Source organism: Pandoraea eparura, assembly GCF_902459725.1.
GTDB lineage: Bacteria > Pseudomonadota > Gammaproteobacteria > Burkholderiales > Burkholderiaceae > Pandoraea > Pandoraea eparura.
Window position 1 is genome coordinate 227,111 of sequence record NZ_CABPSH010000002.1, and the last position, 115,343, is coordinate 342,453.

Annotated in this window: 100 protein-coding genes and 2 pseudogenes (2 of these 102 running past the window's edge); 61 read left to right on the plus strand and 41 right to left on the minus strand. The window is 64.0% G+C overall.

All coding sequences use genetic code 11. From position 1 onward, the window contains the following. Positions 1–1,302: the 5' portion of an MDR family MFS transporter gene (locus PEP31012_RS05130; protein ID WP_150588273.1), read on the minus strand. Its footprint begins 294 nt before the window's first position; 1,302 of the gene's 1,596 nt are visible here — the first part of the coding sequence; its start codon is at positions 1,300–1,302; its stop codon lies off the left edge, out of view. A gap of 159 nt (positions 1,303–1,461) precedes the next feature. After that, positions 1,462–1,874 (minus strand): annotated as a pseudogene (locus PEP31012_RS05135) (YdeI/OmpD-associated family protein); the annotation flags it as partial. A gap of 283 nt (positions 1,875–2,157) precedes the next feature. On the opposite strand from PEP31012_RS05135, the gene PEP31012_RS05140 reads away from it, so the two are divergent. From PEP31012_RS05140 to PEP31012_RS05150, 3 genes are all read left to right on the plus strand, one after another. Beyond that, complete coding sequence (locus PEP31012_RS05140; RefSeq protein ID WP_150588274.1) at positions 2,158–2,964, plus strand: hypothetical protein; 807 nt, start codon at positions 2,158–2,160, stop codon at positions 2,962–2,964. 98 nt (positions 2,965–3,062) lie between these two features. Further along, positions 3,063–4,208: a hypothetical protein gene (locus PEP31012_RS05145; RefSeq protein ID WP_150588275.1), complete on the plus strand. Its 1,146-nt coding sequence runs from the start codon at positions 3,063–3,065 to the stop codon at positions 4,206–4,208. A gap of 218 nt (positions 4,209–4,426) precedes the next feature. Further along, on the plus strand, positions 4,427–5,299 hold the full coding sequence (locus PEP31012_RS05150) for a COG3904 family protein (RefSeq protein WP_150588276.1): 873 nt from the start codon (positions 4,427–4,429) through the stop codon (positions 5,297–5,299). Positions 5,300–5,501: 202 nt separating this feature from the next. Here the strand turns inward: PEP31012_RS05150 and PEP31012_RS05155 are convergent, their stop codons facing one another. Further along, positions 5,502–5,924: an Rrf2 family transcriptional regulator gene (locus PEP31012_RS05155; RefSeq protein WP_150588277.1), complete on the minus strand. Its 423-nt coding sequence runs from the start codon at positions 5,922–5,924 to the stop codon at positions 5,502–5,504. A 75-nt stretch (positions 5,925–5,999) separates the two neighbouring features. On the opposite strand from PEP31012_RS05155, the gene PEP31012_RS05160 reads away from it, so the two are divergent. After that, positions 6,000–6,974: an alpha/beta fold hydrolase gene (locus PEP31012_RS05160; protein ID WP_150588278.1), complete on the plus strand. Its 975-nt coding sequence runs from the start codon at positions 6,000–6,002 to the stop codon at positions 6,972–6,974. 193 nt (positions 6,975–7,167) lie between these two features. Here the strand turns inward: PEP31012_RS05160 and argC are convergent, their stop codons facing one another. Continuing rightward, complete coding sequence (argC, locus tag PEP31012_RS05165) at positions 7,168–8,097, minus strand: N-acetyl-gamma-glutamyl-phosphate reductase (protein ID WP_150588279.1); 930 nt, start codon at positions 8,095–8,097, stop codon at positions 7,168–7,170. A 137-nt stretch (positions 8,098–8,234) separates the two neighbouring features. On the opposite strand from argC, the gene PEP31012_RS05170 reads away from it, so the two are divergent. The 5 genes from PEP31012_RS05170 (at position 8,235) to PEP31012_RS05190 (ending at position 13,569) form a co-directional block, all read left to right on the plus strand. Then, entirely contained in the window at positions 8,235–9,119 is an 885-nt protein-coding gene (locus tag PEP31012_RS05170; RefSeq protein WP_150588798.1) for a LysR family transcriptional regulator, read from the plus strand. A 311-nt stretch (positions 9,120–9,430) separates the two neighbouring features. Further along, the gene (locus PEP31012_RS05175) at positions 9,431–10,303 is read left to right on the plus strand and encodes an AraC family transcriptional regulator (protein WP_150588799.1); all 873 of its coding nucleotides are present in this window, start codon (positions 9,431–9,433) and stop codon (positions 10,301–10,303) included. Positions 10,304–10,438: 135 nt separating this feature from the next. Then, a complete protein-coding gene (locus PEP31012_RS05180; protein WP_150588280.1) occupies positions 10,439–12,151 on the plus strand; it encodes a SulP family inorganic anion transporter in 1,713 nt (570 codons plus the stop codon). 345 nt (positions 12,152–12,496) lie between these two features. Next, positions 12,497–12,871, plus strand: a complete 375-nt coding sequence (locus PEP31012_RS05185) for a LysR substrate-binding domain-containing protein (protein ID WP_246171152.1) — start codon at positions 12,497–12,499, stop codon at positions 12,869–12,871. A gap of 284 nt (positions 12,872–13,155) precedes the next feature. Continuing rightward, positions 13,156–13,569, plus strand: a complete 414-nt coding sequence (locus tag PEP31012_RS05190) for a VOC family protein (RefSeq protein WP_150588281.1) — start codon at positions 13,156–13,158, stop codon at positions 13,567–13,569. 375 nt (positions 13,570–13,944) lie between these two features. Here PEP31012_RS05190 and PEP31012_RS05195 read toward each other — a convergent pair whose 3' ends face one another. Then, complete coding sequence (locus tag PEP31012_RS05195; protein WP_150588282.1) at positions 13,945–14,928, minus strand: LysR substrate-binding domain-containing protein; 984 nt, start codon at positions 14,926–14,928, stop codon at positions 13,945–13,947. A 189-nt stretch (positions 14,929–15,117) separates the two neighbouring features. Here PEP31012_RS05195 and PEP31012_RS05200 point away from each other — a divergent pair, with 189 nt between their 5' ends. Both PEP31012_RS05200 and PEP31012_RS05205 read left to right on the plus strand, forming a co-directional pair. After that, on the plus strand, positions 15,118–16,458 hold the full coding sequence (locus PEP31012_RS05200; protein ID WP_150588283.1) for an MFS transporter: 1,341 nt from the start codon (positions 15,118–15,120) through the stop codon (positions 16,456–16,458). Positions 16,459–16,492: 34 nt separating this feature from the next. Beyond that, positions 16,493–18,058: a sulfatase-like hydrolase/transferase gene (locus PEP31012_RS05205; RefSeq protein WP_150588284.1), complete on the plus strand. Its 1,566-nt coding sequence runs from the start codon at positions 16,493–16,495 to the stop codon at positions 18,056–18,058. Between the two features lie 184 nt (positions 18,059–18,242). On the opposite strand, the gene PEP31012_RS05215 is transcribed toward PEP31012_RS05205, so the two are convergent. Beyond that, positions 18,243–19,145: a LysR substrate-binding domain-containing protein gene (locus PEP31012_RS05215; protein WP_150588285.1), complete on the minus strand. Its 903-nt coding sequence runs from the start codon at positions 19,143–19,145 to the stop codon at positions 18,243–18,245. Positions 19,146–19,295: 150 nt separating this feature from the next. On the opposite strand from PEP31012_RS05215, the gene mdcA reads away from it, so the two are divergent. From mdcA to mdcH, 9 genes are all read left to right on the plus strand, one after another. Further along, a complete protein-coding gene (gene mdcA, locus PEP31012_RS05220; RefSeq protein WP_150588286.1) occupies positions 19,296–20,957 on the plus strand; it encodes a malonate decarboxylase subunit alpha in 1,662 nt (553 codons plus the stop codon). Then, on the plus strand, positions 20,957–21,865 hold the full coding sequence (locus PEP31012_RS05225; RefSeq protein ID WP_150588287.1) for a triphosphoribosyl-dephospho-CoA synthase: 909 nt from the start codon (positions 20,957–20,959) through the stop codon (positions 21,863–21,865). Before mdcA ends, PEP31012_RS05225 begins: the two co-directional genes overlap by 1 nt. Before the next feature lie 11 nt (positions 21,866–21,876). Beyond that, positions 21,877–22,179, plus strand: coding sequence for a malonate decarboxylase subunit delta (locus tag PEP31012_RS05230; RefSeq protein WP_150588288.1), 303 nt, complete (start codon positions 21,877–21,879; stop codon positions 22,177–22,179). Positions 22,180–22,191: 12 nt separating this feature from the next. After that, a complete protein-coding gene (locus PEP31012_RS05235) occupies positions 22,192–23,049 on the plus strand; it encodes a biotin-independent malonate decarboxylase subunit beta (protein WP_150588289.1) in 858 nt (285 codons plus the stop codon). Beyond that, complete coding sequence (mdcE, locus tag PEP31012_RS05240; RefSeq protein ID WP_150588290.1) at positions 23,046–23,867, plus strand: biotin-independent malonate decarboxylase subunit gamma; 822 nt, start codon at positions 23,046–23,048, stop codon at positions 23,865–23,867. Before PEP31012_RS05235 ends, mdcE begins: the two co-directional genes overlap by 4 nt. Before the next feature lie 186 nt (positions 23,868–24,053). Continuing rightward, positions 24,054–24,452 carry a malonate transporter subunit MadL gene (gene madL / locus PEP31012_RS05245; protein ID WP_150588291.1) on the plus strand — a complete coding sequence of 133 codons (399 nt, stop codon included), beginning with the start codon at positions 24,054–24,056 and terminating at the stop codon, positions 24,450–24,452. A 13-nt stretch (positions 24,453–24,465) separates the two neighbouring features. Next, positions 24,466–25,230 carry a malonate transporter subunit MadM gene (madM, locus tag PEP31012_RS05250; RefSeq protein ID WP_150588292.1) on the plus strand — a complete coding sequence of 255 codons (765 nt, stop codon included), beginning with the start codon at positions 24,466–24,468 and terminating at the stop codon, positions 25,228–25,230. Next, the gene (locus tag PEP31012_RS05255; RefSeq protein WP_174978125.1) at positions 25,227–25,886 is read left to right on the plus strand and encodes a malonate decarboxylase holo-ACP synthase; all 660 of its coding nucleotides are present in this window, start codon (positions 25,227–25,229) and stop codon (positions 25,884–25,886) included. Before madM ends, PEP31012_RS05255 begins: the two co-directional genes overlap by 4 nt. Next, a complete protein-coding gene (mdcH, locus tag PEP31012_RS05260) occupies positions 25,883–26,821 on the plus strand; it encodes a malonate decarboxylase subunit epsilon (protein ID WP_150588293.1) in 939 nt (312 codons plus the stop codon). The genes PEP31012_RS05255 and mdcH overlap by 4 nt, the downstream gene beginning before the upstream one ends. A 152-nt stretch (positions 26,822–26,973) precedes the next feature. Here the strand turns inward: mdcH and PEP31012_RS05265 are convergent. Then, positions 26,974–27,318: pseudogene (locus PEP31012_RS05265) on the minus strand (drug/metabolite transporter permease); the annotation flags it as partial. 96 nt (positions 27,319–27,414) lie between these two features. Beyond that, entirely contained in the window at positions 27,415–28,950 is a 1,536-nt protein-coding gene (gene pdxR / locus PEP31012_RS05270) for a MocR-like pyridoxine biosynthesis transcription factor PdxR (RefSeq protein WP_150588801.1), read from the minus strand. Positions 28,951–29,247: 297 nt separating this feature from the next. Between pdxR and tauA the strand changes: the two genes are divergently transcribed. The 9 genes from tauA (at position 29,248) to PEP31012_RS05315 (ending at position 40,072) form a co-directional block, all read left to right on the plus strand. Then, positions 29,248–30,306, plus strand: coding sequence for a taurine ABC transporter substrate-binding protein (tauA, locus tag PEP31012_RS05275; RefSeq protein ID WP_150588294.1), 1,059 nt, complete (start codon positions 29,248–29,250; stop codon positions 30,304–30,306). Positions 30,307–30,387: 81 nt separating this feature from the next. Further along, positions 30,388–31,212, plus strand: coding sequence for a taurine ABC transporter ATP-binding protein (locus PEP31012_RS05280; protein ID WP_150588295.1), 825 nt, complete (start codon positions 30,388–30,390; stop codon positions 31,210–31,212). A gap of 23 nt (positions 31,213–31,235) precedes the next feature. Further along, complete coding sequence (locus PEP31012_RS05285) at positions 31,236–32,168, plus strand: ABC transporter permease subunit (protein ID WP_425494932.1); 933 nt, start codon at positions 31,236–31,238, stop codon at positions 32,166–32,168. A 252-nt stretch (positions 32,169–32,420) separates the two neighbouring features. Next, on the plus strand, positions 32,421–33,824 hold the full coding sequence (locus PEP31012_RS05290; RefSeq protein ID WP_150588296.1) for an amino acid permease: 1,404 nt from the start codon (positions 32,421–32,423) through the stop codon (positions 33,822–33,824). 492 nt (positions 33,825–34,316) lie between these two features. After that, complete coding sequence (locus tag PEP31012_RS05295) at positions 34,317–35,750, plus strand: NAD(P)/FAD-dependent oxidoreductase (RefSeq protein ID WP_174978126.1); 1,434 nt, start codon at positions 34,317–34,319, stop codon at positions 35,748–35,750. Between the two features lie 34 nt (positions 35,751–35,784). Next, the gene (locus PEP31012_RS05300) at positions 35,785–36,174 is read left to right on the plus strand and encodes a nuclear transport factor 2 family protein (RefSeq protein WP_150588297.1); all 390 of its coding nucleotides are present in this window, start codon (positions 35,785–35,787) and stop codon (positions 36,172–36,174) included. Positions 36,175–36,354: 180 nt separating this feature from the next. After that, a complete protein-coding gene (gene xsc / locus PEP31012_RS05305; protein WP_174978127.1) occupies positions 36,355–38,187 on the plus strand; it encodes a sulfoacetaldehyde acetyltransferase in 1,833 nt (610 codons plus the stop codon). An 80-nt stretch (positions 38,188–38,267) separates the two neighbouring features. Continuing rightward, positions 38,268–39,308, plus strand: a complete 1,041-nt coding sequence (gene pta / locus PEP31012_RS05310) for a phosphate acetyltransferase (protein WP_150588298.1) — start codon at positions 38,268–38,270, stop codon at positions 39,306–39,308. After that, complete coding sequence (locus PEP31012_RS05315) at positions 39,305–40,072, plus strand: sulfite exporter TauE/SafE family protein (protein ID WP_150588299.1); 768 nt, start codon at positions 39,305–39,307, stop codon at positions 40,070–40,072. The genes pta and PEP31012_RS05315 overlap by 4 nt, the downstream gene beginning before the upstream one ends. A 9-nt stretch (positions 40,073–40,081) precedes the next feature. Here the strand turns inward: PEP31012_RS05315 and PEP31012_RS05320 are convergent, their stop codons facing one another. Both PEP31012_RS05320 and PEP31012_RS05325 read right to left on the minus strand, forming a co-directional pair. Then, positions 40,082–41,824, minus strand: a complete 1,743-nt coding sequence (locus tag PEP31012_RS05320; RefSeq protein ID WP_150588300.1) for a cobaltochelatase CobT-related protein — start codon at positions 41,822–41,824, stop codon at positions 40,082–40,084. Next, the gene (locus PEP31012_RS05325) at positions 41,821–42,807 is read right to left on the minus strand and encodes an AAA family ATPase (RefSeq protein ID WP_150588301.1); all 987 of its coding nucleotides are present in this window, start codon (positions 42,805–42,807) and stop codon (positions 41,821–41,823) included. The genes PEP31012_RS05320 and PEP31012_RS05325 overlap by 4 nt, the downstream gene beginning before the upstream one ends. Before the next feature lie 220 nt (positions 42,808–43,027). Between PEP31012_RS05325 and PEP31012_RS05330 the strand changes: the two genes are divergently transcribed. Further along, complete coding sequence (locus tag PEP31012_RS05330; protein WP_150588302.1) at positions 43,028–43,816, plus strand: IclR family transcriptional regulator; 789 nt, start codon at positions 43,028–43,030, stop codon at positions 43,814–43,816. 4 nt (positions 43,817–43,820) lie between these two features. On the opposite strand, the gene PEP31012_RS05335 is transcribed toward PEP31012_RS05330, so the two are convergent. Then, positions 43,821–44,693, minus strand: a complete 873-nt coding sequence (locus PEP31012_RS05335; RefSeq protein ID WP_150588303.1) for an IclR family transcriptional regulator — start codon at positions 44,691–44,693, stop codon at positions 43,821–43,823. A 344-nt stretch (positions 44,694–45,037) separates the two neighbouring features. Between PEP31012_RS05335 and PEP31012_RS05340 the strand changes: the two genes are divergently transcribed. The 3 genes from PEP31012_RS05340 to PEP31012_RS05350 all read left to right on the plus strand — a co-directional run bounded on the left by PEP31012_RS05340 (position 45,038) and on the right by PEP31012_RS05350 (position 49,699). Next, positions 45,038–46,708 (plus strand): GMC family oxidoreductase, encoded by a 1,671-nt coding sequence (locus PEP31012_RS05340; RefSeq protein WP_150588304.1) that lies wholly within the window; start codon positions 45,038–45,040, stop codon positions 46,706–46,708. Between the two features lie 44 nt (positions 46,709–46,752). Next, positions 46,753–48,081 carry an MFS transporter gene (locus PEP31012_RS05345; protein WP_150588305.1) on the plus strand — a complete coding sequence of 443 codons (1,329 nt, stop codon included), beginning with the start codon at positions 46,753–46,755 and terminating at the stop codon, positions 48,079–48,081. A gap of 367 nt (positions 48,082–48,448) precedes the next feature. Beyond that, the gene (locus tag PEP31012_RS05350) at positions 48,449–49,699 is read left to right on the plus strand and encodes an EAL domain-containing protein (protein ID WP_150588306.1); all 1,251 of its coding nucleotides are present in this window, start codon (positions 48,449–48,451) and stop codon (positions 49,697–49,699) included. A gap of 151 nt (positions 49,700–49,850) precedes the next feature. Here PEP31012_RS05350 and PEP31012_RS05355 read toward each other — a convergent pair whose 3' ends face one another. After that, on the minus strand, positions 49,851–50,957 hold the full coding sequence (locus PEP31012_RS05355) for an NADH:flavin oxidoreductase/NADH oxidase (protein WP_150588307.1): 1,107 nt from the start codon (positions 50,955–50,957) through the stop codon (positions 49,851–49,853). A 205-nt stretch (positions 50,958–51,162) separates the two neighbouring features. Between PEP31012_RS05355 and PEP31012_RS05360 the strand changes: the two genes are divergently transcribed. Beyond that, complete coding sequence (locus PEP31012_RS05360) at positions 51,163–52,086, plus strand: LysR family transcriptional regulator (protein ID WP_150588308.1); 924 nt, start codon at positions 51,163–51,165, stop codon at positions 52,084–52,086. Positions 52,087–52,249: 163 nt separating this feature from the next. Here PEP31012_RS05360 and PEP31012_RS05365 read toward each other — a convergent pair whose 3' ends face one another. Further along, a complete protein-coding gene (locus PEP31012_RS05365; RefSeq protein ID WP_150588309.1) occupies positions 52,250–53,359 on the minus strand; it encodes a tartrate dehydrogenase in 1,110 nt (369 codons plus the stop codon). A 107-nt stretch (positions 53,360–53,466) separates the two neighbouring features. Here PEP31012_RS05365 and PEP31012_RS05370 point away from each other — a divergent pair, with 107 nt between their 5' ends. Beyond that, positions 53,467–54,366: a LysR family transcriptional regulator gene (locus tag PEP31012_RS05370; protein WP_174978157.1), complete on the plus strand. Its 900-nt coding sequence runs from the start codon at positions 53,467–53,469 to the stop codon at positions 54,364–54,366. Between the two features lie 88 nt (positions 54,367–54,454). Here the strand turns inward: PEP31012_RS05370 and bglX are convergent, their stop codons facing one another. Continuing rightward, on the minus strand, positions 54,455–56,785 hold the full coding sequence (gene bglX / locus PEP31012_RS05375; RefSeq protein ID WP_174978158.1) for a beta-glucosidase BglX: 2,331 nt from the start codon (positions 56,783–56,785) through the stop codon (positions 54,455–54,457). A 355-nt stretch (positions 56,786–57,140) separates the two neighbouring features. On the opposite strand from bglX, the gene PEP31012_RS05380 reads away from it, so the two are divergent. From PEP31012_RS05380 to PEP31012_RS05390, 3 genes are all read left to right on the plus strand, one after another. Continuing rightward, positions 57,141–58,685, plus strand: a complete 1,545-nt coding sequence (locus tag PEP31012_RS05380; RefSeq protein WP_246171188.1) for a glucan biosynthesis protein G — start codon at positions 57,141–57,143, stop codon at positions 58,683–58,685. 344 nt (positions 58,686–59,029) lie between these two features. After that, positions 59,030–60,409, plus strand: a complete 1,380-nt coding sequence (locus PEP31012_RS05385; protein WP_150588313.1) for an MFS transporter — start codon at positions 59,030–59,032, stop codon at positions 60,407–60,409. Between the two features lie 176 nt (positions 60,410–60,585). After that, entirely contained in the window at positions 60,586–61,092 is a 507-nt protein-coding gene (locus tag PEP31012_RS05390; RefSeq protein WP_150588314.1) for a hypothetical protein, read from the plus strand. Positions 61,093–61,189: 97 nt separating this feature from the next. On the opposite strand, the gene PEP31012_RS05395 is transcribed toward PEP31012_RS05390, so the two are convergent. Next, positions 61,190–62,080: an IclR family transcriptional regulator gene (locus tag PEP31012_RS05395; protein WP_246171153.1), complete on the minus strand. Its 891-nt coding sequence runs from the start codon at positions 62,078–62,080 to the stop codon at positions 61,190–61,192. After that, positions 62,077–62,907 (minus strand): IclR family transcriptional regulator, encoded by an 831-nt coding sequence (locus PEP31012_RS05400; RefSeq protein WP_246171154.1) that lies wholly within the window; start codon positions 62,905–62,907, stop codon positions 62,077–62,079. Before PEP31012_RS05400 ends, PEP31012_RS05395 begins: the two co-directional genes overlap by 4 nt. 251 nt (positions 62,908–63,158) lie before the next feature. Between PEP31012_RS05400 and PEP31012_RS05405 the strand changes: the two genes are divergently transcribed. The 3 genes from PEP31012_RS05405 to PEP31012_RS05415 all read left to right on the plus strand — a co-directional run bounded on the left by PEP31012_RS05405 (position 63,159) and on the right by PEP31012_RS05415 (position 66,269). Then, positions 63,159–64,118, plus strand: a complete 960-nt coding sequence (locus PEP31012_RS05405) for an MBL fold metallo-hydrolase (RefSeq protein ID WP_150588315.1) — start codon at positions 63,159–63,161, stop codon at positions 64,116–64,118. Between the two features lie 126 nt (positions 64,119–64,244). Further along, a complete protein-coding gene (locus PEP31012_RS05410) occupies positions 64,245–65,981 on the plus strand; it encodes an FAD-dependent oxidoreductase (protein ID WP_150588316.1) in 1,737 nt (578 codons plus the stop codon). Positions 65,982–66,059: 78 nt separating this feature from the next. Continuing rightward, positions 66,060–66,269, plus strand: coding sequence for a DUF2783 domain-containing protein (locus PEP31012_RS05415; RefSeq protein ID WP_150588317.1), 210 nt, complete (start codon positions 66,060–66,062; stop codon positions 66,267–66,269). A 125-nt stretch (positions 66,270–66,394) separates the two neighbouring features. On the opposite strand, the gene PEP31012_RS05420 is transcribed toward PEP31012_RS05415, so the two are convergent. Further along, entirely contained in the window at positions 66,395–67,195 is an 801-nt protein-coding gene (locus tag PEP31012_RS05420; RefSeq protein ID WP_150588318.1) for an IclR family transcriptional regulator, read from the minus strand. Positions 67,196–67,499: 304 nt separating this feature from the next. On the opposite strand from PEP31012_RS05420, the gene PEP31012_RS05425 reads away from it, so the two are divergent. The 3 genes from PEP31012_RS05425 (at position 67,500) to pcaF (ending at position 70,155) form a co-directional block, all read left to right on the plus strand. Further along, a complete protein-coding gene (locus PEP31012_RS05425) occupies positions 67,500–68,177 on the plus strand; it encodes a 3-oxoacid CoA-transferase subunit A (RefSeq protein WP_150588319.1) in 678 nt (225 codons plus the stop codon). Between the two features lie 25 nt (positions 68,178–68,202). Next, complete coding sequence (locus PEP31012_RS05430; RefSeq protein WP_150588320.1) at positions 68,203–68,853, plus strand: CoA transferase subunit B; 651 nt, start codon at positions 68,203–68,205, stop codon at positions 68,851–68,853. A 99-nt stretch (positions 68,854–68,952) separates the two neighbouring features. Further along, on the plus strand, positions 68,953–70,155 hold the full coding sequence (gene pcaF, locus PEP31012_RS05435; protein WP_150588321.1) for a 3-oxoadipyl-CoA thiolase: 1,203 nt from the start codon (positions 68,953–68,955) through the stop codon (positions 70,153–70,155). Positions 70,156–70,319: 164 nt separating this feature from the next. Here pcaF and leuA read toward each other — a convergent pair whose 3' ends face one another. Both leuA and PEP31012_RS05445 read right to left on the minus strand, forming a co-directional pair. Next, positions 70,320–72,032 carry a 2-isopropylmalate synthase gene (gene leuA, locus PEP31012_RS05440; RefSeq protein ID WP_150588322.1) on the minus strand — a complete coding sequence of 571 codons (1,713 nt, stop codon included), beginning with the start codon at positions 72,030–72,032 and terminating at the stop codon, positions 70,320–70,322. 364 nt (positions 72,033–72,396) lie between these two features. Next, complete coding sequence (locus tag PEP31012_RS05445; RefSeq protein WP_150551671.1) at positions 72,397–72,870, minus strand: Lrp/AsnC family transcriptional regulator; 474 nt, start codon at positions 72,868–72,870, stop codon at positions 72,397–72,399. Between the two features lie 334 nt (positions 72,871–73,204). On the opposite strand from PEP31012_RS05445, the gene hppD reads away from it, so the two are divergent. The 3 genes from hppD (at position 73,205) to PEP31012_RS05460 (ending at position 77,246) form a co-directional block, all read left to right on the plus strand. Further along, a complete protein-coding gene (hppD, locus tag PEP31012_RS05450; protein WP_150588323.1) occupies positions 73,205–74,278 on the plus strand; it encodes a 4-hydroxyphenylpyruvate dioxygenase in 1,074 nt (357 codons plus the stop codon). A gap of 164 nt (positions 74,279–74,442) precedes the next feature. Further along, positions 74,443–75,831 (plus strand): amino acid permease, encoded by a 1,389-nt coding sequence (locus tag PEP31012_RS05455; protein ID WP_150588324.1) that lies wholly within the window; start codon positions 74,443–74,445, stop codon positions 75,829–75,831. Between the two features lie 215 nt (positions 75,832–76,046). Then, the gene (locus tag PEP31012_RS05460; RefSeq protein WP_150588325.1) at positions 76,047–77,246 is read left to right on the plus strand and encodes an amino acid aminotransferase; all 1,200 of its coding nucleotides are present in this window, start codon (positions 76,047–76,049) and stop codon (positions 77,244–77,246) included. A 112-nt stretch (positions 77,247–77,358) separates the two neighbouring features. Here PEP31012_RS05460 and PEP31012_RS05465 read toward each other — a convergent pair whose 3' ends face one another. The 4 genes from PEP31012_RS05465 to PEP31012_RS05480 all read right to left on the minus strand — a co-directional run bounded on the left by PEP31012_RS05465 (position 77,359) and on the right by PEP31012_RS05480 (position 81,786). Then, complete coding sequence (locus PEP31012_RS05465) at positions 77,359–78,249, minus strand: MBL fold metallo-hydrolase (protein ID WP_150588326.1); 891 nt, start codon at positions 78,247–78,249, stop codon at positions 77,359–77,361. Between the two features lie 46 nt (positions 78,250–78,295). Then, positions 78,296–79,654, minus strand: a complete 1,359-nt coding sequence (locus PEP31012_RS05470) for an MFS transporter (RefSeq protein ID WP_150588327.1) — start codon at positions 79,652–79,654, stop codon at positions 78,296–78,298. 65 nt (positions 79,655–79,719) lie between these two features. Next, entirely contained in the window at positions 79,720–80,736 is a 1,017-nt protein-coding gene (locus tag PEP31012_RS05475; RefSeq protein ID WP_150588328.1) for a succinylglutamate desuccinylase/aspartoacylase family protein, read from the minus strand. A gap of 156 nt (positions 80,737–80,892) precedes the next feature. Next, positions 80,893–81,786 (minus strand): LysR family transcriptional regulator, encoded by an 894-nt coding sequence (locus PEP31012_RS05480; RefSeq protein ID WP_150588329.1) that lies wholly within the window; start codon positions 81,784–81,786, stop codon positions 80,893–80,895. A 183-nt stretch (positions 81,787–81,969) separates the two neighbouring features. Between PEP31012_RS05480 and PEP31012_RS05485 the strand changes: the two genes are divergently transcribed. Beyond that, entirely contained in the window at positions 81,970–82,689 is a 720-nt protein-coding gene (locus tag PEP31012_RS05485; protein WP_150588330.1) for a glutathione binding-like protein, read from the plus strand. Positions 82,690–82,813: 124 nt separating this feature from the next. Here the strand turns inward: PEP31012_RS05485 and PEP31012_RS05490 are convergent, their stop codons facing one another. Together PEP31012_RS05490 and PEP31012_RS05495 are read right to left on the minus strand one after the other, a co-directional pair. Next, positions 82,814–85,369: a penicillin-binding protein 1A gene (locus PEP31012_RS05490; RefSeq protein WP_425494933.1), complete on the minus strand. Its 2,556-nt coding sequence runs from the start codon at positions 85,367–85,369 to the stop codon at positions 82,814–82,816. Between the two features lie 58 nt (positions 85,370–85,427). After that, positions 85,428–86,144 carry a FadR/GntR family transcriptional regulator gene (locus tag PEP31012_RS05495; RefSeq protein WP_150588331.1) on the minus strand — a complete coding sequence of 239 codons (717 nt, stop codon included), beginning with the start codon at positions 86,142–86,144 and terminating at the stop codon, positions 85,428–85,430. A gap of 323 nt (positions 86,145–86,467) precedes the next feature. Between PEP31012_RS05495 and PEP31012_RS05500 the strand changes: the two genes are divergently transcribed. From PEP31012_RS05500 to PEP31012_RS05515, 4 genes are all read left to right on the plus strand, one after another. Continuing rightward, a complete protein-coding gene (locus PEP31012_RS05500; protein ID WP_150588332.1) occupies positions 86,468–88,183 on the plus strand; it encodes a lactate permease LctP family transporter in 1,716 nt (571 codons plus the stop codon). 79 nt (positions 88,184–88,262) lie between these two features. Continuing rightward, positions 88,263–89,045 (plus strand): (Fe-S)-binding protein, encoded by a 783-nt coding sequence (locus PEP31012_RS05505; RefSeq protein ID WP_150588333.1) that lies wholly within the window; start codon positions 88,263–88,265, stop codon positions 89,043–89,045. Continuing rightward, positions 89,042–90,451 (plus strand): lactate utilization protein B, encoded by a 1,410-nt coding sequence (locus PEP31012_RS05510; protein WP_150588334.1) that lies wholly within the window; start codon positions 89,042–89,044, stop codon positions 90,449–90,451. Before PEP31012_RS05505 ends, PEP31012_RS05510 begins: the two co-directional genes overlap by 4 nt. Continuing rightward, positions 90,448–91,077 (plus strand): LutC/YkgG family protein, encoded by a 630-nt coding sequence (locus PEP31012_RS05515; RefSeq protein ID WP_150588335.1) that lies wholly within the window; start codon positions 90,448–90,450, stop codon positions 91,075–91,077. Before PEP31012_RS05510 ends, PEP31012_RS05515 begins: the two co-directional genes overlap by 4 nt. A gap of 45 nt (positions 91,078–91,122) precedes the next feature. Here PEP31012_RS05515 and PEP31012_RS05520 read toward each other — a convergent pair whose 3' ends face one another. Then, positions 91,123–91,695 (minus strand): cytochrome b, encoded by a 573-nt coding sequence (locus PEP31012_RS05520; protein WP_150588336.1) that lies wholly within the window; start codon positions 91,693–91,695, stop codon positions 91,123–91,125. A 581-nt stretch (positions 91,696–92,276) separates the two neighbouring features. Here PEP31012_RS05520 and PEP31012_RS05525 point away from each other — a divergent pair. Together PEP31012_RS05525 and PEP31012_RS05530 are read left to right on the plus strand one after the other, a co-directional pair. After that, complete coding sequence (locus tag PEP31012_RS05525; protein ID WP_150588337.1) at positions 92,277–93,110, plus strand: aldo/keto reductase; 834 nt, start codon at positions 92,277–92,279, stop codon at positions 93,108–93,110. An 85-nt stretch (positions 93,111–93,195) separates the two neighbouring features. Then, complete coding sequence (locus tag PEP31012_RS05530) at positions 93,196–94,464, plus strand: NAD(P)/FAD-dependent oxidoreductase (protein WP_150588338.1); 1,269 nt, start codon at positions 93,196–93,198, stop codon at positions 94,462–94,464. Positions 94,465–94,723: 259 nt separating this feature from the next. Here PEP31012_RS05530 and PEP31012_RS05535 read toward each other — a convergent pair whose 3' ends face one another. Further along, a complete protein-coding gene (locus tag PEP31012_RS05535; protein WP_150588339.1) occupies positions 94,724–95,725 on the minus strand; it encodes an LLM class flavin-dependent oxidoreductase in 1,002 nt (333 codons plus the stop codon). Between the two features lie 200 nt (positions 95,726–95,925). On the opposite strand from PEP31012_RS05535, the gene PEP31012_RS05540 reads away from it, so the two are divergent. Beyond that, the gene (locus PEP31012_RS05540; RefSeq protein ID WP_246171155.1) at positions 95,926–96,336 is read left to right on the plus strand and encodes a winged helix-turn-helix transcriptional regulator; all 411 of its coding nucleotides are present in this window, start codon (positions 95,926–95,928) and stop codon (positions 96,334–96,336) included. Here the strand turns inward: PEP31012_RS05540 and PEP31012_RS05545 are convergent. From PEP31012_RS05545 to PEP31012_RS05560, 4 genes are all read right to left on the minus strand, one after another. After that, a complete protein-coding gene (locus PEP31012_RS05545) occupies positions 96,299–97,282 on the minus strand; it encodes a M14 family metallopeptidase (RefSeq protein ID WP_150588340.1) in 984 nt (327 codons plus the stop codon). The genes PEP31012_RS05540 and PEP31012_RS05545 overlap by 38 nt on opposite strands. 147 nt (positions 97,283–97,429) lie before the next feature. Continuing rightward, positions 97,430–98,749: an MFS transporter gene (locus PEP31012_RS05550; protein ID WP_150588341.1), complete on the minus strand. Its 1,320-nt coding sequence runs from the start codon at positions 98,747–98,749 to the stop codon at positions 97,430–97,432. Positions 98,750–99,040: 291 nt separating this feature from the next. Then, a complete protein-coding gene (locus tag PEP31012_RS05555; protein ID WP_150588809.1) occupies positions 99,041–99,961 on the minus strand; it encodes an alpha/beta fold hydrolase in 921 nt (306 codons plus the stop codon). Between the two features lie 229 nt (positions 99,962–100,190). Beyond that, the gene (locus PEP31012_RS05560; protein ID WP_246171156.1) at positions 100,191–100,724 is read right to left on the minus strand and encodes a MarR family winged helix-turn-helix transcriptional regulator; all 534 of its coding nucleotides are present in this window, start codon (positions 100,722–100,724) and stop codon (positions 100,191–100,193) included. 273 nt (positions 100,725–100,997) lie between these two features. On the opposite strand from PEP31012_RS05560, the gene PEP31012_RS05565 reads away from it, so the two are divergent. Continuing rightward, complete coding sequence (locus tag PEP31012_RS05565; RefSeq protein WP_150588342.1) at positions 100,998–102,113, plus strand: M20 aminoacylase family protein; 1,116 nt, start codon at positions 100,998–101,000, stop codon at positions 102,111–102,113. A gap of 40 nt (positions 102,114–102,153) precedes the next feature. Continuing rightward, a complete protein-coding gene (locus tag PEP31012_RS05570; RefSeq protein ID WP_150588343.1) occupies positions 102,154–103,470 on the plus strand; it encodes an MFS transporter in 1,317 nt (438 codons plus the stop codon). A gap of 53 nt (positions 103,471–103,523) precedes the next feature. Here PEP31012_RS05570 and PEP31012_RS05575 read toward each other — a convergent pair whose 3' ends face one another. Further along, positions 103,524–103,841: a DUF190 domain-containing protein gene (locus PEP31012_RS05575; RefSeq protein ID WP_150588344.1), complete on the minus strand. Its 318-nt coding sequence runs from the start codon at positions 103,839–103,841 to the stop codon at positions 103,524–103,526. A 472-nt stretch (positions 103,842–104,313) separates the two neighbouring features. Between PEP31012_RS05575 and PEP31012_RS05580 the strand changes: the two genes are divergently transcribed. Continuing rightward, on the plus strand, positions 104,314–104,823 hold the full coding sequence (locus tag PEP31012_RS05580; protein WP_150588345.1) for a hypothetical protein: 510 nt from the start codon (positions 104,314–104,316) through the stop codon (positions 104,821–104,823). 212 nt (positions 104,824–105,035) lie between these two features. Here PEP31012_RS05580 and PEP31012_RS05585 read toward each other — a convergent pair whose 3' ends face one another. Genes PEP31012_RS05585 through PEP31012_RS05610 form a run of 6 tightly spaced genes read right to left on the minus strand, consistent with a single transcriptional unit; the run spans position 105,036 to position 109,456 of the window. Then, the gene (locus PEP31012_RS05585) at positions 105,036–105,449 is read right to left on the minus strand and encodes a RidA family protein (RefSeq protein ID WP_150588346.1); all 414 of its coding nucleotides are present in this window, start codon (positions 105,447–105,449) and stop codon (positions 105,036–105,038) included. A 58-nt stretch (positions 105,450–105,507) separates the two neighbouring features. Next, on the minus strand, positions 105,508–106,236 hold the full coding sequence (locus PEP31012_RS05590) for an amino acid ABC transporter ATP-binding protein (protein WP_150588811.1): 729 nt from the start codon (positions 106,234–106,236) through the stop codon (positions 105,508–105,510). A 14-nt stretch (positions 106,237–106,250) separates the two neighbouring features. Beyond that, positions 106,251–107,210, minus strand: coding sequence for an agmatinase (locus PEP31012_RS05595; RefSeq protein ID WP_150588347.1), 960 nt, complete (start codon positions 107,208–107,210; stop codon positions 106,251–106,253). 41 nt (positions 107,211–107,251) lie between these two features. Beyond that, positions 107,252–107,914, minus strand: a complete 663-nt coding sequence (locus PEP31012_RS05600; protein ID WP_150588348.1) for an amino acid ABC transporter permease — start codon at positions 107,912–107,914, stop codon at positions 107,252–107,254. Next, entirely contained in the window at positions 107,904–108,566 is a 663-nt protein-coding gene (locus PEP31012_RS05605) for an amino acid ABC transporter permease (RefSeq protein ID WP_150588812.1), read from the minus strand. Before PEP31012_RS05605 ends, PEP31012_RS05600 begins: the two co-directional genes overlap by 11 nt. A 29-nt stretch (positions 108,567–108,595) precedes the next feature. Next, entirely contained in the window at positions 108,596–109,456 is an 861-nt protein-coding gene (locus tag PEP31012_RS05610; protein WP_150588349.1) for a transporter substrate-binding domain-containing protein, read from the minus strand. A 200-nt stretch (positions 109,457–109,656) separates the two neighbouring features. Between PEP31012_RS05610 and PEP31012_RS05615 the strand changes: the two genes are divergently transcribed. Both PEP31012_RS05615 and PEP31012_RS05620 read left to right on the plus strand, forming a co-directional pair. Beyond that, positions 109,657–110,529, plus strand: a complete 873-nt coding sequence (locus PEP31012_RS05615; RefSeq protein ID WP_150588350.1) for a LysR family transcriptional regulator — start codon at positions 109,657–109,659, stop codon at positions 110,527–110,529. A 383-nt stretch (positions 110,530–110,912) separates the two neighbouring features. Further along, on the plus strand, positions 110,913–112,220 hold the full coding sequence (locus PEP31012_RS05620; protein WP_425494924.1) for an MFS family transporter: 1,308 nt from the start codon (positions 110,913–110,915) through the stop codon (positions 112,218–112,220). Positions 112,221–112,248: 28 nt separating this feature from the next. On the opposite strand, the gene PEP31012_RS05625 is transcribed toward PEP31012_RS05620, so the two are convergent. The 3 genes from PEP31012_RS05625 to PEP31012_RS05635 form a co-directional block, all read right to left on the minus strand. Next, complete coding sequence (locus PEP31012_RS05625; protein ID WP_150588352.1) at positions 112,249–113,157, minus strand: LysR family transcriptional regulator; 909 nt, start codon at positions 113,155–113,157, stop codon at positions 112,249–112,251. A gap of 53 nt (positions 113,158–113,210) precedes the next feature. After that, positions 113,211–113,792 (minus strand): Holliday junction branch migration protein RuvA, encoded by a 582-nt coding sequence (gene ruvA, locus PEP31012_RS05630; protein WP_150588353.1) that lies wholly within the window; start codon positions 113,790–113,792, stop codon positions 113,211–113,213. A gap of 73 nt (positions 113,793–113,865) precedes the next feature. Beyond that, on the minus strand, positions 113,866–114,816 hold the full coding sequence (locus PEP31012_RS05635) for a LysR family transcriptional regulator (RefSeq protein WP_150588354.1): 951 nt from the start codon (positions 114,814–114,816) through the stop codon (positions 113,866–113,868). Positions 114,817–115,010: 194 nt separating this feature from the next. Here PEP31012_RS05635 and gtdA point away from each other — a divergent pair, with 194 nt between their 5' ends. Beyond that, positions 115,011–115,343, plus strand: partial view of a gentisate 1,2-dioxygenase gene (gtdA, locus tag PEP31012_RS05640; RefSeq protein ID WP_150588355.1) — the 5' portion only. It continues 705 nt past the right edge of the window; the window shows 333 of its 1,038 coding nt (coding positions 1–333); the start codon lies at positions 115,011–115,013; its stop codon lies off the right edge, out of view.

Here is a 115,343-nt window from a genome sequence, read left to right on the forward strand (position 1 = left end):
ACCGGTGTAGCTGTGGTTCACGAGCGTACCGACGATGGCCGTGCCGAGCATGCCGCCGATCATGCGCAGCGATTGCATGAGCGCGGTGGCGATGCCCAGGTGCGCAGGCCCCGCGACTTCCTGGGCGAAGACGGTGAGGTTCGGCATGACAAAGCCGAGGCCCAGTCCGGCGAGCAGCATATAGGAAGCGATCAAGCCGTGCGGTGTGCCTCGATGGGTGGTGATCACACCGGCGCACGCGAGCGCGAGTAGCAAGAAGCCGCCGTAGAGCATCACGTTCGGGTTCGGCAGGCGGGTGATGAGCCGGCCGTTCACGATGCTGCCCACGGTGATGCACACGACCATCGGCGTGATCAGCAGGCCGGTTTCACGCGGCGAGAGGCCGAAGCCGCCCTGGAGCAGCAGCGGCGCATAGAAAAGCACGCCGAACATGGTGAAGCCGGCGAAGGCTGACAGCACGAAGAGCGGCGCGAGTTTCCTGTCGCGGAACATTTCGAAGGGCACGATCGGATGCGACGTGCGCCGCTCCCACCAGTAGAGCGCATACGAGGAGATCGCCAACACGACGAGCAGCGTGAGCACGCCGCGCGAGAGGCCATCGGCGGGCAGCCATTCGACAAGCATTTGCAGGCTGCCGAGCGTGGCGGTGATCAAGACGGCGCCGAGCCAGTCGAGGCTCGCCTTGCCGTGCCCGCCGGCGCGCATGTGCGGCAGGTGACGGCCGACAAACCACAGTCCGAGCAGCCCCACCGGCAAGTTGACGTAGAAAACCGAGCGCCAGCCGTAGGCTTCGGTGAGGAAGCCGCCGAGCGAGGGCCCGATCGCGTTAGCGATGCCGAAGGCGGAGCTGAGCATGACCTGCCAGCGCAGGCGCACATGGGGATCGGGAAACAGTTCGGGGATGCAGGCGAACGCGGTGCCGACGAGCATGCCGCCGCCGATGCCTTGCAGAGCGCGCGCGATAACGAGGAACAACATGCTGTTCGAGGCGCCGCACAGGACCGACGCGGCAGTGAAGATGATGATGGCCGCGACGACGAAGGGTTTGCGTCCGTAAAAATCGCCGAGTCGTCCGAAGATCGGTACGGTGATGACGGAAGTCAGGAGATACGAGGTCGCGACCCAGGCGTAGTACTCGAAGCCCTTGAGTTCAGAGACGATGGTCGGCAGCGCGGTACCGACCACGGTCTGGTCGAGCGCCACCATCATCGTGCAGAAACACAGGCCGAGCATCGCCACGATCGATTGCCGGAACGGCAATACCTGCCCCGCCGAATGCGGGGTATTGGGACTGGGAGCCATTTTTTTGACGGATCAATGTTTGATCAGTCAAGAATTTTAGCACGCTGGAGGGAGTGAGGGGTTTGCCATGGATGAGGTGGCCGCTCCGGGCAACGGCACAACGGTGAGAGCCGTTCGATAACGCCTATGACTGGACCGACGCCTGGGCGACTCCAACCAGTATTGTTCGACGCTCGCCAGCGCCGCAAAGAACTCGCAGGTCTTGGGATTGGCATCCAGTGCGACCTGCAGGTCGTCCGGCACGACCGAGTTACTGGGCGAGGTATAGGCTGCCTCCCAGCGGCCGTCCGCTTTGGCTTTCTCGATTTCCCGCGTGCCAGAAGGCAGCATTCTGCCTGCGGCGATCAGCGTTTCGGCCCGATCTTTGTTGAGCCGGGACCAGATACTTTTTGCGGAGCGCCGCATGAAGCGTTGCAACCAGTATTCATCACACTCAGACTTTTTTTGACCGTCGATCCAGCCATGACAAAGGGCACTTTCCAGCGCCTGCTCGTACGTCAATGTCAGCTGCCCTGAGTCAACCAATTTTCCCATTCGGGCTGGTCAAGGAATGTGAAACGAGGTTCAGTCATGGAGAGAGCCGAATGATTGCTTTCACGCAGCGATGATCCATGATTCGCCGAAGCCTCGCAGACTACCGATTTTTGCGGATTTAGGAATATCCGATTTAGCGACAATCCAGCGTGGCCTTGCCCGAGGAAAAATCGAGGTCTTCCTGACTTAACCTCCCGTTGATCGGGCGTCTCGCCAACGTCGGCCGTTGCCATCGGGCAGGTATCGGCCAGAACCAGACGCTCGGCGTTTAAAAATACGACCCGCACGAGCGAGACCGCCTCACACACAACATAGATCCCAATGAACAAGCGCACTCACACAAAAATCGGGCTCGCCGTCGCAGTTTTCGTCATGGCCTCTCTCGGGGCATGTTCGCGTGGAAATGGCAATCAAGAGGTCGCGACCAGCACCACGAACACAAGTGCGCAGTCCGACGAGGACCGAGCACTTACCCAAGGAAAGAAAATCGGCCACGTCCTGCCATTCAAGATTTGTAGGCTGGCCGTCAATGATCAGTTCACCAACGGGTACACGCTTGAACAGGCTGAAATTCGCGTATCAGCATCCGCAAAACCCGAAGATTGGTTCGCCACTGCGGCGGCCGCCGCTGGATACTTGGCAGATGCTGGGGTAGCCGAAGCCGTCGAACTTGATGTTACGCGCGACGACTTGCCTACCGAGGGCGTGGCCGGTGAGTATGCGTGGCTCGCCCAAATCAATATTGGCCGTGATGCCAAGCAATCAACCGGACAAAAACTCCCATACGATTGGAGCTCGTTCAACCCAATTTTCATGAGCGCGGAGCGTGCAGCCCCGTGGGAAAGCATCGCTATCCACGATGCATTTGATGCCTTGCCGGAACGCCTTCAAGATCAGGATAAGGCAAGCGAGGCAGCCGTACGGATTAAGAAGCAGATGGGGCTGAATTACTTGCCGGATCTTTCACTCACAGGGCCAGTTTTCAGCGGCAATGCTTTGGAGAACCGAAAGCTCAATGACTACCATATTGAGACTGGGGCTGATGCCGTGAGCCAGCTTGATCACCTGAAGGAATTGGCGCAAGGAAAACCGGTTCACGACCTGGAATGCCCTGACTGGCACATTTGACGCGCATAACCGAAAGACCGCTTCGGGGTTGTGGATTCAACCGGTCAATGGCGCGCGTCCATTGATCCCACATCTTGCAATGGCGCTAAAATGGCGTGATGAAAAACGCAAATAGCAATCGAGACGACTTTTCTCGCCCCGTGATACGGGCGTTAGCCGCTCGGGCAGGCTGGCAATGCTGCTTTGATGGCTGTTCGAAGCTCACTGTCGGTCCGAGCGAAGAGGGGCCCGATAAAATAACCACTATCGGTATTGCCGCCCATATTTGTGCAGCGTCGCCGAATTTTCGTCGCTACGATCCAAATGCTACCCACGACCAACGTTCAGACATCTCGAATGGGATATGGCTTTGTTCAGACCACGCGACGCTAATTGATCGAGACGACGTTACGTATTCGGAAACCTCGCTTCGCGCCATGAAGCGCCGGCATGAGGAAGCCTGTGCTCGCGCCGTGCGCGTTGGTTCGAGCTCCGCACCTGTCTCCGGTCTGGTTGCGCTCGGCCCGGCCATTATCGTCACCGCCACTATCGCTGGGATTGAATCCGATGCGTGGACTTTCAAGCTAAGCCATTTCCTTGCTGGTGACCCGCACGAGATCGCCACATTCATCGGAAGCTTCTCGAGTGTGCAGCCCTATGACAAATACGTGCTGTGCAACGAACTGGGAGATGGTCGCGCTGTAACTGGAGCCCCCAGCCTGAAAAAGGACGATGACGGATACGTATTGCGTTGCCCCGTATCACCGATTTTCCCTCGCACCGACGTTAGGAGAATCGGTAGCGGCTTGGCGACGAATGACGAATCAAACGATCTGTTCCTTGATGCCAAAGGCGACATCGCGTGCGTATCAGGTTCCGAATATTTTCCTCAGCGCGTCAAAGAAGTCCTGTCGATGCAGCGAGGGGAGTCGCCCTTTCATCGTGGCTTCGGCATGCGATTCTTTGAGTATTTTCAGAGTTATTCTGGCTCACCTTGGCTCGATCTTCTTTTTAAGCTGGATGTCATCCGGCAAGCGTCCATCCCTTACGAGGATACCGTGACGGGTCGACACTACACGCCGCTGCAGTGTGTGACGCGTGTTCACACAGTCGAACTACTATCAGACCAACCTTCTGCAAACAGACTTCCTGTTCGACTAAGACTTGATGTCAATGGACTGGGCACTTGGGAACGGGAACTCCGTATTTACATGCCAACTGCAGAGCAGATGGCCGAAATCGCTAATCGCCCTCGCTTTGACTGATCAGCATTGACCGACGACTCACACGGTCGAGACATCAACGTCCGCCAAGTCGTGCCGGTACGAAGTTTATAGGGCTGACCGTAGTCGTCCGCGAACGTCCGCTTATTGCCAGCGAAGCAACGCTCGCATGTGGCCGCTTCGGGTCGGAAACGGACGTCCGTGATCGGCCGCAATCGGCCAACTTGAGACGCTCGACACATCCAGCTAGATCGTTGACAATGACTAAAGCTCATGCAATCGGAGGGCTGGCTACGCAGTGCCGAGAGAATAATCAATTCACTCGCATCGGGAAAATCTTGCGGACACATAGCATTTACAAAATCCTGCTCTTTTTGGTAATTGCGGCAAGCCCTGTTGTCAAAGAGGCAGGCGCGGCTGAGGTTTGGGTTGAGAAGGGCGACGTAGTTAGAGTCCACTTCAGCGGGGGTATAACCAAAAAAGATGCTGACGATTTAACCCGCGTACTCGCGTTTCTGCGGAACGAGTCTGCCGGCAAGGATTTCATAAAAGACAGCCCAGTAAATAAGTTTCTTGTCATCAACTCTCCCGGCGGCGAGGTTGACGCTGCCATGCGCATCGGAACGCTCGTGCGCAGCTACAGAATGGCGGTCGCGGTACCAGCGAAGGCCAAGTGTATGAGCTCCTGCGTCTATATCGTTGCTGGCGGGCTGGTGCGCTGGTTATATGGTGATGTGGGAATCCACCGGCCGTACTTCGCGACAGCCCCGTCTGAGAGCTTCGACGCTGCCATGAAAAAGGTGGTGGCCGAGTCGAAAACCTATTTTTCGCGCATGAACGTTTCCGAGCAGCTTGCGGACGCCATGTTCTCGACTCCTCCCGATGACGTCCACGTTCTGAGCGATCGGGAGCTGAAAAACTACTGGCTCGGTCGCGAAGACATGGCCTACGCTGAGGATGTCGAGATAGCGAACGCTACAAGGTTGAAGCTTTCTAGGCAGGAATACATGCGGCGCCAGAAGCTGGCGACGGCGGAGTCAAATAGCAAGTGCACCTACGACGACGAGATGATGTCGTGCATGGTCAACGTCTACGGAAAGTACGGGTTAATAGAAGCCAAAACGGCGAAGTGAGACGTACCACTTATGCACCGCATGAACCCGCGGGCGTGGACATACGATCGTTGGTGACGATCAAATGAATGACTGCTTTGCGGAAATGCGATTGTCGGCTCCGGGTCGAAAACTGCCCCTCGCGCGTGACCGTTTTCAGCCAGAAACGGCCGTACGCGGCCGACAGACAGACGACTGCCACCGCGCCAAAAGTGGACGCTCCTCAGGGCTTCGGCACCTTCACGTACCGCGCCATGACGGAAAGACGCATTTGCGCGAAACGTCGGAGCAATTCCTCCTCTGCCGAATTCAGCGCGTCGTCGAGGAACCGATTGACGGTTGACTCCACCGGGCAGGCCGGATTGTCATCTGCCGTACCGATCGCGAATGCGCTCTTAGATGCGATTGCAGCATATATGTCGCGCACAGTGAGATCGCTGAGTTCACGACGGAGAGCCCAGCCTCCCCCCGGCCCAACGATCGACTCTACATAACCCGCCGCACGCAGCGCAGCCATAGTGCGTCGAACCAGCGACGGCTGAGTGTGCAGCATTTGCGCGATCGTCTCGGAGGTGGTTGTGCCGCCGCGCAGGTCCATGTGTATGAGTACGTGAAGAAGCCGGGCCAACCGTGTGTCTCGTTGCATGTTGCTTGAGCAAGTTATTCGTGACATTTGATGTTACGATTTCGCGTGACTTAACGCAACCATCGGAGCGCGATCGTGTACGCATTTACTCAGTCCTTCATCGAAACCAATGGCGTCCGCCTGAGCATCGCCGCCCAGGGAGCGGGGCCGCTAGTCCTGCTTCTTCATGGGTTTCCTGAGACGTCGTACGCTTGGCGACATCAATTGGTAGGCTTGTCGAATGCAGGATTTCGCGCAGTCGCACCGGATCTGCGGGGCTTCGGACTCAGCGATCGTCCAATTGAACCAGAGCGATATACGACGCTCAACATCATCGGCGACCTCGTTGGGATCATGGACGCGCTCGGAGAGACAAATGCTGTCGTGGTGGGAAATGACTGGGGCGCAACCATTGCGTGGCAGGCCGCGCAGTTGCGCCCCGACCGCTTTCGCGCTGTCGTGGCGCTCGGGGTTCCCATGATGGACCGAGCCCCGATCTCGCCGAGCCGGATATTTCCGCAAACTGAACAAGCCTGGTTTTACACGAATTACTTTTCTCAACCTGGGCAAGCCGAGAGCGAACTCGAGCTCGACGTCGCGGCTACACTGCGTAAGCTATATTTCTGGGCGTCAGGGGACGCCGGCCCGCGCGACCAGAAAACACCCAATCCTTTTGGACTCGTTGCGAGGCAGGCGGGACTCCTCGGCGCTCTGCCCGAACCTGCGTCGCCACCCACATGGCTCGATAAGGCCGACTTCGACGCTTTTGTGCGGGCATACAAGGCGTCGGGGTTTCGCGGTGGGCTGAACTATTACCGCAATCTCGACCGTAACTGGGAATTGCAGGCAGCCTTCAACGGCCTTCCGGTCCAAACTCCCGCCCTTTACCTAGTCGGGGAATACGACACCGGGCTGGCGATTCCGGGTATGCGCGAAATCATCGGCGACATGCGCAAGCTCGTGCCGAACCTGCGAGACTCTCAAATCATTCAGCGAGCGGGTCACTGGCTGCAACAAGAGGCCCCAGACCTCGTCAACGCCGCCGTGATCGAGTTTCTGCGCAACCTTTAGGAACCGCTGACCGCATGTAGATCTGTATCGGTCGTTCGCTCAAGGGTAAGCAATAGCCGTCGCGGGTCGGACACAGCCGACGGACCGATAACCCTTGCCGGCCGAAACGAATCGTTCGACGGCCACAAACAGATGCGGCAACCGTCGTTGGCACATCCGTTCGTCGCCGACCGTCATCACAAGCCCGCGACAACTACTGCGACGAAAGCATCAGGTCCAGGTTCTGAACCGCGGCGCCGGATGCGCCTTTGCCAAGATTGTCGAAAACGGCTGCTAACAAGACCTGCCCGTCGTCCGCGTTACGAAACACGCTTAATTGCATGTCGTTCGTACCATTCAGCATTTGTGGGTTCAAATGTTCCACGGCGTTCGAATCATGCAGCGGCAAGACCCGCACATGAACCGCCTCAGCATAGTGGCGAGCCAGGGCGGCGTGTAGCGCCACGCCGTCCACGCCGGGTGCCAGCAGCCGCACCGCCAGGGGCACCGTCAGCACGATGCCCTGACGGAACGCGCCGTATGCCGGGACGAAAATGGGACGCTGCGCGAGCCCAGCGTGCTGCTGGATCTCCGGGGCGTGCTTGTGCGCGAGTTTCAGGCCATAGATCTGGTACGAAGGCGCGTCAGCGGCCCCCGCGCCCTCATATTCCTCCACACCCGCCCGTCCGCGACCGGAGTAGCCGGATACTGCATGAATGCTGATCGGGTAATCGCGCGGGATGAGCCCGCCCTGCACCAACGGACTCAGCAACCCAAGCGCACCAGTCGGATAGCAACCGGGGTTGGTGACGCGACGTGCGTTGGCAATTCGCTCGGCCTGTCCCGGCGCCAGCTCCGGAAACCCGTAGACCCAGTCAGGCTGAGTACGGTGTGCGGAGCTGGCGTCAATGACCCGAACCGCAGGATTGACAATCGCGGCCACTGCTTCGCGTGCCGCGGCATCCGGCAAGCAGAGGATTGCGATGTCGCAGGCGTTGATGCATTCCGCGCGACGCCGCAAATCTTTGCGCTCCGCGGCATCAAGTGTCATCAGTCTGATGTCGGTCCGGCCGCGCAGCCGTTCCTGGATTAGCAACCCGGTGGTGCCTTGATCGCCGTCGATGAATACAACGGGAGAGCTCATGCGTGAAATACTCCGTCGACTGTGAATGGTAAGAAGCCATAAGCGGAAACGAGTCCCTATATTCCGTTGACAGTTAGAATAGAGAAAGTTGAATTTCACAACGTGATCATTCATTGTTCCTGAATCTGGACGCCGACATGCGAGAGATCAGCCTGGACCGCTTGCGCACCCTGGTTGCCATTGCCGATCGCGGCTCATTTGCGGACGCGGCACGCGCATTGCACTTGGCACCACCAACGGTCAGCCTCCACATCGCTGAACTTGAAGAGCGCATTGGAGCGCCTCTTCTGTCGCGAAAGCGCGGACACGTCAGGCCGTCGGCGATAGGCGAGGTGCTGGTGGAGCGCGCGCGTCGCTTGCTGGCCGATGCGGAGCAGGCGTTGGCGGATATTCAACGCCAGGTGCAGGGACTCGAAGGGCGCGTGCGGATCGGGGCTTCGACTGGCGCGATCGCGCACCTGTTACCGCAAGCGCTTGAGGTGCTGCGCCAGCACCATCCCGCCATCGACATTCAGGTGGCCGTGCTCACGTCACGGGAAACGTTGACCGGACTGGTGGATGGGACGCTGGACGTCGGGCTCGTCGCGCTGCCTCAGCCGCCCGTGGCGGGACTCGTGATCACGCCTTGGCGGCGCGATCCTGTGATGGCGTTTGTGCCGGCACATTGGCAGTGCCCCGCCCGCGTCACGCCCGCATGGCTCGCTGGCCAACCGCTCATTCTCAACGACGCGACAACGCGTCTTTCACAGCTGAGCGCGGAGTGGTTCGCGACCGGAGGGCATCAACCGGTGCCTCGTATTGAGCTTAACTACAACGACGCGATCAAGAGTCTGGTCGCGGCAGGATACGGCGCCGCGCTGTTACCCCATGAGGCGACTGCGCCACTACCCGACAAGCGTGTTGTCATGCGCCCTCTGCGGCCTGCGTTGTGGCGTCGGCTAGGCATTGCCCATCGCGCGGGGCACATCGAGCGCTCCACGCAACACGTACTCGATGTGTTGCGCGATCTGCGAATGGCATAGGCGTTGCGCTGCATGCTTCACACATCGACACAACATTAACGAGGCATTCAAGCGATCGACGGACTAACGAGCGTTACCGGCCATAAACAGTCGTTGGGCGCTCCGGCCCAGATTGTTGGCAACTCAGCTCACTTTCGCGCTAGCCTCTCAAACGGGGATTCGGAACGGGGCACGTGGCGCCTGCGCAAGGCTGGCTGGACGAGCAGCGCCCTTATCTGACCTGCCGTCTGGAGATTGAGCAAGCGCGGCTAGGCACGGTGATTCGACCATAAGCGACCATGCGCATGTCGCACAACCCAAATATCCAGGCCATGCAAGATCATGTTGATGCCATTCGCACTTACACCAAGCGCCTCAATGCCGTACTCACCCACATCGAAATGAACCTTGAGGGCGACCTCTCGGTGGAAGCGCTAAGTCGCATTGCGAACTTCTCGAAGTTCCATTTTCATCGGCAATTTGCTGCCTTTGTGGGGCTACCAGTCGCGCGCTACGTTCAACTGATGCGATTGCGGCGAGCTGCGCACCGCCTGGCTTCGCGTGAGTCCTGCACGGTGCTCGATGCTGCGTTCGACGCGGGCTTTGACAGCCCCGAGGCATTCAGTCGGGCATTCAAGCGCGCGTTCGGCACACCGCCGAGCGCCTTTCGACAGCATCCGAACTGGCATATCTGGAGTGCGACGTTTGTCGTTCCCTATCTTTCGAGGAAACTCACCATGCAGATACAAATTGTCGATTTTTCCGAAACTCGCGTCGCCGCGCTTCAACACCGCGGACCTACCGGGCTTGTCAACGAAAGCGTGCGTAAGTTCGTCGAGTGGCGAAAGCAAAGTGGGCAATCTCCAGTCGCATCGAGCAGAACTTTTGGTATTCCGTGGCATAACCCGGACACGACGCCGGCGGATGCATTTCGCTTCGACATCTGTGGAGAAATCACCGAGCCGGTCGCGTCGAACCACTATGGGATCCGCGAGCTTGTCATTCCGGGCGGTCGATGTGCAGTGATTCGGCATACCGGATCGACCGACCATGTCGGCGAGACAATCTACCCGATCTATCGCGACTGGCTTCCTACGAGCGGTGAGGAACTGCGGGATCATCCATTGTTCTTTCACTACCTGAGCGTCTTTCCGGAAACGCCACATGACCAATGGCAAACCAATATCTACATTCCTCTGGTGTGACGGGAAAGATCTGCCGCGGCGACCTTGCGGTCGCTGCGGTTTGGTCGGTTGCCGAAAAATCCGGCGATAATGGCTCGTCAGCGTGTGACGCCTTGACGGTTATCAACCGCCGCATATTCGATAACGCCCCTCGATATGACTATCGATACCGGCCATGCCGCCGCCGTACAGCTTCAGAAGCCATCCACCTATACGAGTTCGGTCGAGCCGCCTCCCCCGCGACGGGTTCGTATCGGGCGTGACGCACTGGCCGGCGTTTCGATAGCCGGACTCTTGCTGCCCGAAGCCATTGCGTATGCGAATATCGCTGGACTGCCCCCGCAGGCGGGCCTGGTTGCATTGCTCACAGGGCTTGTCGTCTACGCGCTAGCGGGTAGTAGCCGGTTCGCGATCGTGTCGGGAACCTCCTCATCAGCGGCCGTGCTTGCCGCCACCGTGGGGGCAAGCGCCGGAGGCATCGGTGCGCAATTCGCATACGCCGCCGCCCTCGTTGCGGCGACGGGCATCCTTTTCCTGCTGGCTGGCGCGGCACGTCTGGGCGCCATGTCGGACTTTGTCTCGAAGCCGGTCTTGCGAGGTTTTGCGTTCGGCCTGGCGCTGACCATTGCCATCAAGCAACTGCCGACCATACTCGGTGTGCAATCGCATTACACCGGTACGCTGCGAATCGCCTTCGATCTTGCGCATCAAGCGCCAAGTTGGAATTTCTATAGCGCGGCACTGGGGGTGGCTGCACTGGCCATCCTTTTCGGGCTGGGCCGAAGTGCTCGCATACCGGCGACGCTGGCTGTGATCGTGCTCGGTATTGCATTGGGGTACGGGATCGACTGGCACGCGCATGGCATTGGCACTGTTGGCGTGATCAATTTTCACGACATGACTATCGGCCTGCCCATGTTTGACCGCTCGCAGTGGCTGCAAACGGCAGAACTCGCGTTTGCGCTGATGCTGATTCTATATGCGGAATCGTACGGGTCGATCCGCAGCTTCGCGCTGAAGCATGGTGATGTCGTGTCGGCAAACCGAGACCTCATGGCGCTCGGCTGTGCAAACCTTGTCTCCGGATTTCTGCACGGGATGCCGGTGGGAGCAGGCTACTCGGCGACTTCGGCCAATGAAGCCGCCGGTGCGCAAACCCGACTCGCCGGGTTATGTGCCGCCGCGGTCATCGCGCTGATCGTCCTGATGCTGTTACCGCAGCTGTCTCGTACGCCTGAACCGGTGCTCGCCGCGATCGTCATTTATGCCGTCAGTCACTCACTGCACCCGGACATGTTCAAGCCGTACTGGACGTGGCGACGTGACAGACTGGTCGTGACAGCGGCGCTGCTTGCCGTGCTCGTGTTCGGCATACTCCACGGGTTGCTGGTCGCCATCGGGGTGAGCCTGCTTCTCGCACTGCGCAACTTGTCGGAGCCGGCGGTCTCGGTGCTCGGTCGCCTGAGAGATAGCCACGATTTCGTCGACATCTCTGCACACACGGATGCAACACCCATTCCCGGCATCACGATCGTGCGGCCGGAGGTACCGCTCTTCTTTGCCAATGCCGAACCCGTGCTCAGTAAAGTGCGTTTCATGCTGCGGGAGCAGTCGACGCCGGTGCAGACCGTGATGCTGAGTCTCGAAGAAACGCCCGATGTCGATAGCTCAGTGATCGAAGCACTGCGCATCTTCTCTGCTGAATTGGCGTCGCGTGGACAGCGGCTGCTCCTGGTGCGGCTCAAACCGCGCGCGCTGGCCGTGCTTGAGCGAGCCTCTGACGAGACGCTGCCGCGTAGCGCACTGTGGGAGTTGAGCGTCGATAAATGCGTGCAGTCGATTGCGGCGGAAACGAACGCGAAGGGCTGACGAAATCGCTGGAGACGCCGCTCGCAAACGGCACCGCTTACCGTAAGAAGAATGAAGGAACGATCACGACCTTCCCAGCCGCGCGTCAGGACGGTAGCATCTGCTATTCCCGCCACCTCGCGGCTCCGCGCCTCCCACTCGCCGCCTATTCGCCTCCTATGCCAGATCCCCGAGCGGCCTGCGCCGCCTACAGCGAATCCGCCCCTATGCTGCAGAGCGCCGGCGCACAGCTCGACGACTTGCTGCTCTTCACCTACGTGATCGATGCCGGTGGATTCAGCGCCGCCGAGCGGCAGACCGGCATCGCCAAGTCGCGGCTGTCCCGCCGGGTGGCGACACTCGAGCGTGATCCACCTCCATACCTCCGTGCTGATCTCCGAGACCACGCTCCCGCCGATCCTGGCCGAGTTTGCGCGCGCGCACCCGGGCGTGCAGGTACAGTTGACGCTCTCGAATCGCTTTGTCGACCTGGCCGAGGAGCGACTGGACCTGGTCATCCGCGAACTCGCGCTGCGCGGCGCCGGCATGGCACAGTTGCCGGCCTATCTTTGCCAGGACGCTATCGATGACGGCACACTGGTGCCCGTGCTGCAAGCCGTGCGCTCGCGTCCGGCCACGCTGTACGCCATGTACCCGAGCCGGCGCGGCATGACGTCGGCCGTGCGTGTGTTCCTCGAGTTGGTGCGCGCACGGTGGCCGTCCAATCCGGCCACCGCCTGACCCCTTGCGTCCGGCGGGACCGTTCCAGTTCCGCAACGCCTCGTTGCAAACCGCCGGCTTCCCGCCACCGGGGCGAGCCGATAAGGTTCTCCGCATCGACGGGGCGCGTGCGGCAGGGACGTGCAATGCAAGTACGGCACGCTGATCCGGTCACGGCAGAGGCCGAAAGCGGTCTCGTCGAACACCGTCTTTCACCGTTAGTCAGTAAGATGCCATGGCAATCTCTTCGTGGCCCACATCAACAACCGACGTTCATATATCGCTCAACTACAGGAAGCCAGATCATGAACAAGCAGATTTTCATCAACCTGCCCGTGACCGACCTGCCGCGATCCAAGGCCTTCTACGAGGCCATTGGCGCGGTCAACAACCCCGCGTTCACCGATGAAACCGCGGCATGCATGGTGATCTCCGAGGCGATCTACGCCATGCTGCTCACCCACGACAAATGGCGCCAGTTCACGGGCAAGCGAATCGTCGACGCGCATGCGGAGGCACAGGTATTACTGTGTCTGTCAGCGGGCGGACGGGAAGAGGTGTCTGAACTCGTGCAGAAGGCGACCGACGCCGGCGGCAAGGCGGACCCCACACCTGTCCAGGATTTCGGCTTCATGTTCGGACGCAGCTTCGAAGATCCGGACGGCCATATCTGGGAGGTGATGTGGATGGACCCGGCAGCCATTCCGCCGCACGGTTAAGGGGCTGACGACTCGCCCGCCGAGCCCTCACGCGGGCGCATCTTCCAGCGTCGCCTGGCATTGCTCCAGACAAGCCATGTCATTCCTCCGTCGCCCGACATCAACGCCAGACTCGGTGGGAATTCAGGTGGGCACGGTGGCCTATGGCCTTTCCTAGATGGGTGAGGAAGGCTCGTCGGCCAGAATGCCTCATTTGTGTACGCCGTCAGCCGTATTCTCGGGCGTCAGACGCTCTCGGTGAATTCAACCGTCCGTTCGCACTGCTGCGGAAGGAAAAGTCAGGCATCGCCGCTGGAGGATGCAACCCTTCATCCGCTAGCCACCTCCTCGATCGCCCCCCTGTCCGGCTACACAAGAGCCCCCTAATACCCCCCCTTAAACCCGCGCCACCTTCGCCGCCTCACTAAGGCAGGCGCGAAACAACGCGGTGGCTGGCGTGTCGTCGGCATCGGCGCGCCATGTGGTGCTGACCGGGCCGAGCGCGGCACCGAGGCTCAGTGGCAGAATCTTCAGCACGCCGCCCTCCTCGTGATGCCGCGCCAGCGAGCGCGGCAGCAGACCCAGCACCGGATACGACTGCAGCATGCCCACGTTGGCGTCGATCACCACCGACTCGATGGTGTTGATCGGCGTACCCACGCCATGCGCCTCCAGCACCGACAGCAGATGCCGGTGCATTGGCGCACCGGCACTCGGCACGATCCACGCCAACCCAGCCAGGTCCGCCCACTTGATGCGCTTGCGGGATGCCAGCGGGTGCGTGCGCGCCACTACGATGACTGTCGGGTCATCGAACAACGGCTCACTGGTGAATTCCGGCGCGGACAGTCCCCGCGCGAGTCGCCCAACAATCATATCGAGCTGGCCCGCGCGCAGCGCCGGCACGAGCTGATCCAGCGTGCCTTCGTGCAGGCACACCGTAGCCGTCGGCGAACGCTGCTTGAACAGCGCCACGGCCGCCGGAATCAGGATCGGCGCGGCCACCGACAGCACCCCCACCTCGACGCGGCCGCCGATGCCACTGGTCATCGCGTGCAGCTCCTCACTGGCACGCTGTGCGTGCAGCAACAATTCGCGCGCATGGCGGATCAGGCACTCTCCGTAGGCTGTAGGCCGGATGCGACGGCCATCGCGCTCGAACAGCGGCACACCAATACCTTTCTCCATCTCGTTGACCATCTTCGAGACGGCCGGCTGCGTCACGTGCAGCGCCTCGGCGACCTTGCCGACCGTCTGGCGATCGGCGAGTGCCACGAGCAATTGCAAATGCCGCAGCTTCAACTGGCGCGAAAAATACCCGTCAATCGCACTGCGTTCGAGCGACGCGCCAGACGATGCACCGGAAGTTGCGGAAGCCATCGATTCATAACCTTGAATTTATGAGTTGGAGGCAATATCTCATTGGACGGTAACGAAGTAAATCCACACAATCGTGATGGCCTGCCACACGGACAGCCCTGAGCGCTCTAGTGGCGGGGACAACAACACAAATACGAGACATGGCAGCCGCCCGCCCCGGAGCTCGGCCGCCGCCAGGAGGATTTCGCGATGCCAACCACGTCCGCCCTGCCCCGCGCCAACCGCCGGGCGATCGTCGCCGCCACCATCGGTAACGCATTCGAGTGGTACGACTTCATCGTCTTTGGTTTCCTGTCGGTAATCATCGCGCGGCAGTTCTTTCCATCGTCGAACCCGACGGTATCGATGCTGCTGACCACCGCGACCTTCGGCAGTGCGTTTCTGATGCGGCCGATCGGCGGCATTCTGCTGGGCATCTACGCCGACCGTGCCGGGCGCAAAGCCGCGCTGTCACTGGTGATCCTGTTGATGACGGTGTCCTCGGCCATGATGGCGCTCACCCCCGGATACGCGACGATCGGCATTGCCGCACCGATCATCGTGGTGCTGGCGCGACTGCTGCAAGGGCTGTCTGCCGGGGGCGAGTTCGGCAGCGCCACAGCAATGCTGATCGAGTACGCGCCGGCTCACCGGCGCGGCTTCTACGGAAGCTGGCAAAACTTCGGCCAGTTCGTCGCAGCCGTGACGGCCGCGTTGATGGGCGCCCTGGTTACGCGCGGGCTGAGCCAGAGCACACTCGATGCATGGGGTTGGCGTGTGCCGTTCCTGTTCGGCATGCTGATCGGTCCGGTCGGGTTCTATATCCGCACCCGGCTGCACGAAGTGGTGCCGGCCTTTGAGGACGCCGGCGACGGCGCGCGCGCCACCACGTCAGGCAAGGCTTCATCGATGCTCGCTACGGTCTGGCGCGAGCACCAGGCAGCGCTGTGGATCGCATTCGGGCTGGTCGTCGCCAGCTCTGTCGCCCAATATGTGCTGAATGTGTACCTGCCGGTCTATTCGGTGACTCAACTGAAGCTGCCGGTGTCCGCACCGTTCATCGTGCTGATGGTCACCGGCACGCTACGCATGATCCTGATTCCGCTGTTCGGATTGCTGTCTGATCGCATCGGGCGCAAACCGGTGATGGGTACCTCGATGGCACTGTACGTGCTGACCATCTATCCCCTGTTCCTTTGGCTCGTCGCTGGGCCGAGCTTGCCGCGACTGCTCGGGGTGGAGGTCGTGTTCGCCGTGTTGATGGCAGCCGCGCTGGGTCCCGCGTCGACCGCGCTGGCCGAATTGTTCCCCGCGCAGGTGCGGGCCACAGGCCTGTCGATTTCCTACAATCTGGCCACCACGCTGTTCGGCGGCTTCTCGCCGTTTCTCGTCACCTGGCTGATCAGCGCAACCGGCGACAAGATGATGCCGGCGTACTTCGTGACGGCGGCCATGATCGTCGGTCTCGTCGCGTTGTGGCCGATGCCCGATATGACGCGCCGCGCGGTCGGTGTACGGCTCGGCACCAGCAATGGCTCACCGTTACGCTGAACGTCGCCTCTTCATTTCAATTCGGATACCTACGATGTCGTCGATCCGCAATGTGCTTTTCGTGATGTGTGACCAACTGCGGGCGGACCATCTCTCGTGCTACGGGCATCCCTATCTGGCCACGCCCAATATCGACGGTCTCGCCCGGCGTGGCGTGAAATTCGAGCGCGCGTTCGTGCAGTCGGGGGTTTGTGGTCCGTCGCGAATGTCGTTCTACACGGGGCGCTATGTCGCCAGCCATGGCGCGACGTGGAACCGCGTACCACTATCGATCGACGAAATCACCCTAGGGGAATACCTCTGCGCGCGCGACATGAAGCTGGCGCTGGTTGGCAAGACGCACATGATGCCGGACAACCACGGCCTGAAGCGGCTGCATTTGGACGGCGGCAATGCGCTTGGTGCGTTGCTGCGCGAGGGGCATTTCACGTTGGTCGACCGCTACGATGGCCATCACGCCGAACCCGCCGGCGGCTACGCCGAATACCTTCGCCGACAAGGCTACGCCAGCGACGATCCGTGGTCAGACTTTGTGATCTCCGCCGAAGATGCGCAGGGTCGCATCGTCAGCGGCTGGCACATGCGCAATGCGCACCTGCCCGCGCGCGTGCGCGAAGCCGACTCCGAAACGGCCTATACCACCGACCAGGCGATCCGTTTCATCGAGCGCCAGGGCGATACTCCATGGGCAATGCATCTGTCGTATGTAAAGCCACACTGGCCGTACATGGCCCCAGCGCCGTACCACAGCAAATACTCCCTCGACCAATGCCTGCCCGTGCGGCGCGCCGAGCGTGAGCGCGAGGCGCCACATCCGGTAACGAGTGCCTACTTCCAGCAGGAGGAATGTGCCAATTTCATGCGCGACGAGGTCATCGCCAAGGTGCGGCCCGCTTATCAGGGCCTGATAAGCCAGCTCGACGATCATCTCGGACGACTGTGGGAAACCCTGGACAGGCTTGGGCGGTGGAAGGACACACTCATCGTCTTCACCGCCGACCACGGCGACTTCCTCGGCGATCACTGGCTTGGCGAGAAGGAATTGTTCTACGACACCGTGCAGCGCGTGCCGTATATCGTCTACGATCCGTCCCCCGAGGCCGACGCCACGCGCGGTCATAGCGATGCACGCTTCGTCGAGGCCATCGACACCGTGCCGACAGTGCTGGACGCGCTCGGCATGCCTGTTCCCGATCACCGCGTTGAAGGTCGCTCGCTGCTTGCGCTGACGCGAAACGACGCAGCGCAAACGCCCTGGCGAGATGCCGTCTTCTCCGAGCTTGACTACGCCTATCGGCAGGCACGCCAGATCCTCGGCCGCCGCCCCGACGCTTGCCGCGGCTGGATGGTGCGCACGGACGCGTGGAAATACATTCACTGGGACGGCTTCGCGCCGCAGCTATTTGACCTGCGCAACGATCCCGATGAATTCGTCGACCTCGGTACCGACCCGGCGTTTGACAACGTGCGACAAGCCATGCGCGAGCGCTTGCTGACCTGGTCCCTCGGCCTGCGCAATCGCACCACCGTAACGCATGACGACGTCGAACGCGGCACGCATCAGTACAAGAAGGCTGGGGTGTTCTATGGGGTGTGGTGAAAGGCCAAGACAACAGACAAGCACTCGACCAATAGACTCACAGGATGCATTCGCAGCGCCCGAGCGCATCGGGTTCGTCCGACGACTGGAGCCGATTGCGGTGCGGTGGCGGCGTATCGTTGATCCAGTGCGTCGCGATCGAATGCCTTCAACCGCACCAATATATCGAGCGGCGTCCTGACGCCTACGCCCTGAGCATGCGACACTCCGCGCTCAGGGCCAGCAAATTCGGATCGCGCTCACGGTTTTTCGGCAGCACCAGAACGATATTCTGGCTGCGCGCATAGCGCTCGGCGAGCGGAATCAACTGCACCTTCGGACTGAAATCCGCCACGCGTCGCGGCAGCAGCGCGTACCCGATGCCGCCGCTCACGAGATTGATCAGCGAAAAGATATCGCCCACCTGCATCGCAATGTCCGGCGCGAATCCCGCGAGATCGAAGGCCGATCTGAAATCGTGATACGTCGCGAATTCGTCGCCGAGCGACACGAACTTCTCATGACGCACGGCCCTGAGGTCGATGGCCGTCTCTTTCGCATACGGCGAGCCCAGCGGCGCCGCGAAGAGAATGTCGTCCTCGAACATGGGCACGACCAACAGGTCCGGACTCTTTGGCGGCGCCCCCAGAGCAATCACGATCGCATCGAGCAAACCGTCATCGAGCTTCGACAGCAGATCGCGATTCGACCCGAGCGTGAGATCGATATCCAACGCGGGTCGGCGCATTTTCAACCCGACCAGCAATCGCGGGATCGTCCCAACCGTCATCGAGTACAGCCCGCCGATCTTGAGTCGTGTCGACGTGAATCCGGCCGCCTCGCGCGTACGCTGCACACCGGTCTCGCACTCGCTCAGCATGCGCGCCGCATGCTCGGAGAACACGTACGCGGTTGCCAACGGAATCAGCTTTCGACCGTCCTTCTTGAACAGCGGACACCGGAGGCCAGCCTCCAGCGAGTGGAGCGCACGGTGCACGCTCACCGTGCTCTGCCCCAGCACTTCCGACACCCGGGCCATATTCCCCAGCGCCATGAACGCCTGGAACACCTCCAGCTTCTTCAGGGTGATGCCGTCGTCAATTGCCATGCTCGCGCCTCGCTTCGTTTCGGTACGTTCGCTTCGAACCACCCAATTATTACTCTGAAGCTAATAAAACGACACCTAAGTTGATTGAAACGAAGGGTTTTGACGCATACGTTAGAGGCTACTGACGACTCAATGGCTGGAGCCTCCGACATGCAAGAGATGCCCACAATCCCGGCGAAATGGCGTCGCCGGCGCGACGAAAAGGCGCGCCGCCTCACGGCCGCCCGCCGCATTGCCAGTGGCAAGGTGATCGAGACCGGCGACATCGTGGCCGCCCTGCAAGCGCTGATCGCACCGGGCGACCGCGTGGTGCTCGAAGGCAACAATCAGAAGCAGGCGGATTTCCTCTCGCGCTCGCTGGTGCAAGTCGATCCGGGCGTCGTGCATGACCTGCACATGATCATGCCCAGCGTTGGTCGCGCAGAACACCTCGATCTCTTCGAAGCTGGCATCGCCCGGAAGCTGGACTTCTCCTTTGCCGGGCCGCAGAGCCTGCGCATCAGTCAGTTGCTTGCCGACGGACAGTTGGAGGTCGGCGCAATCCACACCTACATCGAACTGTACGCGCGGCTTGTCGTGGACCTGATCCCGAACGTTGTCCTCGTGGCGGGCTTCAAGGCCGACCGCGCCGGCAACATCTACACCGGCCCCAGCACCGAAGACACACCGGCGCTCGTGGAGCCCGCGGCATTCTCCGACGGCATCGTGATCGTTCAGGTCAACGAGATCGTCGACGACGTGACCGACCTGCCGCGCGTCGACATTCCGGCGTCGTGGGTCGATTTCGTTGTCGTGGCCGACAAGCCGTTCTTCATCGAGCCGCTGTTCACGCGCGATCCCCGGCTGGTCAAACCCGTGCACGTCCTGATGGCGATGATGGCCATTCGCGGCATCTACGAACGTCACAACGTTCAGTCGCTCAACCACGGCATCGGCTTCAACACCGCGGCCATCGAACTCATTCTGCCGACCTACGGCGAGCGCCTCGGACTGAAAGGCAAGATCTGCCGGAACTGGACGCTCAATCCCCACCCGACGCTGATCCCCGCCATCGAGACGGGATGGGTCGAAAGCGTGCATTGCTTCGGCACAGAGCTTGGCATGGAGCGCTATGTGGCCGCGCGCCCGGACGTTTTCTTCACCGGCCGCGACGGGTCGCTTCGTTCCAACCGGATGCTCTGCCAACTGGCAGGACAGTACGCCGTCGATCTGTTTATCGGCGCCACGCTGCAAGTCGATGGCGACGGGCACTCGTCCACGGTGACGCGCGGCCGGTTGGCCGGCTTTGGCGGCGCACCGAACATGGGGCACGACCCGCGCGGGCGTCGTCACGCCACGCCGGCCTGGCTCGACATGACGCAGCCGGACACCCTGCTCGAGCGCGGCAAGAAGCTCGTCGTCCAGATGGTGGAGACGTTCCAGGAAGGCGGCAAGCCGACGTTCGTCGAAACGCTCGACGCCGTCTCAGTTGCCAAACAAAGCGGCATGCCGCTCGCTCCCGTGATGATCTACGGCGACGACGTGACCCACCTGCTGACCGAGGACGGCATCGCCTACCTCTACAAGGCACGCTCGCTGGAAGAGCGGCGCGCCATGATCTCGGCGGTCGCCGGCGTCACCGCGATCGGGCTGAAGCACGACCCGGCCAAGACGGCGAAGATGCGCAGCGACGGCCTCATCGCCTTGCCGGAAGATCTGGGCATTCGCCGCACGGATGCGAGCCGCGAGTTGCTCGCCGCCAAGAGCATCGGCGAGCTGGTGGAGTGGTCGGGCGGACTCTACGAACCGCCCGCGCGCTTTCGGAGCTGGTAATGGACAAGACCCTGATTCGACGGATCGAGTCGCCGTCCCAGCCGATCGAACTGGCGACGACACTCGCCACGCTCGTCGAGTCTGCACTGATCGACGAGGTGACGCTGTCCCCCAAGCCGGGCCTCGTCGACGTTCGCGGCTGCGGCGCGCATCACGATCTCACGTGGGGTTTGATGGTGCAGTCCGCCAATGTCTTGCGGCCGACGTTCGAGGCCATGGCCAAGGCGGGCGTGTTGATCGACAACCCGATGCGCCTGCGCGAACAGATCGGCCGTCTAGGACGCCTCGGAGAAGCCGCAATGCTCGCGGCGACCGGTGGCGTGAACACCCACCGCGGCGCCATCTGGGCACTGGGCCTCTTGATCACGGCCGCGGCGCAAGCGCCCAACGCCCGGAGCGCCAATGCCGTCGCGCGTCGCGCCGGAACGCTCGCGCGCCTGCCCGACCGCTTTGCCCCGTGCGCCACAGGACACAAGGGCGAACGCGCCTGCCTCGACTATGGCGTGGGCGGTGCGCGAGGTCAGGCATGGGCAGGCTTTCCGCACGTGACGAAGGTCGCGCTGCCCGCACTCAGGCGCGCCCGCGCGGCAGGCATGCGCGAGGATCATGCCCGCATCGACGCCCTGCTCGCCGTGATGGCCACGCTCGACGACACCTGCGTGCTGGCGCGCGGCGGTCCCGACGCCCTGCAGGCGATGCAGGCCGGGGCCGGCGCCGTGCGCGCGAGTGGTGGCCTGTCGACCTCGGACGGCCGACGCCAATTTCGAAAGCTCGAGTCCGACATGCTGGCTCGGCACATCTCGCCGGGCGGAGCCGCCGACATGCTGGCCGCCGCCCTGTTCCTCGACCGGCTGCCCGCAAAAGGGTCGCCGTCGCGGCTTAACGAATCACCGTTTCTGAGTCTTTAGGAAGCCCGTTCATGGAAAGACTTCAATTTCATTTCTCAGGCGGCGCACCGAGCGCAGGCCGAACCTGCGTCGGTGTCGTCGGCTCGGGCGACCTGGAAGTGCTGCTGACTCCCGACGAGCCAGGGCGCATCGATGTCGAAGTCACGACCTCGGTCAATGGCATGTCCGCGATCTGGCAAGCGCAGCTCGAGCGCATCTTCGCATCGCATGCCTGGCCTGCGCTGCACGTGGAAATCAACGATTTCGGCGCGACCCCGGCTGTCGTTCGCCTTCGCCTCGAGCAAGCGCGCGAAGCCCTCGAATCCACTCGGTAAGGGCCCATCGAGATGACGAATACTCCGATACAACGAGACAGTTTCATCGAACGCGACGCGCGCCGTCGCGCCCTCGCTCTGCTCGACCCCGGCACGTTCCGCGAACTCGTCGATCCGTTCGAACGATTGTCCTCGCCGTGGCTGCCCCGACAAGGCATCGTCGCGCAGGCGGACGACGGCGTCGTTGTTGCTCGCGGCACGCTCGACTCGCAACCGGCGGTCGTCCTCGCCATCGAGGGCGCGTTTCAGGGCGGAAGCATGGGGGAAGTCTCCGGCGCGAAAATCGCAGGCGCCCTCGAGCTTGCCGCCGAAGACAACCGCCGGGGTATCCCGACGCGCGCCGTCATCGTCTTCGAAACTGGAGGCGTGCGCCTGCAGGAAGCCAATCTCGGCCTCGCCGCCATCGCGGAAATTCATGCGGCCATTCATGAACTCAGAACGTTCGGACCCGTCATCGGCATCTCCGCCGGGGTGGTCGGCTGCTTCGGCGGCATGAGCATCGCCGCCGGCATGTGCAGCCATCTGCTGGTCACGCGGGAAGCCCGGCTTGGCCTGAACGGACCGTCCGTCATCGAGCAGGAGGCCGGCATCGAGGAATACGACTCGCGCGATCGACCGTTTATCTGGGGCCTGACGGGCGGGGAACAGCGCCAGGCGACAGGACTTGTCGACGCCTGCCTCGACGACGACACCACGGCGATTCGCGCACAGGTGCTTGCATGGCTGCGCGCCGACGCCCGCACGCCGCAGCGCAGCGAACAAATCGAGTACTACCTTGAGCGGCTGATGCACGTCGATGTGACGAACCAGCCCTCGCCCGAAGACGTGCGCGTGCTTTACGCGCCCGCCCGCGCAGGAGACCCCTCATGAGCCTTTCCGAACACGCCTCACGAGGCGCTGTGTGGTTACACGCATTGACATCCGACGCAGCGCGCCGCACCGACACCGATGACTACGGCAGCACGTTGCAGGTCGTGGACGCCTCGCTGGCCGACGCTTCCGCACGCTTCATCGCCGTGGTTCCGGACGCGAACAACCGCTTTCCCCGTGCACGACATGGCGAAGTCGGACTGATCGAAGGATGGCAACTGGCGCGCGCCGTGCGGGACGTGATCGCACGCGACCGGGACACCGAGCGCAAATGCGCCATCGTCGCCATCGTCGATGTGGCGAGCCAAGCCTACGGACGCCGCGAAGAGGCCTTCGGCATCCATCTCGCCCTGGCGGCGGCGGCCGACGCCTATGCCGCGGCGCGTCTGGCCGGTCACCCGGTGATCGGCCTGATCGTCGGGCGAGCGATGTCGGGCGCGTTTCTCGCGCATGGCTATCAGGCGAATCGTCTGATCGCGCTCGACGACGCGGGGGTGATGGTCCACGCCATGGGGAAGGCCGCCGCCGCGCGCATCACGCAGCGCTCGGTCGATGACCTCGAAGCGCTGGCCGAGACCATTCCCCCGATGGCCTACGACATTGCCAACTTCGCGTCGCTGGGCCTTCTCTGGCGTCTGCTGAAGGTCGGCTCCGCCCAACATCCCGATCCCCAGGATGTCGGCGAAGTTCGCGACGTACTGGTGCAAGCGATGGCGGATATCCGGACCGATCCGTCGCGCGGGCTCTCCAGCCGGCTCGGCGCCCCTTCGCGACAGGCGTCCTCAACCGTTCGCGAGCGACTGAAGGCACTTTGGTAGCTCACCCCTGACCGCCCGGCGCATGTGCCGGGCCAACTCACCGACTCACCGCCGCGCGCCTGGAGAGCGATTGCCGGCCCGGATGTCGGATATCCGCTTCACGTTTCGCCCTTAACCCCGACGACTCGTCGCTTGCCATAACACCAGAAAAGACGATTCGTCGTTGCTTCCCCCAGGAGACAGCAAGTGATTATTTACGGTACGACCCTACTCGCGATCTGCCATCTCGCCGGCATCTTCCTTGGCGATCTGCTCGGCCAGGCGATCGGCGTGAAAGCCAATGTCGGCGGCGTTGGCATTGCCATGCTGCTATTGATCTTCGCTCGGCTCTATCTACACCGGCGCGGCCTCATGCCGGCGGCGACCGAAGCCGGCGTTTCTTTCTGGGGTGCGATGTACATCCCCGTCGTGGTCGCCATGGCGACACAGCAAGATGTCGTCACCGCCTTGCGCGGCGGGCCGGTCGCGCTGCTTGCCGCCGTCGGTGCCGTGCTCGTCTGCGGCGTCGCCATCGCGCTGATCAACCGAACGGGCAACGCGCAGCCGCTACCGCCGTTGTCCGAAGCGGCACAAAGCAACGCTTGAGAGGATATCCGTCATGCTATCCATGTTCGAGAAGGTCTTGCATCACAACGGGTTGGTCACCGCCTTCGCCCTCATCGGCATCATCATGGGGCTTTCCATGTGGTTGTCGCGACGGCTGACGTTCGGTCGCGTGCACGGCTCGGCCATCGCCATCATGATCGGCCTTGTACTGGCCTATTGGGGTGGGTTGGCCTCCGGGGGACAAAAGGGGCTCGCGGACGTCTCGCTGTTCAGTGGTATCGGGCTGATGGGCGGTGCGATGCTGCGCGACTTCGCGATCGTTGCCACCGCGTTCGAGGTGCAGGTGTCGGAAGCCCGCAAGGCCGGTCTGATTGGCGTTGTGTCGCTGTTGCTCGGCACCGTGCTGCCCTTCATCGTCGGGGCAACACTGGCTCATGCGTTCGGCTACACCGACGCCGTGAGCATGACCACCATCGGCGCCGGTGCGGTGACCTACATCGTCGGCCCGGTGACGGGTGCCGCGATCGGCGCCAGTTCCGACGTCATGGCCCTGTCGATTGCCGCAGGGCTCATCAAGGCCATCATCGTCATGGTCGGCACACCGTTTGCCGCGCGTCTGCTGGCGCTGGACAACCCGCGCGCCGCCATGGTGTTCGGCGGCCTGGCTGGCACCGTGAGCGGTGTGTCGGCGGGCCTCGCGGCCACCGATCGCCGACTCGTGCCCTACGGCGCGCTCGTTGCAACCTTCCATACGGGCTTGGGATGTCTGCTTGGACCGTCGGTCTTGTTTCTTGCGACGAAGGCCATTGTGCAATGACGTCTGACAGCGCGGCGCAACGTTCACCGCTGCGGCCCCACGATCTTCTCTGGTGTGACGATGTTGCGCTCCCGGAGGGGATGGCGGTGCCCGGGTGGGTGAGGGGTGCGCTGGCCACCGGTGCGCCGGCCGTCGTGCGACGGGCGCCGCTCGCGCAACCCGACCTTGTACCGGTCGGGTTGCGCGGGACGTCTCGAGACCAGCGCGTCGCGGCTCACGTGCCGCGCCGATCGGTGCGCCGCATCGTCTCGCCGGAATCGCTGCTCGAACACGTCGCGCGGATTGCGCCCACGACACCACTGCCTTGCTTGCGCGCGCTGCGTGATCTCGCCCCGGCCCTCAATGCGCTGGGATTGCATTGGGGACCGACCGGCGGTGTCGGTTTTACGCTGGCCAGCGGTTTGCCGGCCCTGCATCCGCAAAGCGATCTCGACCTTCTCATCCGCCTGCCGTTTCCGCCCTCCGACGCGCAATGCGACGCGCTCGCATGGATCGCGCGCGACAGAACCTGCCGCATCGACATCCAGATCGATACCGGGCGCGGCGGCTTCTCGCTGCGCGAATGGCTGCGCTCGCCGCCTCGCACGCTTGTGAAAACCGACGGAGGTCCGACGCTGGTTGTCGATCCTTGGGGCGACCTCGGAGATGCGGCATGAGCGTTCTGTTCACCTATCCCGGCCAGGGGGCACAGCGCGCTGGCATGTTGGGGGCATTGCCCGACACGCCGGAGGTCCAATCGACGCTGGCCGAAGCGCGCGATGCGCTCGGCATCGATCCGATGGTGCTTTGCAGTGCCGAGTCGCTTCGCTCAACAACCGCCGTCCAGTTGAGTCTGCTGATCGCGGGCGTCGCGATGACACGTGCGCTCGCCGCGCAAGGGGCGACACCGGACTTGGTGGCGGGCCACTCGATAGGGGCGTGGACGGCAGCGGTCGCGGCAGGGGTGCTGGAGTTCAGGGACGCGCTGGGTCTCGTCCACTTGCGGGGCCGCTTGATGGAGACGGCCTATCCAAGCGGCTACGGCATGACGGTGATTACCGGATTATCGGCGGTGACAGTGGCGGACATTGTGCAGACGGTGCACGCCGATGACTCGCCGGCCTATGTCGCGAATCTGAATGCCGAACATCAGGTCGTGGTCGCGGGCAACGATGCGGCGCTGAGTCTTGTGCAGGAGCGAGCCACGAAGGCCGGTGCCTCACAGGCGACTCGTCTGGCAATGACGGTGCCGTCGCATTGCGCGTTGCTCACGGCCCAGGCGAGCACGCTGGCAGAAGCCACGGCGAAGGTTCGCTTCCAGCGGCCAAAGATGACCTACGTCAGTTGCTGCCGGGCCCGCGCGCTTTTTCGCCCCGACGACATTGCAGACGATCTCGCCTGGAACATGGCCCGGCAGGTCAATTGGTACGACACCGCTCGTCATGCGTATGAACGAGGGGCGCGGCTCGCCGTGGAAATGCCGACGGGCGGCGTTCTGACCCGGTTGACACGGCCGGTATTCGGGCACGACTTCGCCATCGACAGCGCCAATGACCAGGTAAGTTCGGTCGTCTCGCGCATCCTTCGATATCGGCGTACGGATCGCGCCTGAACGCGAACCGCTCCCGCGGGCATTACCGGCCATTGGGATACGCGCTTCGTTGTTCGACACGTACCGTTGACGACCGCTCACTCCCTCACTTCAACCGCCTTCGACGTCAAGCCTGCCTACCGTCGCGATCGCGTTGCCGTCCAGCAAAGTAAGATGATGGCCGCGATCAGCGTGAACGTCGGCCACAGATAGTTGACCATGCCGACTTCGATCGCCTGCTGCGCGTTGTTCGCATTGCCGATCGACAGCGACAGGCAAAACTCATAGGCCACGAACAGCAGACTGCCCAAATACCGACATCGCTTCGGGAACGTCTTGAGTTGCGGGAAGCCGACGGAGAACAGCAGGAACACCGAGGCCACCGTGTACATCATCGCCGCACCGCCGGTCGGCCCGAAGCTCTCGCTCACGCCGCGAATCAGCGCGACGGTCGAACTTCACAACACCACGGCCACCAATCCAATGAGCGTCGCCCGGTGCTTGCGCTTGCTATCCATGCTTCCTGCCGGCCTCCGTGTTCGAAGATGGCGCTTACCGACATAACATGGGCAAGCAACACCCGCTACCTACGCACCGCGCCCTACGCCTGCCCCCTACCCCTCCAACATCGTCTCGCGCAGCGCCTCGGCCAGTGCGATGATGCCCGACTCGATGTGCTCCAGCCGTATCGACGAAAAGCCGAGCCGGAACCGGTTGAGCGGCGGCGAGTCGCCCATGAAGAAAATGTCGCCGGTCTCGATGAGAATGCCGCGCGACTTCGCGCGCGCCGCCAGCACATTCGCGTTCAGCGTCGGCGGTCCCTGCACCCAGCATGACGCCCCGCCCTTCACATGCACGAACGACACCTCAGGCATATGCGCGGCAAGCGCGGCGCTCAGCACCTCGGCGCGCTTCGCATAGGTGTCCGCCAGACGACGCAGCAAGGCGTCGTGATGGCCCAGCGCCAGGAACATCGAGAACGAGCGTTGAATGAACGCCGACGGATGCCGAATCATCAGGCGGCGCAACGCCCGCAACTCCGCCACCAGCGCCGCCGGCGCCACGATGTACCCCAGCCGCAGCCCCGGGGCAAACGACTTCGACAAGCTCCCGATGTAGATCACGCGGTCACTGCGATCCAGGCTCTTGAGCGCCGGAATCGGAATGTCCGAATAGCTGTTCTCGCTCTCGTAGTCGTCCTCGATCACCACGAAGTCATCGGTTTCCGCCCGACGCAGCAACGCCTCGCGATTCGCCAGTGGCATCGTGGTCGTCGTCGGACACTGGTGCGATGGCGTCACGTACACGTAATCGCACTGCGACAGGCGGTCGTCGACCGGCAAACCCGACGCGTCCACGGGCAAGCCCACCAACTTGGGCGTGCGGATCGCGAAGATGTTGCGCGCATCCGGGTAGCCCGGGTCTTCGATCCCCACCGTGGTGTGCGCCCCCACCAGCAAATCCGCCAGCAGATAGAGCGCCTGTTGGGCCCCATTGGTGAGCACGATCTCGTCGGCGTCGGCCCACACGCCGCGTCGCGGCAGCACGCGCGTGCGAATCTGCTGGATCAGCGTCTCGTCGTCGCGCGCGATCATGTCCGGTGCCCAGTCGCGAATCTCCATGACGGTAAGCGCCTTGTGGCAACACTCGCGCCAGTCCGCCGTCGGAAACATGGTCGGATCGAACTGGCCGTAAATGAACGGGTACTGATACTTCTGCCAGTCGATCGGCTTGACGATGTTGCGCTGCCCCGACGGACGCACCACATAGCGTCCCTCCCAGTCCGGCGTCGCCGGATCGCGCGGCGCAATGGTGCCAGCCACCCATTCCGGCGTGTCATGCGCAGGTGCGTGCTGTGATCCCACTCGGGGCGCCAGGATATCGCCGTTGACGAAGTACCCGCGCCGCTCCCGGGCAATCAGGTAGCCCTCGTCGACCAGTTGCTGATAAGCGAGCACCACCGTGTTGCGCGCCACGCCCAGTCCTTCGGCCAATTCGCGCGACGACGGCACCGCAGCGCCACGCATGAGTCGCTCGTCGAGAATCGCCGAGACCAGCATCTGGCGAATCTGACTCTGCAGACCCATGCCGGCGCGCGCCGACATCTGAAACAACTGGTTCCACATTGCCGCGGAAATCCGGCTCGACATCGCGCCCCCTCTCAACAATTCCGTCCAGAACGTCAATTATTACTCAAGTGACGGTGACATCCATTCCGAGTTGGGGTTTATCCGCAGTCGCTGGAAATTGGGGTGAATTCCAGCATTCATGCGGCTTCCCGGCCGACTCCAGGTCCGCTGGACTAGTTGGCATCATCAAATGCAGCCAACTGGCTCTAACGAACAAAAAGGCTGGCGGCAATGATGCAATCACTTGGCGCCGATTCATCACACCATTTGCGTCAAACCCGAGTGTTCTACCGAAAACTTTCCGATTAGAGGTGAACCATGAATGGACTTCCGAACCGGCTGCGACGGGTGTTCGCCGCCACCGCACTGGCGGCAGCTGCGCTCCCTGCTGCCCTGACGCTTGGGCTTACGCTGCCTTCGACGGCGCAGGCGCAGGAAAAAGAGGTGACGATCGCGTACCAGCAGATCGTCGATCCGTGGCTGGTCGCCATCGCCAGCGGCGAGTTCGAGAAGGCCACCGGCTACAAGATCCACTGGCGCCAGTTCGAGTCGGGCGCCAAGGTTGCCACGGCCCTCGCCTCGGGCGACATCAAGATCGGCGTACTCGGCTCCAGCCCCATGGCCGCCGCCGTCTCGCAAGGGCTCGACCTGCAACTGTTCTGGATTCTCGACGACATCAACCAGGCCGAGGCGATGGTCGTGCGCAACGCCTCGAACATCAAGTCGCCCGCCGACCTGAAGGGCAAGAAAATCGGCGTGCCGTTCGTCTCGACCACGCACTACCACACGATGTTCGCGCTGCAGCAATGGGGCATCAAGCCGACCGAGGTGAAGGTGCTCAACATGCAGCCGAACCAGATCGTGGCGGCATGGGAGCGCGGCGACATCGATGCCGCCTATGTCTGGGATCCGGCGCTCGCGCAGATCAAGAAGAGCGGTCATGTGCTGATCACGTCCGGCGAACTCTCCAAGCAGGGTAAGCCGACGTTCGACGGCATCGCCGTCGACCGCAAGTGGGGCGAGGCAAATGCCGACTTCATGGCGAAGTTCGTCAAGGTCATCGCCGACGCCGACGCGGCCTATCGCCAGAACCCGGCGGCCTGGACGGCCACCTCGCCGCAGGTCAAGGCCATCGTGAAGATGATCGGCGGCAAGCCGGAAGACATTCCTGGTGCGCTCTCGCTGTACGCCTTCCCGTCGGCCCAGCAGCAGGCCTCGGCCGAATGGCTGGGGGGCGGCAAGGACAGCCGTGCCGCCAAGGCCCTCAAGGATACGTCCGAGTTCCTGAAGGGCCAGCAGAAGATCGATGCCGTCAAGGCCGACTACACGCCGTATGTCACGTCGCACTATGTCGACGCCGCGCTTAAACTGAAGTAAGCCGTGCCGGGGCCGTCACGCCGAAATGCTTCCGGCGCGACCGCCCCTCCCCGATCACTCGATCGACAGGAGAAGGGCTTCATGGAACAACTCATCGTCAACGACGTCAGCGTCGTCTATCCCGGCCGGCGTCCCGGCGAGCAAGTGCAGGCGCTCGCACACGTCGATCTGACCATCGCACCCGGAGATTTTGTCGTGGCGCTCGGCGCCTCGGGTTGCGGCAAGACCACGCTGCTCAGCCTGATGGCGGGCTTCATCGCCCCCACGTCCGGCGAATTGCTGCTCGGCGACGCCCCCATCGAAGGCCCCGGCGCCGACCGTGGCGTGGTGTTCCAGAAGCACGCCCTGCTGCCGTGGCTCAATGTGATGGAAAACACCGAGTTCGGGCTCAAGCTGCAAGGCGTGCCCAAGACCGAACGGCGGGCGCTCGCGGCGCGCAATCTCGCCCTGGTCGGGCTGCAGGACTTCCACAATCACATGATCTACCAGCTCTCGGGCGGCATGCAGCAGCGTGTCGGCATTGCCCGCGCGCTCACCTGCAATCCGTCGATGCTGCTCATGGACGAGCCGATGGCCGCGCTCGACGCGCTCACGCGCGAAACCATTCAGGAACTGCTGCTCGACGTGTGGCGCGAGACCGGCAAGATGATCTTCTTCATCACGCACAGCGTCGAAGAAGCCCTATTCCTCGCCAGCCGCCTGATCGTGATGTCGCCGCGCCCCGGACGCATCACGCACACCTACGAACTCGACTTCAACAAGCGCTATCTCGAATGCCGTGACGCGCGCACCATCAAGTCCAGCCCAGATTTCATCGCCATGCGCGAGACTGTGCTCAGCATCATCTACGGCGACGAACGTGCGGGCCAGACGGCAACGTCGGGTGCCAGTGCCGTCGCAGCCTGATCGTCGCAGGAGAGAACACCATGATGACCAAACCCGTCACCCCTCACCCCACGCCGCCCACCGCGGCCGCCAACGCCCCCGGCGCACGCCGCCCGGCTGTCTCGGCCCGCACGCCGCGCCGGCGCGGTGTCTTCGCCCGCATGTTTGCCCCGCGTCCGGTCAAGGCCGGTGAATCGTTCGGCGCCCCGGGCCAAGGCCCCAGCCTGGCGATCAGTGTCGTGACCGTGCTTGTCCTGTTGTTGCTCTGGGTCGCCATTACGTCGTCGGGCATGATCAAGCCGCTGTTCCTGCCGGGACCGCGCGCCATCGTCGAGAAGTTCATTCAGGTGGCCACCGAAGGCTTTGCCGGCTCGACGCTGTGGGAGCACACGCTCGCGAGTCTCTATCGCGTCTTCGGCGCCTTTGCGCTGGCCTGTGTGACCGCCATCCCGGTGGGCATTCTGATGGGCGTGTCGCGCATCGGCCGCGGCGTGTTCGATCCGCCGATCGAGTTCTATCGCCCGCTGCCGCCGCTGGCCTACCTGCCGCTCGTCATCATCTGGTTCGGCATCGGCGAGTTCTCGAAAGTGTTCCTGATTTACCTGGCCATCTTCGCCCCGCTCGCCATTGCGGCGCGTGCCGGCGTGCGCTCGGTCTCGATGGAACAGATTCACGCCGCGTATTCGATGGGCGCCTCGCCGCGCCAGATTGTCATGCATGTGATCGTGAAGTCGGCACTGCCGGAAATCTTCACCGGCATGCGCATCGGCATCGGTGTGGGCTGGACAACGCTGGTGGCCGCCGAAATGGTGGCGGCGTCGAGCGGGCTCGGTTTCATGGTGCTCAACGCGGCGGAATTCCTCGCGTCGGACATCGTGATCATGGGGATCATCGTGATCGGCTTTTTCGCCTTCGGCTTCGATCTGATCATGCGCTACCTCGAGCGCGTGCTGGTGCCCTGGAAAGGCAAGGTCTGACAAGACGTAAGCAGGTCCGTTGGTCATTACAAAAGACGCAGGGCGGCTCCCCCCGCCGCACCTGCGGTCAAACAAGGTATTCAGGAGGTTGTGTGGTAGTCGAGACATTGCAAGTCGGGCGCCTTGCCCGTGAGCGGCACGTTGTCGCATCGGTCGTATCGGTCATCCCCCCCCGGTTCTCCCTCTCCCCCCGTTCCATCAGCGTCTCCGGCAGCGCCGCGCGCGCCGGTCATTCCTGCACGGGAGGTCGTCATGGCCAATCGTGAACCCGGCACGCATCTGCAATCGAGCCTCAAGCAACGGCACATGAGCATGATCGCGCTAGGTGGCGTGATCGGTGCGGGCCTCTTCGTCGGCAGTGGCGTGGTCGTGCACGCCGCCGGCCCGGCGGCCGTGCTGTCGTTTCTGATTACCGGCGCCCTCGTGGTGCTCGTGATGCGCATGCTCGGCGAGATGGCCTGTGCGCTGCCCGCCGTGGGATCGTTCTACGAATACGCGCGACTCGCCTGGAACGACAAGCCGGTCGGCGGTGAGCTGGCCGGTTTCCTGACCGGCTGGATGTACTGGTATTTCTGGGTGATCGTGGTCGCGGTCGAAGCTGTGGCGGGCGCCAACCTGATCCAGTTCTGGTTGCCCGGCATCCCGGCCTGGGCCATCAGTCTCACGTTGCTGGTCGTGCTGACGTTGACGAATCTGGTGTCAGTGGCGTCTTATGGCGAGTTCGAGTTCTGGTTCGCGTCGATCAAGGTCGCGGCCATCGTCGTGTTCCTGTTCCTCGGCGGCCTCTTCGTCTTCGGCCTGTGGCCGGGCGCAGTGGCAAGCACCGGGCACCTGCTCTCGCACGGCGGCTTCATGCCCAACGGCATTGGCCCGGTGATGGCGGGCGCGGTCGCGGCGACAGGCTTCTACTTCGGCGCGGAGATCGTGACGATTGCCGCCGCCGAAGCCGCCGAGCCGCAACAAGCCGTGGCACGCGCCACCAACTCGGTCATCGGCCGCGTGCTGTTCTTCTACATCGGCTCGATCCTGCTGGTGGTGATGCTCGTGCCCTGGAACTCTGCCGGCATGGCCACGCCGTATGTGAGCGCGCTCGAAGCGATGCACATTCCGGCCGCCGCGCACATCATGAACGCCGTGGTGCTGACCGCCGTGCTCTCGGCACTGAACTCGGGCTTGTACGCCTCGTCGCGCATGCTCTTCGCGCTGACGCGCCGCGGCGATGCGCCGCGCTCGCTCGCCAAGCTCAATGCGCGTGGCGTGCCGGTTCGCGCCATTCTCATCGGCACGTTGTTCGGCTACGCGGCGGTGGTGATGTCCTATGTGTCGCCGGATACGGTGTTCGCCTTTCTCGTGAACTCCTACGGCACGGTGGCGATCTTCGTGTACGTGCTCATCGCCTTCTCTCAACTGAAGCTGCGCAAGCGGCTGGAGCGCGAGGCGCCGGGCAAGCTCAAGATTCGGATGTGGGGCTACCCGTACCTGACCTGGGTCGCGATTCTCGGCATGCTGTCGATTGTCGGGGCGATGGCCTTCATTCCGGACCAGCGCGAGCCGCTCGCCCTGGGGGTGGCCAGCCTGACGGTCCTGCTCGTGGCGTTCACCGTCCGGTCGATCTGGCGCAAGCTGCGCTCGCCGGATCCGGGTTTCGAGATCTGAGATAGGTCAGTCCGATACGGCCGGCGGCAGAGACTCTGCCGCCGGCCATTTTATTTGTCCGGGTGGCACGACGCTCTGGTTCGCCGTGACGGCGACCTTCGTTGCCCCCAAAGCAATGCCAGCCGCTCTCTGACGGCCTGCAACTTGGCGTCGCTCACCCGATCTGCCTTGGTCAGCGCGAACGTGCTGAGCGCCGCCATCCGACGGCGGACGATGTCGCCGACATAGCAATCGTCCAGCACGGCGGTGTTCGCGTGGCCCCCTTCGCCGAACGACGATCAGAGACCGGTTTTCTGGCCCAGAATCCTTCGCCAAAGTTCGCATCGATTAGCACCACATGGAACAAACACGTGGCGCCAGAGACGTGCTCGCCGACCCGCGAAAACGCTGTGGCGGCGCCGCTTTCCACTGGCACCATCACAAAGCGGCGGTGGTACTAATCTCGGCAAAATGTTCTTGGCAGTATGGTCACATTTCCGTCAGGAGCCTACCGTGGGTACGATTGAAACCTTCGCGCTGGATCGGCGCTCCGAAGCTGCGCCATACGATCCCCTCTACGATCCGCTAGTCTCTGCCAGCCCCGGCCTTGGCATGGACTATGCGCCCACTTATTGGGTCGCCACCGCGGGCGAGGCGCCCGCCGACGACGGCCCGCTGCCCGGCGATGCCGATGTCGACGTGGTCATCGTCGGCGCCGGTTTCACCGGTCTGGCGACCGCCCTGTTCCTCGCTCGCGAGCATGGCATTCGTGCCATGGTGCTCGAAGCCAACCGCACCTGTTGGGGCTGTACCAGCCGCAACGGCGGTCAGGGACAAAACGCCAGCGGACGACTGTATCGCTCGCAATGGATCGCACGTTGGGGCAAGGAAACCGCCCTGCGTCTCGATGCCGAAATTCGCGAGGGCTTCAATACGTTCAAGTCGCTCATCGCCGAAGTGCCGGAGTGCGAGCCGCAACCGGGCGGCCATCTCTACATCGCGCACCGCGATCGCAAGATGGACTTCCTGCGCAGCGAAGCCAAGGTCATGCGCGATGTGTTCGGCTACGACACGCGCATCCTCTCGCGCGACGACGTCCGCGAGCAGTATGTCGACGACCAGGAAAACTGCGGCGCGATGCACGAACCCGACGGCATCGGTGTGCACCCGCTCAAGCTCGCCTTCGGCTATCTGCGCATGGCCCGCGCCCTCGGCGCTCGCGTGCATCCGTCCACGCCCGTGCTGGATGTCCAGACGATCAACGGCGTGCATCACGTGCGCACGCCGCGCGGCGTAGTACGTGCAAAAGCCGTCGCCTTCGCCACCGGCGGCTACACGCGCAACGACGTGACCAAGGCCCTGCGCGCCAAGATCATGCCGATTCTGTCGAACTCGCTGGTCACGCGCGTGCTCACCCCCGAGGAACTCGCCGCGACGAACTTCCGCACCCACGAGGTCATCACCGACACACGCACGCTGCGCTACTACTACCGTCTGCTGCCGGACAATCGCGTGCAGATCGGCAGCCGCAGCTCGATCACCGGTGCCGACGCGCAGAATCCGAAGCATATGGCGGTGCTCGTCGAAGGACTGCATCGCAAGTTTCCGGCGCTGCGCGGCATTCGCGTCGATTACTCGTGGTGGGGCTGGGTCGACGTAAGCCACGACATGATGCCGCGCGTCACGCAACCCGATCCGCGCCAGAGCCTGTTCTATGCCGTGGGCTACGGCGGCAACGGCGTGTCGTTCTCAGCGCATGCCGGACGCCGACTCGCACAACGCATTGCCGGAGAGCGCGACCCGTCGTCGACCCTGCCGATCTACGACTCGGCGCTGCAATACCCGAATGTGTTTGGCACCGTGCAGTGGCAGGGCTTCGCGCCGTTCCGCCGCATCGGCCAGCGCTTCCTTTATCAGAAATACCACGCGCAAGACGAAGCGCGTTGATCCCTTTGCCTCTCTGCCTTTTTTGGAATTTGCCATGACGACTCAACACGACTTAGCCGACATCCAGTTGCTCACGACCTTCAACGACGCCTGGAACCGGCACGACATCGACGCCCTCATGGCCTGCATGACCGACAACTGCGTATTCCACGCCGTGGCCGGCCCCGACATGATGGGCCGCACCTTCGAGGGTCGCGACGCCGTGCGCGCCGCGTTCCAGGCGGCGTGGGAGACCTTTCCCGACGCGTCATGGACCGAGGGCGTGCATTTCGCCACCGGCAATCGCGGCGTGTCCGAATCGACCTTCCGCGGCACGAAGGCCGACGGCACGCGCGTCGAGGCCCGCATGGTCGACGTCTTCACCTTGCGCGACGGCAAGATCGCGGTGAAGAACGCCTTCCGAAAAGACCGCCCGGCGCTCTGAGCGCCCCCCCCCAGACACCCCGTGGGTCTATGGCGTCGCCGCAGTCAATTTCATTTTTCAATACAAAACGTACCAAATAATAAAAATACTGATTGACCACGGCACTGACTTCGCCTAGATTTCCACTTACACAACGAAATCGGAATTATTTGTTCCGTTTATTTTTCACTGGAGACATCCATGAGCGCCAAAGATTCGGCTACGGCCACCCAACAACTGACTGCCTCCGACGGTGGCCCGCAGGCCATGACGCCGTCCGAAGCCTTCGTCGAAACGATGGTCGCCAACGGCGTGAGCGAGATGTTCGGCATCATGGGCTCGGCGTTCATGGATGCGATGGACATCTTCGCGCCGGCCGGCATTCGTCTGATCCCGGTGGTGCATGAGCAAGGCGCCGGCCACATGGCCGACGGCTACGCCCGGGTCTCGGGCCGTCACGGCGTCGTGATCGGTCAGAACGGCCCCGGCATCAGCAACTGCGTGACGGCGATTGCCGCCGCTTACTGGGCGCACAGCCCGGTGGTGATCGTGACGCCGGAAGCCGGTACGATGGGTATCGGCCTGGGCGGCTTCCAGGAAGCCAAGCAGCTCCCGATGTTCCAGGAATTCACGAAGTACCAGGGCCACGTGACGCACCCGGCCCGCATGGCCGAATTCACGGGCCGTTGCTTCGACCGCGCGATGGCCGAAATGGGCCCGACGCAACTCAACATTCCGCGTGACTACTTCTACGGCCAGATCAAGGCCGAGATTCCGCGTCCGCAACGCCTCGACCGTGGTGCGGGCGGCGACGAACGCCTGAACGAAGCGGCCGAACTGCTCGCGCAAGCCAAGTTCCCGGTCATCATCTCGGGCGGCGGCGTGGTCATGGGCGACGCCATCGAAGAGTGCAAGGCCCTCGCCGAACGCCTGGGCGCACCGGTCGTGAACAGCTATCTGCATAACGACTCGTTCCCGGCCAACCATCCGCTGTGGTGCGGCCCGCTCGGCTATCAGGGCTCGAAGGCCGCCATGAAGCTGTTGTCGCAGGCCGACGTGGTCGTGGCCCTCGGCTCGCGTCTCGGACCGTTCGGCACGCTGCCGCAGCACGGCATGGACTACTGGCCGAAGAACGCCAAGATCATTCAGATCGACGCCGATCACAAGATGCTCGGCCTCGTGAAGAAGATTTCGGTCGGGATCTGCGGTGACGCGAAGGCGGCGGCCATTGCGCTGTCGCAGCGTCTGGCCGAACGCACCCTCGCGTGCGATGCCACGCGTGCCGCTCGCGCCGACCAGATCGCCACGGAGAAGGCCGCGTGGGAGAAGGAACTCGACGAGTGGACCCACGAGCGCGATCCGTACAGCCTCGACATGATCGAAGAGCAGAAGCACGAGCGCACGTTCAACGGCGGTGAGTATCTGCATCCGCGCCAGGTGCTGCGCGAGTTGGAAAAGGCCATGCCGGAAGACGTCATGGTGTCGACCGACATCGGCAACATCAACTCGGTGGCCAACAGCTACCTGCGCTTCAACAAGCCGCGCAGCTTCTTCGCGGCCATGAGCTGGGGCAACTGCGGCTACGCGTTCCCGACGATCATCGGCGCAAAGGTTGCCGCGCCGCACCGTCCGGCCATCTCGTATGCCGGCGATGGCGCCTGGGGCATGAGCCTGATGGAAACGCTCACCTGCGTGCGTCACAACATTCCGGTCACGGCCGTGGTGTTCCACAACCGTCAGTGGGGCGCTGAGAAGAAGAATCAGGTGGACTTCTACAACCGCCGCTTCGTGGCAGGTGAGCTCGATAGCCCGAGCTTTGCCAACATCGCCCGCGCGATGGGGGCGGAGGGCATCGTGGTCGACCGTCTGGAAGACGTCGGCCCGGCGCTCAAGAAGGCCATCGACCTGCAGATGAATCACGGCAAGACGACGATCATCGAAATCATGTGTACCCGCGAGCTGGGCGACCCGTTCCGTCGCGACGCCCTGGCCAAGCCGGTGCGCATGCTCGACAAGTACAAGGACTACGTCTAACGTCGTCGAGGTCGTTCGTGTGACAGCGCTCCCGGCTCTGAGGGTGCCGGGGGCGCTTTTTTTTTTTTGACATCGACACCATGAAAGCCATCCATCGCATTATCGACACGGCGCGCCGCGCACCGATGCGCATCGTCCTGTGCGAATCGGAAGACGCGCGGGTGCTCACCGCCGCCGCACGGGCCACGCGCGAAGGCGTCGCCCGCATCCTGCTCGTGGGCGACATCGGCAAGACACAGCGTGCGGCCGAGGCAGCGCACATCGACCTGGCCGGCATGGAACTGATCGATCCCGCCACGTCGCCGCTGACGGATGCCTTCGCCGAGACCTGGTACGGCATGCGCGAGAAAAAAGGCATGACGCGCGAACAGGCGGCCGAGGAAATGCGTGCGCCGCTGGGCTTCGCCAACATGATGGTGCGCCTCGGCCACGCGGACGGTTCAGTCGCCGGCGCGGTCAACACCACGGCCGACGTGGTACGCATGGCGATACAGATCATCGGGGTGCAGCCGTCGTTCAAGCTCGTGTCGAGCTTCTTCCTGATGATGCTCTGCGAGCCGTTCCATACGATGAAGGGCGGCCTGATCTTTTCCGACTGCGCCCTGGTCGTCGACCCGGACGCCGCCCAGCTCGCGCAGATCGCCCTGGCCGCCGCCGACAGTGCCAGCGCCCTGCTCATGGAGCCGCCGCGCGTGGCGATGCTGTCGTTCTCGACCAGCGGCAGCGCCAAGCACGCGGCCGTGGACAAGGTGGTGCAAGCGACCCATCTCGTACAAGCCGCACGACCGGAACTGGCCATCGATGGCGACGTTCAGCTCGATGCGGCCATCGTCGCCGAGATTGCGCAGCGCAAGGTCGTGCACTCGCAAGTCGAGGGCCATGCCAATACGCTCATCTTCCCGAATCTCGACGCCGGCAACATCGGCTACAAGCTCGCGGAACGCATCGGCGGGGCGAAGGCCATCGGTCCACTTCTGCAAGGGCTGAACCGACCGGCCAACGACCTGTCGCGCGGCTGCAGCGCCGACGACATCTATTACGTGATCGGCGTGACCTGCGTGCAGGCACAGGCCGCCCAGGCCAAGCTCACCGGAATCTCGCCGCTCGCCACCCGGCCATGACGCTGCACGCCATTGCGGCCTACCTGCCGTTGATGCTGCTGCTGGGTTTCGCCACGTACTTCCAGACGGTCACGGGCTTCGGGCTGGGCATGATCGTTCTGGGCGGCGCCAGCGGGTTCGGTCTGGCGCCGGTGGCGAGCGTGGCGATTCTGGTGAGTCTGGTCACGTTGATGAACAGCGCCCTTGCGCTGCCGGGCACCCTGCATCACATCGACTGGCGGGCCGTGCGCGCGGCGGCACTCGGCATCGTGCCGTCGGTCGTCGTCGGCGTGCTGCTCTTCGATTACCTGAACGGCACGGCGTCGAACGCGCTGCATCTGCTGCTCGGTGCGGTGGTGCTGTATGGCGGCATCGGCTCGGCGCTGCGCCCGGCGCCGAAGTCCGAACGCTCGGGCGACACCGGCTTCTTCCTCAGTGGCATTTTCGGCGGACTGCTCAGCGGGATGTTCGGCATTTCCGGGCCGCCCCTGATCTTCTATTTCTATCGCCAGCCGCTCACGCTGGTGCAGATTCGCTGCGCGTTGATTCTGCTGTTCGCCGTCACGGCGTCGATCCGCACGAGCTACGTTGCCTTCGCGGGACAGTTGACCGCGTCGATGGCTTGGCAGGCGGCCATTGCGCTACCTGTCGTGACGTTCGCCACCTTGTTCGCCCGCCGTTGTCCGCCACCGCTCTCGAGCGTGGCGACTCGGCGTCTCGCCTTCCTCACGTTGATCCTGCTGGGCGCTCACCTGATCGTGACTGCGTTGCGGGAAATGGCGTAGCCGCCCCGACTACACGCGAGCGCGACGCCCGCCGGTGCCGATCCAGTCGACGAGTCTCGATAGCATCGTCATGTCGGGCGCCGACGTCAGGTCCAGCGCCAGCGAGTTCCGGTAGTACGGGCTGAGATCGAGTCCGACGCCAAGTCCCAGCACTTCCACATCGCCAAGCGCCTGCTGTTGCGCCACGACTTCGCGCAGGTGATGGTCGAGATAGTGCTCGTCGTTGGCCTGGTTCGTGGCGGCGTCCATCGGGCTGCCGTCGGAAATCACGATCAGCAGGCGCCGGTTGACGCTGCGCGAGCGCAACCGCTCGCACGCCCACTCGACGGCCTCGCCATCGACGCCCTCGCGAAACAGGTCGGCCTTGAACAGTGACGCAATGTCGGTGCGCGCGCGCCGCCAACTCGTCACGGCGTCCTTGAAGATCAGATGCGAGACTTCGTTCAGACGCCCCGGGAATTTTGGCTTGCCGCGCGCGAGCCAGTCGGTGCGCGCGCGTCCGCCATTCCATGCCCCCGTGGTGAAGCCGAGGATCTCGTTGGTGACGCCCGCCGCGTCGAGCGCTCGCGACAGGACATCGACGATCATCGCCACCGCTTCGATCTGCGCCTTCATCGACCCCGAACAGTCGATCAGCAAGCTGACCATCGACTCGGCAATCAACGTGTGCTTTTCGAGCCGGAACAGGCGCCGCTCGGCGGGCGAGCTGACCAGTTGCGCGAGCCGCCGTCCGTCGATGCGGCCCTGCTCTTCGCCGAACGACCAGCCGTCGCGCTGCGGCACCGCCAGCGCCGCCTTGAGCGCGCGCGCAAGCCGCGGCACGTTGATCGCCTGCGCGACGATGCGCTCGTCGAGCCGTTCGCGCAATTCGGTCAGCAACGCGCGACGCACGAGCGTGCCGGCATACAGCTCTCGGTCGTAACGCTGGGTGAACACGCAGTAGCCCTGCGCCGACGCCTTGAGCACGCGGCTATCGCCCGAATGCGCGAGCGTGATGCCGTCGTCTTCCTGATCGTCCATGTCGAGAAACAGCGAAAACGCGTTGCGCACGCCTTTCTCGTCCTCCTCGTCCTTGGCATCGCCCTCGGCCTGCTCACCGCCGGCGGCGCGAATCAGACCCGCGATATCGGCGGCCAGCGCGCGCGCATATGCGGCGAAGGCGGCCTGATCGGCACGTGTTCGGCGCATACCCGCGAGGGCGCCGCCGATCTGGGGTGCGATAGCCATGCGCGTGGCCTCGATGAGACCTTCCGTGTCCTCGATGACCGGGTAGCCGGTGAGCCGCGACCAGGCCATCTGGGCGACGGTATAGAGCAGCAGCCCGACATGATTGTCGGCCACGCCGGCGGCGTGCATCGCGCGCGACCAGGCCTCGAAGCGATCGCGCAGATTCTGCGCCACGCCCGGCATGCCCGCCGGGACGAACGTCTCGCAGCGCAACTGCTCCATCAGCTCGAAGAGCAGCCGCTCGAGCGGCGCGTCGGGTTGCAGGCGGCGATGCAACGCCGCATCGCTGTGGCGCAGTCGAAGCGCCGCGCCGTCGGCCGCACCGCGCAGCGTCGCCAGCGGATCCGCGCGCGCCGGCAGCGTTTGCAGATGCGGGGCATGCAAGGGCAGCGGCCGCATGTTCCGGCACAGGCGCGCGCCGCTGTAATGCAGCGCGGCGTCGCCGGTCAGTGCGCGCACCGTCGCCGCGCACAGCGCCTCGCCACGCGCGGCGCGACGTGCCGCCTCGCGCTCGGACATCGTCATGACGCATCGGCCAGCAGCGACCGGCTGCCGTCGTCAGCGGGCAACTCGTCCCCGAAGGCGCGCTGATAATACTCGGCCACCACGGCACGCTCGGCTTCGTCGCATTTGTTCAGGAACGTAAGCCGGAAGGCCAGCCCGGCATCGCGGAAGATGCCAACGTTCTCGGCCCAGTTGATGACCGTGCGCGGCGACATCAGCGTGGACAGATCGCCGGTCGCGAAGCCCTTGCGCGTGAGTTCCGCCACGCTCACCATCGAGTCGATGAGCGTGCGTCCGTCGGCATTGTCCAGTTCCGGCACGCGCGCCAGCACGATGCCGGCTTCGTCCTCGCGCGACAGGTAGTTGAGCGTCGCCACGACGTTCCAGCGGTCGATCTGCGCGTGATTGAGCACCTGCGTGCCATGGTAGAGGCCGTTGAGATTGCCGAGGCCGACGGTGTTGGTCGTGGCAAACATGCGAAAGCCCGGGTGCGGATGGATCACGCGATTCTGGTCGAGCAAGGTGAACTTGCCGTCGCGCTCCAGAATGCGCTGGATCACGAACATCACGTCGGGACGCCCTGCATCGTATTCGTCGAAGATCAACGCGACCGGGCGTTGCAGCGCCCACGGCACGATGCCTTCCTGAAACTCCGTGACCTGATGGCCGTCGCGCACGACGATGGCGTCCTTGCCCACCAGATCGAGTCGGCTGATATGCCCGTCGAGGTTCACCCGCACACACGGCCAGTTCAACCGCGCCGCCACCTGCTCGATGTGCGTGGATTTGCCGGTGCCGTGCATGCCCTGCACCATCACGCGCCGATTGCGCATGAAACCGGCCAGGATCGCCAGTGTCACGTCGGTGTTGAAGCGGTAGGCCGTATCGATCTCGGGAACGTGGTCGTCTCGCTCGCCGAACGCCGGCACCTGTAGATCCGTGTCGATGCCGAATACGGTGCGGGCATCGACCAGGCGATCCGGTTGTTGGGTTGCGGTCTCCATCACGTCCCTCTCCTGTTCCAAAGCAGTGTCACCGCATCATAGCGTTAACCATTTTTAGAAACAATTCGTTCCGAATAATAAAAATACGGATTGACGATGCCTAGCGGCTCGTCTACATTCGAACGAACTGAAACGCATCGGAACCCGGCCCATGCCGTTCAATCCGTTCGAAGGCCCGTTTGGGTACAATACCGCTGATCCATTTTCCGGAACGGCGCATATGAACGACGCAGCACTCCAGCTCGACTCCCCGGCAGACAACAAGGCGGATACCCCGACCCTGCGGGCGTTTGCGTTGCTCGAATATCTCGTCGCCGCCGACGCGCCGGTCTCGCTCGCCGACATGGCGCACGACATCCAGATGCCGAAGGCCTCGCTGCACCGCATGCTCGGCTCGCTCGAAGCGGGTGGGCTGGTGATTCGCGAGCCGGGGCAGAAGAATGCCTATGTGATCGGCCCGCGCCTCGCGCAACTGAGTCTGGGCGTGATGATGCAGGCGGGCGCACGACGCATGCGCCATGCGATTCTCGGCCGTCTCGTGGCCGATCTGGGCGAGACGTGCAACCTTACGATGCTGCACGAGACCGAGGTGCTGTATCTCGACCGCATGGAAGCGCCGTGGCCGCTGCGTCTCGATCTCAAACCGGGGTCGCACGTGCCCGCGCACAGCAGTGCAAGCGGCAAACTGATGCTGGCCATGTTGCCGCGCGAACAACGTGCCGCCCTCCTGCGCGCCATGAAGCTGCAACGCTTCACGCCGAACACGCTCACCGATCCCGAACTGCTGGAAAGCGAACTCGACCGCATTGCGCACAAGGGCATTGCCGTCGACAACGAAGAATTCGTGCTGGGCATCGCCTGTGTCGCCGCGCCGGTGCTCAAGGAAGACGGCACGTGCATCGCCGCCGTGGCCGTGCATGCGCCCGTCTCGCGCACGTCGCTGTCCAAGGCCATGGAGTTCGTGCCGCGACTACAGGAAGCCGCCAAGGAACTCGCCAAGACGTTCTGACGCGTCAAACGGCTTTGCGCGGTTCCCGGGCGTCGGCCAGCTTCGCCAACGCCTCCGCCTTGCCGGCGCGCTGCCAGTCGAGCAGCGGGGCGAGCGCCGTTGCCGTCTCGCGCAGCGTGGGCACCAGCGTCAGCAGTTGTTCCAGCGTCACCCGCGCCGTCGGGCCGTGCACCGCGAGCACCGCGCGCACATGGCCGTCATCGAGCGCGCGCACCGGCACGCCCACCGCCACCATGCCACGCACGAATTCCTCGTTATCGATGCCGATGCCGCGCGTGGCCAGCCGGTCCAGTTCCGCCTCGAGCAGGCTCGCGTCGGTAATGGTGCGCGGCGTCATGCGTTTGAGCGACAGGCGCGAGAGCACCGCGCGCCGCTCGGCCAACGGCATCTGCGACAGGAACAGCTTGCCGCTCGCCGTACAGTGCAACGGCACACGCATGCCTGGATGCATCTGCATGCGCAGCGGCTCACTGGTCTCCACCCGTTCGATGTAGAGGATCTCGTCGCCGTCGAGCGCCGTCAGGTTGACGGTCTCGCCGACACGGTCGACCAACGCCCGCAGCAGCGAGCGCGCCGCGCGCGTGAAGTTGTTGTTCGCCAGCGTGACCAGCGCCAGCCGCGCCGCCCTCGGCCCCAGCGACAAACCCCGCTCCGATCCCCGGGAATCGGGCACGTGCGAGACATAGCCACAGATTTCGAGCGCCTCGATCAGCCGCATGAGGGTGGCCTTCGGGATCGACAAACGCGTGGCGAGCTGCGACAGGGTATAGGGCTGTCCGGCCATGGCCAGTCGTTCGATGACGGCCAGCGCGCGCAGATTCCGCGCCTCGTCGCTCGTGCGCAACTCCCCCTCGTCCAGCGTGACCGTCTCGCGCATTGCGCCTCCTCGCCCGTCATTGATTCACAATAAAAGAAACAAAATATACCAATTATTTAACAATCATCCGCCTCGGGATAACCCCGGGGGGCGGCTCCGCCGACCGCGTGAAACATCGTCGCCCGATGTTTCGAGCATCGGCATCACCCCCTAGTGAAACCCCGCAGATGCGCTGCAGCAATCGTCACCTTCTGAGACGGCAAGCGCGAAATCCGTTTCAGTTTTCCGCCGCACGCGGTTTTTTGCTTGGCATTTGCGCACGGCTCGCCGACATTGGATCGACACAATCCGAAACGAATCGTTTCATCCAATTCGAAGCAGACGCAAGGCAGGAGACAAGCGGTATGGAACATGAGGTCGACTATCTGATCGTCGGTGCGGGCTCCGCCGGGTGCGTGCTCGCCAACCGGCTGAGCGCGGACCCGGCCAATCGGGTGCTGCTGCTCGAGGCCGGCGGCCCCGATAGCAATCCGTGGATTCACATCCCGGTCGGTTACTTCAAGACGATGCACAACCCGGAGCTCGACTGGTGCTATCGCACCGAGGCCGACGCCAACGTCGCCCATCGGCAGATCGACTGGCCGCGCGGCAAGGTGCTGGGCGGCTCCAGTTCGCTCAACGGGCTGCTCTATGTGCGTGGCCAGCGCGAAGACTACGACCACTGGGCGGCCCTGGGCAATCGCGGTTGGCGCTATGCCGACGTGTTGCCGTACTTTCGCAAGTCCGAAGACCAGGAGCACGGCGCCAACGAGTATCACGGCGTTGGCGGGCCGCTCAAGGTGTCCGATCTGCGCCTGCGCCGCCCGATCGCGGAACACTTCATCGCCGCCGCGAAGGACACCGGCATCCCGTTCAATCCGGACTACAACGGTGCGACGCAGGAAGGCGTCGGCTACTTCCAGCAGACGGCGTTCCGGGGCTTTCGCTGGAGCACGGCGAAGGGCTTTCTGAAGCCGGCGCGCGAGCGTCGCAATCTGATCGTGGAGACGCGTGCACAGACGTGCCGAGTCCTGTTCGAGGGCAAGCGGGCGGTGGGCGTCGAGTATCTGCAGAACGGCGAGCGCAAGAAGGCGCGCGCACGTGTCGAGGTCATTCTCGCGGCCGGGGCCATCGGGTCGCCGCAGTTGCTGCAAAACTCGGGCGTCGGTCCGACCACGGTGCTCGCCAAGGCCGGCGTCGCGCTGCGGCATGCGTTGCCCGGCGTCGGCCAGAACCTGCAAGACCATCTGCAGGTGCGCCTGGTCTTCAAGACCCGCGAGCGCACGCTCAACGACGAGGTCAACCACCCGCTGCGCAAGGCGCTCATCGGTCTGCAATATGCGATGTTCCGCACCGGACCGCTCACGCTCGCCGCCAGCCAGGTGACGATCTTCACGCGCTCGCGCCCGGAGCTCACGCGTCCCGACATCCAGTTCCACATGCAGCCGCTCTCGGCCGACAAGCCCGGCAAGGGCGCGCACCGCTTCTCGGCGTTCACCTCGTCCGTGTGCCAGTTGCGTCCGTTCAGCCGCGGCAGCGTCGAGATCCAGTCCAACGATCCGATGCAATACCCGGCGATCCACGCTAACTATCTGTCGGATGAGCGCGACCATCGCGTCGTGATCGACGGCATCAAGGTGGCGCGCCGCATCGCCGCTGCGCCGTCGCTCGCACCGCACATCATCAGCGAGTTCATCCCCGGCGCGCAGTATCAGAGCGACGCCGAGTTGCTTCAGGCCGCGCGCCAGTTCAGCCAATCGATCTATCACCCGGCGGGCACTTGCCGGATGGGTCACGACCCGATGGCGGTCGTCGACGACCGTCTGCGCGTGCACGGTCTTGCGGCGCTGCGCGTCGTGGACGCGTCGATCATGCCCGAATTGGTCTCGGGCAACACGAATGCACCGACCATCATGATTGCCGAGAAAGCGGCCGACATGATTCTCGAAGACAGAAAGCCGGCGTCGGGCATGCAGGAGATCCGCGGCAGCGAGGAGGCGCCAGCGGAAGCCGCACGCGTCGCCGTCGCGATGTAGCCAGTCACGTCAGCCCCCAACCATTACAAGATTCGGAGACAACCATGAATGCATCGAAGCAGACCGACGCCCGGCAGATGCGCCGTGTCGTCGTCGCCAGCCTCATCGGCGCCACCATCGAGTGGTACGACTTTTTCCTGTACGGCGTCGTCGCCGGCATCGTGTTCAACAAGCTGTATTTCCCCGGCGGCGACCCGCTCGTCTCGACGATGCTCGCCTACGGCACGTTCGCCGTGGGCTTCCTCAGCCGACCGCTGGGCGGCGTGATCTTCGGGCACTTCGGCGACAAACTGGGCCGCAAGAGCATGCTCGTGATGACGCTCACCATCATGGGCATCGCCACGATGCTCATCGGACTGGTGCCGACCTATGCGCAGATCGGCCTGTGGGCGCCGGTGCTGCTGCTCGTGCTGCGGGTGCTGCAAGGCATCGGGCTGGGTGGCGAATGGGGCGGCGCGGTGCTCATGGCGTTCGAATACGCGCCGAAGGAGAAGCGCGGCTACTACGCCAGTCTTCCACAGGTCGGTCTCGCCCTCGGCCTGTGCCTGGCCTCCGGCGTGGTCGCGGTGCTGTCGTACACGCTCACCTCGGCCCAGTTCCTGGCATGGGGCTGGCGTGTGGCGTTCTTCCTGTCGGTGGGGTTGGTGGCCATCGGCATGTACATCCGCCTGAACGTGATGGAGACGCCCGAGTTCTCCAAGATCAAGAAGGCCGGCACCGAGATCAAGATGCCGATCGCCGAAGTCCTCATGCGCAGCCCGGGCAATGTGCTGGCCGGCATGGGCGCGCGCTTCATCGACGGCGTGTTCTTCAACGTCTTCGGTGTGTTCTCGATCTCCTACCTGACGCAGACGCTCAAACTGTCGCAGACCGAAGCGCTCACCGGCGTGATGGCGGCCGCGTTCGTAATGATCTTCACCATTCCGTTCTTCGGTAGGCTCTCGGATCGCATCGGTCGCACACGCATCTACTTCTGGGGCTCGCTCGCGACCGGCCTGTCATCGTTCGCCGGGTTCTGGCTGATGAAGGCGAGCGGCGGCAACGTGATGCTCGTCTGGCTGTCCATCGTGATTCCGCTGGGCGTGATCTACGCCTCGATCTACGGGCCTGAAGCCGCCCTCTTCTCGGAACTGTTCGACGCCAAGGTGCGCTACACCGGCATCTCCTTCGTCTACCAATTCTCGGGCATCTTCGCGAGCGGCCTGAGCCCGATCATCGCAACGTACCTGCTGCAAAAGAACGGCGGCGAGCCCTGGATGATCTGCATCTACGTGCTGTGCGCCGGCCTTGTCAGCGCGCTGTCCGCCGCGTGGATCGGCAGCCGCAAGCGCCGTCAGACTGTCTGGCACGGGGCCGGCGCGACGGAGCACTGAAGACCCAAGCGCCGCCGCGCCGGGAAGGTGGTCCGGCGGCGGCGCAACCCGCAGCGTTGACAGGGCGCGTCCTTTACAGGGACGCTCCCTTTGTCGTTTCTCGCCCCCGCACGCGCGCCTTCGGGCGATGCACACGCATTCAACGTAGTGTGCGCATAACACTTTCGTGAGTCGTCGGGCGGTCGCCCTGGCGCTCAGGCCCCAGATTGGTGCGATAACGTCGCACGCTGGTGCGATGGGTCGCTCCCCGGGCGTAAAATCGCGGAAAATCATGGACAATAGCGCCGGCGCCGCTGGGCGCCTTTGAGCACGCTTCTTGCTCACCTATTCTGTACATAACCCTGCTGCCCCCGCGCCCGTCCCTACCATGACCATGATCGATCTCGACGCCCCCGGCTTGCTGCCGCCCCGTTTGACGGCGGCCGACGACGGGCGGCGCATCGTCATTTACGGCGACTTCACGATCTGCAGCGTCTTCCAGCCGGTGTTCTCGGTCTCGCACCGGCGCGCCATCGGCTATCACGCTTCCCTGCGCGCGCACGACGCGCAAGGCCGCCACATCCCGTCGCATGAAGTCTTCACGATGGCGGCGCGGCATGGCGACATGCTCGAACTGGGCCGGCTCGCCGAATCGTTGCATCTGGGCAACTTCCATGAATTCGACGGCCGCGACGCGTGGCTTTTCCTGAGCCTGCACCCGGCCGCCCTGATGGACACCGTCTACGGCGACGCGCTCATCGCCACGCTCAAGGCCATCGGCCTGTCGCCACAACGCGTGGTGCTCGAAGTGCCCGAGCAGGCCGGCGGCGACACCCCGCGCTTCGGCGCCATCGTCGGCAGCCTGCGCAAGGCTGGCTTCCTGATTGCGCTGGGCGGCTTCGGGGCCAAGCATTCGAATATCGACCGGGTGTGGGATCTGCGCCCTGACATCGTGGTGCTCGATCGCGGCATTCTCGCGCAGGCGACCGAGCAATCGCATCTGGCGCGCGTACTGCCGGGGCTCGTGTCGCTGCTGCACGAATCGGGACAACTCGTGATGATGGGCGGCCTCGCGACGGATCGCGAAGCGTTGATTGCCTTGGAGTGCAACGTCGACTTCGTACAGGGGCTGTACTTCGCGGGGCCAGACGTCGATCCCGTGCAGCCGAAGGTCGCCGCCGAGCGCATGGACGCGCTCTCGTCGGCGCTGCGCACGCAACTGGTCGAGCGCGAACGCGCCGAGCATGCGCGACTTGCCCCGTATGTGGCAGGCATCGAGGCGGCGGCTGCGCATCTCGCCCAAGGGCAGGACATCGAACACGCGACGCACGACCTGCTCGCGCTGCCCGACGCGGCGCGCTGCTTCTTGCTCGACGCCGCAGGGCGCCAGATCGGCGACAACGTGCTGCCCCACAACCATTCGTCGCAGCGTGCCAAGCGGTTCCGGCCGCTGCTGCACTCCGAGGGAGCGAACTGGGCAAGGCGCCCCTATTTCATCGAAGCCATGCGCGCCCCCGGCGAAGTGCATTTCACCTCGCCCTATCTCTCGATCAACGAGGCGCACCTGTGCGTGACCGCCTCCATCGCCACGCCCGCCAAGCAGGGCCTGAATGTGCTGTGTGTCGACATCAACTGGTGACAGCGAGCGTCTGAACCGCGCTTGAAATGCCAACGCCCCCGTGCATCTTGCGACGTACGGGGGCGTTGTTCATGGCGCGTCGCACGCTGCGACGCTTGGGCGACACGCCACGCCTCGCAGCGCGCATTGCCTCGGGCCGCGTGGCTCGCCGTCAAGCCGCGCGTTGCACCCGATAGCGTTCGAGCCAGTGCGCATACGGGGCGGGCAGCACCCACGACGGCCGCGCCACGTCGAGTTCGCGCGCCGCGTAGTACGGCCAGTGCGGGTTGGCCAGCAGCGCGCGGCCAATCATCACGAGATCCATCTGGCCGTCGGCCACCACGCGCTGCGCCGCCTGCGGATCGTCGATGCTCCACGACGACGCCACGGCAATGCCGGCTTCCTTCCTGACGCGCTCGGCAATCGGTGCGAGAAATGCCGAGCCCCACGGAATATTCGCCGCGGGCGTCGAGAAACCGACGCTCACGTTGAGCAGATCGAGACCGCCTTCACGCATCTGGCGCGTGAGGGCAATCGACTCTGCCAGCGTCTCGTCGTCGCGGCCGTCGTACTCGATCACGCCGAAACGCGCCGTGAGCGGCAGACGCTCCGGCCACACCTCGCGTACGGCGGCGAGCGTCTCACGCAGGAAGCGGCTGCGGCCAGCAAGATCGCCGCCGTAGGCATCGTCGCGATGGTTCGCATGCACCGAGAAGAAGCTCTGCGCCAGATAGCCGTGGGCGAAGTGCAGTTCGAGCCATTCGAAGCCCGCTGCCAGCGCCCGGCGCGCGGCCGCCACGAAGTCGGCTTTCACGCGCTCGATATCGTCCAGCGTCATCGCCTTGGGCACCTTGCCGAGATGCGCGCCGAAAGCGACCGCAGACGGCGAGATCGTTGACCAGCCCCGCGGGTCGTCCTCGCCGATGTGATCATCGCCCTCCCAGGGACGGTTGGCGCTGGCCTTGCGACCCGCGTGCGCAATCTGGATGCCGGGCACCGCGCCATGCACCTTGATGGCCGACGCAATGCGCGCCATGCCTTGGGCCTGTTCGTCGTTCCACAGTCCGGTGCATCCCGGGGAGATACGGCCTTCGGGCGAGACGGCGGTCGCCTCGACGATCACCAGCCCGGCGCCGCCACGCGCCAGACCGGCGTAGTGAGCGAGGTGCCAGTCGTTGGTGAGACCGTCGACGGCGCTGTACTGGCACATCGGCGGAATGGCCACGCGGTTGCGCAGCTTGACGCTTTTCAGTTCGAACGGGGAAAACAGGGCAGACATGGGGTTTCTCTTGGAGTCAGGGGAAGCGGCGCTGGTGGACGTCACCCATGGCGTATGCCGGGGGCAGAAGGCCGTGACCGATACCAATGTTCGGATGCCGGTGGTTCGCAGCGCCTCGACCATGCAAGGTCGACAAGCGCCATGGTAGTCGCACCGAGTTATAATGAAAACTATCAACATATTATCGAATTGATAACAGTTCATTATGGTCAATCCGCAGTGGCTCAAATCGTTCGCCACGCTCGCCGAGCTGGGTAACTTCACACGCACCGCTGATCGGCTGGGGCTCACGCAGGCAGCTGTGAGCCAGCATGTGAAGCATCTCGAAGCGGAGTTCGGGGCGTTGCTGGTGCGGCGTCCGCGTGCGATCGAACTCACGCCCGCCGGGCAGGCGCTGCTGACCTATTGCCGCGAAGTCGAGTGCGCGGCCCGGCATCTGCGCTCGCGGCTGGACGATGCGGACGACGAGTGCGGAGAAATCACGCTCATCACGCCGGGCAGCATCGGGCTGTACCTGTGTCCGATCCTGCTCGACATGCAGAAGGCCAATCCGGCGATGGTCGTGCAGCATCGCTTCGCGCCCGACCGGGAGGTCCTCGAAGGCGTGTTGCAGAATCGCTTCGAGCTGGGCCTGGTGACGTTGCGGCCGGACGATCCACGGCTTGCCGCCACGCCGTTCACGCAAGAGCCGCTCGAACTCGTGGTGCCGGCGGGGGAAGACGTACACAAGTGGGAAGACCTCAAGCGCATCGGGTACATCGATCATCCCGATGGCGAGGCGATGTCGACGCGATTGTTGAGCCGTCGCTTTCCGGGCAATCCCGGCGTGCAGAGCCTGCCGTGCAAGGGCTGCACGAACCAGGTCAGCCTGATTCTCGAATACGTTGCGCGCGGACTCGGTTTCACCATCATTCCGCAATACGCGCGGCAGGCGTTCGCGTCGCAGGCGGCGATTCGCGTGGTGGACTGCGGCCCGCCGGTGGTCGACACGCTGTGGCTGATCCATCGTGCCGAGTGGCCGCTGTCGGCGCGCGCTCAACGGGCGGTGGCGCTGCTGCGTGAGCGTGTGGACGCCCCGCTTGCGCGCGCCTTCGGCGGCGAACGCGTACGGCAACACGCAGGCGTGTGAGCGGGCGTCAGCCGCATCGCTCGGCCCGCTCGGCCCGCTCGACACGTCACACGCTCACGCGGTCGCGGCAGCGGCGACCGCCTCTACCTCCCCTATCGCGCTTACCGCGCTTACCGCGCTTACCGCGCTTACCGCCCTTACCGCCCTTACCGGTCTACCCTGCTCAGCCCGCGCTGACCACGGCGGCAATCGCCTGGCCGACGTCGGTCGTGTTCGCGTTGCCACCCAAGTCGCCAGTGCGCGGCCCGTCCTTGATGACCTGCGTGATCGCCGCAAGAATGGCGTCGTGCGCCTCACGCGTGCGCCCTTCGCCGCGGCCGATGAAGTCGAGCATCATCGCCGCCGTCCAGATCATGCCGATCGGGTTGGCGATGTTCTTGCCCGCGATGTCCGGCGCCGAGCCGTGTACCGGTTCGAACAGCGACGGGAATTTGCCTTCCGGATTCAGATTGCCCGACGGCGCGATGCCGATCGTGCCAGTGCAGGCCGGCCCCAGATCCGACAGGATGTCGCCGAACAGATTCGACGCGACCACCACGTCGAAGCGATCTGGATTGAGCACGAAGCGCGCGCACAGAATGTCGATGTGCTGCTTGTCCCACGTGATGTCCGGATACTTCGCTGCCGTCTCGGCCGCGCGCTTGTCCCACCACGGCATCGAGATCGAAATCCCATTGCTCTTGGTTGCCACCGTCACGTGCTTGCGCTCGCGTTTCTGTGCAAGATCAAACGCGAACTTCAGCACGCGCTCCGTGCCGTGCCGCGTGAAAATCGACTCCTGCACGACAAACTCGCGCTCCGTGCCTTCGAACATCACGCCGCCCACCGACGAGTACTCGCCTTCGGTGTTCTCGCGCACGATCAGGAAGTCGATATCGCCCGCCTTGCGGCCCGCCAGCGGCGACGGCACCCCATCGAACAGACGCGCCGGGCGCAGGTTGATGTACTGGTCGAATTCGCGGCGGAACTTGAGCAGCGACCCCCACAGCGAGATATGGTCGGGCACCGTCTCTGGCCAGCCCACCGCACCGAACAGAATGGCGTCGACGCCGTCGAGCTGCTGCTTCCAGTCGTCCGGCATCATCTGGCCATGCTTGACGTAGTAGTCGCAGCTCGCCCACTCGATGTGCTGATAGTCGACGGGAATGCCAAAACGCCGGCAGGCGGCATCGAGCACGCGCAGGCCTTCGGGCATCACCTCTTTGCCGATGCCGTCGCCCGGAATCACGGCGATCTTGAACGGACGCGCGGGGCGCTGGGACGTGTCGGTCATGGTTTGTTTCTCCAGAGGGTTGGACGACGACGCTAGGTTATTCCATTCCAACGCGGATAAAATCCATCAATCGGTTAATCCACTATCCACGAATCGTGAATAAATCTCTGCCCGGCAACCCGAATCTCGACGATCTGCGCGTGTTTTGCCAGGTCGCGCGCCGCGCCAGCTTTTCCGCAGCGGCAGAAGCGCTGGGCGTCTCGCCCGCGTATGTGAGCAAGCGCGTTGGCATGCTCGAAGCCGACCTCGGCACGCGCTTGCTGCATCGCTCCACACGGCGCGTGGCCATCACCGACGCCGGGGAACGGGTGTACGCCTGGGCGGAAAAGATTCTCGACGATGTGAATCACTTGATCGAGGACGTCTCCAGCACGCGGCAGGTGCCGCGCGGCACGCTACGGGTGTCGAGCAGCTTCGGCTTCGGACGGCACGCCGTGGCGCCCGCCATGTCGCGGCTGCGGGCGCGGTATCCACAGCTCAATGTACGGCTGGACCTGTTCGACCGCATTGTCGACATGGCGGCGGAAGGGTACGACCTCGACGTGCGCATCGGCGACGACATCGCACCGCATCTGATCGCCCGCAAGCTCGCGGACAATCATCGAGTGCTGTGCGCCTCGCGCGCGTATCTCGACGCGCATGGCACGCCACGTCAATTGAGCGATCTGGCCGGCCATGCGTGCATCGTCATCAAGGAGCGCGATCATCCGTTCGGCGTGTGGCGGCTGCAACAGCGTGGCGAGGCGGTCGCGCTCAAGGTGACGGGGCCGCTGTCCACGAACCACGGCGAAGTGGCGGTACAGTGGGCGCTCGACGGACAGGGGATCGTACTGCGGTCGATGTGGGACGTGGGAGCACTTATCGCGCGCGGCGATCTGGTGCAGGTGCTGCCCGACGTGACGCAAGCGGCCAACGTCTGGGCCGTGTATCCGTCTCGCGTGGCATCGTCGGCCAAGGTGCGCGCCTGCGTGGAATTCCTCCGCGAGGAATTCCAGACAATGACGTGAGGCACTTCACATCGCGGTATCGCACCGCGACGTGGGGCGCGCCGTTACCCCCACCGTTACCCCCACCGTTACGCCTGCCGTTTCCGCCTTACTGCAACGTGAACGACGCCTGTTCGACGTGCTGCGAGTCGAGCCCGATCTGCACGTTGAATTCACCGGGTTCCGCCACGTATTGCAGCTTCGCGTTGTAGAACTTCAGCAGGCTTTCATCAATGGCGAAGTGCACGGTGCGCGATTCGCCGGGCTTCAGGCTCACCTTGTCGAAACCCTTCAGTTCCTTGATGGGACGCACGATCGACGCGGCGACATCCTGCAGATATAGCTGCACGACGGTCGCCCCCTCGCGCTTGCCGGTATTGCGCACCGTCACGCTCGCATCGAGCTTGCCGCCGCGCGCGAGCGTCTTGCTCGACAGCGTCACCTTCGACACTGCGAACGAGGTGTAGCTCAGGCCATAGCCGAAGGCGTACAACGGGCCAGAGTCTTCCTCGAAGTATTGCGACGTGTAGTTGGCCGGCTTGCCCGGCGTGAACGGCCGGCCGATGCGCAACTGGTTGTAGTACGTCGGGATCTGACCGATCGAGCGCGGGAACGAGATCGGCAGCTTGCCCGACGGGTTGTAGTCGCCGAACAGCACGTCCGCAATCGCGTGGCCACCTTCGGTACCGGTGTACCACGTCTCGAGCATGGCGTCGGCGTTGGCCTTCGGCCAGTTCAGATCGAGCGGCCGGCCGTTCATCAGCACGACGACCAGCGGCTTGCCGGTCGCCTTGAGCGCCTGCAACAGCGCCAGTTGGCTGCCCGGCAAGGACAGGCTCGTGCGGCTCGACGCCTCGTGCGACATGCCGCGCGCCTCACCCACCGCCACGACCAGCGTGTCGGCGCGGCGCGCGACCTGCACGGCTTCGTCGATCATCTGCTGCGGCGTTCGCTTGTCCTGCACGACTTCCGGATTGTCCCAATCGAGGAAGTTGAGATACTGCACCACGCGCGGGTCGTCAGTGATGTTCGCGCCGCGCGCATAGGTCACCTGCGCCTGCGCGCCGAGCGCGTCGCGCACGCCTTGCAGCAGCGTGACGGCCTGCGCCGCCACGCCTGCGGCCGACCAGCTCCCGAGGATGTCGATCTTCGCGTCCGCGAGCGGCCCGATCACCGCGATCTTGCCCGCCTTGGCGAGCGGCAGCGTGTCGTGCCGGTTCTCCAGCAAGACGATGGACTGGCGTGCCGCTTCGCGTGCGGCGTCACGATGCAAACGGCTCGGCGCATTCACATCCTTCGGATCCTGCGCCGCATTGCCGATCCGCCGATACGGATCGGCAAACAGGCCCATGTCGTATTTCGCGCCGAGGACTTCACGCACCGCGTCGTCGATGTCGCGCATCGGCACCTCGCCCGACTTCACGAGCCCCGGCAATTGCTTGAGGTACTGCACGTCGGCCATGCTCATGTCGACACCCGCCTCGATGGCCAGCTTCGCGGCCTCGCGCCCGTCCTTCGCCACGCCGTGGCGCATCAGTTCCTCGATCGCGCCGTGATCGCTCACGGTCACGCCCTTGAAGCCCCATTCGTCACGCAGCAGATCGCGCAACAACCACTTATTTGACGTGGCCGGCGTACCGTTGATGGAGTTCAGCGCGATCATCACGCCGCCCGCGCCGGCATCGATCCCCGCGCGGTACGGCGGCAGATAGTCCTGGTACATGCGCATCGGACTCATGTCGACGACGTTGTAATCGCGTCCGCCCTCGACGGCGCCGTACAGCGCGAAGTGCTTCACGAAGGCCATCAGGCTGTCCGGGTTGGCCGGCGACGTGCCCTGGAATCCCTGCACGCTCGCGCGCGCGGCCTGCGAGACCAGATAGGGGTCTTCGCCGAAGCCTTCCGACGTGCGCCCCCAACGCGGATCGCGCGAGAGGTCCACCATCGGCGCGAAGGTCGCGTCCAGCCCATCGGCGCTCGCTTCGATGGCGGCCACGCGTGCGGCTTGCTTGACGACCGACATGTCCCAGCTCGACGCCAGCCCGAGGCTGATCGGGAAGACCGTGCGATGCCCGTGCACGATGTCGTAGGCAAAGAAGATCGGAATCTTCAGGCGGCTGTGCTTGACGGCCGCGTCCTGCAGCGGGCGATTGTCGGCGCGGGTGACGGAGTTGAACGTGCCCCCCACGCGACCGGCGGCGATCTCCTTGATGAGCTGCGGCTGCGGCATGTCCGAGCCTATGCTGATCAGGCGCAACTGGCCGACCTTCTCGTCGAGCGTCATGCGCGCGATGAGATCGTCGATGAACGCCCGCTTGGCGGTGGGAGACGGCATGGCCGCAGGGGGCGTGCCCTGAGCGCGGTTGCCCAGGTCGGCAGACGCGTCGGCAAAGGCCGGCGACATCGCGAGACTGGCGGCGAGCGCCAGTGCTGAGAACATTCTCATCGGTTAGCGATCCAATGTGGCGCGGCGCAACGCTGCCCCGTGAAATCGTCTGTGGCAGCGACTTGCGTCGTATCAACTGGCGTTACCCATGCCGGCACGACGGTCCGGGTGGGTAACACGAAGTGCGAAGTGCGAAGTGCGATACTTTGCCACAATTGGTATTTGCCGAAGGATTCCGCCCCGGCTTTCGCGAAATGCGTGCTGCCATGGAACGCGAAACGGGACGCCCTATCGGGACGCCATGCGGGCACGTCAAGCCGGCACGCATCACGTCCTCCCCCAACGACTGGAGAAATTCGTGGTTCTGTTTCCCCCCGCCAAGTCCTGGCATCGACACGCCCATGCGTTCGTGTCTGCCGCTGTCACGGCTGCCGCCTTGCTGGGCGCTGCGCAGGCGCATGCCTTCGCCCTCGACGACGTCACCGCCCGTGCGAAGACGCTCGCCGACAAGCCCTACGTCGCGCCGGTGAGCAATCTCACGCCCGCGTTCGCCAAGATGCCATTCGGCGACTACATCAAGATCCAGCCGCGCCGCGAGGCCTTCGAATGGAACGATCAGCCCACGCCGTTCAAGCTGGGCTTCTATCACCAGGGCATGCAGTTCAGCACGCCGGTGAAGATCAACGAAGTCATCGGCACCGGCCCCAACGCGAAGATCGACGAGATCAAGTACGACAGCCACCGGTTCGACTTCGGCGATCTGAAGCTCGACCGCAGCGCCACGCACAACCTTGGCTACGCGGGCTTTCGCGTGCTTTACCCGATCAACGAACCGGGCAAGCTCGACGAAATCATGAGCGTGCTCGGCGCGAGCTACTTCCGCGTGATCGGCAAAGGCCAGGTCTACGGCCTGTCGGCGCGTGGCCTGGCCATCGATACGGGCCTGCCCATCGCCGAGGAATTCCCGGCCTTTCGCGAGTTCTGGATCGAGCGACCGAGCGCGGGCGACAAACACCTGGTGTTTTACGCGCTGCTCGACTCGAAGCGCGCCACCGGCGCCTATCGTTTCGATCTGACGCCCGGCGAGGATTCGCTGTTGAAGGTGCAGGCGCGAGTCTTCCTGCGCGCCCCGGTGACCAAGCTCGGCATCGCGCCGCTCACCAGCATGTTCCTGTTCGGGCCGAATCAGCAGCGCGATCCGTACAACTTCCGTCCGGCATTGCACGATTCGAACGGCCTGGCCATTCACGCCGGCAATGGCGAATGGATCTGGCGTCCGCTGAACAATCCGCGCAACCTGGCCATCAGCCAGTTCCAGGTGACGAATCCGCGCGGCTTCGGCCTGCTCCAGCGCGGGCGCGATTTCGCGCAATACGAAGACCTGAAGGATCGCTACGACCTGCGCCCGAGCGCCTGGATCGAGCCGCAGGGCGACTGGGGCAAGGGCCATATCGAACTGGTGGAAATCCCGTCGCCGGACGAGACCAACGACAACATCGGTGCGTTCTGGACCCCCGACCAGTTGCCGCCGAAGGGGCAGCCGCTGCAGGCCGATTACACGATCCGCTGGACCATGAACGAGCGCGGCATCATCGATCGCCGTCTGGCCTGGGTGAAGCAGACGCTGCGCACGGCCGGCGAGATCACGCAAGCCAACCTGATCCGTCACTTCGACGGCAGCACGGGGTTGATCGTGGACTTCGACGGCGGCCCGCTCGCCACGCTGCCCGCCGGATCGGTCACGCCGCAGGTCAGCGTGAGCGATAACGCCACCCTCATCGAGCAGACGCTGCAACCGAACCCGGTCACCCATGGCATGCGTTTGAATCTGCGCGTGAGGGTCAAGGACCCGGCCAAGGTCGTGGAACTGCGTGCCGCCCTCGTCGCCGGCGGCAAGGCCGTGAGCGAGACCTGGAGTTATCAGCTCCCACCGTTTTCGGTTGCCAAGCAATAAGTTGCATCCTGCGTCTTCATGCGGCGGCGTTCTGCCGCCGCACACCGCCCGCTTTCCGCACCCCCATCACCTCAATTAAACAGTCACTTACGCGACTTGTTTTCTCCTGTAAAACCCTGAAACCGGCAAATTGTCCTTGCCGTGCGCCGCCATTTCGCGTTTACTGCATGCACAATATTGCATAAATAACTGCCCATCGAAGTTCGTTGCGGCAGTCGGCTTCCTTGGCGACGGCCCCCCGGCCATGCCGATGAGGTCCGGCCTCGTGCCGATTGCGTCGGTCAAGACATCCTCAAGACTCTCCGCGTTTCGACGGAGGGCGGATTCGTTATGGAGACACTCGCATGCGATCTATCGACGTACATCAGTTGGCCGACGACGCCCACTTGAACCGCTATCACTACCGCATCCTGCTCTGGTGCGCGCTCATCATCATCTTCGACGGCTACGATCTCGCGGTGGCGGGCATTGCGCTGCCATCGATCATGAAAGCGATGCATGTGGACGCCACCAGCGCCGGCTTCATGGTCAGCGCCGCCCTCTTCGGCATGATGTTCGGCGCCATCGCGATGGGCATGGTGGCCGACAGCATCGGCCGTCGCAAAGCCATCGCGATCTGTGTGCTGATGTTCTCGCTGTTTACCGCCATGGCCGGATTCACGCACGAACCGATCAGCTTTTCCGTGACGCGTTTTTTCGCGGGCGTCGGCATCGGCGGCGTGATGCCGATCGTGGTCGCACAAATGACGGAGTACGCGCCGCGTCGCCTGCGCGCCACGCTTGTCACCCTCATGTTCTCGGGCTATTCGGTGGGCGGCATGCTCGCCGCGTTGCTCGGCAAGGGGTTGATCGAGACGCACGGTTGGCAGTCCGTCTTTCTGGCAGCCGGTCTGCCCGCGCTGCTCGTGCCGTTCGCGATGAAGGCGCTACCGGAGTCGATGCCGTTCCTGATCCGCACCGGCCGTCTCGACGCGCTCAAACAAGTGCTTGCCCGCCTCGCGCCGGAATATGTCGCGCAGCCGGGCGATCAGTTCGCGCTGCCCGCGACGGATCGCAAGCCGGCCGCGCCGCTCTCACGACTGTTCCAGGACGGACGCGGCGTGAGCACCGTCATGCTGTGGATCGCGTTCTTCATGTGCCTGTTCATGGTGTATGCGCTCAGCTCGTGGCTCACGAAGCTCATGGCCAGCGCCGGTTACAGCCTCGGCTCGGCGCTCACGTTTGTGCTGGTGCTGAACTTTGGCGCGATGCTCGGCGCCATCGGCGGCGGCTGGCTCGCGGACCGGTTCAACATCAAATACGTGCTCGTGGGCATGTATGCGCTGGCCGCGGTGTCGATCACGCTGCTCGGGGTGAAGGTACCGACGCCGGTGCTGTTCGTACTGGTGGGATTGGCCGGGGCGTCGACCATCGGCACGCAGATCGTCACCTATGCCTACGCAGGACAGTTCTATCCGATGGCCGCACGCGGCACGGGGATCGGCTGGGCCTCCGGGGTGGGACGCAGCGGGGCCATTCTCGCGCCGATCGCGATCGGCATGCTGGTCAGCCTGTCACTGCCTTTGCAACAAAACTTTATGGCAATCGCGATTCCGGCCGTCATCGCGGTCATTGCCGTGTTGTTGATCGACCACAAAAAATCGGCGTCGATCCAGCAGCAAGCCGCGACGCCATCGCACAGCGCGGCGGCAAAACTCGCGAACGGCGCGGGAGAACCGGCGTAATCTCGCGCGTCAAGGCAGGCTCGGCCATCCATATCCGAGGCAATGGCATGGCGACGCAAGCGCGCGTCGTCATGCGAAAATGCGCGCCGCGGCGGTCATGGGAAGGATCGCGGCTTTCAGTGACGCAACGCGCCGGGGCCGGGGCAATCCATCAACGACCGGCGCATCCGCGGCACATGAAAATTTCCCTCAACCCGAGCGCCTCAGGCGCCGATAACCAGATATCCGTCCCGCCGGACCGTCTGGGGAAAATCAATATGCCGCGTATTGCCTTACTGAGTGCCCTCGTGCTGACCGTCGCTCAGGCGCCGGCCTTCGCCGCCCCCACCAACGACGCCTCCGTCGTCCACCTCTCCACCCGACAAGCCATCGTCAGTGACGCCGTGTTTCGCGGCAGCCAGGCCGCCACGCTCGGCGCCGACGCGCTGCGCAACGCGCACGGCAGCTTCGGCGTCAACGTTGGCGCCGGTGCGCTCAACTTGCAGTCGAATCAGCTTGTGCTGGCGAATGCGTCGCAAGTGGCGGTCGACACCCGCCAGACGATTCACAACACCACGATCCTGACCGGCGTGCCGAGTGCATCGCTGGGCGACCGTGCGCTGATGGGCGCCTCGGGCAATCTCGGTGTGAACGTGGTGGCCGGCATCGCCAACGCCCAAGCCAACGCGTTGGCGATTCATTGACGACCCGATGAAATCTCACCCGGCCGGATAACCCCTCGGCCGGGATCGGTATTCGCCGATGGCGCGGCCGACACCCAAACGTGTCGACACCGCGCGCTTACCGAAGCGCCCCGACTGCGCCGACCGCGCCGTATGCCCGCCCCACCGCGCCGAAGCGCCACGACAACCGACGCGCCGCCGCCAACAAGGCCTGTGCCGGCGCGGCGTCGAGCGCCGTCTCGAAACTCCCCGCCGACCCCATCAGCGCCAGTACCAGCGTCACTTCCCCCGTGTGATCGAACACCGGCACCGCCACCGTGTCGATGCCGGGCACCGGATTGCTCTGCGCCGTATCGACGCGTTGCTCGCGAATTGCCTTCAGCCGCGCCGCATAGTCGGCTGGCGGCGTCGGTGCACGTCCCTCCGCGCCAAGCCCGGCCATGCGCACGGGTTCCTGCGCGAGCATGCCGTCGAGCACCGCTTCGGGCAGAAACGCGGCGAACGTCCGGCCAATGGCTGTGTTCACCAACGAAAGCACTGTGCCGATGCGCAAGCTCACATGCTGCGGACGCATCGCCTCTTCGAGCCTGACCACCGTTGGGCCAACCGGGCCCAGCACGGCCATCGCGGCCGACAGACCGGTGGCCTGCGCCAGCGCGAGAATCTCCGGCTCGGCCTCGCCCGTCGGCGAGAGGCGCTGCAATGCCATCAACCCCAGTTCGAGACTTAGCGCCCCCGCCTCGAAATTGCCGTTTGCATCACGCGAGATCAAGCCCGCACGCTGCAAGCTCACCAGATGCGGATGCGCCTTTGCCGGCGCCATCCCCGCGTCGCGCGCCAGCGCATTGAGCGGCAGCGGACGCCCCGCCGCCGCCAGCGCCTCGAGCAACGCACCGGTGCTTTCCAGCGCCTGAATGCCGCGCTGCGGTTTCGCGGGCGTCGATGCTACGTCGTCCGCTGCGTCGTCCGTTACCTCATGCGATTGCGCTGTGCGTCGCGTCGCGTTCATGCGCCCTCCTTGCCAGTCTCGCCGTCTTCGCCACGGGCATCGACTTGCGCGGCGATGGCACTCGCCGTCGCGCGCAATGCGCTCGCCGCGGCACCGTCCCACGCCACGTCGAGCGCCGCCGTCGGCCCGATCGCGGTGAGCGCCAGACGCAGCTGCCCGCTTGCATCGAACACCGGCGCGCACAGGCTGCTCACCGAGGGACTTGGTGTATTCACGCTGCGCGCCGCGCCGTGTGAGCGTGTCTCGTCGAGCAGCGCGTCGAAACGTTCGCGCTCCGCCGGTAATGCGGGCATCTGCTCATGCCACGCCTGCGGCCATTGCGCCTGCGGCGTGAAGGCGCAAAAGGCCCGCCCGGTCGACGTCGTCGTGAGCGACATGACCGATCCCACGTGAAGATTCACATGCAGCGGAAACGCCGCACGTTCGAAGTGCACGACGACGGGCCCCTGCGGCGCGCTCGTGCAGATCGCGACACACAGGCCGGTCTCGCGCGCCAGCGCAACCACACGCGGCACGGCTGCGCGATACGCGGGGTCGTTCTCGAGATGCAGCAGGGCAAGGCGCAACGTCATCGGCCCCGGCGTGTAGTCGCCCGACATCGGGTCGCGCTTGAGCAAGCCGAGCCGCGTGAGGCTCACCAGGTACGGATGCGCCTGCGCGGGCGGCAATCCGGCGAGCGCGGCGAGATCGCCTGGCCCCAGCGCTCGACGCGCCTGCGCCAGCGCCTGAAGTACACGCGCCGCCACGTCCACGCTTTGCACACCGCGCGACGTGCGCCCCGGTTGCCCGCGGGCGTCGGCCATGCCGTCCATCGGAATTCGATTCATGCGATCAAGGGAGACTGGCTCCCAAAGGAAAATGGCCTAGATTTTAAACAAGTCGACGCCCGCCTTTGCATCGCTCTCGCGATTCCCAAGGGTTAACCCAAGATGGGAACGTCATCCCGTCGCCCACGTTACAACATTAGCAAATAACAATCATATTTGTCATTGACAAATAATAGAAGCGTTTCGTAAGATGCCTTCATGCATCCCATCAGTCGCATCATCCCCGCAGACGAGACAAGAGAGAGACAAGCATGACCAAAGCATTCGCCTCCCAAGCCGACCTGGAAGCCAAGAAGGTCACGTTCACCCAACTGTCGGAAAACGCCTGGGCCTACACGGCCGAGGGCGACCCGAACTCGGGCGTCATCATTGGCGACGACGGCGTGATGATCGTCGACACGACGGCCACGCCCGCCATGGCGCAGGATCTCATCGCGAAGATCCGCACGATCACCGACAAGCCGATCAAGTATGTGGTGCTCTCGCACTATCACGCGGTGCGCGTGCTGGGTGCGTCGGCCTACTTTGCCGAAGGCGCGCAGCAGATCATCGCGAGCCGCGGCACGTACGAGATGATCGTCGAGCGCGGCGAAGCCGACATGAAGTCGGAGATCGAGCGCTTTCCGCGTCTGTTCGCCGGTGTCGAGACGGTGCCTGGCCTCACGTGGCCGACGCTCGTCTTCGAGAAGGAAATCACGCTCTTCCTCGGCAAGCTCGAAGTGAAGATCGCCCACCTCGGCTCGGGTCACACCAAGGGCGACACCGTGGTGTGGCTGCCGTCGCAAAAGGTGCTGTTCTCGGGCGACCTCGTCGAGTACGACGCCGCCTGCTACACCGGTGACGCGCAGCTCGCCGAATGGCCGGCCACGCTCGACGCGCTGGCCGCGCTTGGCGCCGAGAAGCTTGTGCCGGGTCGCGGCCCCGCCCTGACCACGCCCGACGACGTCGCCAAGGGCCTCGCGTATACGAAGGACTTCGTGACGACGCTGTTCGAAGCGGGCAAGCAAGCCGTCGAACAGAAGCTCGACCTGAAGGGCGCGATGGCGCTCACGCGTCGCGAGATGGATCCCAAGTTCGGCCATGTATTCATTTACGAACACTGCTTGCCTTTCGACGTGACCCGTGCGTTCGACGAAGCGAGCGGCATCACGCACCCGCGCATCTGGACGGCACAGCGCGACAAGGAAATGTGGACCGCCCTGCAGGACTGAGTTCGCTCGGATCGGCCTCGGCGCGGCGATAGGCACCGCGCCGGGCGCAACAACAAAAGCAAAAGCAAAAAAGCGGAATCCGCCGGGGCGCTTGCGCCGGTGCGGTGCCGACGATGGAGACATTGCATGAGCAGCATCGATTACCAGCGCCTGACGTTCGATTACCAGCCCTGCGCCGAACAGTCCGGCAACGCCCCGAGTGCGCCGCACCCGGTCATCGTGGTCGGCGCCGGGCCGGTGGGCCTGGCCAGCGCCATCGATCTCGCGCAGCAGGGCGTACCCGTGATCGTGCTCGACGACGACTGCACGCTCTCGACCGGCTCACGCGCCATCTGCTTCGCCAAGCGCACGCTCGATATCTTCGACCGTCTCGGCTGTGGCGAGCGCATGGTGCAAAAGGGCGTGCGCTGGAACGTCGGTCGCGTGTTCCTGCGCGATCAGGAGGTCTACAACTTCGACCTGTTGCCGGAAGCGGGACACCATCGTCCGGCGTTCATCAACCTTCAGCAGTATTACGTCGAAGGCTATCTGTACGAGCGCGCGCGCGAACTGCCCAATATCGATATCCGCTGGAAGCACAAGGTCGTGGGCCTCACGCAGCAAGGCACGCCCGGCACGCCCGAGGCGAACGTCACGCTCACGGTCGAGACGCCCGATGGCGACTATCAAACCCGCGCACGCTACGTCGTGGCCGCCGACGGGTCGCGCAGTCCCGTGCGCAAGTTGCTCGGCGTGGACACCCACGGACGCACGTTCAAGGACCGCTTCCTGATCGCCGACGTGAAGATGACGGCCGACTTCCCGACCGAGCGCTGGTTCTGGTTCGATCCGCCGTTCCATCCGCATCAGTCCGTACTGCTGCATCGTCAACCGGACAACGTGTGGCGTATCGATTTTCAATTGGGATGGGACGCCGACCCGGCTGTCGAGAAGACCCCCGAGCGCGTGATCCCGCGCGTGCAGGCCTTGCTCGGCCCGGACGCCAAATTCACGCTGGAGTGGGTCAGCGTCTACACCTTCTCGTGCCTGCGCATGGACGACTTCCGTCATGGACAGGTGCTGTTCGCCGGGGATTCGGCGCATGGCGTGTCGCCGTTCGGCGCGCGCGGCGCGAACAGCGGCGTACAGGATGCCGAGAACCTCGCGTGGAAACTGGCGCTGGTGCTCGCCGGTCAGGCGCCGGATACGCTGCTCGATACCTACGCCCGCGAGCGCGAATTTGCCGCTGACGAGAACATCCGCAACTCGACACGCTCCACCGATTTCATCACGCCCAAGAGCGCCGTCTCGCGTGTCTTTCGCGATGCAGTGCTGACGCTCGCCCGCGATCACGCGTTCGCGCGCCAGTTGGTCAATAGCGGGCGCTTGTCCGTGCCCGCCGTGTTGAGCGAGTCGACACTGAACACCGCCGAGCGCGACACGTTTGCCGGATGCATGGTGCCGGGTGCCGCCTGCGTGGATGCGCCACTCGTGCGGCATGGGCAGGACGGCTGGCTGCTGCCGCGGCTGGGCGGGCGCTTCGTCGCGCTCGTGTTCGGCGCGCCCGCGTCGCTCGATACCGCGTCGCTCGCGGCCCTCGATGCCCTCGCGAACGACAGCGTGCCGGTCATGCCGGTGTTCGTCTCGCCGGATGCCGAAGCCGCGCAGGATGCCCACGGTGAACCCCACAGCGTCTGGCACGATGTGCAAGGTCTGGCCGCGCAACGCTACGACGCCGCGCCAGGCACGGTATACCTGATTCGTCCGGATCAGCACGTGTGTGCGCGATGGCGCCGCGTCGACGCCGCGGCGATTGCCGCCGCGCGCGAACGCGCCCTGGGGCGCACGGCGCCGGACATCGCACCGATGCAATGCGCGGCCTGATGGGGTTCTGGCCAAGTCCATCGAACCCCATTCCGATCTCACCGATCCCATCGATCCCGCAGTAAGGAGCCCCTCTTCATGGCACTCGATACACAACCTCGCCTGACACGTCCGGACGATTTCTACGAAGCGCTGATCGACATGCACCGAGACCTCGACGAGGCGCAAAGTCAGGCGGCCAACGCGCAATTGATCCTGCTGCTCGCCAACCAGATCGGCGATCACGACACGCTGCTTTCGGCGCTTCGTCTGGCGCGCGCCGGGGCACTGGGCAACGCGGCGCCCTGATCGCCGGTCGGTGCGCTCACATGACTGATGTGACTGATGTGACATAAACGAAGCGGGGCGCCCGGGCATCGGGCGCCCCGCTTCGTTTGTTGCGAGACAGACTGTGTGAACCCTACGTGCAGACGCTACACCACCACCATCTGCGAAATCTTCTGCGCTGCCGATAGCAACGGGGCGAGGAACTTCGCTTCCATGTCGGCCGCCGATGTCCGGTTGGCCTGACCGCTGACGTTCATCGCCGCAATCACCTGGCCCGCGCGGTTGCGAATCGGCGCGGCGATCGAAATCATCCCCTCTTCCAGCTCCTGGTCGACGATGGCCCATCCTTGGGCGCGCACGTCGAGAATGCGCTGACGCAGCGTGTCGATATCCGTCACCGTGCGGCGCGTGTGCTGGCGAATGTCCGCGCGGCGCAAGGCGGCGTCGAGTTCGTCGTCGGGCAACGCCGAGAGCATGACGCGTCCCATCGACGTGCACCATGCGGGCAGACGGCTGCCGATCGACAGGTTGATCGACATCACCTTGCGCACAGGCACGCGAAGGACATAGACGATGTCGTCGCCATCGAGCACGGAAGCGGAGCTGCTCTCATGCACCTCCAGCACCAAGGCCTCCATGAACGGTTCGGCCAGATTCCACAGCGGCATCGACGTCAGATACGAAAAGCCGAGGTCGAGAATACGCGGCGTGAGCCGAAACAGGCGTCCTTCGCTTCGCACGTAGCCCAGCGCTTCGAGCGTGAGCAGAATGCGGCGCGCGCCCGCACGCGTAAGACCCGATGCCTGCGCAACCTCCGAGAGCGTCTGCGCCGGGCGCGTCGCGTTGAACGCCTTGACCACGGCCAGCCCGCGCGCGAACGACTGCACGTAGGAGTCCCCCGGTTTCTTGTCGGTCGGTTCGGTAGCGTCGTTGGGCACGGATGTCATGGAAATGGGCGGGTGGCGGAATGCGATGGAACGGCAAGCGTAATGGATTTGCGTCGCCGGTTCCACCGCACGACACACGCCATCGCGTCGCCTGCGCCAGACCGGCGTCACACCTCCTCGGGCCGATCCTCGCTTGACGGCCGACACGAGAAAGCTTACGCTGTTCTTATAGCGAATACATGTTCGCTATAAGAACATTGTGAACCAGACGATGCCGCCTGACAAGACGCCATCGCCGGGAGACACCCAACAGGGGCCACGGGCGCGAGTCCGACAGCCCGATGGAACTGCCCAGGAGGCACGTGTGATCAACAAGATTTACGATTCGCTCGCCAGCGCGGTGGCCGACGTTCACGACGGCGCGACGATCATGATTGGCGGCTTCGGCAACGCCGGGATGCCCTCGGCGCTCATCGACGCCCTGATCGAGCAAGGCTCGCGCGAACTGACCATCGTCAACAACAACGCCGGCAACGGTGAGACCGGCCTCGCTGCCCTGCTCAAGGCCGGGCGCGTGCGCAAGATCATCTGCTCGTTCCCGCGCCAGACCGACTCGCAGGTGTTCGACGCACTCTATCGCGCGGGCAAGATCGAGCTGGAACTGGTGCCGCAGGGCAATCTGGCCGAGCGCATTCGCGCCGCGGGCGCCGGCATTGGCGGCTTCTTCACGCCGACCGGCTACGGCACGCTGCTCGCCGAGGGCAAGGAAACCCGCGTCATCGACGGCAAGCCGTACGTGTTTGAACTGCCGATCCACGCCGACTTCGCGCTCATCAAGGCGCTCAAGGGCGACCGCTGGGGCAACCTCGTGTATCGCAAGACCGCCCGCAACTTCGGCCCGATCATGGCCACGGCGGCCAAGTGCGCCATCGTTCAGGTGAATGAAGTCGTCGAGCTTGGCGACCTCGATCCGGAAGCCGTGGTCACGCCCGGCATCTTCGTTCAACGTGTCGTCGCGGTGCCTGGCGCCGCACGCGCGTGATCCCCATCTGATTTCGGAGCACGACATGAACCGACTGACCCGCGACCAGATGGCCGCCCGCGTCGCCCAGGACATTCCCGACGGCGCCTACGTGAACCTCGGCATCGGCCTGCCGACCGCCGTCGCCAACCATTTGCCCGCCGAGCGCGAGATCATCCTCCAGAGCGAGAACGGCGTGATCGGCATGGGCCCGGCCCCCGTCAAGGGCGAAGAGGACGAAGACCTCATCAATGCCGGCAAGCAGCCCGTCACGCTCAAGCCGGGCGGCGCCTATTTCCACCATGCCGATTCGTTCGCGATGATGCGCGGCGGCCACCTCGACTTCTGCGTGCTCGGCGCGTTCCAGGTTTCGAAGACGGGCGACCTCGCCAACTGGCACACGGGCGCTCCCGACGCGATCCCGGCCGTGGGCGGGGCGATGGACCTCGCCAGCGGCGCCAAGCAGGTGTTCGTGATGATGGAGCACCAGACCAAGCAGGGCGAGAGCAAGATCGTCGAGCAGTGTACGTATCCCCTCACCGGTGTGGGTTGCGTCACGCGCATCTACACCGATCTGGCCGTGATCGACGTCACCCCCGAAGGCCTGCGCGTCGTCGAGATGGTCGACGGCCTCACGCTCGACGAGCTTCAACGTGTGACCGGTGTGACGCTGCTGCCCTCGCCGGCCGTTGCCTGACACGACACCCCCCATCGCCGGGACATCGCCTGATGTAACCCGGCGTTTTTTCATCCGCGAGACTCCCCGCGTGAGTTTCGATTCCGCTGAGGTAGACCCATGAGTGAAGTCTTTATCTGCGACGCCATTCGCACCCCGATCGGCCGCTACGGCGGCGCGCTGTCCTCCGTGCGTGCCGACGACCTCGGTGCCGTTCCCCTCAGAGCGCTCATGGCGCGCAACGGCGGCGTCGACTGGACGCAGGTCGACGACGTGATCTTCGGCTGCGCCAACCAGGCCGGGGAAGACAACCGCAATGTGGCGCGCATGTCGTCGCTGCTGGCCGGCCTGCCGCAAGACGTGCCGGGTGCCACGCTCAACCGCCTGTGCGGTTCGGGCATGGACGCCATCGGCACCGCCGCGCGCGCCATCAAGGCGGGCGAAGCCGGTCTGATGATCGCCGGGGGCGTGGAGAGCATGAGCCGTGCACCGTTCGTGATGGGCAAGGCGGCGAGCGCGTTTTCGCGTCAGGCGGAGATTTTCGATACGACCATCGGCTGGCGTTTCGTCAATCCGCTGATGAAGGCGCAGTACGGTGTGGATTCGATGCCCGAGACGGGCGAGAACGTCGCGACCGAGTTCGGCATCAGCCGTGAAGACCAGGATCGCTTCGCGGTGCGTTCGCAGGAAAAGGCGGCACGTGCACAGGCCGACGGCACGTTGGCGCAGGAAATCACGCCGGTTTCCATCGCCCAGAAGAAGGGCGAGGCGATCGTGGTGGATCGCGACGAACATCCGCGTGCGACGAGCATGGAAGCGCTTGCCAGACTCAAGGGCGTGGTACGCCCGGATGGCACCGTGACCGCCGGTAACGCTTCTGGCGTCAACGACGGCGCCTGCGCGCTGCTGTTGGCAGACGAGGCGAGTGCGGCGCGCTTTGGCCTGACGCCGCGTGCCCGCATTCTGGGCATGGCGACGGCAGGGGTGGCACCGCGCATCATGGGCATCGGTCCGGCTCCCGCAACGAAAAAACTGCTCGCGCGGCTCGGTATGTCGATCGATCAGTTCGACGTGATCGAACTCAACGAAGCGTTTGCGAGCCAGGGCCTGGCCGTGCTGCGTCAGCTCGGCGTGGCCGACGACGACCTGCGCGTCAATCCGAACGGCGGCGCCATTGCGCTGGGCCACCCGCTCGGCATGAGCGGCGCACGTCTGGTGACGACGGCGATGTATCAGCTCCAGCGTACGGGTGGTCGCTTTGCGCTGTGTACGATGTGCATTGGGGTCGGCCAAGGCATCGCTATCGCCATCGAAGCGGTGTAATCCCACCACACCGCCTGTGTTTCAGGGCCGGGCGTGCGTGCGGGACCGGGTAGGTCCCGCCACGCCGCGCCCGGGTCCCGTCGGCATGATCGATGCCGGTCGGGACGCGTCTGCCCTCAATCTCCTTCCATCCTTCTCGTTCTTCCCCTGCTTGCCGCGACCGTTCAGACGGCCTTGGCGACGTCGCGCATGACGGCGTCGAAGAACGTTGCCTGCGCCTGCGCGTCGCTGCGGGTGTAAGCACGGTTGATGCCGCTGATCACCGCCCGGATCGACGCAGTCGTCAGATTCGCATCGATGCCCACGCCGAACGCGCTGCCCACGATGGCCTCGCCGGCCAGCTCCGCGATGGCGATCGCTCGGGCGTCGGCGCCTTGCGTGAGGGCGCGCTCCTCGTAGTGCTGCACGCGCACCGGCGTGCGCATGGCGTGCATCAGGGCGTCGAGCGGACCGTTACCGGAGCCCGACACCGTCGTGCGCTGGCCGTGAATGTCGAGCGTCACGGCGATCTGCTGGCGGCCATCGCGCTCCGACAGCGTGTGACCGACGTAAGCGACCGGCTCGCTCGACGCCACGTATTCCTTCTGGAACAGTTGCCAGATCTGCGATGCGGTGACTTCGGCGCCCGTCTCGTCGGTGTAGCGCTGCACAGCCGAGCTGAAATCGACCTGCAGGCGACGCGGCATCTGCACGCCATACGACTGCTCGAGCAGATAGGCGATGCCGCCCTTGCCCGACTGGCTGTTCACGCGAATGATCGAGTCGTATGTGCGGCCGAGATCGCTCGGATCGATGGGCAGGTACGGCACTTCCCACACCGTGTCCGGTTTTTGCGCGGCCAGGCCCTTCTTGATGGCGTCCTGATGCGAGCCGGAGAACGCGGTGAACACCAGGTCGCCAACATACGGATGACGCGGATGCACGGGCAATTGCGTGCATTCTTCCGACGTGCGGGCGATCTCGTTGATGTTCGAGAAGTCGAGGCCCGGATCCACGCCCTGCGTGTACAGATTCAATCCAAGCGTGACGAGGTCGACGTTGCCGGTGCGCTCGCCGTTGCCGAAGAGGCACCCTTCAATGCGATCGGCACCGGCCATCACGGCCAGCTCGGCGGCAGCCACGGCCGTGCCGCGATCGTTGTGCGGGTGGACCGAGAGAATCAGCGAATCGCGACGGGCGAGGTGACGGTGCATCCACTCGATCTGGTCGGCGTAGTGGTTCGGCGTGCCGATCTCCACCGTGGCCGGCAGATTGACGATGCATTTGCGCTGCGGCGTGGGTTGCCACACGTCGAACACGGCGTCGCACACCTCCTTGGCGAACTCAAGTTCAGTGCCGGTGAACGTCTCGGGACTGTATTGCAGCGTCCATTGCGTGTCCGGCGCGGCGTCGGCACAGCGCTTGATCGTCTTGGCGGCAGCCACGGCGAGCGCCTTCACACCGGGCTGATCGAGGTTGAAGACGATGCGGCGGAATTCGGGGGCGGTCGCGTTATAGAGGTGGACGATGGCGCGCGGCGCGCCCTTGAGGGCGGCGAACGTGCGTTCGATGAGGTCGTCGCGCGCCTGCGTGAGCACTTCGATGGTGACGTCGTCGGGAATGTGACCGCCTTCGATCAATTCGCGCACGAAGTTGAAATCGGTGTCGGACGCCGACGGGAACGCCACTTCGATTTCCTTGAAGCCGATGGCGACGAGCGTCTTGAACATGCGCATCTTGCGCTGGGCATCCATCGGCTCGAACAAGGCCTGGTTGCCGTCGCGCAGATCGGTGCTCATCCAGATCGGGGCGCGCGTGATGGTGCGGCTGGGCCACTGTCGGTCCGGGATATTGACCGGGGTGAACGGGCGGTACTTCGTAGCGGGGTGCTTCAACATGGCGTAGTCTCGAGGGTCGGCAAACAGTGGCAACCGGACGACGCATGAACGCAGATAAGCTACGACCGCCGGTTGGAGGAACCGGGGCTCAGATCGGCGTAACTGGGGAAAATCAGCGGTGCTTCAGAGAAGTCTTCAGACGATGCACGCGCGCAGCAACGGACCAAGCCCGGTGGAGCGGGCTAGTAGTCGTAGCGAGAGGGAGAATTGCGCGGTGATCATGGCGCTCATGAAATCACAGATTTTCAGGCACTGTCAACCATGATGTGTGGCGTCGCGACATTTTCATCGTGGGCGGCCATGGGGGTCGTGGCCGCCGCAGCCCCGCCATCAGGGGCGTCGAGGGTTCAGTCGGTGGCCGCCATCAGGGCGTGAGCGGCACGGCCGAGGTGCACTTGATTTCGTCGAGACAAACGCTCGACTTGACGGCACTGACGCCCGGAATCCGCATCAGCGTATCCAGCAGAAACTCGGACAGCGCCTTCAGATCCCGGGCGACGACCTTGAGCACGTAGTCGATATCGCCCGTCACGGAAAAGCACTCCTGAATCTGCGCCAACTCCGCCACCAGCCCCTTGAAGTTCGACAGGTCGCGGATGTGACCTCGCTCCATCGTCACATGGACGAAGGCGACCACGCCGAAGCCGAGCCGCTGCGCGTCGAGCCGTGTGTCGTAGCCCTTGATCACCCCCATCTCCTCGAGCCGTCGATGACGCCGCAGGGTCTGCGCGGGCGACAGCTTGATCGCCTCGGCCAGTTCAAGATTCGAAATCCGTCCATGCGACTGTAAAACCCCCAGCAACCGGACGTCGATTCGATCAATCTCGATGTCATGCACTTTTCCCTCTCCTTTGTCACATATACCGAAATATTAGTGCATAAACTAGGGTTTCCCTAACACCGTTACGAAATCCTATTTTGCGGTGACACCCTTACACTGAGCGCGGTAAAACGTCGTTAATGCACGCCACATTCCCAACATTTCAGGGTCTTCGGCGAAAGGAACGGGCGAAACACCCTATCCCGACTAGACGGTCGACAAAACACAATTTTGTTGCACTTCTCAACGTCGCCCCCGGTGTTCAACACATAACCACCGCCAGGCAGTGCAAGCGACCCACGCATCCGACACCCCACCAATCACCTGAACCACCGAACCAGCCGAGACGATCATGGCCGACCTGTTTGACAACCCGATGCAATTGATGGGCTTCGAATTCGTGGAATTCGCGTCGCCCACCCCGAACGTCCTCGAACCGATTTTCGAGCAGATGGGCTTCACGCTCGTGGCCCGTCACCGCTCGAAGGACGTGGTGCTGTACCGCCAGGGCGGCATCAACTTCATCGTGAACCGCGAGCCGAACAGTGAAGCCGCGTACTTCGCCGCCGAACACGGCCCGAGCGCCTGCGGCATGGCATTCCGCGTGAAGGACTCGCACAAGGCCTACGCCCGTGCGCTGGCGCTCGGCGCCCAGCCGGTGGAGATCGAGACCGGCCCGATGGAGCTGCGTCTGCCCGCGATCAAGGGCATCGGCGGCGCGCCGCTGTACCTGATCGACCGCTTCGAGGAAGGCAAGTCGATCTATGACATCGACTTCGAATTCATCGAGGGTGTCGACCGTCATCCGGTGGGCCACGGCCTGCGCCTGATCGATCACCTGACGCACAACGTGTATCGCGGCCGCATGGCGTACTGGGCCAACTTCTACGAGAAGCTGTTCAACTTCCGCGAGATTCGCTACTTCGACATCTCGGGCGAATACACGGGTCTGACGTCCAAGGCCATGACGGCGCCGGATGGTAAAATCCGCATCCCCCTGAACGAGGAATCCGCCAAGGGCAGCGGCCAGATCGAGGAATTTCTGATGGCCTTCAATGGCGAAGGCATTCAGCACATTGCGTTCCTCACCGACAACCTGCTCCAGGTGATCGACAACCTGCAAATGGCCGGCGTCGATCTCATGACCGCACCGAACGACTTCTACTACGATGCGCTCGAAACCCGTCTGCCCGGTCATGGCCAGCCGATCGGCGAGCTGAAGTCGCGTGGCATTCTGCTCGACGGCACGACCGAAGGCGGCAAACCGCGTCTGCTGTTGCAGATCTTCTCGAAGACGCTGCTCGGCCCAGTGTTCTTCGAATTCATCCAGCGTGAGGGCGACGACGGCTTCGGCGAAGGCAACTTCAAGGCGCTGTTCGAATCGCTCGAGCGCGATCAGATCGAGCGAGGCACGCTCAAGGTCTGAGTCCGGGGGGAGACACGATCATCGGCACGCGCCGATGATCCCAAAGGACACGGCGACGGCGTCATAAGCGCCGCGCCGTGGCGGCTCAACGGTTCCGGTTCGTTCGCACAGCACGAAACAGAGAAGCGCGCCGCATGGCAATGAAGGTAGGGTAAGGAACAGACATGTCCGCCAATGCACCACAAGAAGGTTCGCTCCACCGCGGCCTGAAGAATCGTCACATCCAATTGATCGCGCTGGGTGGCGCGATCGGCACCGGCCTCTTTCTCGGCATCGCCCAAACCATCAAGACCGCGGGTCCGTCAGTCCTGCTGGGCTACGCGATTGCCGGTGTTGTCGCGTTTTTCATCATGCGACAGCTCGGAGAAATGGTCGTCGACGAGCCGGTCGCCGGTTCGTTCAGCTACTTCGCCAACAAGTATTGCGGCCATTTCGCGGGCTTCGTGTCCGGCTGGAACTACTGGGTGCTCTACGTGCTGGTCTCGATGGCCGAACTCTCGGCCGTGGGCATCTACGTCCAGTACTGGTGGCCCGCCATCCCGACGTGGGTGTCGGCCCTCGTTTGCTTTGGCGTCATCAACGCCATCAACCTCTCGAGCGTGAAGTCGTACGGCGAGATGGAGTTCTGGTTCTCCATCATCAAGGTCGGGGCCATCGTCGGCATGATCGGGTTCGGCGGCTATCTGCTGCTCTCCGGCCACGCGGGCCCGGAAGCCAGCGTGACCAACCTGTGGCGGCACGGCGGCTTCTTCCCGAACGGCGTGTCAGGCCTCGTCATGGCGATGGCCGTCATCATGTTCTCCTTCGGGGGGCTGGAACTGGTCGGCATTACGGCGGCGGAAGCGGACAACCCGTCGCACACCATCCCGCGCGCGACCAACCAGGTCATCTACCGTATTCTGATTTTCTACGTTGGTGCGCTCGGCGTGCTGCTCTCGCTGTACCCGTGGGAGAAGGTCGTCTCCGGCGGCAGCCCGTTCGTGCTGATCTTCCACGCACTGAACAGCAACGCCGTGGCCAATGTGCTCAATGCGGTAGTACTGACCGCGGCACTGTCGGTCTACAACAGTTGCGTGTACTGCAATAGCCGCATGCTCTACGGTCTGGCCGGTCAAGGCAATGCGCCGCGCGCGCTGCTCAAGGTCAACCGTCGTGGCATTCCGCTGCTGGCGCTGGGCGTCTCGGCCGCCGCGACCGCCGTGTGCGTGGTGATCAACTACTTCATGCCGGGCAAGGCGTTCGAACTGCTGATGGGGCTGGTCGTGTCGGCGCTGATCATCAACTGGGCGATGATCAGCGTGATCCATCTGGCCTTCCGTCGCGCCAAGGCGCGCGCGGGCGAGACAACGCTGTTCAAGAGCCTTGGCTACCCCCTCACGAACTACGTGTGCCTGGCGTTCCTCGGCGGCATTCTGGTGGTGATGTACCTGATCCCGGACCTGCGCATTTCGGTCTACCTGATTCCCGTGTGGCTGGTCGTGCTCGGCATCGGTTATCGCGTGCGTCAGAAAAAAAGCGGCGTAGCGCCGGTTCAGGCCAGCGCGGCACGCTGACGTCATCGGCCCAAGGCTGACGGGCATCGGCAGCCGCCGGTCACCACGCCTCTCGGCCTCCCCTCGGGCGCCAACCGCCCGGGGGCATACCCGGCGATACCTCACTAGCGGTATCATCAATCGTTTGGCGCCGTCGGGGCCGCCGGAACCTACCGGACGGTCCGGCGCCCTCGAGCCCGCACTCCCGACTTTCTTTCGTTTTTCCAGGAACCGCCATGTTCGAACATATCGATGCCTATCCCGGTGACCCGATCCTCTCGCTCAACGAGAATTTCGCCAAGGACCCGCGCACCAACAAGGTCAACCTGAGCATCGGCATCTATTACGACGACGCTGGCCGCCTGCCGGTCATGCAGGCCGTGCGTGAGGCCGAAACGCAACTGCTCGGCGAAATCGGTCCGAAGCCGTATCTGCCGATGGCGGGCCTGGCCACCTATCGCGACGCCGTGCAAGCGCTCGTGTTCGGCGACGATTCGCCGGCGCGCGCCGATGGCCGCATCGCCACGGTGCAGACGCTCGGCGGCTCGGGTGCCCTCAAGGTCGGCGCCGACTTCATCAAGCGCTACTTCCCTGGCGCGCAGGTGTGGGTGAGCGATCCGACGTGGGACAACCATCGCTTCATCTTCGAGCGTGCCGGTTTCACCGTGAATACGTATCCGTATTACGACGAAGCCACCGGCGGCCTGCGTTTCGACGCGATGGTCGACGCCATCGACAAGCTGCCTGCGCGCAGCGTGGTGCTGCTGCACGCCTGCTGCCACAACCCGACCGGCGTCGATCTGAACGACGCGCAGTGGGTGCAGTTGATCGACGTGCTCAAGAAGCGCGAGTTGCTGCCCTTCGTCGACATGGCGTATCAGGGCTTCGGTTCGGGTCTGGACGCCGATGCGTTCGTGATTCGCGAACTGGCGCGTCAGGGCGTGCCGGCCTTCGTCGCCAACTCGTTCTCGAAGAACTTCTCGCTGTACGGCGAGCGTGTCGGCGGCCTGTCGGTGATCTGCGAGTCGGCGCAAGCGGCCGATCGCGTGCTGGGTCAGCTCACGAGCGCGGTGCGTTCGAACTACAGCAACCCGCCGACGCATGGCGCGAAGATCGTTGCCAAGGTGTTGAGCACGCCGGCACTGCGCCAGTCGTGGGAAGCCGAACTCATGGCGATGTGCCAGCGCATTGCGCGCATGCGTGGCGCGATTCATGAAGGCCTGCGCGGGCACATCCCCGAAACAATGCTTTCGCGCTACCTCGAGCAGCGCGGCATGTTCACGTACACGGGGCTGTCGGCGGCGCAGGTCGATGTGCTGCGCGAGACCTACGGCGTCTATCTGATCCGCTCGGGCCGTATGTGTGTGGCCGGCCTCAACGAGAAAAACGTGGCGGTGGTCGCTGACAGCATTGCCAAGGTGCTGAGCCAAGGCTGAGCGTCGTCTTAGACTGGAAGCCTCACGAGAAAGGGACGGCGCGTGCCGTCCCTTTCTCATTCCAGTGCGACTTTATTGGCGATCAGCACGGGGGGTTGCCCGCCGTGCCTTATCACCTTGGCGTGGGCATGAGGTACTGCCACGTCAGCCCGTCCGCACCACGCACGACCTTGCCTGCCGAACCCTCCGGAAAGTGAGCCGGAAACACCGTGGTTCCGGTCTCAACGGCCAGATCGAGCAAGCTGCGGCGCGACACGCCGGCCTGAACCGGGTCGAGACAGAACGCCGAACACCATTCGGGACGATAGACCTGCACGGGGCTGTGCATGACATCGCCCGAAAACAGTGCGGTCTCCCCCTGAGATGTGATTGAAATGGCCATATGCCCCGCGCTGTGGCCCGGCGTCGGCATGAAACGAATGCCGTCGAGTATCTGGTCACCGCCGTCGGGCACCTCATGCACAAGACCGGCGTCGAACAGCGGCAACACACTGTCTTCGAACACCATTCGACGTGCGGCGCCCGAGCCGGTGTCGAAGTATTCGCGTTCACGCCGGGCGAACACATAGGTGGCATTGGGAAAGACGGGTACCCAGCGTTCTCCCTCGCGAAAGGTGTTCCAGCCAACATGATCGACATGGAGGTGTGTGTTGAACACATAGTCGACACGCCGGCGATCGAACCCCGCCGCGCTCAAGCGCTCCAGCACGGGATTCGACAAACGGTCGAACAACGGACTGAAGGCACGCGTCTTGTCATTGCCGATGCCGGTGTCGACGACGATCGTCAGGCCGTCGAGTTCCACGACCCACAGATGCGTTTGCAGTCCGACGAGCCCGCTCGATCGGTCGAACGAGGCCGGCGAGAGCTTTGCCGCGAGTTCGGCCCCCGCCGTTGCGTCCCAATCCGGGAACAGACGCGACGCGGGCAACGAGAAAGCGGTCTCGAAAATGCCGGTGATTCTGGCGGCTCCCACACGAAAGACGGGCAATGACGAGGTCATGATCCAAGTTCCAAAACGTTAGGCCGGGCACACAGGGGCACGCGCATCACTCGCTACCGGATGCCGTGGGTAACGCGGCTCGGCGCGTGGCCAACGCATAGCAAAGGAAGCTGGCGATCGCCGCGACGGTGCCCACCATCGCCAGCGCCGTGCCCAGACTGCCTGGCGTTTTTCCAAGGTGCTCGTTGATCGCTCCAACCGCAAACGGACCGACACTGCCGCTGATGGCGTTGGTCATGAAAACGAGCAACGCTATCGCTCGGCCGCGCATCCGGTTCGGCAGCGCGATCTGAAGCGGCACGGGCGCGAGCGCCATCGCAATGCTGGCCGCGAAGGCGCACGCGCCATACAGCACGACTGCCGCCAGACTATGACTCATCAGCGGCATCGCGAACGCGGCGGGAATCAGGATGGCCGCACCGCCAGTGGACAAACCCAGCACCCGGCGCAGCGCACTACGATCGGTCGCACGCGCTGCGAGCAGACCCGCACACACCACACCGAGCATGCCGCCCAGCATATAGGCTGGCGCCGCCAGTTCGCCGACCGTCCGGGCGTCAAGCTGGAACTTGCGCATGAGTAGCGCCGGAAACCAGGCAGCGTGGGCGTAGAAAAGCGTGATCAGCGCCACATACGCCGCAAAGTACGGCAGGCAAAAGCGATTCCTCACGAAGAGTTCGCGCATCACTTCCCGCATCGACGGCAAGTCGTCCTTGCCCGCGGCACCGGCATGCCCAAGGCCGCGACGCATGGGTTCACGCACCGTGAACAACACCAAGGCGCTCAGCAGGAAGCCCGGCAGACCGACAGCCACGAACACGGACTGCCACGGCGTCAGTCCATAGGTGGCCAACCAGGCGCTGGCGGCGTGATCGCTGCTCAGAGCAAACAGGAAGCCGCCGCCGGACAACGCCAGCCCGCCGCCGACATACGGCCCCAGCATGAAGATGCTGCTGGCGCGGGTGACCTTTCGGGGGGCGAAGAGATCGCTGAAGATCGACAGCACGGCGGGGCTGAGCGCCGCTTCCGCCACGGCCGTACCGGCGCGCGCGAGCAACAGCTCGGTAAAGTGGGTCGCAAACCCGCACAGCACCGTCGACGCGCCCCAGATCGCCACGCAGGCCGCGATCAGCTTCACACGATTGGCTCGGTCGACCCAGCGCGCCACGAAGACGCCCGCCGTGGCGTAGCACAGGGTGAACGATAAACCTTGCATCAGACCGATTTGCACATCGGTGAGCCCCAGCGTTTGCTTGATCGGCTGCACGAGAATGCTGACGACCTGACGGTCGAGATAGGAAAACGCAAAACAAACAAAAAACAGCAGCACCACATAGCTGAAGTAGCCGGCGTGTCCGCGTTGCGCATCTTCCGGCGTGGCGATGAGGGTGGGGTGAGCGCTCATGAGAAAGTCCTGTTTGACATGCAACGTGTCGAAGTGATGGAGGGCGGGGGCGGGCGCGGTATGCGTCAATCCCGGTGGCTGTCGCTGGCGAGCAATGCGATGCAGTCGCCCGGTTCCACCCGGGCGAACGTGCGCATGCACATCACCGTGCCGTCGCTGCGGAAGGCGATTTCGCGGGGTACCTCCCACGGGGCGTGCGGATCGAACAGGCGTCCGGCCAGTTGCCCTTGGCGCACGTCCTCGCCCAATCGGAACGCGGGCTCGAACACTCCGCCCACCGGCGCATAGACGTAATGCCTCGGCCCGTGAACCGCCATGACGCGTGTGTCGAGCGCCGGCGTCGGGATGTCCTCCGACGTGACGCCCAGCACGCGCAAAACGCGTCGCAAACCGGTTTCGACGATGGCGAGATTGGCGGCGTCGCAACCCGCGCCACCGCCGAATTCGCCGCAGAGAAACAGTTTGTCGTGGCGTTGCGCCGCGGCGCCGAAGGTGCGGTCTTCGCCGAGCAGATCCATGACCATTGTGTATGGCGCACCAAACGCACGGACCAACTGCAGATAGATGTCTCGGCGCGCCGCATCGGCGGGTGGCGCGGCCAGCAACGTGGGCGCATGATCGAACGATGCCCCGCCCGCGTGCAAGTCGATCACGACGTCGGCGCGGGGCAGCAGCTCGCTTTCCACGTAGTGCGCGATCATCTCGGTCGGCTGCCCATTGCGCGCACCGGGAAACAGCCGATTCAGGTTGCCCTTGTCGATGGGGGACGTCCGTGTGCCGTTCGCGAACGCCGGAAAATTCAGTCCTGGAATCAGGATCAACCGGCCGCGAATCGACATGTCGGGCAGGCGCCGCATCAGCTTCATCAGGGCGATGGGACCTTCGTATTCGTCGCCGTGATTACCGCCCGTGAGCAGCACCGTGGGCCCCGTGGCCGAGCCCGCGTTCAACACGGCCACCGGAATGGGGATGTGACCGTAAGCGGATCGGTCGTGAGAGTAAGGCAAGCGCAGCGTGCCGGTCTGAAGACCGGTGCGATCGTAGTCGATATCGGAAGCGATCAGGGAAGCAGAGTTTTGCATGACGAGAGAGTGAAAAGCCAGGCAACGCCTAGGGTGAATTCACTATCGCAGACGCAAAAATGCTTGACCAATGCCGTTCATTGACCAGGGTGATGCCTCAAACGCATCGCCCGCGGTGGCGGCGTTTGCCGCCGCGTTCCGTCGTCCCCGTGGTCGTCAGGCCGCCTGAACGCTCGCCAACTGCTCGATGAACCGCTGCAAGGCAGGCTGCGGCGGATGCTGGGCCGAGTGGCAGAACGCCAATGGCAATCGCACCGAGAGATCGCGGATGGCGGCGAAGCGCACGCGTGCCGGCGGTCGGTCGCGGTTCGCGTCGTTGACGATCGCCAGCCCGACACCCGCAGACACTAGCGAGAGGATCGCCGCCTCTGTTGACACTTCCTGACGGATGTCGAGCGTCAAGCCGCGCTCGGCGCACGCGGCGATCAAACGATCGTAGTAGGCGGGATAAACCGCGCGCGGAAAAGCCACGAAGGGGTGGGCGCGAAGCGACGCGACGTCCACGTCGCCCTCTCGCCCCAACGGCCAGTCCACGGGCACCGCGAGGACGACATCGTGTTCGAGCAAGGGCACCTCGGCGCAGCCTTCTCGCAATGCGCCGAAGCGATAACAAAACCCGCCGTCCAGCGTACCGGCCGCGATGGCGTCGAGCTGCTCGGGCGTGTTCATGGGTATCAGTTCGAGCGCCACTTCCGGCGTGGCGCGCTGAAAGGCATTGAAGGTGGCGGGCACCAGACCATTCCAGGAAGCGTTCTCGACAAAGCCGATGCGCAACCGGCCGGTGACGCCCGACGCAAGACGCCGCGCGGTACGGTTCGCGTTTTCGACCCGGGCCAGGATGTCACGGGCTTCGGCGAGGTAGGCTGTGCCGGCCGCGGTCAGCACAAGGCCGCGAGCCGTACGCGTGAAGAGCGCTGCCCCGATGGTCTCTTCGAGATCCCGGATCTGCCGGGACACGGCCGGTTGCGTCACGTGCAGAATCTCGGACGCCGCACGCACGCTCAGTTGCTCTGCCACCGCAATGAAGTATCGAAGATGCCTGAGTTCCATGGTCCGGCCGAGGAAGGGGCTTCGTGTCTCGCCACCGAAGACAGCCTCCGCGCGACGGCACAAAGTGCGAGCAGTCTACCGGAAAAGCCCGACGCCACCGTGCCCGGCAAGCCTGACGACTTGGCGGTATATTGATCGTCCCGCGGCGCTGCGCGTCGCTTCCTCACGAACGCATCGATCCCCATGTCCGATCTGTCCGCCGATTTGTCCCAGTTCCCCATCACCCGCAAGTGGCCGGCTGTGCATCCCGAGCGTCTGCAACTGTATTCGCTGCCCACGCCCAACGGCGTGAAGGTGTCGATCATGCTCGAAGAAATCGGGCTGCCCTATGAAGTGCATCTGGTGAGCTTTCAGACCGACGACCAGCTCTCGCCGGCGTTCCTGTCGCTCAATCCGAACAACAAGATTCCCGCGATCCTCGATCCGAACGGCCCCAACGGCAAACCAATGCCACTGTTCGAGTCGGGCGCGATTCTCTGGTACCTCGCCGAGAAGACCGGCACGTTGCTGCCCGCCGATCCGGCCGCGCGTTACGAGACGCTGCAATGGGTAATGTTCCAGATGGGAGGCGTCGGGCCGATGTTCGGCCAGGTCGGCTTCTTCCACAAGTTCGCGGGCAAGGACTTCGAGGACAAGCGTCCGCGCGACCGGTACGTGAACGAAGCGAAGCGTCTGCTCGCGGTGCTAGACGCCCGTCTGGCGACGCACGCCTGGATCATGGGTGACGAGTACACCATCGCCGACATCGCCACGTTCCCGTGGATCCGAAACCTCGTCGGCTTCTACGAGGCGGCCGAGTTGGTCGGTTTCCAAGAGTTCAAGCACGTGAAACGCGCGCTCGACGCGTTCGTCGCACGCCCCGCCGTGATTCGCGGGCTCGACATTCCGAAACGTTCTGCCTGAGCGCGCCAATCCGGCCGGGGCATCGAGGCGATGGCCGGCAGGTGAATGCGAAGCGGCGCGATGATCGTTAGGCGCCCGCCGGACGCTGGATCGACGACCGGCAGGGTGAGCCTTGCTGCATTGGCTACGGCGAAACCGCGCTGGACGCGGCCGGCGACGACGGCGTCACTGGCTGAGCCGACGGCGACGCCACGCCGCCCACCGAACCGGAGGGCGTGGTGGTGCCGTTCGACGACGTCCCGCCCGGACCATTCCACTCGCCCGGCACGCCCGGAATCGTGGTGCCATGCGGCGTGCTCGCTGGCAGTCCCGACTCAGGCTGCGCCAGCACGGCCGACGCGACCGGCACCGGCAGCGGCCCGCTATCGCTCGCGATGGCGGGCGCGGTGTCCGCGGGGGCGCGCGTAGGCGCCGCCGCACGCTTTACAGGCGCTTTCGCCTTGTGCGCCGGTTCGGGGGACTTCGCAAAAAGCCCCGTCACCCAATCCGAGGCGCGCGTCCACCAGTCGCTGTACCAATGGTGATTGTCCGGCGCTTCGAACTTCGCATTCGCATCGATCACCTTCGAGCGCAGCGCCCGCGAGAACACATCGCCGACGATCGGCAGCGCGCTATGCGCGCCCTGCCCCCAGTAATCGCTGCGCAGCGTCACGCGACTGTCGTTGAAGCCAACCCACGCGCCCGCCACCAACTGCGGCTGCATGAGGATGAACCAGCCATCGGCGTTGTCTTGCGTCGTGCCGGTCTTGCCCGCCACATCGGCGCGAATGCCGAAGCGCGTGCGAATCGCATTGCCCGTGCCGCGATTGATGACACTGCGCAGGGTATCGAGCAGCGTGTAGTCGTCGTTTACGGAGAGCGCCCGCTCGGCGCGCGCCGGTGAGAACGTGGCGAGCACGTCGCCCGCGCTGTTCGTGATCTCGGTGACCATCGTCGGTTCGCGATACTCGCCGCCATCCGCAATGGTGCCGTACGCGGCCACCATCTCCTTGAGCGAGACGGGGCTCGTGCCCAGCGCCAGCGACGGCACCGCATCGAGCTTGCTCTCGCGCACGCCCATCGCCCGGGCCAGTCCGGCCACGCGCGACGGCCCCACGTCCTGCATCAGTTGTGCCGTGACGGTGTTGCGCGATTGCGCCAGCGCGTCTCGCAAGGTCATGGGCTTGTTGGTCGGCGCAGTGTCGTCGCTCGGTCGCCAGATCTCGCCGCCCGCAAGCGGGATGTCGACGACCTGGTCGACGATGGTGTCGTCGGGTGTTCTGCCCTTGGCGAAGGCCGCGCCATACACGAACGCCTTGAACGTCGATCCCGGCTGACGGCGCGCCTGCTGAACGTGATCGAACGGATCGGTCGTAAAGTCGCGGCTGCCGACCCACGCGCGAATCTCACCCGTGCGCGGATCGATCGCCAGAAAACCGGCCTGCACCCGGGTCTTCGTCGTGCGCAGATTCTGCATGAATGTTTTGTCGGCGAGCAGGCGCTTCATCGCAGCGTCGGGCGCTTCGCCCCCCGCCACCGCGTTGCGATACTCGGCCGATTCGCGCACGAACGCATGCACCAGTGCCGCACTGTCGCGCCAGCCGCCGCGCGCCGACCAGTTCGCGTCGGCAATGCCCTGCAACTGATTGGCCTGATGCGTAAGCGCCTGCGTCGCCATCGTCTGCAAGCGCGAGTCGATGGTCGTATGCACGACGAGGCCGTCGGAATAAATGTTGTAATCGTGACGATCGGCCCAGCCGATGAGCCACTTGCGCAATTGCTGGGCAAAGTGCGGTGCGGGTCCCGGCTCCTCGGTCTGTCGTTCGAAGTCGATGCGCAGCGGGCGCTTCTGCAACGCGGCGAGCTTCGACGCGTCGAGCCCCCCGAACTTGACCATCTGGGCGAGCACGGTATTGCGACGTTGCAGCGCACGCTCGGGGTTGATCACCGGGTTGTAGTAACTGTTGCCCTTGAGCATGCCGACGAGCGTGGCAGCTTGGAGCAAATCGAGCTGATCGGCGGACTTGTCGAAGTACGTGCGCGCGGCCATCTCGATGCCGTACGCGTTGTACAGGAACGGCACCGTGTTCAGGTACGTCTCGAGAATCTCGGGTTTCGTATAGAGCGCTTCGATCTTCAGCGCGGTGATCGCTTCCTTGAGCTTGCGCGTGAGCGTGGGCGCACGGCCGATCTCGTCCGGATACAGATTGCGGGCGAGTTGCTGCGTGAGGGTCGATCCCCCCTGCCGGTCGCCGGAGAACGTGTGCAGCGCCGCCGATGCCGTGCGCTTCAGGTCGATGCCGTGATGCTCGTAAAAACGGTGGTCTTCCGTCGCGACCAGCGCCTTGACGACATTCGGCGACACGTCTTTCAACGGCACCCATTCACGGTTCGCCGGCCGGAATTCGGCAAGCAGCTTACCGTCGGCCGACAGCACCTGCGCCGGTCGGTCGATCCTGGCGCGACGAATGTCGCGAATGCTCGGCGTGAACGGAATCAGGATCAGCGTGTAGGCAATGAGCAGACACGGCGGCGCCGCCATGGCAATGAGTACGCCCCGGCGCGTGGGATGGCGCACGTGAGACCACGCGCGAGCCGCATACGGCTGCAGGGGTTGCAAGAGGTGCAGGCCATGCCGGCCCGTTCGGGCGATGGCATGCAACAGCGACGACAACAGCGACGAAATCGGGCGCTTCACGATGGGGGAATGCGTGGCAAAGTCCGCATCCTACCAAAACCGGCAGTCGGACCCGGCAACCTCAAGGGACGATCGGCGCCGGCGCGTCCGGTTCGAGCTTGCGCCACACGAAGCCGATGTGCTCGCGCATGATGCGGCGCGCAGCTTCCGGCTGGCGCGTGCGAATCGCCTCCCAGAGCGCCAGATGGTGCGCGAGGATGGTTTCCGACGCCTGCTCGCGCAACTCGAACAGCCCCGAGTTATTGAGCGAGATGTGCTCGTGGAGCATCTTGACCACACTGCCTTGAAGGTGCCGGAGCATGGCGTTGTGCGACGCATTGGCCAGCGCCGTATGAAAGTCGCCGTCGAGCCGCGACTCGCGCACGGTGTCGCCGCGCTCATGCGCGTCGACCAGCCCATCGACCAGTTCGGCCAGACGCGCCAGATCTTCATCGGTCGCCCGCACCGCCGCCAGATAGGCCGTGGTGCCCTCCAGCATCAAGCGGAATTCGAGCATGTCCGGACGCAACTCCGGATGATCGCTCACGAGTTGCCGCCACGGCGAAATCAACCCCGTCTGCAACCGATCCGACACATAAACGCCTGAGGCGGCCCGCGTTTTGAGCAGGCCCCGGGCGACGAGACGTTGCAGCGCCGCGCGCACCGTCGAGCGCGCTACGCCCAGCGATAGCGCCAGCGCGCGCTCCGAGGGAATGCGCTCGCCGGGCACCCAAACGCCTTCGATCAAACGGGTTTCGAGTTCGCGCGTGATGCGCTCGGTCAGATTGGGACCGCTCACGGTGATGTCTCCTGCGACAGGTCGGATGCGCGCGTTGGTAGCGACGCCGGGCTCGCCTTGCGACACACGAGCCCCTCGATGGCTGGGCGTGCGCTATTGACGCATGTTTGGGCTTTGCCGCGATTCTGCCCTGTCAATCCTCACCCACGGCAACTGGTACGACCAGTTTGCCCGAACGTTTCTCGGGTGTCGATCATCGCGTCAGCCGGACATCGCGTCCGTGCCAACCGTCGTGCCAACCGCCTGACAAACGCGGCCGCGCGCACGGCGACACCGCCGGACCAAGCCTTATAGCAATCGATCACCAAATCGAGGAGACGCAAGTGGAAGTGTGGGTACAGAACTACGTGCCGGGTGGCACCCTATGGATCGCGGCGCTCATGGCCGCGTTACCGATCGTCGTATTCTTCGTTGCCATGGCGGGACTGCGCATGAAAGCGCATGCCGCGGGCGCCCTGACCGTTGGCCTTGCGCTGGTCATCGCCGTCGCCTACTTCGGCATGCCGGCCAGGATGGCCGCCATGTCGGCCGTGTATGGTTTCGCTTATGGTCTGTGGCCCATCGCCTGGATCATCATCACCGCGGTCTTTCTCTATCGCGTGGTCGTCAAGACCGGACAGTTCGACATCATTCGCAGCTCGGTGGTCTCGCTCACCAACGACCAGCGTCTGCAGATGCTGCTGATCGGCTTCTCGTTCGGTGCGTTTCTTGAAGGCGCGGCGGGTTTCGGCGCGCCGGTGGCCATCACCGCCGCGCTGCTCGTGGGCCTCGGCTTCGAACCGCTGCGCGCCGCGGGCCTGTGCCTGATCGCCAACACCGCGCCCGTCGCCTTCGGTGCGATGGGCATTCCGATCATCGTGGCGGGTCAGGTGAGTGGCATCGATGCGTTCCATATCGGCGCAATGGCCGGACGCCAATTGCCGCTGCTCTCCGCCTTCGTGCCCTTCTGGCTCGTGTTCATCATGGACGGCAAGCGCGGCGTCAAGGAAACGTGGCCCGCCGCGCTCGTGGCCGGCGGCAGTTTTGCCGTCGCGCAGTACTTTTCGTCGAACCATATCGGACCGGAACTGCCGGACATCATCTCGTCGCTGTTCTCGCTCGTGTGTCTCGCCAGCTTCCTGAAGGTGTGGCAACCGAAGACGTCCGCCGCGCGCGCGCATACCGGCGTGGCGACGTCGGGCGGCACGGCAGCACTGGGCGGCCTTGGCGGCGTGGGTGGCCTGGGTGGCGGCTCGTCGCGCGGTACCACGCCGTCGCCCTATACGGCTGGCCAGATCCTGCGTGCCTGGTCGCCGTTCCTGATCCTGACCGGCATGGTCACGATCTGGAGCCTGCCGGGCTTCAAGGCACTGTTTGCGGCAACGGGCCCGCTGGCGTGGACCGTGCCGTCGCTGCATGTGCCCGGGCTCGACCGACTGGTGGCCAAGGCCGCACCCATTGTCGCCAAGTCGACCCCGATGGACGCCATCTTCAAGTGGGATGCGCTTTCGGCCACCGGCACGGCGATCTTCATCGCGGCCCTGCTCTCGATGGCCCTGCTGCGCATGAAACCTGCCGCCGGCGTGACGAGCTTCTTCGAAACCGTTGCGGAGTTGAGAAAACCCGTGCTGGCGATCGGCCTGGTGCTGGCGTTCGCGTTTGTCATGAACTACTCCGGCATGTCGACGACGCTCGCGTTGTTGCTCGCACACACTGGCTCGGCCTTCCCGTTCTTCTCGCCGGTGCTCGGTTGGCTGGGCGTGTTCCTGACGGGTTCCGATACCTCGTCCAACGCGCTCTTCGCCGGGCTGCAAAGCACCACCGCGCAGCAGATCGGCGTGTCGAACACGTTGCTCGTCGCCGCGAACACCACCGGTGGCGTGACCGGCAAGATGATCTCGCCGCAATCGATCGCCGTGGCATGCGCGGCCACCGGCCTGATCGGCAAGGAAGCCGATCTGTTCCGATTCACCGTATGGCACAGCCTGATGTTTGTCGTACTCGCGGGGGTGATCACCCTGGTGCAGGCTTACTGGCTCACGGGGATGCTGGTGCATTGAGCCTGTCCTTGTTGTAGACACTCGTCGCCGCGCCCGTGGTGCGCTGCGGCGAGTGTGTCGTCCCCTGTTGGAGAACCCCATGAAAGCGGCCTTGTTCGTCCCCTGTTTCATCGATGCCCTGTTTCCCGAAGTCGGCATCGCCACGCTGGCGTTGCTGGAAAAGCTCGGCGTGAGCGTCGATTACCCGCGCCGTCAGACCTGCTGCGGGCAGCCGCTGGCCAACAACGGCTGCGAAGCCGACGCCGCCGGGGCCGAGTCGCTCTTCGTCGACAACTTCGCCGGATACGACTACATCGTGGCGCCGTCGTCGAGTTGCGTGCATCACGTGCGCAAACATCTGCGTGCCGCAGGCGAGTCGGAACGCGCCGCCGCCGTTCGCGCCAACACCTACGAACTCACCGAGTTCCTGCACGACGTGCTCAAGGTCCGAGACTTCCCCTGGGCCACGTTTGTCCACACGGTCGGGCTGCACAACAGTTGCAGCGCGATCCGCCACCTGCACGCGGCATCTGCCAGCGAGATTCCCGGCGAACCGTGGTCGAAGGCGCGCACGCTGCTCGAAGGTGTGCGCGGCATCCGCTTCGCCGCGCCACGTCGTCCGGACGAATGTTGCGGCTTCGGCGGCACGTTCTCGGTGTCCGAGCAAGCCGTCTCGGTCAAGATGGGGCAGGACAAGGTGCGCGACCATCTCGACGCGGGCGCGCAGTTCATCGTCTCCGCCGACATGTCGTGCCTGATGCACCAGAAAGGTTGCGCGGCACGCGTGCAGACACCGATGCGTTTTCTGCACATCGCCCAAGTCCTCAATGGCATCGACGTCGACACCCTCGAACCGACGCCGCGTGCGGAGGTGAGCGCATGAGCCGGACGAAGCGCGTCGATCACGCGAAGCAGGCCGAGGCGTTTCTCGCCAAGACCGCGCACGTGGCGTTTCACGACAAACGCCTGTGGGATCTGCGCATGAAGCGCGATGCGCAGGCGGCGTCCATCGGCGAATGGGAGACGCTGCGCACCCTCGCGTCGCAGATCAAGGAACACACGCTCGCGAGGCTGGGTGACTATCTCGACCAGTTTGCGACGCAGGCCGAGGCCAATGGTGTGAAAGTCCACTGGGCCCTCGATGCCGCCGCGCACAACGCCATCGTGCACGGCATTCTGGCGGCGCACGACGTCAAGACACTGGTCAAGAGCAAGTCAATGCTCACGGACGAGTGCGAATTGCGCGAGTACCTTGAGCCGCGCGGTATCCATGTCATGGAAACCGATCTCGGCGAGCGCATCCAGCAACTCGACAATCAGCCGCCGTCGCATGTGGTTGTGCCCGCCGTGCACAAGCTGCGGGGTGACGTCGCCCAGCTTTTCGGTCGAACGCTCGGCACCGACCCCGACAACGACGACGTCCATTATCTGGCCGAGAGTCAGCGCCAAACCACACGCCCGGCATTTCTCGAAGCGGGCGCGGGCATGACAGGCTGCAACTTTGCGGTCGCGGAAACGGGCACCGTCGTGGTGTGCACCAACGAGGGCAATGCCGACCTGTCGGCCAACGTGCCGCCGGTGCATATCGTCTCCATCGGCATCGAGAAGCTGATTCCGCGCATGGTCGACCTCGGCGTCTTCATTCGCTTGTTGTCGCGCAGTGCGCTGGGTTCGCCGATCACTCAATACACGTCGCACTTTCGCGCACCGCGTCCCGGCACGGAGATGCATTTCGTCATTGTCGACAACGGCCGCTCGGCGCGTCTCGCGATGGACGACTTCTGGTACTCGCTCAAATGCATCCGCTGCGGGGCCTGCATGAATACGTGTCCGGTCTACCGGCGCAGCAGCGGCCTGTCGTACGGCAGCACCTACGCGGGACCGATCGGCGCCATTCTCAATCCGGCCTCCGACCTCAGGCGCTACAGCGCGCTACCGTTCGCGTCGACGATGAACGGCAGTTGCACCAATGTCTGCCCTGTGCGCATCAACATTCACGAGCAGTTGTACAAGTGGCGTCAGATCGTGGCCGAGGAAGGCGAGTTGCCTCGCGTCAAACGCAGCCTGATCAAGGTGGCCGGGAAGCTGCTTGCCAATCCGGTGCTGTATCGCGCATCGGTCAAATCGATGAACGCCGCCCTGCACCGTCTGCCCAATCTGGTGCTCTACAACCCGCTCAACACGTGGGGCAAGGGTCGCGATCTGCCCGATGCCCCCAAGCAGACCTTCCGCGACTGGTACGACGCCAATAGAACCTCGCGCGACGCGACAAGCAAGGAAACGCCATGAGCACTTCCCGCAACGAATTTCTCACGCGCGTACGCGCCGCGCAGCGGGTCGCGTTGCGTGACGACGACCACGCTGCCGACGTGGTGTACGAACGCTTCCCCTTGCCCATGCTGCCCGTCTTCGACACCCCCGAGGGCAACCGGCGCGAGCGTTTTGAACGAAGTCTCGTCGCGATGGGGGGCAAGCTCGCGACGCTCGACTACGCGCACGAACTGCCCGCATGGCTCGCCGAACGCTTCCCCGGCGTGACGCCCGTCACCGCAACCGCGGAAGCCGCCTCGGCGGCACCGCTCGACGTCGCGCGCACGCCGGCGTCGCTGCACGACGTCGACGTCGGCATCGTGCGCGCCCGCTTCGGTGTCGCCGAGACCGGCTCGGTGTGGCTCTCCGAACAGGAGTACGGTGTCAACGCGCTCGGCTATCTCGTGCAGCACCTTGTGGTGTTGCTCGACCCGCGCGACATCGTCGATGGCCTGCAGGACATCTACCGATTGCCCGACTTCGCGTCGGCGCGCTACGCGGTACTGGTCACTGGCCCCTCGGCGACTGCCGACATCGAAGGCGTGCTGATTCAAGGCGCGCAAGGCGTGCGCTCACTCACGGTCGTGCTGCTGCCGCGCGGTTGATTGCGTTGCAACGCTGCCAGGTGGCGCGTAACGCCAACGCGCCCGTCAAAGCATGCGGCGCAGCGTATCGTCGCGCCGGAAGTAGTGATGCCACAGCGCCGCCAGCGCATGGAAGCCAATCACCCAGTAGAACGCGTTACCGATCGTCTCGTGGATATCCTTGATCGACCGGCTCGTCTGTTCGTCTTTCCCGATGAACTGCGGTAGCGCGATATCCAGCCCGGGAACTGTGAGCGTATGCCCTTGCGCATTGAGCGTCAGATAGCCCAGCACCGGTTGCGCGAACATGAACAGATACAGCAGCAGGTGCGCGCCCGACGATCCGGCTCGCACCCACCACGCTTGCCCCGGCAGCGCGGCCGGCGCGCCCTTGATCATTCGCAACAGCAACCGCGGCACGGCCAGCACCAGCACCCCGAGCGCGGTCCATTCGTGAATCGTCAGGGACATCGCACGCTGGGCGCTGCCTCTCGGCAAATAGCCCTTGATGATCACGGCGGCATAGGCGATCACGATCAGCAATGCGATGGCCCAGTGAAAAAAGACCGAGGGCGGCGCATAGCGCTCGCCGGGCAGGAGCGGCGAGCCGCGCGAACGGAGTTTGATCGTGTTATCCATTTGGGGACGCCTCAATGTTGGAGGTGCCCTATTATCGCGTTCGTCACCCGACAAGAAAAGGTCGCCAATTGTCACATTTGTGACCAACGATCTTTCTGAATATTCGGAATCCTCCTTCCCATAGGCCGATCGACTATGCCGACAATACGTCTGAAGCGCGCCCCCTGTGATGTTCGCGCTCGTCCACGACGAACCTCCTTGGCCGACGCACCTCCGGTCGGCCTTTAAGCCCCGCTCGCGGGGCTTTCTTTTTTGCCGCCCCGCGCTCCGTGCGTACGCCTCCCATCGTTACAGGTCCGACGCACACGACGGAAGCCATCACCGAGCCGTCTCGCTGCGGAGCAACATTCGCCATGTGCATCGGTGAAATCAGCTTATCGCTGCAGTGCGGCGATAGGGTTGTGAACTATCCGAGAGAATGGGTACACGAATGCGATGGCGGCAATATCCGAATGGTGTTTCGGGCGAGTCCGAGTCGAAAGATCGGACGACACCGCAAAGTGTTGCGCGAAGCCCTCACCACGCTGGTCATTGCTTGCCTTGCAGGCCGATAATGGTGACCAAATCACGGAGGAAAGACCATGCGAAAAATCGCGTTCCCCCAAGGCGACAGCGTACCGGTGCTTGGCCAGGGCACTTGGATGATGGGCGAGAAGCCGGAGCGGCGCCGCGAGGAAATCGCGGCATTGCAACTGGGCGTCTCGCTGGGCATGACGCTCGTCGATACGGCCGAGATGTATGGCGAAGGGGCGACCGAGCGCCTTGTGGGCGACGCGCTCGACGGCCTGCGCGACGAGGTATTTCTCGTGAGCAAGGTCTACCCGCACAATGCTTCGCGACGTGGCGTGATCGCCGCTTGCGAGCGGAGTCTGGAGCGCTTGCGCACCGATCGCCTCGATCTCTACCTGCTGCATTGGCGTGGCGACGTCCCGCTCGAAGACACGATTGCCGGCTTCGAAGCGTTGCAGGAGGCGGGCAAGATCCGCCACTGGGGGGTGAGCAACTTCGATACGGAGGACATGGAAGACTTGTTCGAGCTGCCCGGCGGCGAAAAGTGCGCGACCGATCAGGTGCTGTACAACCTCTCGCGACGCGGCCCCGAGTATGACCTTGCCCCGTGGCTGGCGGCACGCGGTCTGCCGATGATGGCGTATTCGCCGATCGAGCAGGGACGGCTGCCGGCAAAGGGCGCACTGGGCGACATCGCCGCCGCGCGCCACGTCGCCCCGCTGCAGATTGCGCTTGCCTGGGTGCTCAGCCGTCCGGGCGTCATCGCCATTCCCAAGGCGAGCACGGACGCTCACGTGCGCGCCAATCGCGCCGCCCACGACATCGATCTGACGACGGAGGAACTGGCTCGGCTCGATCATCATTTCGAAGCGCCGTCGCGCAAACGTCCGCTGGAGATGATCTGAACACGCGCGGGATTATTGAAGGCGTTTAGGGGTACGCATTTAACCCGGTACACTGAGCGCTTTCGTGCTTTCGCAGGGCGGCTTCATGAATGATTCACGTCCCGTCGTCGTCATCGGGGGCGGTTTGGTCGGCGTATGTACGGCCGCATATCTTCAACGTGCCGGACACGCGGTGGTGATCGTCGACCGGCAATCGGTACGTCAGGCGGCGTCGCTTGGCAATGCGGGCTGCATCAATGGCTCGTCGGTCGTGCCCGTCGCCATGCCCGGTGTGCTCTGGCAGGTGCCCCGCTGGTTGATGCAACCGGATGGCCCGCTCGTCCTGCGTTGGGGCTATCTCCCGCGCATGGTGCCGTGGCTGATGCGCTTCGTCGCCGCCAGCCAGCCGGCACGCGTTGCCGCGCAGGCGAGCGCGCTGCGCGCACTGCTCGGCCCCGCGCTCGACGCGTATCAACCGCTGCTTGACGATGCCGGCGCGAACGATCTCGTCAAGCGTCGTGGCTATCTCATCGCTTATTCCAGCCAGAAGGGCATGGCGGGCGACGAAGGCGGCATGGCGCTGCGCCGCGACAACGGCGTGCACATCGAAACGCTGGATGCGGCCGCATTGCGCGAATTCGAGCCGGCGCTGTCGCATGACTTCGTGGGCGCCCGCTACATCGGCGAGACAGGCCACACGCCAGACCCCGGCGCGCTGCTGGCACGTCTGACGGCGCAAGTGGTCGCGCGGGGCGGGCGCATCGTCGATGCTGCCGCCACGGCCATCGAGACCAACGGCGCGCAGGCCGTGGCCGTGCACACCGACCGGGGCCGCGAACCCGCAAGCGCCGTCGTAATCGCGGCCGGCGCGTGGTCCGCACCGTTCGTGCGCCAGTTGGGCGACACCCTTGTCTTCGATACCGAGCGCGGTTATCACGTGGAGATTCCGACGCCGGACGACATGCCCTCACGTCCCGTCATGTGGGCCGAAGGCAAGCTGTTCGCCACCCCGATGAACGGCCGCCTTCGCGGCGCGGGCACGGTGGAGCTGGCCGGCCTGCAGGCGGCACCGAACTGGCGCCGCGCCGATCTGCTGCTCAAGCAGTTGCACACGATGTTCCCCGGCGCCGTGAAGGGCCCGAAGCCGACACAGTCGGTCGACGGTGCGCGCTGGCAGGGATTCCGTCCCAGCACGCCGGATTCGCTGCCGGTATTGGGGGCGGCGTCGAAGGTGCCGAACGCGTTCTACGCATTCGGCCATGGTCACGTGGGCCTGACCGCCGCCGCCTCGACCGGACGCACGATCGCGGCACTGGTATCCGGCGAGCGGATTGCCCTCGACCTCTCGCCTTTCTCCATCGGACGCTTTCGCTGACGCACCGAGGTAAGCCCGAAGGCAAGGGACGTAAGCCGCGCGCCCCTGCCTCTGCCTATGCCACCTGCGATGCGCGTCGCCGGGGTTGCCCGAGCCGCCTGAGCTGCCTGAGCTGCCTGAGCTGCCTGAGCTGCCTGAGCTGCCTGAGCTGCCTGAGCTGCCTGAGCTGCCCGAGCTGCCCGAGCTGCCTGCGTCGCCTACGCCACCTATGCCGCCGGCGATGCGCACCCTGCCTGAGCCAACGACACGATCCGCATCGTCAGGCCTTGCAGGCGGCCGCGACGATATCGCACGAGCGCAATCGCAACGCGGGATCGTAGATGTCGGTGACGAGCATCAACTCATCGGCCTGCGTGCGCTCGACCAGATCGGACAACCCGGCCTGCACTCGTTCGGGGCCACCCACCACGGCCACGCCGAGGAACGCTTCCACCGAGTGCTGTTCCGCCGGATCCCAACGCTGGTCCATATCATTGACGGGCGGCTGCAACTTCAGACTCTGTCCGCGCATGAGCGCCAGAATCTTCTGCTGCGCGGACGTCGCAAGAAATGCCGCCTCCTCGTCCGTGGGCGCGGCTACGACGGGCACGCCCACCATCACGTAGGGCTTATCCAACACCGCCGAGGGACGGAAGCGCTCGCGGTACAAGCGAAGCGCGTCGAACAGGAATCGCGGCGCAAAGTGCGATGCGAATGCGTACGGCAGCCCCAAATGCGCCGCGAGTTGCGCGGAAAACAGCGACGAGCCCAGCAACCACACCGGAATATCGCTGCCCGCGCCGGGCGTCGCGACAAGCCGTTGCCCCGGCTGCGCGGGCGCGAGCAACGCCCGCAATTCGGCGACCTGCTCGGGGAAATCGTCGCCATCGGACAGCCGGTCGCGACGCAGCGCGCGCATGGTGGCCTGATCGGCACCGGGCGCACGCCCCAGGCCCAGATCGATGCGCCCCGGATACAGCGCGGCGAGCGTGCCGAAGTTCTCGGCAACGACCAGCGGCGGGTGGTTCGGCAGCATCACGCCGCCCGACCCCACGCGAATGCGCGACGTCTTGCCCGCAATGTGACCGATCAACAGGGCGGTCGCCGAACTCGCGATGCCGTCCATGTTGTGATGTTCGGCCAGCCAGAACCGCGTGAAGCCCAAGCGTTCAACATGCTGCGCCAGTTCCGTGGATTGTTTCAGGGCGTCGGCCACCGTGCCGCCGGCGCGCACGGGTACCAGGTCCAGCATCGAGAGGGCCGTCTTCGACAAACTGCTCATGGGATTCTCCAATGTCCTGCGCGCGCCCATCCGGCATGCCAAGGGGAAAGCCCGAGGCCCCCTTACCGCGGATGACGCGCACCATCGCCACAAAGTATAGTGACGAAGACCCCAAATCCCCAGTAGGCACCTTTCAGTTGAATAGTCACCAATTGGTTACCATAAACAAACCTGCCCCTTTCGTCTTCGAAGAAACCTGCGTGCCGCGTCGCGTGCTGGAACTCTTCAGCGTGAAGTGGACGAGCATGGTGCTCTACGCGTTGCAATGCGGCACCACACGCACGGGAGAATTGCAGCGCCGGTTACCCGGGATTTCCAAGAAGATGCTCACGCAGACGTTGCGCGAACTCGAACGTGACGGCCTGATTCATCGCGAGGTGTTTGCCGTCGTGCCGCCCAAGGTGGAGTATTCGCTCACGCCGCTGGGCGAGTTGTTCATCGAGCCCATCGAGATGTTGTACCGATGGGGCAATCAACACGCCGACGTGCTGGCCCAACTCAGCCTGCGTCGCGGCAAACGGACGCAGGCTGGCGATTCCGGCGACGCGACCGACACGGCGCCCCCCGCAGGCCTCAACGATCCAGCAAGCGGCCCAGTCGCATCATCGTGACGTTCACGCCAAGGTGTCGCATCGACGGCTGCACGATCACGCAGTTGTCATAGGGCGTGACGATGACCTCGTCGCCGTCGCGGGCGATCTCCGTGCCGGCCTTCTCGATCACCTCAAGCCCCGTGAACGGCTGCGAGAAGCGGAAGTCCATCGAGCGTGCCACGACCGGCTGCGTGATTTCCACGAACTTCTGTCGAGCGGGCCGCGTTTGCGTCAGGTATGGCGTCATATCGGCCTCGGCCACGACGCCCGCGTGAATCAGGAAACGCGCCGCGCAATCGAGCGCGACATCGCGCGCGCTCCCCGCGAAATGCTGACCGGTTTCGATCAGCAGTGCGTTCTTCGGGCTGGCCGGGTCGCCAAAGCCGCCGTAATCGCGCATGCGCGTGCCGTTGGCGTGCCCCTTGTCGACGATGACGTGCTCGGGCATGCCGAGTTCGGCGGCCAGCGCAATCGCCTTCTCCAGCGGGCCGGTCATCATCAGCGGTGCGGACGCCTCATGCATCGAGTGAATATCGAGCAGCAGATCGACCGTGTCGATGAACGGGCGCATCGCACGGGCTCGCGCCAGCTCGCGGCTCTGGCGCTCGCCGTCGAGCGTCGACGGCGTCCAGACACGGTTCATGTCTTCGTCGAGAAAGCGCGTGGCGTCGGCGTTCTCGGCGCTGAATTGCTCGTAAGCCCCGATATTGCCGAAACCGAGCGACAGGCGTCCCGCCGTGGGTCTCACCCCCGCGGCGAGCAGCGTGTCGACCGCAATGGCACCGCTCACTTCGTTGCCGTGCGTGAGCGCAAGAATCATCACGTGCTTGCCAGGCTTGCCGCTGTCGAACGAATGCAGATAGTCGATGCCGGTGTTGCCTTCGCGCCAGCGTGCGATGTCGGGGAACGAGACTTCGATGGGGTACGCCGGCAGAGCGGCGCGGATCGCTTCAAGCGTGGTCATGAAAAATGCTCCGCAGAGGATGCCGCAAAAAAACGACGACGTTGCAACCGAAGATCGGCGAACGTTGTCGTCACGGCGAAATTCAGTGCATCGGGCGAGGGCTGCAGCGAAGGAAACGCGTCGCGTGCCGGACGTCCGATGCGTCGGTCAAACCCTGGAGGCGCGCGGCGAGCCGTGCGTTACGCCTGCGATTTTGCCTGCGCGCACGCGGCGGCCGAGCGAGATCACCGCACCAACACTCAGTACGGCGGTCGTCATCACGTAGAAACTCGGGGCGAGCTTGTTGTGCGTGGCGTCGATAAGCCAGGTCACGATGAGCGGCGCGAACCCGCCGAACAGCGTCACCGAGAAGTTGTACGACAGCGCCAGGCCTGTGCCGCGCGTGCTTGTCGGGAAGATGTCCGCCAGCAGGGCGGGCAGCGGCGCGAGACTCACGGCGATGAGCAGACCGACAAGCGCCTGCACCATGAGCAACGTCTGGAAGGTCGGATATTTGTTGAGCAGCACGAACAACGGGTACGTCGTCACGCCCACGAGGATCAGCGCCCAGAGCATCACGCGAATGCGGCCGAAGCGGTCCGAGAGGTGGCCCACGACGGGGGCGGCGATCATGAGCATCACGCCGGTGACCACCGCGCCGATGAACGACGACGTCGCCGGGATATGCAGTTGCTTGACGGCATAGGTTGGCATGTAGAGCTTGTGGACGTAGTTGAACGCGGTGGCGGCGGCGACCACACCGGCACCGAGCAGCATATTGACGCGATCGCGGCCGAAGACTTCGCGCAGCGGCGACGTCTCGCGCTGCTTTTCGCCGAGCTTCTTGAAGTCGGCGGTCTCGTCGATGTTGCGACGGATGTAGAGACCGACCGGGCCGATGAGCAGGCCCACGGCGAAGGCGATGCGCCAGCCCCATGCGCTAAGCTGGTCGGCCGTGAGCAGCAGGCTCAGCAGCGCGGACACCCCGGCGGCGAGCACGGTGGCAAGACCTTGCGTCGACATCTGCCAGCTCGCGAAGAACCCACGGCGTTTCGCGTCGGCATGTTCAACCATGAAGGCCGTGGCGGCGCCGAACTCGCCGCCCGTCGAGAAGCCTTGCAGCATTCGGGCGACGATGATCAGCAGCGGCGAGAAAATGCCGATCTGCGCATAGGTCGGGGCGAACGCGATCATGGCGGTGCCGAGCATCATCAAGGCGATGGACACCGTGAGCGACGCCTTGCGTCCGGCGCGGTCGGCATAGCTGCCCAGAATGATCGAGCCCAGCGGGCGCGTCACGAACGAGATACCGAAGGTACCGACGGAGAGCAGCAGCGACGTCGTCGCGTCGTGCGCGGGGAAGAACAACTGCCCGATCACGATGGCGAAGTAGCCATAGATCAGCAGATCGTAAAACTCGAGTGCGTTACCGATGCTCGCGGCGCAAATTTCGCGCCACGGGTTGTGGGGTTTGGCGTTGTGGGTCATGCCCGGCTCCTCTGGATCGCTGGCGTTGGGGATAGGTGTGCGATGGCCCCGGGGCGCCTTGAAGGCACGCTGTAGCCATCAGCCAGTCTCAGGAAGCGGAGTGTAGGCGGCAGAAAAAGCGGCTTCGTGCCGATTCGGCACGCGCGGGTGCTGATTGGGAAATCGGCGGCCGCCCCGGTGAGGCGGCACCCGCAGCGATGGCACGGAACGCCAAGCGCCGGGCTGGCGAGCAACGTCCGGACCGGATCCGGCGTTGCCTGTCCATCGATCAAGGCGTTCTCGGCAACGCCATCATTGAAGGAACTGGACGATGGCCTCCACCGTTGCCTTCGGCTGCTCCTCCATGAGCCAGTGGCCTGCGCCCGGGATCACCACCCCCCGCACATTGCCGGCCGCCCCGCGCGCCACAGTTTCCATCATGGTGCCGAAGGATTTTTCGCCACCGATGGCGAGCACCGGCATCGGCAACGGGCCTTTGGCGAGGAAGGTCTTGTTATCGATCACGTCCTGATCGAAAGCGTGGAACTGCTCGAAGCCCGAATGCATGGCGCCGGGCAAGGCATAGAATTTGGCGTAGTGCCGGCGCGAGGCCTCGTCGAAGTTTTTCGGATTCGCCGAAAAATCGTTCCAGAAGCGATCCAGATAGATGCGCTCGCGGCCTTTCACCAATCGCTCCATGTCCGGCCCGCCAAAGCGGAAATGCCAGAGCAGTGGGCTCTTCAGGATTTCCTCCCACGGGCCGACGCCGGGTATCGGTGCATCCATCAACACGAGCTTGGATACGCGCTCAGGCTGCTCGGCCGCGAACGCGTAAGCGACCATGTTGCCGATGTCATGGGCGACCACGTCGACCTTGCCGATCTGAAGTGTGTCCAGTACACCGGCGATGTCGCGCGCTTCGTTCTTCTTGTCGTAGCCAGTCGCGGGATGGTCAGAAAGTCCCATGCCGCGCAGATCCGGCACGACCACCGTGTGGTTGACGGCCAGCTTCGCGGCGAGCGGCGCCCACATATCGCCGGTCTCGCCGTAGCCATGCAGCAACACCACGGCAGGCCCGTGGCCGCCGACGCGCACGTAAATCTTTGCGCCGTTGGTCGTGATGGTCCGTGTTGTGAAACTCGCGGGAAATGGCACGACAGCGGAGACGGCAGGGACAACAGGGAAGACATACAGCGAGACAAGCAACAACAGAATAGAGAGCGTCTTTCGCATTTCTAACCTCCGAGGGTTGAGAAAACCAATCGATGACGCCGCGATTGACGCCATCGATCGCTACCGCGAAACCACGTGCTTCGTTACCGCGTCACACCCGTGCTCGTTGCATCCATGAAAAAAATAAGGTTGATGCGAACATCATCCGCCCCCATGACGAGCTACGCCCCGGAACGTCCATGGGCTGCGGTGTCGCACCAGGCAGACGTCCCGCCCGCGCACGCGATGTTCACCCCTGGGCCTTTCCTGCCTTTTGAAATGCGTCGACGAGCTTGTCGACAATGCTGTTCAGTTGCCCGCGCTCTTCGGCGGTGAGCATCGACAGCATCTCCGTCTCCATCGATTGCCCGAGCGCATCGCTGGACACGCGCAAACGCTTGCCGGTGGCCGTCGGCCACAACTGAAAGTGGCGCGCGTCGTCGGGATGAATCGAGCGCCGAACCAGCTTGCGTTGAATCAGGTCCGCAATCAGCTTCGACAGCAGCGTCTTCTCGATCAGCGTCTGCGCATTGAGTGCGCTCGCGGTAATCCCAGGCGCGTCGCAGATCACCCGCAACACGCGCAGCGAACGCACATCGAGCCCGAACGCGGGACGGTACTCGGCGTTGGCGCGGCTGATCATCTCGCTCTTGATCAGGTCCAGCTTGAACGTCAAGTAATAGGCCCCGCCGCCGGCCATGCCGCCTTCAGCTTTGGCCTTGTCGTCCTTGCCACGGCCTTCCGGTCCTTCGTCATGCCCCACCGGTGACGTTCCTGCTCGCATGTGCTGCCGCCCTGTCTGAAGACTTCATCCCATCAAAGCGCGTTGCGCCGCCACACCCACCCCTGCAGCCGCTTCGCCATCGACGACGATGATAGCGCAGCTTGATGGACGCCCCACAATATCCGGGTAATTCATTAGTTGAATATTTCAATTAATAAATTATTCTTCGAAAAAAGGATCGTCCGGGCAGCCACTGGACACCCCCCACTCCCCCACGGAAAAGAGGTTGGCGCAATGCAGATGGATGGCGAATTGAGCGGTCTTGGAGAACAGATGCGCACCTGGCGCAGGGACATCCACCAGCATCCGGAGTTGGGTTTTCACGAGCATCGCACGGCCGGCCTGGTGGCAAGGCTGCTCACCGAGTGGCAGATCGACATCGAAACCGGCATCGCCGGCACCGGCGTGGTCGGCACGATCCGCGGCACGCGCGGCGAGGGGCCGTCGATCGGTCTGCGCGCCGACATGGACGCGCTGCCCATGAGCGAAAAAGGCACGCCCGCACATCGCTCGACGCACGACAACGTGTTCCACGGTTGCGGCCACGACGGCCACACGGCCATCTTGCTCGGCGTCGCCTGGCACTTGTCCCGGCATCGCGATTTCCGGGGCACGGTCCATCTGATCTTTCAGCCGGCCGAGGAAACGCTGCGCGGCGGGTCGGCCATGATCGACGACGGCCTGTTTGAGCGATTCCATTGCGACGAAATTTACGCGCTGCACAACAACAACGCCCTGCCGGCCGGCAAGGTCGGTGTGCGCAGCGGCGCCATCCTGTCGGCGTGCGACCTGTTCCGGATCACCATCAAGGGCATCGGCAGCCATGCGGCGATGCCGCACAAATCGATCGATCCGCTGATCGTCGGTACCACCCTGGTGCAGTCAATCCAGAGCATCGCGAGTCGCAACATCGACCCGCTCGACACGGCCGTGGTGAGCGTGTGCAAGTTCCTGTCGGGCACGGCGATCAACGTCATCCCCGACACCGCGGTGCTCGAAGGCACCGTGCGCACGCTGTCGGTCAAAGCGCAGGACATCACGCTCGCACGACTGCGCACGATTTGCGAAGGCGCGGCGACGATGTATGGCTGTGAAGTCAGCTTCGAGCATCTGCAGACCTCGCCGCCGACCGTCAACACCGCCGCCGAAACCGAACACGTGCGGCGTGCGGCCGAGCGCGTTCTGGGGGCAGACAACGTGATCGTCGACGTCGCCCCGCTGATGGCCTCGGAAGACTTCGCGTTCATGTTGCAGCAGCGCCCTGGTTCGTACTTCTTCCTCGGTCACGACGGACTCACCTGCCACCACCCCGAATTCGATTTCGACGACGACACCGCCCCCACCGGCGCGACCGTGTTCCTTGAGATCGTCCGACAACGGCTTGGCTAAGCCCACCACCTTCCTAACAATCGATCTGAGGGGAATTGCAATGAACGAAAAACCGACGCCGTCGCCGGCGATGGTGCGCAAAGTCGTCATCGCTTCGGTACTCGGCAATGCCTTCGAATGGTTCGACTTCGCGATCTACGGCCTGTTCGCCGTAATGATTGCGAAGCTGTTTTTCCCTAGCGGCAACGAGTTCGCGTCGATGTTGCTGACCCTTGCGACGTTCGGCGTCGGCTTCGCGGTACGACCGCTCGGCGGTATTTTGCTTGGCATGTATGGCGATCGCGTTGGCCGCAAGAAAGCGCTGTCGCTGACGATCGTGCTGATGGCCATCGGCACCGGCATGATCGGTGTCTTGCCGACGCACGCAGCCATCGGCATCGCGGCGCCGATCCTGATGGTGCTCGCACGACTGATTCAGGGCTTCTCGGTCGGCGGCGAGTTCAGCGGCGCGACCACGATGCTGGTCGAGTTCGCCCCCGCGAATCGTCGCGGCTTTTTCGGCAGCTTCCAGATGTGCTCGCAGGCGCTGGCGTTTTCTCTCGGCGCGTTAGTGGCGTATCTGCTGACGGTCAATCTCGCGCCGCACGATCTTGAATCGTGGGGCTGGCGTCTGCCGTTCCTGCTCGGCATTCTGATCGGGCCGGTGGGCTGGCTGATCCGCTCCAATGTGGACGAATCGCCGGAATTTCTCACCTATGCGAAGGACGTGCAGCGCGGCAAGATCCAGCGCGTGAACACGCCGCTGCGCACCGTGTTTCGCGACTATCCGCGCGCGGTCCTCGGCACGCTTGGCGTGTCGGTGGTCGGTACCGTGTCGGCCTATGTGTTCGTGTTCTTCCTGCCGATTTTCGCGAAGAAGCAACTGGGGATGTCGGCTGCCGACGTCAACCTGAGCACCTTCATCGCCACGCTGGTCATCCTCGTGTTCTGCCCGGTGGCCGGCCACCTGTCGGATCGCTACAGTCGCAAGGCGGTGCTGCTGCCCGCGATCATCGCGTACGGCGTGGCGTCGTACGTGCTGTTCAAGCATTTCGTGAGCTTGCCGAGCCTGGGTTCGCTGCTCGCGGTGCAGATCGGCGTGTCGTTCTTCATGAGCTTCTTCTGGGGCCCGACGCCGATCGTGCTGACCGAGGTCTTTCCGGTCAGCGTGCGCTCGACCGGCGCCGCCGTCACGTACAACCTCGCGGTGCTGGTGTTCGGCGGACTCGCGCCGTTCCTGAATACCTGGCTCGTGCATGTGACCGGCAGCAACCTCGCGCCGATCTACTACGTGCTGGCGAGTGTGGTCATCGGTCTCATCGGCGTGCTGGTGTTGCCGTCGAGCGGGCGCCGCGCCTCAGCGGCGCTCGCGACCTGAGACGCTCGCGAGCCACTTAAGGCCGAGGCTGGGGTGGCGCGGCCCCACTCCGCCTAACCGTCACCCAGCGTGCCGAACTCGATAGGAAAGCGCGTATAGAAAACGCGGACATGCTCGGCGCGAATCACGTCGAGCAAGCGCTCGGCTTCGTCGTCGGTGATCGCCAGCACGATCTCGATCGGCTGCTCGGCGAGTTCGAAGAATCGAGCGGCGTGCCGTTTTCCGACATGATCGATGCCTTCCGTGCCCGTGAACAGGGTCGCGCCGCGAATGCCCAACTGCCGCACCTCGCCCATGATCCAATCGGCGACCGGTTGATGGCCGTGGCGGTGATTCTGCTGTGTGTAGAAAGTGAGCTGGCATCCACGCATGATGACCTCCCCAGGCGCTGCGCGAGTCACGTCCGCGCGGCCACGACTGGCATACCCGCACCTGTTGATTTAAATCTAGCACATCGCGCTTCGGCGTGAACGCGACTCGTTCCATGCCGTGGCGCCTCAAACGCCGGCATCGGGGACGGCCAAGATGACCTCAGGACAAACCCGGAGCCGCACCAACGCCACCCGCGCTAGCGTCACGTCCAGTGGGCTTGAGCCGCTGCGCCCAAAGTGATGACGATCAAACTGGGGGCAAATTGGGGTGGCGGGACGCAAATGACTGACTACACTTCCTAAATGCGTACACGGCGAAAAAGCCACGCAAGACGGTTCGTTATACGAAGGTCGTTGTACGTGAGACAAATTGGGGCTGGCGACGTAGCGTTTCCATTCCTTCACGGGAGGCATGTCCATGGCGTGCCTAAGCAAATGGATGATCGGCGCATGTGTCGTTACGCTAAGCGGCGTGGCGATCGCAGAGGGCGCCAACTCGGGCTCATCTGAACAGATGATGCTGGCCAACGTTGGCCCCGGGCCACTTCCCATACAGGTGCCGCAACCGCCACCCCCCGTCTCGGTTGCTGCGGTTCCTGCCGTTCGCGTCACCCTGTATCCGTTTGGTCGTGAGGGTCCGGACACGACTACCCAAGTCGACGACAACGCGTTCCTGTACACGCGCATCGAAGCGATCAACAGTGCCCTGCCGACGGCCGACACCGGCCATGTGGACTGGATCGACACCTCAACAGCGGAACCGGCCGCGCGACCGGCGAAAAGCTACCTGAAGATCGGGCCTTCCACCGCACCGCAGTTGTCCCTCGTCCAATGGGCCAACACCGACGACAAGCTGGGCTCCGACCCGAAGCGCGGACTGTCACTCAAGACTGAGGACTGGACCATCTCGGCAAGCGCCCGCATCCCGCTGCTGCGCTCACACGACCTCGGTGCGACGATCTACGTCAAACGCCGCTTTTGAGTGTGCTTCCGAATGTGCCTCTGAGCGCGCTGCTGAGTGCGCTTGTACGTGTTCGACCGCGCCCGCAAGGCGCAGTACCCGGCCGACGGTTGCCCGCCGGCCAGGCGCCGTTGTTGCGTCGCTAATGCGGCAAATGCGGCTTATGGGGCCCACGCAACTTATGCCGCTTACGTCGCTTACGTCGCTTACGTCGCTTACGTCGCCTATGCCGCCTATGCCGCCGACTTCACCGCCGTCACATCGATCTCGACGAGCCACTCCGGACGCGCCAGCGCTTGCACTACGATGCCCGTCGACACTGGGAACACGCCCTTGAGCCAGCGTCCCATCACGTTGTAGACCGCCTCGCGATAACGCGGATCGATCAGGTACACGGTGACCTTGCAGATGTCCGCGAGCTGGCTGCCGCACTCGTCGAGCAACATCGCCACGTTCGCCATGGCCTTTTCCGTTTGCGCCGCGACATCGCCGATGCCGACGGACTCACGCGTATCGAGGTCCTGCCCGATCTGTCCGCGCAGATAGATAGTGCTGCCGGCGACGACCGCCTGGCAAAGATCGTTGTCGAGCTTCTGCTCCGGATACGTGTCGCGGGTGTTGAATTTTCGGATTCGGGTATGCGTCATGATGTCTCGGTAAAGCGTTTTGAGGCGGGTGGGCGCGGCGCGCGACTGGGTCGCGCGCTCAATGCGAGAGAATCTTCGAGAGAAAACGTTTGGCGGCGGCACTGGCGGCATCGTTGAAGAACATGTCGGTCGGGCTGTCCTCGATGATGGCCCCGTCCTCCATGAACACCACACGATGGGCCACGCGCCGCGCGAACCCCATTTCGTGCGTGACGACCATCATCGTCATGCCCTCGCGGGCGAGTTCGACCATCACGTCGAGCACCTCGTTGACCATCTCCGGGTCCAGCGCCGAGGTCGGCTCGTCGAACAGCATCGCCATCGGGTCCATCGACAACGCGCGCGCAATCGCCACGCGTTGCTGCTGACCGCCCGACAACTGCCCCGGGTACTTGTGCGCATGCGCAGACAAGCCAACCCGATCGAGCAACGCGCGCGCCTTGGTGCGCGCGGCGTCGGCGTCTCGACCCAGCACGATCTGCTGCGCGAGCGTGAGATTGCGCGTGAGATCCAGATGCGGAAACAGCTCGAAATGCTGGAAGACCATGCCGACCTTGCTGCGCAACTTCGGCAGATTTGTCGTGCTGGCGGTGAGCGACGTGCCGTCGACGACGACATCGCCCTCCTGAAACGGCTCCAGCGCATTGACCGTCTTGATCAGGGTCGACTTGCCGGAGCCGGACGGTCCGCACACCACCACAATCTCGCCCTTGCCCACGTGCGTCGAACACGCCTTGAGCACGTGGTGCGCGCCGTACCACTTGTCGACGTTCCGGATGTCGATGATGGGTTGTGCGGTGCTCATTTGTCGAAGTGCCCCGCACGAATCGACGCGCCGATCAGGTTGAGGATCAGACGACCGGCCGTCACGCACGAGATCATGTTGGCGTCGTCCTTCTCGGGCTGGATCTCCACGATGTCCATGCCGACCACGCGCCCCTTGCGTACCAGGCCGTGAATGAGCTTGCGCGCCTGCACGAACGTCACGCCCCCCGGCGCCGGACCGGCAACGGCCGGCATGGTCGACGGATCGAGGCCGTCAGCGTCGATGGTGAGGTAGTAGTTGCCCCCGTCCGGAATGCGCGCGAGCACAGCATCCATGCCGATGTCGTGCAGTTCATACGCGGTCACCAGCTCGGCGCCGTAGGCGCGCGCCGCGACGAGTTCCTCGTAGCGTCCGCTGCCCTGCGCGCGCAGGCCGATCTGCACGATGCGATCCACGTGCGCCATCTCCGACGCGCGGCGAATCGGGCTAGAGAGGCCTTCGCGCACGCCGTTCACGTCGTCGCGCCAATCCAGGTGGGCATCGATGTGGACTAGCGTGATCGGCCCCTTCTGGTTCAGGCCGCGCAGCACGGGCGTGGTGATGCCGTGATCGCCGCCAAGCACGATGGGCATCGCGCCGCCGGCCACGATGCGGCGCACCACCGCCTCGGCGCGGGCGTAGTGCTCGCCGGGCTTCGTCAGGTCGGGGATGATGTCGCCGCAATCGACGAAGCGAATATCCGTGCGTCCCTGGAGCAGCGGTCCGTCGATATCGAAGTCGTAGTGGCCCGGGCGGCGCACGACGCGATCCGTCGCCTGACGGATGGCGGACGGTGCATTCGTTTGGTCGTTGCTGAAATCCGACGCCGCATACGGGGCGCCGTACGGCATGCCCAACACGGCGATGTCGGCCCTGAGGTTGTCGATGTCGAGATCAAGCTCCGAATACAGCAGGGTCGGATGGCCGGTACGGGGCGCCACGGTGTAGGTTGTCATGAGAGTGTCCTCGAGGGGGAGTTTCGGTGGTGTCAGGGGTATCAGGCGTGCCGGGCACGTCGCCCGACAACGGTTTCCAGACGCCGCCCCACGCTGGCCAGCAAGACGCTGCTGACCCAGTAGATCAATGCCGTCGTGCCAAGCACTTCCACGTAGGCGAAGGTGTTGGCCGTGAGCAGGTTGCTCTGGTACGTCATCTCCGGCAGGCTCATGACCGAAAAGATGGCGGAGTCCTTGAACATCATGATCACGAGGCTCGTCGTCGGCGGAATCAGGAAGCCGAAGAGCTGCGGCGCGACGATGTGCCGTTGCGTCTGCCAATAGGTCATGCCGAGCGAGAGCGCCGCATGCGTCTGTCCTCGGGCCACGCTGCGCAGTGCCGCGCGCAGGATTTCGCAGAAGTAGCCGCCGGTGTAGAACGCCGTACACCCCACCGCGACGGTCATGGCCGACGCGCCGACGCCGAGCTTGGGCAAGCCGAAGAACGACAGATAGACGAGGATCAGGTACGGGATGTTGCGCACCAGCTCCACGTAGCCCAGCGCGACGGGGCGCAGGACGGTGCGCGACTGGGCGGCATAGGCGGCGACAATACCGATCGCCACGCCGAGCGGCACGCCGATAATGCTGACCAGCGCCGTGACGCGCAGGCCTTCGAGCAGCACGGGAATCGCTTCCCTGACGATGGAGACATCAATGGCCATGGGGCAGCATCCTGGAGACGCGGCGCTCGCACAGACGCGAGGCGGCCGAAATGCAGAACAGAAGGACGAAGTACACGGCGGCGGTGATCGCGAACACCTGTAGCGGCAGATCGGTCTGAAGCGTGGCGTTGCGCGCCACCGTTGCCAGCTCCGGCACGGCGATGATCGACATCAGCGACGATGCCTTGAGCAGGATCGTGAACTCGCTGGTGAGCGGCGGAATGGCGCGATAGATCACCTGTGGGAGCAGCACGTGCCGCCAGACCTGCGAGACGCGCATGCCCATGGCGTACGCGGCGGCCCGTTGTCCACGAGAGATCGTGCCCAACGCACCGCGCAGAATCTCGACGATATAGGCGCTGGTGTTGCACGCCAGCGCCGCAATCCCGGCGGTGATGGGCGAAATCGAGATATCGAACAGCGCCGGCACCATGTAGTACGCGATCAGCATGTGAATCAGCGCCGGCGTGCCGCGGATCAGGCTCACCCACAACACCACGAGCGAGCGCAACGGCGCGAGCGGCGAGATGCGGGCGAGCAGCAGCACGACGCCGAGCACCAGACCGATGGCGAAAGCGACGGCCGACGCGGCGAGCGTGATCGCCGTTCCCGAGACGACACCTTCCAGAAACGGTGCGATCACGCCGCCCATGTCGAGCGCGCCGAGCAGATTCGCGGCCGTCAAATGGCACCTTGCGGCAGGTAGTTGGCGTGCGGCGTGTCCATCGACGCGCCGAACCACTTCTTCTGCAGCGCCGCGAGCTTGCCGTTCGCGCGGAGTTCATCGAGCGAATCGTTGATGAACTTGCGGATCTCCAGATCGTTGGGGTTGGCAACCCATGCCAGCAGCTTCGGCTGCCCGATGGCGCCGGCAATGCGGAAGACGTTGGGCTGCTTGCGCATCTGGACGGCCGCGATATTGGACGGCATCAGCGCCACGTCGATGGTCTTGTTCGCGAGCGCGTTCGACACGTCCGGATAAGCCTGGAACAGGCGCGTGCCGGCGTAACCCTTGCCGGTCTTTTCCTTCAGTTCCTTCTCGAATTCGTCCGCCACCGGCTGCGACGACGAGCCCATCTGCGTGCCGATGGTCTTGCCCGCGATGTCCATGTCGCGCTGGATCGCCACGTCGTCGGCACGCACCATCAGAACCGAGCGCACCACGCCCACCGGCTGGCTGAAGGCGAAGCGCTTGGCGCGCTCCGGCGTGATGCCCACACTGGTGGCGACGAAGTCGAACTTGTGCGACATCAGGCCCGGCAGCAGCCCCTGGAACGGCAGGTTCATCTGCTCGAGCTTCACGCCGAGTTTTGCCGCCATCAGTTCGAGCACGTCGTGCCCGTACCCGACAACCTGACCGTTTTCCACGAACTCGAACGGCTCGTAGGCCGCCTCGGTGCCGACCGTGAGCTTGCCGCGCCTCTTGATGTCGGCCAGGGTACCGCCTTCGGCGAAAGCCAGGGTCGGCAGCGCCGGCAGCGCCAATGCGGCGCTCGATGCGAGCGTCGCCTTTACAAAGAATCGTCTGGACCAGGTCTTCATCGCTTGCCTCGCGGGGTGTGGGTATCGAATCGGTCGGGCGCAGCCGGGCGGTCGAGACCGATCCGGTGCGGCTGGAAACCAATGTATGCGGGCAAAAAGATCATGAAAAATGATTTTTTTATTGGTATGGTTTCAATAAACGAAACCTTTTGAGACGCGTCGTCGGCAACGGCCGTGGCGCTTTTTCCGGGAGTGGAGCGGTGGCGAGTCGTGACTTCAGTGAGCGTGACCTGCGCTCGTTGCGCATCTTCTGTGCGGTGGCTCAGGCCAGCGGCTTTGCTGCGGCGGAGAAGCAACTGAACATGTCGAAGGCGTCGATCAGCCGGCACATCCGCGAGGTCGAGGAGACGCTGGGCACCCGCCTGTGCGAGCGTGGGCCGTCGGGCTTTGTTCTCACGCATGCGGGGAAGGTCGCGCTGGAACTTGCGCGTGACGCGCTGAAGTCGCTGGAGCGCATACGCCCCGAGATCGATGCGGTACGCGGTGTGCTCTCGGGCACGTTGTCCATCGGTATGGTCGAGCACGTCGTGTCGGATGTCGGTTGCCATATCCCCGAAGCGCTGGCCGCGCTCAAGGCGCAGGCGCCCGACGTGAAGGTCGAACTGACGGTCATGACGTTCAACGAACTCGACCTCGCATTGCGCGAGCGCCGGGTACAGATTGCAATTCGCGGGATGTACCGCCGCGAAGCCGGATTTCACTACCAGCCGCTGTTTATCGAGCGTCACCGCTTGTACGTCGCTCGGCATCGAATCAAAGAGGCGTCGACGCTACCCCTTGTGTACCGCAGTCAGCCGTTTGTCCATGAGGCGCTCAATTCGCTGGGGCTGACGCGAGGACCGACGGCGTCGGGGCTGGAGGCCGTCGCCATGCTGGTGCTCTCGGGACATTACGTCGGCCTGTTGCCGCAGTATTACGCCGCCCTGTTTTCAAAGCGCCATGCACTGGCCCAGGTACCGGCAGGCCCTGAGTACGAAAACGCCATCAGTGCCATCACGGAAGCGTCGCGCCCCAGAACTCGCGCGCTGGAGTTATTTCTCGATTTGCTGGCACAGTTCCATCCGCGCGAGTGAGGCAGGGATGAACGTTCAACGGCCTGGCGGTCAATCGGCACTTCGTCGCGCGGCGCATTCGAAAAAAATTTTCTCGAATTTCCACGTTTCGTCCCAGCTGTCAAAACGATCACAAGATGCCGGCAAACCGCCGTCCGACGGGCACGATCATTATGCTGCAACGCAACAATCAACGCGATTGTTTCGATATTCACAATAATCGATTCTGCGTTCAGGCATTGTCTGTCGGTGCCCACACCCGCTATAGTGGCCCCGCCCCCGCGACGCGTTGCCTGCTGGTGCCTTTCGGATAGTCTGTTCCGCAGGGCCGAGCGCATCCGCGTCATGTTGCAAACGTAGTGATTGATGCGATGCCCCCATCGCCATTAGAAATGAGAGACACAGTGACTACCAACGCCACCCTGGCCACCCAGCCCCCCACCCCGGAAGAAATCCGCAAGCGCGTTTTCGCGATCGTCGCGGCATCGTCCGGGAATCTGGTCGAGTGGTTCGACTTCTACATCTATGCGTTCTGCGCGATTTACTTCGCGCCGGCGTTCTTCCCGAGTGCCAATCCCACCGCGCAGTTGCTCAACACCGCGGGCGTGTTTGCGGCCGGCTTCCTGATGCGCCCCATCGGCGGCTGGATCTTTGGCCGCATCGCCGACCGTAATGGCCGCAAGAACTCGATGGTCATCTCGGTGATGATGATGTGCTTCGGCTCGCTGCTCATCGCGGCGCTCCCGACGCACGCCAGCATCGGCAACTGGGCCCCGGCACTGTTGCTGGTGGCACGCCTGCTGCAAGGCCTGTCGGTCGGTGGCGAATACGGCACGACGGCGACGTACATGAGTGAAGTGGCGCTCAAGGGCCGTCGCGGCTTCTTCTCGTCGTTCCAATATGTCACGCTCATCGGCGGCCAACTGCTCGCCGTGCTCGTGGTGGTGATTCTCCAGCAACTGCTCAGCGAGGTTGAACTCAAGGCGTGGGGCTGGCGTATTCCGTTCGTGGTCGGCGCAATCACCGCGGTCGTTGCCTTGCTGCTGCGTCGCACGCTGCACGAAACGTCGACGAGCGCGAGCCGCAACAGCAGCGAAGCCGGGTCGATCACGGGGCTGTTCCGCCATCACAAGGCCGCGTTTTTCACGGTGCTCGGCTATACGGCCGGCGGCTCACTGATCTTCTACACCTTCACCACGTACATGCAGAAGTACCTGGTGAACACGGCAGGCATGCCGATCAAGACGGCCAGCTACATCATGACCGGCTGCCTGTTCGTCTACATGTGCATGCAGCCGATCTTCGGCATGCTGTCCGACAAGATCGGCCGCCGCAACAACATGCTGCTCTTCAGCGCGCTCGGCGCCATTGCCACGGTGCCGATTCTCACGACGCTCAAGACGGTACAAAGCCCGACGGCAGCGTTTGTCCTGATTTGCGTGGCGCTGGCGATTGTGAGTTTCTACACGTCGATCAGCGGTATCGTGAAGGCCGAAATGTTCCCGATCGAAGTGCGCGCGCTCGGCGTGGGCCTGGCCTATGCCGTGGCCAATGCCATCTTCGGCGGTTCGGCTGAATATGTCGCGCTCGGCCTCAAGAAGGCGGGCATGGAGCCGACGTTCTACTGGTACGTGACCGGCATGATGGTGCTGGCGTTCCTCGTCAGTCTGCGCTTGCCGCGTCAGGCGAAGTACCTGCAACACGAGCACTGATCGGGCACATCGAGGGGCGGCGCGCGCATCAGGCGTCGTCTCCCGATGCCTGACGCTCGATCTGCCAAATGGCGTCGAGCACCGGGTGCGGTTGGTGCCGGCGCCGGTAGAGCGCAATATCGAAGCCAATCTGCCATTCCTTGCCCCCCACGATGGCGAGCGTGCCGCGCGCAATGTCGTCGGCCACCAGGCGTTGCGGCAGCCAGGCGATACCGGCGCCGCGCCGCGCCATCGCCAGAATGGCCTCGTACGAATCGGCCTGATACACAGGCTTGAGCGTGGGACGGGTTGCCATCTCGGCCAGATGACGGGCCAACACGGCCCGCAACGTCAACGTGCGGGAAAACGCCAGCCAGGGAATCGGCGACGGCCCGGCCGCCAGCCGATAGGTGGCGCGCCCCTTGGCATCGAGCGCGCTCACCGGCACCAGCACTTCACGCGCCACACTCAACCAGTCGTAACGCTCCTGATCGATGAGCAGCCGCGTGTGCGCGCTGGAATACACGATGAGCAGATCGACCTCGCCTGCCGCCAGCCGCAGAATGGCTTCCTCGGCACCGCCCGTGGACAGGGTCGCGGTGAAGAAGCCGATGCGCGAGACCGCCTCGTCGTACCAATCCGGAAAGAAGGTGGCGGCCAGGGTTCGGCCCGTGGCGATCTTCAGATTGTTTTCGAGCGTGGGCGCGGCGTCCTGTAACTGCGTGCGAGCGCCGTGGAGAATGTCGAGCGCGTTGGTGGCCGCATCGAGAAACACGGTGCCGGCAGCGGTCAGTTCAAGCGGTTTGCTGCGCTCGACGAGTTGCGTGCCGACCCATTCCTCCAGGGCACGGATGCGTCGCCCGAAGGCCGGGTGCGTGACGAAACGGTTCTCCGCCGCTCGCGTGAAACTGCGCGTGCGCGCCAGTTCGACGAAGTCTTCCAGCCATCGCAGTTGCATGCCACCTCCTCACTGGCTCCCTGCGGCCTCGACGAGGCCGGTTCGTATTGCGCTCAGGCCTTGGAGAGCGACTTAAGCGCGTGCTTGATGCCGTCGGATACGCTCGTGCCGTCCGGCACGCTCTTGACGGCGGCAAGCGCCTCCTTGTCGGAGTAGCCCAGCGCGAGCAATGCATTGACGACGTCGCTCTTGTGGTCGTGCGGTGTGACCGCGCCGGGCACCGTGCCCAGTTGCGCGCCGAGCTTGCCCTTGAGTTCGAGCAGCAAACGCTCGGCCGTCTTCTTGCCGATGCCGGGGATCTTGGTCAGCCGCCCCGACTCCTGGAGCGTGACGGCCTGCGCGATGTCCGCGACGCTCATGCCCGAGAGAATGGCGAGTGCAGTGCGGGCACCCACGCCGGAGATCTTGAGCAGTTCGCGAAAGGTATTGCGCTCGTCGGGCGAGCCGAAGCCGAACAGCAGTTGGGCGTCTTCGCGCACGATGAACTGGGTGAGCAGCGTTACGCGCTCGCCGAGGTTCGGCAGGTTGAAGAAGGTGCTCATCGGCACCGAGATTTCATAGCCCACGCCCTGGCAATCGACCAGGATGTGCGGCGGATTCTTTTCCAGCAACGTGCCGGAGATGCGGCCAATCATTGACGCCCCGAGAGAGTGACTTCGACAGGCGGCAAGTGTAGCAGCCGCCAGCCCGGCAACGCGTTCGGCAAGCTCATCCGTCCCCTTCGACGCCCGCGACCGCGTCGCCCGTCGAGCGTCTTGCCGCGCTGCGCAGGCAGTCGAGCGCCGCCGCCACCGCGGCCCGGTTCGCGCCATCGTCGCGCCAATACATCGAGATCGCCCCGAACCCCGCCAGCCGCAACGGCACGATACGCAGGGCACCAAGCGCCTGCAAGCGGCTTGCCGTACGGTGCGATGCCAGGCCGATCATGTCGCTGTTGTTGAGCAGCGTGAGATTGAGAATCGTAGAGTTCGACTCGACGGTGTCGTTCGGCAATGGATATCCGGCCTCCGCGAGCGCCGCCTCCAGCGCGTTGCGAATCGGCGTGCCGCGCGGCCAGACCACCCAGCGGTAACGCTGCATGTCGGGCCAGTCCACCTTGTCGAGCGAGAAGACCGGATGGCGCGCGCGCGCGACGAAATGCAGCGGCTCCAGATACAGCGCCTCGGCGCGAACATTGCGATCCTGCAGTTCCGGCGCCGAGCGCCCGACGACGATGTCGATCTCGCTGTGCGCGAGCTGATTCATCAGCCGGTCCATCGTGTTCTCGATCACACGCGCCTGCACACGGGGCATGCGCTGCAGGAGCAGCAGCATCGCGAGCGGCACCGTGTCCGCCGACGACGCCCCCGACGTGCCGATCGCCACCAGCCCGCTACCGCCCTCGCGCATGGCGTCGAGATCGTCGCGCGCCGTGTCGAGCTGCGCTTCGATCCGACGGGCATGCTGGATCAGGGATTCTCCGTAGGCTGTGGGTCGCAAGCCCCGTGCCTGCCGCTCGAACAACGGCAGGCCAATGTCCTCCTCCAAATCCTTGAGCCACTTCGACAAACCGGGCTGCGTCGTGTTGAGCAATGTCGCGGATTGGCTCATGTTGCCAGTCTCCGCGAGGGTCAGCAGCATCTGCAGGTTGCGCAGACGCAAGCGGTGGGTCCAGTCCATACACAGTCTCCAGGCACCTTTGCGATGCCCTAAAGCACGCCCCGACCCATACAATTTTTCGTATGGATCCGATGATTTATTCATTTCAAAGAATATGTCTCGCCGAGTATAACGCTACTCATAGACCCGCAAGCCCTCGTCAGCCAAGCGTTTCCGACGCGTTGACCGGGCCCCACACCGACACGGAGACACGCATGTCTGCACGCGCCCCCAGCGCCGAACGCGCCGCCTATTACGAACACATCGGCCGCAACCACATGGCCCCGCTGTGGGAATCGCTGCACAGCCTCGTACCCCCGCAGCCGCGCCCGCGTGTGGTGCCTGCCATCTGGAAATACAACGACGTGCGCCCGCTGGTGATGGAAGCGGGATGCGTCATCAGCGCCGAAGAGGCCGTGCGTCGCGTGCTGGTCTTGCAGAACCCGGGAACGCCGGGATCGTCGAGCATCACGGGCTCGCTCTATGCCGGGCTGCAACTCATTCTGCCGGGCGAGATCGCGCCGAGCCACCGTCATACGCAATCGGCC

Bases quoted from the DNA above. Each gene is read 5' to 3' on its own strand.
- PEP31012_RS05140 (WP_150588274.1), top strand. From the start codon at position 2,158: ATGAACAAGCGCACTCACACAAAAATCGGGCTCGCCGTCGCAGTTTTC.
- PEP31012_RS05145 (WP_150588275.1), top strand. From the start codon at position 3,063: ATGAAAAACGCAAATAGCAATCGAGACGACTTTTCTCGCCCCGTGATA.
- PEP31012_RS05150 (WP_150588276.1), top strand. From the start codon at position 4,427: ATGACTAAAGCTCATGCAATCGGAGGGCTGGCTACGCAGTGCCGAGAG.
- PEP31012_RS05155 (WP_150588277.1), bottom strand. From the start codon at position 5,924: ATGCAACGAGACACACGGTTGGCCCGGCTTCTTCACGTACTCATACAC.
- argC (WP_150588279.1), bottom strand. From the start codon at position 8,097: ATGAGCTCTCCCGTTGTATTCATCGACGGCGATCAAGGCACCACCGGG.
- PEP31012_RS05170 (WP_150588798.1), top strand. From the start codon at position 8,235: ATGCGAGAGATCAGCCTGGACCGCTTGCGCACCCTGGTTGCCATTGCC.
- PEP31012_RS05175 (WP_150588799.1), top strand. From the start codon at position 9,431: ATGCAAGATCATGTTGATGCCATTCGCACTTACACCAAGCGCCTCAAT.
- PEP31012_RS05180 (WP_150588280.1), top strand. From the start codon at position 10,439: ATGACTATCGATACCGGCCATGCCGCCGCCGTACAGCTTCAGAAGCCA.
- PEP31012_RS05190 (WP_150588281.1), top strand. From the start codon at position 13,156: ATGAACAAGCAGATTTTCATCAACCTGCCCGTGACCGACCTGCCGCGA.
- PEP31012_RS05195 (WP_150588282.1), bottom strand. From the start codon at position 14,928: ATGGCTTCCGCAACTTCCGGTGCATCGTCTGGCGCGTCGCTCGAACGC.
- PEP31012_RS05200 (WP_150588283.1), top strand. From the start codon at position 15,118: ATGCCAACCACGTCCGCCCTGCCCCGCGCCAACCGCCGGGCGATCGTC.
- PEP31012_RS05205 (WP_150588284.1), top strand. From the start codon at position 16,493: ATGTCGTCGATCCGCAATGTGCTTTTCGTGATGTGTGACCAACTGCGG.
- PEP31012_RS05215 (WP_150588285.1), bottom strand. From the start codon at position 19,145: ATGGCAATTGACGACGGCATCACCCTGAAGAAGCTGGAGGTGTTCCAG.
- mdcA (WP_150588286.1), top strand. From the start codon at position 19,296: ATGCAAGAGATGCCCACAATCCCGGCGAAATGGCGTCGCCGGCGCGAC.
- PEP31012_RS05225 (WP_150588287.1), top strand. From the start codon at position 20,957: ATGGACAAGACCCTGATTCGACGGATCGAGTCGCCGTCCCAGCCGATC.
- PEP31012_RS05230 (WP_150588288.1), top strand. From the start codon at position 21,877: ATGGAAAGACTTCAATTTCATTTCTCAGGCGGCGCACCGAGCGCAGGC.
- PEP31012_RS05235 (WP_150588289.1), top strand. From the start codon at position 22,192: ATGACGAATACTCCGATACAACGAGACAGTTTCATCGAACGCGACGCG.
- mdcE (WP_150588290.1), top strand. From the start codon at position 23,046: ATGAGCCTTTCCGAACACGCCTCACGAGGCGCTGTGTGGTTACACGCA.
- madM (WP_150588292.1), top strand. From the start codon at position 24,466: ATGCTATCCATGTTCGAGAAGGTCTTGCATCACAACGGGTTGGTCACC.
- PEP31012_RS05255 (WP_174978125.1), top strand. From the start codon at position 25,227: ATGACGTCTGACAGCGCGGCGCAACGTTCACCGCTGCGGCCCCACGAT.
- mdcH (WP_150588293.1), top strand. From the start codon at position 25,883: ATGAGCGTTCTGTTCACCTATCCCGGCCAGGGGGCACAGCGCGCTGGC.
- pdxR (WP_150588801.1), bottom strand. From the start codon at position 28,950: ATGTCGAGCCGGATTTCCGCGGCAATGTGGAACCAGTTGTTTCAGATG.
- tauA (WP_150588294.1), top strand. From the start codon at position 29,248: ATGAATGGACTTCCGAACCGGCTGCGACGGGTGTTCGCCGCCACCGCA.
- PEP31012_RS05280 (WP_150588295.1), top strand. From the start codon at position 30,388: ATGGAACAACTCATCGTCAACGACGTCAGCGTCGTCTATCCCGGCCGG.
- PEP31012_RS05285 (WP_425494932.1), top strand. From the start codon at position 31,236: ATGACCAAACCCGTCACCCCTCACCCCACGCCGCCCACCGCGGCCGCC.
- PEP31012_RS05290 (WP_150588296.1), top strand. From the start codon at position 32,421: ATGGCCAATCGTGAACCCGGCACGCATCTGCAATCGAGCCTCAAGCAA.
- PEP31012_RS05300 (WP_150588297.1), top strand. From the start codon at position 35,785: ATGACGACTCAACACGACTTAGCCGACATCCAGTTGCTCACGACCTTC.
- xsc (WP_174978127.1), top strand. From the start codon at position 36,355: ATGAGCGCCAAAGATTCGGCTACGGCCACCCAACAACTGACTGCCTCC.
- pta (WP_150588298.1), top strand. From the start codon at position 38,268: ATGAAAGCCATCCATCGCATTATCGACACGGCGCGCCGCGCACCGATG.
- PEP31012_RS05315 (WP_150588299.1), top strand. From the start codon at position 39,305: ATGACGCTGCACGCCATTGCGGCCTACCTGCCGTTGATGCTGCTGCTG.
- PEP31012_RS05320 (WP_150588300.1), bottom strand. From the start codon at position 41,824: ATGACGATGTCCGAGCGCGAGGCGGCACGTCGCGCCGCGCGTGGCGAG.
- PEP31012_RS05325 (WP_150588301.1), bottom strand. From the start codon at position 42,807: ATGGAGACCGCAACCCAACAACCGGATCGCCTGGTCGATGCCCGCACC.
- PEP31012_RS05330 (WP_150588302.1), top strand. From the start codon at position 43,028: ATGAACGACGCAGCACTCCAGCTCGACTCCCCGGCAGACAACAAGGCG.
- PEP31012_RS05335 (WP_150588303.1), bottom strand. From the start codon at position 44,693: ATGCGCGAGACGGTCACGCTGGACGAGGGGGAGTTGCGCACGAGCGAC.
- PEP31012_RS05340 (WP_150588304.1), top strand. From the start codon at position 45,038: ATGGAACATGAGGTCGACTATCTGATCGTCGGTGCGGGCTCCGCCGGG.
- PEP31012_RS05345 (WP_150588305.1), top strand. From the start codon at position 46,753: ATGAATGCATCGAAGCAGACCGACGCCCGGCAGATGCGCCGTGTCGTC.
- PEP31012_RS05350 (WP_150588306.1), top strand. From the start codon at position 48,449: ATGACCATGATCGATCTCGACGCCCCCGGCTTGCTGCCGCCCCGTTTG.
- PEP31012_RS05355 (WP_150588307.1), bottom strand. From the start codon at position 50,957: ATGTCTGCCCTGTTTTCCCCGTTCGAACTGAAAAGCGTCAAGCTGCGC.
- PEP31012_RS05360 (WP_150588308.1), top strand. From the start codon at position 51,163: ATGGTCAATCCGCAGTGGCTCAAATCGTTCGCCACGCTCGCCGAGCTG.
- PEP31012_RS05365 (WP_150588309.1), bottom strand. From the start codon at position 53,359: ATGACCGACACGTCCCAGCGCCCCGCGCGTCCGTTCAAGATCGCCGTG.
- bglX (WP_174978158.1), bottom strand. From the start codon at position 56,785: ATGTTCTCAGCACTGGCGCTCGCCGCCAGTCTCGCGATGTCGCCGGCC.
- PEP31012_RS05385 (WP_150588313.1), top strand. From the start codon at position 59,030: ATGCGATCTATCGACGTACATCAGTTGGCCGACGACGCCCACTTGAAC.
- PEP31012_RS05390 (WP_150588314.1), top strand. From the start codon at position 60,586: ATGAAAATTTCCCTCAACCCGAGCGCCTCAGGCGCCGATAACCAGATA.
- PEP31012_RS05395 (WP_246171153.1), bottom strand. From the start codon at position 62,080: ATGAACGCGACGCGACGCACAGCGCAATCGCATGAGGTAACGGACGAC.
- PEP31012_RS05400 (WP_246171154.1), bottom strand. From the start codon at position 62,907: ATGAATCGAATTCCGATGGACGGCATGGCCGACGCCCGCGGGCAACCG.
- PEP31012_RS05405 (WP_150588315.1), top strand. From the start codon at position 63,159: ATGACCAAAGCATTCGCCTCCCAAGCCGACCTGGAAGCCAAGAAGGTC.
- PEP31012_RS05410 (WP_150588316.1), top strand. From the start codon at position 64,245: ATGAGCAGCATCGATTACCAGCGCCTGACGTTCGATTACCAGCCCTGC.
- PEP31012_RS05415 (WP_150588317.1), top strand. From the start codon at position 66,060: ATGGCACTCGATACACAACCTCGCCTGACACGTCCGGACGATTTCTAC.
- PEP31012_RS05420 (WP_150588318.1), bottom strand. From the start codon at position 67,195: ATGACATCCGTGCCCAACGACGCTACCGAACCGACCGACAAGAAACCG.
- PEP31012_RS05430 (WP_150588320.1), top strand. From the start codon at position 68,203: ATGAACCGACTGACCCGCGACCAGATGGCCGCCCGCGTCGCCCAGGAC.
- pcaF (WP_150588321.1), top strand. From the start codon at position 68,953: ATGAGTGAAGTCTTTATCTGCGACGCCATTCGCACCCCGATCGGCCGC.
- leuA (WP_150588322.1), bottom strand. From the start codon at position 72,032: ATGTTGAAGCACCCCGCTACGAAGTACCGCCCGTTCACCCCGGTCAAT.
- hppD (WP_150588323.1), top strand. From the start codon at position 73,205: ATGGCCGACCTGTTTGACAACCCGATGCAATTGATGGGCTTCGAATTC.
- PEP31012_RS05455 (WP_150588324.1), top strand. From the start codon at position 74,443: ATGTCCGCCAATGCACCACAAGAAGGTTCGCTCCACCGCGGCCTGAAG.
- PEP31012_RS05460 (WP_150588325.1), top strand. From the start codon at position 76,047: ATGTTCGAACATATCGATGCCTATCCCGGTGACCCGATCCTCTCGCTC.
- PEP31012_RS05465 (WP_150588326.1), bottom strand. From the start codon at position 78,249: ATGACCTCGTCATTGCCCGTCTTTCGTGTGGGAGCCGCCAGAATCACC.
- PEP31012_RS05470 (WP_150588327.1), bottom strand. From the start codon at position 79,654: ATGAGCGCTCACCCCACCCTCATCGCCACGCCGGAAGATGCGCAACGC.
- PEP31012_RS05475 (WP_150588328.1), bottom strand. From the start codon at position 80,736: ATGCAAAACTCTGCTTCCCTGATCGCTTCCGATATCGACTACGATCGC.
- PEP31012_RS05480 (WP_150588329.1), bottom strand. From the start codon at position 81,786: ATGGAACTCAGGCATCTTCGATACTTCATTGCGGTGGCAGAGCAACTG.
- PEP31012_RS05485 (WP_150588330.1), top strand. From the start codon at position 81,970: ATGTCCGATCTGTCCGCCGATTTGTCCCAGTTCCCCATCACCCGCAAG.
- PEP31012_RS05505 (WP_150588333.1), top strand. From the start codon at position 88,263: ATGAAAGCGGCCTTGTTCGTCCCCTGTTTCATCGATGCCCTGTTTCCC.
- PEP31012_RS05510 (WP_150588334.1), top strand. From the start codon at position 89,042: ATGAGCCGGACGAAGCGCGTCGATCACGCGAAGCAGGCCGAGGCGTTT.
- PEP31012_RS05515 (WP_150588335.1), top strand. From the start codon at position 90,448: ATGAGCACTTCCCGCAACGAATTTCTCACGCGCGTACGCGCCGCGCAG.
- PEP31012_RS05520 (WP_150588336.1), bottom strand. From the start codon at position 91,695: ATGGATAACACGATCAAACTCCGTTCGCGCGGCTCGCCGCTCCTGCCC.
- PEP31012_RS05525 (WP_150588337.1), top strand. From the start codon at position 92,277: ATGCGAAAAATCGCGTTCCCCCAAGGCGACAGCGTACCGGTGCTTGGC.
- PEP31012_RS05530 (WP_150588338.1), top strand. From the start codon at position 93,196: ATGAATGATTCACGTCCCGTCGTCGTCATCGGGGGCGGTTTGGTCGGC.
- PEP31012_RS05535 (WP_150588339.1), bottom strand. From the start codon at position 95,725: ATGAGCAGTTTGTCGAAGACGGCCCTCTCGATGCTGGACCTGGTACCC.
- PEP31012_RS05545 (WP_150588340.1), bottom strand. From the start codon at position 97,282: ATGACCACGCTTGAAGCGATCCGCGCCGCTCTGCCGGCGTACCCCATC.
- PEP31012_RS05550 (WP_150588341.1), bottom strand. From the start codon at position 98,749: ATGACCCACAACGCCAAACCCCACAACCCGTGGCGCGAAATTTGCGCC.
- PEP31012_RS05555 (WP_150588809.1), bottom strand. From the start codon at position 99,961: ATGCGAAAGACGCTCTCTATTCTGTTGTTGCTTGTCTCGCTGTATGTC.
- PEP31012_RS05560 (WP_246171156.1), bottom strand. From the start codon at position 100,724: ATGCGAGCAGGAACGTCACCGGTGGGGCATGACGAAGGACCGGAAGGC.
- PEP31012_RS05565 (WP_150588342.1), top strand. From the start codon at position 100,998: ATGCGCACCTGGCGCAGGGACATCCACCAGCATCCGGAGTTGGGTTTT.
- PEP31012_RS05570 (WP_150588343.1), top strand. From the start codon at position 102,154: ATGAACGAAAAACCGACGCCGTCGCCGGCGATGGTGCGCAAAGTCGTC.
- PEP31012_RS05575 (WP_150588344.1), bottom strand. From the start codon at position 103,841: ATGCGTGGATGCCAGCTCACTTTCTACACACAGCAGAATCACCGCCAC.
- PEP31012_RS05585 (WP_150588346.1), bottom strand. From the start codon at position 105,449: ATGACGCATACCCGAATCCGAAAATTCAACACCCGCGACACGTATCCG.
- PEP31012_RS05595 (WP_150588347.1), bottom strand. From the start codon at position 107,210: ATGACAACCTACACCGTGGCGCCCCGTACCGGCCATCCGACCCTGCTG.
- PEP31012_RS05600 (WP_150588348.1), bottom strand. From the start codon at position 107,914: ATGGCCATTGATGTCTCCATCGTCAGGGAAGCGATTCCCGTGCTGCTC.
- PEP31012_RS05605 (WP_150588812.1), bottom strand. From the start codon at position 108,566: ATGGGCGGCGTGATCGCACCGTTTCTGGAAGGTGTCGTCTCGGGAACG.
- PEP31012_RS05610 (WP_150588349.1), bottom strand. From the start codon at position 109,456: ATGAAGACCTGGTCCAGACGATTCTTTGTAAAGGCGACGCTCGCATCG.
- PEP31012_RS05625 (WP_150588352.1), bottom strand. From the start codon at position 113,157: ATGCAACTGCGATGGCTGGAAGACTTCGTCGAACTGGCGCGCACGCGC.
- ruvA (WP_150588353.1), bottom strand. From the start codon at position 113,792: ATGATTGGCCGCATCTCCGGCACGTTGCTGGAAAAGAATCCGCCGCAC.
- PEP31012_RS05635 (WP_150588354.1), bottom strand. From the start codon at position 114,816: ATGGACTGGACCCACCGCTTGCGTCTGCGCAACCTGCAGATGCTGCTG.